This is a genomic window from Streptomyces sp. NPDC028314 (assembly GCF_055565795.1).
On sequence record NZ_JBVHTP010000018.1, the window covers coordinates 63,774 to 178,284 of the forward strand.

Annotated in this window: 87 protein-coding genes and 2 pseudogenes; 53 read left to right on the plus strand and 36 right to left on the minus strand. The window is 73.6% G+C overall.

Annotation, left to right across the window (positions count from 1 at the left end; all coding sequences use genetic code 11):
• The first annotated feature begins 256 nt into the window (after nucleotides 1-256).
• Complete coding sequence (locus ACZ4TG_RS32900) at nucleotides 257-994, plus strand: nucleoside/nucleotide kinase family protein (RefSeq protein WP_468170127.1); 738 nt, start codon at nucleotides 257-259, stop codon at nucleotides 992-994.
• A 119-nt stretch (nucleotides 995-1,113) separates the two neighbouring features.
• On the opposite strand, the gene ACZ4TG_RS32905 is transcribed toward ACZ4TG_RS32900, so the two are convergent.
• Entirely contained in the window at nucleotides 1,114-5,730 is a 4,617-nt protein-coding gene (locus ACZ4TG_RS32905) for a hypothetical protein (RefSeq protein WP_468170130.1), read from the minus strand.
• Nucleotides 5,731-5,811: 81 nt separating this feature from the next.
• On the opposite strand from ACZ4TG_RS32905, the gene ACZ4TG_RS32910 reads away from it, so the two are divergent.
• Nucleotides 5,812-7,086: an SGNH/GDSL hydrolase family protein gene (locus ACZ4TG_RS32910; RefSeq protein ID WP_468170133.1), complete on the plus strand. Its 1,275-nt coding sequence runs from the start codon at nucleotides 5,812-5,814 to the stop codon at nucleotides 7,084-7,086.
• A gap of 159 nt (nucleotides 7,087-7,245) precedes the next feature.
• Nucleotides 7,246-8,370 (plus strand): alpha/beta hydrolase family protein, encoded by a 1,125-nt coding sequence (locus tag ACZ4TG_RS32915; RefSeq protein ID WP_468170136.1) that lies wholly within the window; start codon nucleotides 7,246-7,248, stop codon nucleotides 8,368-8,370.
• A gap of 95 nt (nucleotides 8,371-8,465) precedes the next feature.
• On the opposite strand, the gene ACZ4TG_RS32920 is transcribed toward ACZ4TG_RS32915, so the two are convergent.
• Complete coding sequence (locus ACZ4TG_RS32920) at nucleotides 8,466-9,716, minus strand: MFS transporter (protein WP_468170139.1); 1,251 nt, start codon at nucleotides 9,714-9,716, stop codon at nucleotides 8,466-8,468.
• Nucleotides 9,717-9,873: 157 nt separating this feature from the next.
• A complete protein-coding gene (locus ACZ4TG_RS32925; protein ID WP_468170142.1) occupies nucleotides 9,874-10,326 on the minus strand; it encodes a carboxymuconolactone decarboxylase family protein in 453 nt (150 codons plus the stop codon).
• 46 nt (nucleotides 10,327-10,372) lie between these two features.
• Between ACZ4TG_RS32925 and pdxR the strand changes: the two genes are divergently transcribed.
• On the plus strand, nucleotides 10,373-11,872 hold the full coding sequence (gene pdxR, locus ACZ4TG_RS32930) for a MocR-like pyridoxine biosynthesis transcription factor PdxR (protein ID WP_468170145.1): 1,500 nt from the start codon (nucleotides 10,373-10,375) through the stop codon (nucleotides 11,870-11,872).
• 78 nt (nucleotides 11,873-11,950) lie between these two features.
• Here the strand turns inward: pdxR and ACZ4TG_RS32935 are convergent, their stop codons facing one another.
• The 11 genes and pseudogenes from ACZ4TG_RS32935 to ACZ4TG_RS32985 all read right to left on the minus strand — a co-directional run bounded on the left by ACZ4TG_RS32935 (nucleotide 11,951) and on the right by ACZ4TG_RS32985 (nucleotide 25,555).
• Nucleotides 11,951-13,522, minus strand: coding sequence for an FAD-dependent monooxygenase (locus ACZ4TG_RS32935; RefSeq protein ID WP_468170148.1), 1,572 nt, complete (start codon nucleotides 13,520-13,522; stop codon nucleotides 11,951-11,953).
• A 32-nt stretch (nucleotides 13,523-13,554) separates the two neighbouring features.
• On the minus strand, nucleotides 13,555-15,132 hold the full coding sequence (locus ACZ4TG_RS32940; RefSeq protein WP_468170151.1) for a class I adenylate-forming enzyme family protein: 1,578 nt from the start codon (nucleotides 15,130-15,132) through the stop codon (nucleotides 13,555-13,557).
• Between the two features lie 36 nt (nucleotides 15,133-15,168).
• Nucleotides 15,169-17,052, minus strand: coding sequence for an anthranilate synthase family protein (locus ACZ4TG_RS32945; RefSeq protein WP_468170155.1), 1,884 nt, complete (start codon nucleotides 17,050-17,052; stop codon nucleotides 15,169-15,171).
• A complete protein-coding gene (locus ACZ4TG_RS32950; RefSeq protein ID WP_468170158.1) occupies nucleotides 17,049-17,672 on the minus strand; it encodes an isochorismatase family protein in 624 nt (207 codons plus the stop codon). Before ACZ4TG_RS32950 ends, ACZ4TG_RS32945 begins: the two co-directional genes overlap by 4 nt.
• Nucleotides 17,673-17,741: 69 nt before the next feature.
• A complete protein-coding gene (locus ACZ4TG_RS32955) occupies nucleotides 17,742-18,512 on the minus strand; it encodes a 2,3-dihydro-2,3-dihydroxybenzoate dehydrogenase (RefSeq protein ID WP_468170161.1) in 771 nt (256 codons plus the stop codon).
• Entirely contained in the window at nucleotides 18,512-19,684 is a 1,173-nt protein-coding gene (locus ACZ4TG_RS32960) for a 3-deoxy-7-phosphoheptulonate synthase (RefSeq protein WP_468170357.1), read from the minus strand. Before ACZ4TG_RS32960 ends, ACZ4TG_RS32955 begins: the two co-directional genes overlap by 1 nt.
• A gap of 200 nt (nucleotides 19,685-19,884) precedes the next feature.
• Nucleotides 19,885-20,508, minus strand: coding sequence for an NAD(P)H-dependent oxidoreductase (locus ACZ4TG_RS32965; protein WP_468170163.1), 624 nt, complete (start codon nucleotides 20,506-20,508; stop codon nucleotides 19,885-19,887).
• 200 nt (nucleotides 20,509-20,708) lie between these two features.
• A pseudogene (locus ACZ4TG_RS32970) lies at nucleotides 20,709-21,959 on the minus strand (IS701 family transposase); the annotation flags it as partial.
• Between the two features lie 98 nt (nucleotides 21,960-22,057).
• Complete coding sequence (locus tag ACZ4TG_RS32975; RefSeq protein WP_468170166.1) at nucleotides 22,058-24,142, minus strand: BTAD domain-containing putative transcriptional regulator; 2,085 nt, start codon at nucleotides 24,140-24,142, stop codon at nucleotides 22,058-22,060.
• A gap of 150 nt (nucleotides 24,143-24,292) precedes the next feature.
• A complete protein-coding gene (locus ACZ4TG_RS32980; RefSeq protein WP_468170169.1) occupies nucleotides 24,293-24,907 on the minus strand; it encodes a DUF4865 family protein in 615 nt (204 codons plus the stop codon).
• A gap of 75 nt (nucleotides 24,908-24,982) precedes the next feature.
• A complete protein-coding gene (locus ACZ4TG_RS32985) occupies nucleotides 24,983-25,555 on the minus strand; it encodes a TetR/AcrR family transcriptional regulator (RefSeq protein ID WP_468170172.1) in 573 nt (190 codons plus the stop codon).
• 211 nt (nucleotides 25,556-25,766) lie between these two features.
• On the opposite strand from ACZ4TG_RS32985, the gene ACZ4TG_RS32990 reads away from it, so the two are divergent.
• Nucleotides 25,767-26,228: a GNAT family N-acetyltransferase gene (locus tag ACZ4TG_RS32990; protein ID WP_468170360.1), complete on the plus strand. Its 462-nt coding sequence runs from the start codon at nucleotides 25,767-25,769 to the stop codon at nucleotides 26,226-26,228.
• Nucleotides 26,229-26,350: 122 nt separating this feature from the next.
• Here the strand turns inward: ACZ4TG_RS32990 and ACZ4TG_RS32995 are convergent, their stop codons facing one another.
• On the minus strand, nucleotides 26,351-26,944 hold the full coding sequence (locus ACZ4TG_RS32995; RefSeq protein ID WP_468170174.1) for a histidine phosphatase family protein: 594 nt from the start codon (nucleotides 26,942-26,944) through the stop codon (nucleotides 26,351-26,353).
• A gap of 70 nt (nucleotides 26,945-27,014) precedes the next feature.
• On the opposite strand from ACZ4TG_RS32995, the gene ACZ4TG_RS33000 reads away from it, so the two are divergent.
• From ACZ4TG_RS33000 to ACZ4TG_RS33010, 3 genes are all read left to right on the plus strand, one after another.
• On the plus strand, nucleotides 27,015-27,509 hold the full coding sequence (locus ACZ4TG_RS33000; protein ID WP_468170177.1) for a hypothetical protein: 495 nt from the start codon (nucleotides 27,015-27,017) through the stop codon (nucleotides 27,507-27,509).
• A 3-nt stretch (nucleotides 27,510-27,512) separates the two neighbouring features.
• Nucleotides 27,513-28,076: a DUF1275 family protein gene (locus tag ACZ4TG_RS33005; RefSeq protein ID WP_468170180.1), complete on the plus strand. Its 564-nt coding sequence runs from the start codon at nucleotides 27,513-27,515 to the stop codon at nucleotides 28,074-28,076.
• Between the two features lie 113 nt (nucleotides 28,077-28,189).
• Entirely contained in the window at nucleotides 28,190-28,774 is a 585-nt protein-coding gene (locus tag ACZ4TG_RS33010; protein WP_468170183.1) for an RNA polymerase sigma factor, read from the plus strand.
• A gap of 147 nt (nucleotides 28,775-28,921) precedes the next feature.
• On the opposite strand, the gene ACZ4TG_RS33015 is transcribed toward ACZ4TG_RS33010, so the two are convergent.
• Nucleotides 28,922-29,833: an oxidoreductase gene (locus ACZ4TG_RS33015; RefSeq protein WP_468170186.1), complete on the minus strand. Its 912-nt coding sequence runs from the start codon at nucleotides 29,831-29,833 to the stop codon at nucleotides 28,922-28,924.
• Between the two features lie 110 nt (nucleotides 29,834-29,943).
• Between ACZ4TG_RS33015 and ACZ4TG_RS33020 the strand changes: the two genes are divergently transcribed.
• Entirely contained in the window at nucleotides 29,944-30,894 is a 951-nt protein-coding gene (locus ACZ4TG_RS33020; protein ID WP_468170363.1) for an ArsR/SmtB family transcription factor, read from the plus strand.
• Here the strand turns inward: ACZ4TG_RS33020 and ACZ4TG_RS33025 are convergent.
• The 3 genes from ACZ4TG_RS33025 to ACZ4TG_RS33035 are packed head-to-tail and all read right to left on the minus strand — an operon-like array spanning nucleotide 30,843 to nucleotide 34,981.
• Nucleotides 30,843-31,859, minus strand: coding sequence for a MerR family transcriptional regulator (locus ACZ4TG_RS33025; protein ID WP_468170366.1), 1,017 nt, complete (start codon nucleotides 31,857-31,859; stop codon nucleotides 30,843-30,845). The genes ACZ4TG_RS33020 and ACZ4TG_RS33025 overlap by 52 nt on opposite strands.
• Before the next feature lie 43 nt (nucleotides 31,860-31,902).
• On the minus strand, nucleotides 31,903-33,318 hold the full coding sequence (locus ACZ4TG_RS33030) for a cryptochrome/photolyase family protein (RefSeq protein ID WP_468170188.1): 1,416 nt from the start codon (nucleotides 33,316-33,318) through the stop codon (nucleotides 31,903-31,905).
• Nucleotides 33,319-33,334: 16 nt separating this feature from the next.
• Entirely contained in the window at nucleotides 33,335-34,981 is a 1,647-nt protein-coding gene (locus tag ACZ4TG_RS33035) for an SDR family oxidoreductase (protein WP_468170190.1), read from the minus strand.
• Between the two features lie 391 nt (nucleotides 34,982-35,372).
• On the opposite strand from ACZ4TG_RS33035, the gene ACZ4TG_RS33040 reads away from it, so the two are divergent.
• From ACZ4TG_RS33040 to ACZ4TG_RS33085, 10 genes are all read left to right on the plus strand, one after another.
• A complete protein-coding gene (locus ACZ4TG_RS33040) occupies nucleotides 35,373-36,659 on the plus strand; it encodes an NAD(P)/FAD-dependent oxidoreductase (protein ID WP_468170193.1) in 1,287 nt (428 codons plus the stop codon).
• On the plus strand, nucleotides 36,656-37,390 hold the full coding sequence (locus ACZ4TG_RS33045) for a DUF1365 domain-containing protein (protein ID WP_468170196.1): 735 nt from the start codon (nucleotides 36,656-36,658) through the stop codon (nucleotides 37,388-37,390). The genes ACZ4TG_RS33040 and ACZ4TG_RS33045 overlap by 4 nt, the downstream gene beginning before the upstream one ends.
• Before the next feature lie 5 nt (nucleotides 37,391-37,395).
• Nucleotides 37,396-38,604, plus strand: coding sequence for a class I SAM-dependent methyltransferase (locus ACZ4TG_RS33050; RefSeq protein ID WP_468170369.1), 1,209 nt, complete (start codon nucleotides 37,396-37,398; stop codon nucleotides 38,602-38,604).
• A gap of 56 nt (nucleotides 38,605-38,660) precedes the next feature.
• Nucleotides 38,661-39,386, plus strand: a complete 726-nt coding sequence (locus ACZ4TG_RS33055) for a DUF1295 domain-containing protein (protein ID WP_468170372.1) — start codon at nucleotides 38,661-38,663, stop codon at nucleotides 39,384-39,386.
• A gap of 83 nt (nucleotides 39,387-39,469) precedes the next feature.
• A complete protein-coding gene (locus ACZ4TG_RS33060; RefSeq protein ID WP_468170199.1) occupies nucleotides 39,470-39,949 on the plus strand; it encodes an Lrp/AsnC family transcriptional regulator in 480 nt (159 codons plus the stop codon).
• 41 nt (nucleotides 39,950-39,990) lie between these two features.
• Complete coding sequence (locus tag ACZ4TG_RS33065; protein ID WP_468170202.1) at nucleotides 39,991-40,674, plus strand: HAD family hydrolase; 684 nt, start codon at nucleotides 39,991-39,993, stop codon at nucleotides 40,672-40,674.
• 138 nt (nucleotides 40,675-40,812) lie between these two features.
• A complete protein-coding gene (locus tag ACZ4TG_RS33070; protein WP_468170205.1) occupies nucleotides 40,813-41,064 on the plus strand; it encodes a hypothetical protein in 252 nt (83 codons plus the stop codon).
• A gap of 17 nt (nucleotides 41,065-41,081) precedes the next feature.
• Nucleotides 41,082-41,621 carry a hypothetical protein gene (locus tag ACZ4TG_RS33075; protein WP_468170208.1) on the plus strand — a complete coding sequence of 180 codons (540 nt, stop codon included), beginning with the start codon at nucleotides 41,082-41,084 and terminating at the stop codon, nucleotides 41,619-41,621.
• A 433-nt stretch (nucleotides 41,622-42,054) separates the two neighbouring features.
• Nucleotides 42,055-42,609, plus strand: a complete 555-nt coding sequence (locus tag ACZ4TG_RS33080) for a streptavidin (RefSeq protein WP_468170375.1) — start codon at nucleotides 42,055-42,057, stop codon at nucleotides 42,607-42,609.
• A gap of 296 nt (nucleotides 42,610-42,905) precedes the next feature.
• On the plus strand, nucleotides 42,906-44,144 hold the full coding sequence (locus tag ACZ4TG_RS33085; RefSeq protein ID WP_468170211.1) for a cytochrome P450: 1,239 nt from the start codon (nucleotides 42,906-42,908) through the stop codon (nucleotides 44,142-44,144).
• A gap of 38 nt (nucleotides 44,145-44,182) precedes the next feature.
• On the opposite strand, the gene ACZ4TG_RS33090 is transcribed toward ACZ4TG_RS33085, so the two are convergent.
• The 5 genes from ACZ4TG_RS33090 to ACZ4TG_RS33110 form a co-directional block, all read right to left on the minus strand.
• Complete coding sequence (locus tag ACZ4TG_RS33090) at nucleotides 44,183-45,724, minus strand: AMP-binding protein (protein WP_468170214.1); 1,542 nt, start codon at nucleotides 45,722-45,724, stop codon at nucleotides 44,183-44,185.
• 61 nt (nucleotides 45,725-45,785) lie between these two features.
• Complete coding sequence (locus ACZ4TG_RS33095; protein WP_468170216.1) at nucleotides 45,786-46,949, minus strand: 8-amino-7-oxononanoate synthase; 1,164 nt, start codon at nucleotides 46,947-46,949, stop codon at nucleotides 45,786-45,788.
• A 16-nt stretch (nucleotides 46,950-46,965) separates the two neighbouring features.
• The gene (locus tag ACZ4TG_RS33100; RefSeq protein ID WP_468170219.1) at nucleotides 46,966-48,147 is read right to left on the minus strand and encodes a beta-ketoacyl-[acyl-carrier-protein] synthase family protein; all 1,182 of its coding nucleotides are present in this window, start codon (nucleotides 48,145-48,147) and stop codon (nucleotides 46,966-46,968) included.
• The gene (locus tag ACZ4TG_RS33105) at nucleotides 48,147-48,389 is read right to left on the minus strand and encodes an acyl carrier protein (RefSeq protein WP_468170222.1); all 243 of its coding nucleotides are present in this window, start codon (nucleotides 48,387-48,389) and stop codon (nucleotides 48,147-48,149) included. Before ACZ4TG_RS33105 ends, ACZ4TG_RS33100 begins: the two co-directional genes overlap by 1 nt.
• A gap of 96 nt (nucleotides 48,390-48,485) precedes the next feature.
• Nucleotides 48,486-49,712: an MFS transporter gene (locus ACZ4TG_RS33110; protein ID WP_468170225.1), complete on the minus strand. Its 1,227-nt coding sequence runs from the start codon at nucleotides 49,710-49,712 to the stop codon at nucleotides 48,486-48,488.
• 344 nt (nucleotides 49,713-50,056) lie between these two features.
• Between ACZ4TG_RS33110 and ACZ4TG_RS33115 the strand changes: the two genes are divergently transcribed.
• From ACZ4TG_RS33115 to ACZ4TG_RS33205, 19 genes are all read left to right on the plus strand, one after another.
• Nucleotides 50,057-51,370: an adenosylmethionine--8-amino-7-oxononanoate transaminase gene (locus tag ACZ4TG_RS33115; RefSeq protein ID WP_468170228.1), complete on the plus strand. Its 1,314-nt coding sequence runs from the start codon at nucleotides 50,057-50,059 to the stop codon at nucleotides 51,368-51,370.
• Between the two features lie 404 nt (nucleotides 51,371-51,774).
• On the plus strand, nucleotides 51,775-53,790 hold the full coding sequence (pabB, locus tag ACZ4TG_RS33120; RefSeq protein WP_468170231.1) for an aminodeoxychorismate synthase component I: 2,016 nt from the start codon (nucleotides 51,775-51,777) through the stop codon (nucleotides 53,788-53,790).
• Nucleotides 53,787-54,263 (plus strand): GNAT family N-acetyltransferase, encoded by a 477-nt coding sequence (locus ACZ4TG_RS33125; protein ID WP_468170234.1) that lies wholly within the window; start codon nucleotides 53,787-53,789, stop codon nucleotides 54,261-54,263. Before pabB ends, ACZ4TG_RS33125 begins: the two co-directional genes overlap by 4 nt.
• A complete protein-coding gene (locus ACZ4TG_RS33130) occupies nucleotides 54,260-55,198 on the plus strand; it encodes an arginase family protein (RefSeq protein WP_468170237.1) in 939 nt (312 codons plus the stop codon). Before ACZ4TG_RS33125 ends, ACZ4TG_RS33130 begins: the two co-directional genes overlap by 4 nt.
• Nucleotides 55,195-55,518 carry a chorismate mutase gene (locus ACZ4TG_RS33135; RefSeq protein ID WP_468170240.1) on the plus strand — a complete coding sequence of 108 codons (324 nt, stop codon included), beginning with the start codon at nucleotides 55,195-55,197 and terminating at the stop codon, nucleotides 55,516-55,518. The genes ACZ4TG_RS33130 and ACZ4TG_RS33135 overlap by 4 nt, the downstream gene beginning before the upstream one ends.
• Nucleotides 55,515-56,102, plus strand: a complete 588-nt coding sequence (locus tag ACZ4TG_RS33140; protein WP_468170243.1) for a hypothetical protein — start codon at nucleotides 55,515-55,517, stop codon at nucleotides 56,100-56,102. The genes ACZ4TG_RS33135 and ACZ4TG_RS33140 overlap by 4 nt, the downstream gene beginning before the upstream one ends.
• Entirely contained in the window at nucleotides 56,099-57,259 is a 1,161-nt protein-coding gene (locus tag ACZ4TG_RS33145) for a LeuA family protein (protein WP_468170246.1), read from the plus strand. Before ACZ4TG_RS33140 ends, ACZ4TG_RS33145 begins: the two co-directional genes overlap by 4 nt.
• Nucleotides 57,256-58,032, plus strand: a complete 777-nt coding sequence (locus tag ACZ4TG_RS33150; protein ID WP_468170249.1) for a class I SAM-dependent methyltransferase — start codon at nucleotides 57,256-57,258, stop codon at nucleotides 58,030-58,032. The genes ACZ4TG_RS33145 and ACZ4TG_RS33150 overlap by 4 nt, the downstream gene beginning before the upstream one ends.
• Nucleotides 58,022-59,278, plus strand: a complete 1,257-nt coding sequence (locus ACZ4TG_RS33155; protein ID WP_468170252.1) for a GNAT family N-acetyltransferase — start codon at nucleotides 58,022-58,024, stop codon at nucleotides 59,276-59,278. The genes ACZ4TG_RS33150 and ACZ4TG_RS33155 overlap by 11 nt, the downstream gene beginning before the upstream one ends.
• Nucleotides 59,275-61,311, plus strand: coding sequence for a LeuD/DmdB family oxidoreductase small subunit (locus ACZ4TG_RS33160; RefSeq protein ID WP_468170255.1), 2,037 nt, complete (start codon nucleotides 59,275-59,277; stop codon nucleotides 61,309-61,311). The genes ACZ4TG_RS33155 and ACZ4TG_RS33160 overlap by 4 nt, the downstream gene beginning before the upstream one ends.
• On the plus strand, nucleotides 61,308-62,378 hold the full coding sequence (locus tag ACZ4TG_RS33165; protein ID WP_468170257.1) for an isocitrate/isopropylmalate dehydrogenase family protein: 1,071 nt from the start codon (nucleotides 61,308-61,310) through the stop codon (nucleotides 62,376-62,378). The genes ACZ4TG_RS33160 and ACZ4TG_RS33165 overlap by 4 nt, the downstream gene beginning before the upstream one ends.
• A 4-nt stretch (nucleotides 62,379-62,382) precedes the next feature.
• Nucleotides 62,383-63,291: an aminotransferase class IV gene (locus tag ACZ4TG_RS33170; RefSeq protein ID WP_468170259.1), complete on the plus strand. Its 909-nt coding sequence runs from the start codon at nucleotides 62,383-62,385 to the stop codon at nucleotides 63,289-63,291.
• The gene (locus ACZ4TG_RS33175) at nucleotides 63,288-64,652 is read left to right on the plus strand and encodes a hypothetical protein (RefSeq protein WP_468170261.1); all 1,365 of its coding nucleotides are present in this window, start codon (nucleotides 63,288-63,290) and stop codon (nucleotides 64,650-64,652) included. The genes ACZ4TG_RS33170 and ACZ4TG_RS33175 overlap by 4 nt, the downstream gene beginning before the upstream one ends.
• Nucleotides 64,649-65,983 (plus strand): MFS transporter, encoded by a 1,335-nt coding sequence (locus tag ACZ4TG_RS33180; RefSeq protein WP_468170263.1) that lies wholly within the window; start codon nucleotides 64,649-64,651, stop codon nucleotides 65,981-65,983. The genes ACZ4TG_RS33175 and ACZ4TG_RS33180 overlap by 4 nt, the downstream gene beginning before the upstream one ends.
• On the plus strand, nucleotides 65,952-67,166 hold the full coding sequence (locus tag ACZ4TG_RS33185) for a 3-deoxy-7-phosphoheptulonate synthase (RefSeq protein WP_468170265.1): 1,215 nt from the start codon (nucleotides 65,952-65,954) through the stop codon (nucleotides 67,164-67,166). The genes ACZ4TG_RS33180 and ACZ4TG_RS33185 overlap by 32 nt, the downstream gene beginning before the upstream one ends.
• A 61-nt stretch (nucleotides 67,167-67,227) precedes the next feature.
• The gene (locus ACZ4TG_RS33190; RefSeq protein ID WP_468170267.1) at nucleotides 67,228-72,318 is read left to right on the plus strand and encodes an amino acid adenylation domain-containing protein; all 5,091 of its coding nucleotides are present in this window, start codon (nucleotides 67,228-67,230) and stop codon (nucleotides 72,316-72,318) included.
• Nucleotides 72,319-72,338: 20 nt separating this feature from the next.
• Nucleotides 72,339-77,678 (plus strand): type I polyketide synthase, encoded by a 5,340-nt coding sequence (locus ACZ4TG_RS33195; protein WP_468170269.1) that lies wholly within the window; start codon nucleotides 72,339-72,341, stop codon nucleotides 77,676-77,678.
• Complete coding sequence (locus ACZ4TG_RS33200; protein ID WP_468170271.1) at nucleotides 77,675-78,427, plus strand: thioesterase II family protein; 753 nt, start codon at nucleotides 77,675-77,677, stop codon at nucleotides 78,425-78,427. The genes ACZ4TG_RS33195 and ACZ4TG_RS33200 overlap by 4 nt, the downstream gene beginning before the upstream one ends.
• Nucleotides 78,424-79,686, plus strand: coding sequence for an MFS transporter (locus ACZ4TG_RS33205; RefSeq protein WP_468170273.1), 1,263 nt, complete (start codon nucleotides 78,424-78,426; stop codon nucleotides 79,684-79,686). Before ACZ4TG_RS33200 ends, ACZ4TG_RS33205 begins: the two co-directional genes overlap by 4 nt.
• Here ACZ4TG_RS33205 and ACZ4TG_RS33210 read toward each other — a convergent pair.
• On the minus strand, nucleotides 79,639-80,412 hold the full coding sequence (locus tag ACZ4TG_RS33210; protein ID WP_468170275.1) for a 4'-phosphopantetheinyl transferase family protein: 774 nt from the start codon (nucleotides 80,410-80,412) through the stop codon (nucleotides 79,639-79,641). The two genes, ACZ4TG_RS33205 and ACZ4TG_RS33210, sit on opposite strands and share 48 nt — an antisense overlap.
• Before the next feature lie 341 nt (nucleotides 80,413-80,753).
• Between ACZ4TG_RS33210 and ACZ4TG_RS33215 the strand changes: the two genes are divergently transcribed.
• Nucleotides 80,754-82,109, plus strand: a complete 1,356-nt coding sequence (locus tag ACZ4TG_RS33215) for a cytochrome P450 (RefSeq protein WP_468170277.1) — start codon at nucleotides 80,754-80,756, stop codon at nucleotides 82,107-82,109.
• A gap of 31 nt (nucleotides 82,110-82,140) precedes the next feature.
• On the opposite strand, the gene ACZ4TG_RS33220 is transcribed toward ACZ4TG_RS33215, so the two are convergent.
• From ACZ4TG_RS33220 to ACZ4TG_RS33240, 5 genes are all read right to left on the minus strand, one after another.
• The gene (locus ACZ4TG_RS33220; protein ID WP_468170280.1) at nucleotides 82,141-83,847 is read right to left on the minus strand and encodes a fatty acyl-AMP ligase; all 1,707 of its coding nucleotides are present in this window, start codon (nucleotides 83,845-83,847) and stop codon (nucleotides 82,141-82,143) included.
• Nucleotides 83,844-88,541 (minus strand): amino acid adenylation domain-containing protein, encoded by a 4,698-nt coding sequence (locus ACZ4TG_RS33225; RefSeq protein WP_468170283.1) that lies wholly within the window; start codon nucleotides 88,539-88,541, stop codon nucleotides 83,844-83,846. The genes ACZ4TG_RS33220 and ACZ4TG_RS33225 overlap by 4 nt, the downstream gene beginning before the upstream one ends.
• A 61-nt stretch (nucleotides 88,542-88,602) precedes the next feature.
• Complete coding sequence (locus ACZ4TG_RS33230) at nucleotides 88,603-89,427, minus strand: SDR family NAD(P)-dependent oxidoreductase (protein WP_468170286.1); 825 nt, start codon at nucleotides 89,425-89,427, stop codon at nucleotides 88,603-88,605.
• Nucleotides 89,428-89,494: 67 nt separating this feature from the next.
• Nucleotides 89,495-90,655 carry an MFS transporter gene (locus ACZ4TG_RS33235; protein WP_468170289.1) on the minus strand — a complete coding sequence of 387 codons (1,161 nt, stop codon included), beginning with the start codon at nucleotides 90,653-90,655 and terminating at the stop codon, nucleotides 89,495-89,497.
• Nucleotides 90,656-90,913: 258 nt separating this feature from the next.
• The gene (locus ACZ4TG_RS33240; protein ID WP_468170291.1) at nucleotides 90,914-91,474 is read right to left on the minus strand and encodes a streptavidin; all 561 of its coding nucleotides are present in this window, start codon (nucleotides 91,472-91,474) and stop codon (nucleotides 90,914-90,916) included.
• Nucleotides 91,475-91,815: 341 nt separating this feature from the next.
• Here ACZ4TG_RS33240 and ACZ4TG_RS33245 point away from each other — a divergent pair, with 341 nt between their 5' ends.
• Entirely contained in the window at nucleotides 91,816-92,610 is a 795-nt protein-coding gene (locus ACZ4TG_RS33245; RefSeq protein WP_468170294.1) for a lysophospholipid acyltransferase family protein, read from the plus strand.
• A gap of 50 nt (nucleotides 92,611-92,660) precedes the next feature.
• Here ACZ4TG_RS33245 and ACZ4TG_RS33250 read toward each other — a convergent pair whose 3' ends face one another.
• From ACZ4TG_RS33250 to ACZ4TG_RS33260, 3 genes are all read right to left on the minus strand, one after another.
• Nucleotides 92,661-93,320 carry a DedA family protein gene (locus tag ACZ4TG_RS33250; protein ID WP_468170297.1) on the minus strand — a complete coding sequence of 220 codons (660 nt, stop codon included), beginning with the start codon at nucleotides 93,318-93,320 and terminating at the stop codon, nucleotides 92,661-92,663.
• Nucleotides 93,321-93,363: 43 nt separating this feature from the next.
• A complete protein-coding gene (locus ACZ4TG_RS33255; protein ID WP_468170300.1) occupies nucleotides 93,364-94,032 on the minus strand; it encodes a lysophospholipid acyltransferase family protein in 669 nt (222 codons plus the stop codon).
• 244 nt (nucleotides 94,033-94,276) lie between these two features.
• Nucleotides 94,277-95,890, minus strand: coding sequence for an MFS transporter (locus tag ACZ4TG_RS33260; RefSeq protein WP_468170303.1), 1,614 nt, complete (start codon nucleotides 95,888-95,890; stop codon nucleotides 94,277-94,279).
• Between the two features lie 281 nt (nucleotides 95,891-96,171).
• On the opposite strand from ACZ4TG_RS33260, the gene ACZ4TG_RS33265 reads away from it, so the two are divergent.
• The 12 genes from ACZ4TG_RS33265 to ACZ4TG_RS33320 all read left to right on the plus strand — a co-directional run bounded on the left by ACZ4TG_RS33265 (nucleotide 96,172) and on the right by ACZ4TG_RS33320 (nucleotide 110,309).
• Complete coding sequence (locus ACZ4TG_RS33265) at nucleotides 96,172-96,852, plus strand: lysophospholipid acyltransferase family protein (protein WP_468170306.1); 681 nt, start codon at nucleotides 96,172-96,174, stop codon at nucleotides 96,850-96,852.
• Between the two features lie 78 nt (nucleotides 96,853-96,930).
• A complete protein-coding gene (locus tag ACZ4TG_RS33270) occupies nucleotides 96,931-97,248 on the plus strand; it encodes an acyl carrier protein (protein WP_468170309.1) in 318 nt (105 codons plus the stop codon).
• The gene (locus ACZ4TG_RS33275; RefSeq protein WP_468170312.1) at nucleotides 97,245-98,450 is read left to right on the plus strand and encodes a beta-ketoacyl-[acyl-carrier-protein] synthase family protein; all 1,206 of its coding nucleotides are present in this window, start codon (nucleotides 97,245-97,247) and stop codon (nucleotides 98,448-98,450) included. Before ACZ4TG_RS33270 ends, ACZ4TG_RS33275 begins: the two co-directional genes overlap by 4 nt.
• Before the next feature lie 59 nt (nucleotides 98,451-98,509).
• Entirely contained in the window at nucleotides 98,510-99,772 is a 1,263-nt protein-coding gene (locus tag ACZ4TG_RS33280; RefSeq protein WP_468170315.1) for an acyltransferase family protein, read from the plus strand.
• The gene (locus ACZ4TG_RS33285) at nucleotides 99,769-101,013 is read left to right on the plus strand and encodes a flavin-containing monooxygenase (RefSeq protein ID WP_468170318.1); all 1,245 of its coding nucleotides are present in this window, start codon (nucleotides 99,769-99,771) and stop codon (nucleotides 101,011-101,013) included. The genes ACZ4TG_RS33280 and ACZ4TG_RS33285 overlap by 4 nt, the downstream gene beginning before the upstream one ends.
• Nucleotides 101,010-101,990, plus strand: coding sequence for a 3-oxoacyl-ACP synthase III family protein (locus ACZ4TG_RS33290; protein WP_468170321.1), 981 nt, complete (start codon nucleotides 101,010-101,012; stop codon nucleotides 101,988-101,990). The genes ACZ4TG_RS33285 and ACZ4TG_RS33290 overlap by 4 nt, the downstream gene beginning before the upstream one ends.
• Nucleotides 101,991-102,041: 51 nt before the next feature.
• The gene (locus ACZ4TG_RS33295; protein WP_468170324.1) at nucleotides 102,042-103,274 is read left to right on the plus strand and encodes a cytochrome P450; all 1,233 of its coding nucleotides are present in this window, start codon (nucleotides 102,042-102,044) and stop codon (nucleotides 103,272-103,274) included.
• Nucleotides 103,271-104,098, plus strand: a complete 828-nt coding sequence (locus tag ACZ4TG_RS33300) for an aldo/keto reductase (RefSeq protein WP_468170327.1) — start codon at nucleotides 103,271-103,273, stop codon at nucleotides 104,096-104,098. The genes ACZ4TG_RS33295 and ACZ4TG_RS33300 overlap by 4 nt, the downstream gene beginning before the upstream one ends.
• A gap of 88 nt (nucleotides 104,099-104,186) precedes the next feature.
• Entirely contained in the window at nucleotides 104,187-105,773 is a 1,587-nt protein-coding gene (locus tag ACZ4TG_RS33305; RefSeq protein WP_468170330.1) for an isocitrate lyase/phosphoenolpyruvate mutase family protein, read from the plus strand.
• The gene (aepY, locus tag ACZ4TG_RS33310) at nucleotides 105,770-106,909 is read left to right on the plus strand and encodes a phosphonopyruvate decarboxylase (protein WP_468170333.1); all 1,140 of its coding nucleotides are present in this window, start codon (nucleotides 105,770-105,772) and stop codon (nucleotides 106,907-106,909) included. The genes ACZ4TG_RS33305 and aepY overlap by 4 nt, the downstream gene beginning before the upstream one ends.
• The gene (locus ACZ4TG_RS33315; protein WP_468170336.1) at nucleotides 106,906-108,078 is read left to right on the plus strand and encodes a 2-aminoethylphosphonate aminotransferase; all 1,173 of its coding nucleotides are present in this window, start codon (nucleotides 106,906-106,908) and stop codon (nucleotides 108,076-108,078) included. The genes aepY and ACZ4TG_RS33315 overlap by 4 nt, the downstream gene beginning before the upstream one ends.
• Nucleotides 108,075-110,309, plus strand: a complete 2,235-nt coding sequence (locus tag ACZ4TG_RS33320) for an FAD/NAD(P)-binding protein (protein ID WP_468170339.1) — start codon at nucleotides 108,075-108,077, stop codon at nucleotides 110,307-110,309. The genes ACZ4TG_RS33315 and ACZ4TG_RS33320 overlap by 4 nt, the downstream gene beginning before the upstream one ends.
• A gap of 108 nt (nucleotides 110,310-110,417) precedes the next feature.
• Here ACZ4TG_RS33320 and ACZ4TG_RS33325 read toward each other — a convergent pair whose 3' ends face one another.
• The 3 genes from ACZ4TG_RS33325 to ACZ4TG_RS33335 form a co-directional block, all read right to left on the minus strand.
• Nucleotides 110,418-111,974, minus strand: coding sequence for an MFS transporter (locus ACZ4TG_RS33325; protein WP_468170342.1), 1,557 nt, complete (start codon nucleotides 111,972-111,974; stop codon nucleotides 110,418-110,420).
• 8 nt (nucleotides 111,975-111,982) lie between these two features.
• Nucleotides 111,983-112,837 (minus strand): sterol desaturase family protein, encoded by an 855-nt coding sequence (locus ACZ4TG_RS33330; protein WP_468170345.1) that lies wholly within the window; start codon nucleotides 112,835-112,837, stop codon nucleotides 111,983-111,985.
• 180 nt (nucleotides 112,838-113,017) lie between these two features.
• The gene (locus ACZ4TG_RS33335) at nucleotides 113,018-113,800 is read right to left on the minus strand and encodes an AfsR/SARP family transcriptional regulator (RefSeq protein WP_468170348.1); all 783 of its coding nucleotides are present in this window, start codon (nucleotides 113,798-113,800) and stop codon (nucleotides 113,018-113,020) included.
• Between the two features lie 304 nt (nucleotides 113,801-114,104).
• Here ACZ4TG_RS33335 and ACZ4TG_RS33340 point away from each other — a divergent pair.
• Nucleotides 114,105-114,511 (plus strand): annotated as a pseudogene (locus ACZ4TG_RS33340) (crotonyl-CoA carboxylase/reductase); the annotation flags it as partial.

A 114,511-nucleotide genomic window follows, 5' to 3' on the forward strand; every position in this document is an offset into this window, starting at 1 on the left:
GCGGGGCGTGGGCCCGTCCCCGCGGGGCGTGGGCCCGTCCCCGCGGGGCGTGGGCCCGTCCCCGCGGGGCGTGGGCCCGTCCCCGCGGGGCGTGGGCCCGTCCCCGCGGGGCGTGGGACTGTTCCCGCGGGGCGTGGGCCCGCCTTCATGCCCTCACCACCGCAGGATCACCCGCCCAGGAACCCTGTTCGACCTGGGCGTTCCATGATCGGTACGACAACGGCTTCCGACGTCGGCGCATTGTAGGATCCGCAGGGTGGCAGAACTGATCAAGACCAGCGCGACCCAGGCTGACGATCACCCGGGCCGGCCCACCCGAGACCAGGTCATCGGCCGGATCGCCGATCACCTCACGGCCCGGGACCCCGGGCATCCGCTTCGGGTCGCGGTGGACGGTATCACCGCCTCGGGGAAGACGACCCTGGCCCGTGCGCTGGCATCTGCGGTCGCCGATCGCGGCCGACCCGCGATTCACCTGTCCATGGACGGGTTCCACCACCCGCGCGCCCACCGCCACCGGCAGGGCCGCGACTCAGCGGTCGGCTACTACCAGGACGCCTACGACTTTCCCGCGTTCGCACGGACCGTACTCACACCGATGGGCCCGGGCGGCGACCGCCGCTACCGCAGCCGCATCATCGACCTGGCCGGCGACCAGCAGATCGACGAACCCCCCGTCACCGCGCCGGCCGAAGCGGTGCTGATCGTGGACGGCAGCTTCCTCCAGCGCGGCGAACTGGCCCGCCTGTGGGACGAGGTCGTGTTCGCCGACACGAGCTTCCCCGTCGCCCGCCGGCGCGGCACCACGCGGGACGCCGCGCTCTTCGGCGGACTTGAGCAGGCCGAGAATGCCTTCGACAACCGCTACCACGCAGCCTGTCGGCAGTACCTGGCCGAGGCCGACCCGGCCGCGCGAGCAAGCATCGTCATCGGCAACGACGACGTCGACCACCCTGAACTACGCCGCATCGGCGACCTTCGACGGCCCCGGTAGCCTGCGCGGCCGTCCGGCCGACTGATCCTCGAACCGATGTCACGAAGTTCCCCGTCCCACCGACCGCAAGGCACCCCGGGGCCCGTCCCGGGGTGCCTTGCGGCATGGCGGGGTCCTGCTCAGTCGGCCGAACCCTGCCGGCCCTCCTCCCTGACGCGGGCCCAGGCACGGGCGAACATCTCGTGCGGGGGCTCGGGCGTGAGGAGGCGGACGTACGGGCCGTCGGCGGCCTTGCCGTACACGGACACCAGGTGCGGGGCCGTCTTGGCCCGCTCCAGCGGCAGGTGCGGGGCCTTGAGGTCGGTCCACTCGCCCGGGACGAACGCGGTGCGGCCCGCGCGGGCGCGCCGGCCGCCCACGATCACGCCGGCGGCAAGCAGTTCGGCCTGGACCTCCTTGTGCCGGGCGGGCGTCCAGCCGTTCCAGCGGCGGACGTTCTTGTCGGTGGGACGGGCCAGGGTCAGGAGCTGGAGGTAGAGCGCGGCCGCGTCCCTGCCGACGCCGAGCGTCCCGGCGGTCTCGGTGACCAGCTCCGGAGCGCTCAGAGCCGGGTTCGCCTCGTACCCCCCGGCGCCCACCGGGGTGCCGGCCGCGCGGGCCACCAGCCGGGCGAGACCGTCGAACTCCGCCTGGAGCGACCGCAGCCGGGGGCCCAGGCTGTCCGGGAGATGAGGGTGCTTCAGCTCGGCGCAGAGCCGCACCGCCCGGTCGACCCGCTCCGGATCGGCCAGCGCGGCCGCGCGTACGAAGACGTCTCCCCGGGGCAGGGCGACCACGAACAGCCCGTCGTCGTACGCGGTGGGGGTCTCGCTCACGCCCTCGTCGAGGGGGCGGGGGCACGGCAGGACCTGGCCCTCGTACGGGGCGAACCCCTCGGCCTCGGCCAGGGCGGGAAGGCGCGGATAGTTGAGCGGGATCAGGGTCCCGGGGTCCTCCAGCACCGCCCGCAGCCGCCCGTACAGGGCGAGCGCGCCCGCGGCGGCCGGATCGCCGACCGGGCGCTCGGTCAGCGCCCACGCCACCACCGAGGCGGCCTCGCGGTGCGCGGGCGTACTGCCGGCCACCCACATGCCGGGCGTGCCGTCGGGCTCGGCCAGCCGCACCTGGAGTTCGCCGGAGGTGCCGCCGACGAGCAGGAAGCCGTGCTCCCCGTAGGCGCTGCGGCCCTCGGGCGCCCGGCCGGCCGGCAGGGTGCGCGGCCAGTCCCCGGAGAGGCCCAGGTCCTCCTCCAGCTGCTCGGCCAGGCCCTCGTCCACGTACGGGCTCGCGCCGAGCAGCTCGGCCCAGACCGCGGCCATCCGCTCGGCGGCCGCGGTCATCCCGCCGGGCCGCCACAGTTCGGCCGGGTCCTGCGGGACGCCCGCGGCCAGCAGGGCCTGCCGGCCCGCCAGGCCGAGCTGGTGGCTGAGCCCGTCGTACTCCCTGACCATGGCCTGGGTCATCTTGTACGGCTTCAGCCGGAGCATCTTCTGGTGCTCCCGGTGGTCCTGCCGCCCGGGGAGGCCGGCGAGCGCCAGTTCGGCGACGGACCGCCGGACCCCGGTACGCCAGCAGAAGACGTCCACGGCTTCGGCCGGTACGGGCAGCGGCCCGTGCAGGGCGAGCAGTTCGAGCAGCCGGGGCAGGCGGGCGGCGTCGTCCCCGGGGACGGTCGAGGTGCCGCACTCCTCGGCATCGGCGGGGGCAGGGTCCTCGGCCCGCTGGAGGAACCGGGAGAGGGCGCCGCGCGGGGCCGCCGAGGCCACGGCCGATCCGGCGGACCGGCACGCGGCCAGGGCCTCCTCGGTCGCCCGGCCCGTGCGCCAGGAGCTGCCCTGTTCGGCGAAGGGCTGGCGGCTCCAGGTCTCCAGCAGGGCGGCCAGGGCGGCGCGTTCCGCCTCGGGGGTGCTCTGGACGGCGGCCCGCCAGGCCACCGCGTCGATCCGGCCGGTCAGGACGGCCCATTCGGCGGGCTGGGCCGGCAGGGCCAGGCGCCGGGTCTCGTCGTCGATCTCCCCGCGCAGGTGGCGGCCGTCCGCGGCGACGGCGGTGAGCAGCGCCGGGTACGGCCGCGGCACGTGGGCCTCGTACGGCCGCAGTTCCGGCAGCAGCCCGCGCAGGGCGGGGGTGAGTTCGGTGTCGGGGACGGCGGAGGGGAGTTCCACGACCGGCCCGGACCGCATGACGGCCACCCGGCGGGACAGCTCCTGGCGGCGGCGCAGCACGTCGGCGGCGAGCCGCGCGGCCCGCGCGACGCCCTCGGCGATCCGGGGCTCGCTCACCCCGGCCACGGCCGGCGCCGGGTCCGCGCGCAGGGCCGCGTCGAGCAGGGCGCGGACGGCCGCGTCGTCGACGCCGCGCAGGGTCTTGGAGGCGGCCTCGTCGCGCGGGGTGAGGAAGTGCCAGAAGGCGGGCGGCGGTACGGGCCCGGCCTCCTCGCCGAAGGTGGCGTCCTTGCGCCGGCGGTCCGATCCGGGGAAGCCCTGGACCTGCCACAGCAGGGAGTTGTCCTCGGCGGCGTGGCAGCGGATGCTCTCGTACTCCACCAGCACCGCGTCCTCACCGCCGGCCGGCATCCCGATGATGCCCCACGGGTGCTGCCCGTAGGTGCGGGTGCGGTAGCGGGCGCTCCGGCCGTCGATGGACTCCAGCAGGAACTCGCGCGGTGAGGGCCCGGGGTGCGGGGTGCGGTTGAAGACCCGGCAGCCGACCAGGCGGCCGGCCTGGCCCAGCGGTGAGGCGGGGGCGCCCTCGGGCAGGGGCGCCAGGGTCTGGTCGTCCTCGAAGGGCTCCATGCCCGGCGGCACCTGTGCCCCGGCGATGAACTCGGGCGGGGTGCGGTCGGCCGTCCGCTCGCCCGTCACCGGGTCGACCCGGTTGCGCTCCTCGCGGGCGTGGAAGACGGGGGCGCTCCAGTAGCGGCTGCCGTCGCTCAGCATGAAGTCGAGGTGGCCGATGCCCTCGCGGCCGCCGGGCCGCAGGACGCGCTCGCCGTCGTGCCGGCCGCCGCCGTCCGGGGTCTCGAACTGGTAGCCCTGGCCGCCCTGGATCAGGCCACCGTAGGGGCGCAGGCCGAGCGTCTGTGCCGGTTCGAAGACCTCCTCGGGGCGGTCGGCCCAGAAGGCGTGCGTGCCCTCGTGGGGCCGGGCCCAGCTGACGAGGAACGCGCCGCCCACGAAGTACACGCTGTGCCAGAAGGTGTTCTCGGGAAGCCGGAACGCGCAGGAGCCGCGCTCGCCGGCGTGGTCGACGGCCACGGCCCGGGTGTCCCCGTAGACGGTCAGGACGGGCCAGGTGCCGGTGACCCGGACGGTCTCGCCGGACGCGAATCCGTCCAGGGCCGCGTCCAGGGCGGGCCAGCCCAGTTCCTCCGGGATCCCGGCGCGCAGGGCGCGGGCCAGCGGGCCGGTCAGGTCCAGCTCCGCCAGCGCCTCCTCGATCCCGTCGAGGGCGGTGGCCGTGGGGCGGTCCAGCAGCTCCCGCAGTTCGCGCACGGCCTCGTCGGCGGCGGCGAGGCCCCCGCCGCGCAGCGCCCCGAGCAGGCCCTCGACGCGGCCGTGCACCTCGGCGGCGATCCCGGCGTTCTCCGGGAGCCGGGTGATGGCCGTGCCGCCGCCCTTGTGCCGGGCGTGGACCGTGCCCTCCAGCCGGCGGCCGAACACCGGGTCGGCGGCGAGGGCCTTGAGGTCGCGCTGGGACCGCTCGCCCCAGAACTCCAGCCGTACGGAGTCGCCCGGGTCCTCGACGGGGAGGCCTTCGGCGAGGCAGACGTCCAGCAGGTCGGCGTCCAGCCCCTGGTAGCGGTACCGGTCCTCGTGCAGCCGCAGCGGGGTGCCGGCCGCCTTCAGGCGCGGGGCGAAGAGGGTCACCAGCTCGAACAGCTCCGCCGGCATGGGCTGGCGCACCACTCCCCCGCCTGAGCGGCCGTGCCCGAACATCCAGGTGTAGCGGCGCAGCCAGTCGGCGAGCCCGCCCTCCGGCTCCACCCGCCCGTCGGCGGCGGCCTCGGCGGCCCCGGAGCGCAGCAGCAGCCGCAGCCAGGGCGCCGCGTCGCCCCGGGACTCGGGGAACAGCTCGATGAGCGGGGCGTGCAGCTCCGCCTCCGGCGGGTGCGCGGCGAGCAGCTTCGAGACGGCCTCCAGCAGCCGGTCGGGGACCGTCCGGCCGCGCTGGGCCGCCACGAGGGAGCCGAGTACCCGGGCCTCCTCGGCGGTGCCCAGTCCGGCGGCGCGCGCCGAGGCGCGGACCCGGGTGGCCAGGTCGGCGGGGAGTTCACCAGGGGAAGCCGCCCAGGCGGTGAGGACCCGTACGTACTCCTCGTGCGCGGCGGCGGGGTCCAGTTCGGCGGCGAGCCGGGCCTGATGGGCGCTCAGCTCGGCGGCGGGCAGCGCCCCGGCGCGGGCGTGGAGGAGGACGTTCGCCCGGTGCCGGGCGGCGTCCACGGGCAGCTGGTGCTCCACCTCGGCCTTGCGGGCCAGCGTGTAGGCGCGGCCGGCGGAGCGCAGGTGCCAGGCGATCAGCCGGTGGGCCACCGTCTCCCAGAACCAGGGCAGATGGGCCGGGGGGAGCTGCCGGGCCCGCCACTCCATCTGGTCCACGTAGGCGCCCGGCTTCTCGTAGGCGCGGTGGATGTTCTCGCGCACGGCGTCGAGCAGTCCGAGCGCGGCGGTCTCGGCGCCGGGGTCGTGGGCCTTGACCCAGTCGGTGTACACCTCCGAGGTGCGCGGATCGGCCGGGAGCGGGATCTGGAAACTCATGCCCCGATCCTGCCAGCCGCCACTGACAGAAGATCTCCCGCCGTCCTGTCACATCTTCTGGGCGGCCCGGGTCATAGGGGCATGACCACGAAGAAGACCGCCCTCGCCGTCCCGCTCGCCGCCCTCGTCCTGGCCGCGAGCGCCACCGTCCCCGCCGTCGCGCACGACACCCCCTGGCAGAGCGCCTGGACCGCCTCCCAGCAGGCCCCCTCGGACACCCCGTGGTACCCGAACTGGTCGAAGGCCGGCTTCGAGGACCAGTCGGTGCGCCAGGTGGTACGGGTCGGGGCGGAGGGCGGCGAACTGCGCTTGCGGATATCCAACGCCTTCGGCGGGACCCCGCTGCGGCTCACCGGCGCGACGGTCGCGCGCACCGCCCAGGGCGCGGCCGTGCAGCCGGGCTCCACCCGCACGCTGCGCTTCGACGGGTCGGGTTCGGTGACGGTCCCCGCGGGCGGGGAACGGTCGAGCGACGCGGTGGCGCTGCCCGTGAAGGCCTTCGAACGGCTCACCGTCACCTTCTACTTCAAGGGCCCCACCGGTCCGGCCACCTTCCACAACGTCGCGATGGGCAGCAGCTACCGGGCTGCCGGGAACCACCTGCGCGACTCCGCGCCGGGCGCGTTCACGGAGGCCGGTCCCTCCTGGTACCACCTGGCCGGGGTGGACGTGAAGGGCGGGCCGCGGGTGCGGCCCCGGAACGCGATCGTCGCCTTCGGGGACTCCCTCACGGACGGTTTCGGCTCCACCGGCGGCGCCGACCTGCGCTACCCGGACCAGCTCGCCGGCCGCCTCGCCGCGCAGGGCCGGCCGCGGCCGGTGCTGAACGCCGGGATCGGCGGCAACAAGGTGCTCAACGACTCGGAGTGCTTCGGGGAGGCGGCGGTCGAGCGGTTCCGCCGGGACGCGCTGGGTCGGCCCGACGTGGGCACGGTGATCCTGCTGGAGGGCACGAACGACATCATCCAGGCCGAGATGCCCTCCGACCGCTGCACCTCGCCGAACCCCCCGGTGACCGCGGAGGAGATCATCGCCGGGTACCGGCAGCTGATCGGCGCCGCCCACGCCCGCGGGGTGAAGGTGATCGGCGCGACCCTTCCGCCGTACCGGGACGACGCCCGGGACCAGGACTTCCCGCTCTGGACGGAGCGCGGCGAGGCCGTGCGGACCGCGGTCAACGAGTGGATCCGTACGGGCGGGGCGTACGACGGCGTCGTGGACTTCGACCGGGCGGTGGCCGACCCGGCCGCCCCCCAGCGGCTCCGGGCGGAGTACGCCTCCCCGATCGACCACCTGCACCTCAACGACGCCGGGTACAAGGCGATGGCGGACGCCGTGGACCTGAACTCCCTCTAGACCGCGACGTCATCGTCCCGGGGACGTCCACCCGGGGATGTACGCCGGCGGCGGTGTACATCCCCGGGCCGATGGCAACCGCTCGCGCCCGCCGTAGCGTTCGAGGCATCGGTCCGCACCGGGCCGGATGCCACGAGAGACAACGATGGAGACGACTCGATGCGACGACGCTTGTTCCTGGTCGGTGCCGCCGTTGCCACGGCCCTGGCGGGCACCCTTGCCACCACGACCGCCCACGCCGACGCCCGCCCCGTACGACCGGCCGCGACGGCACTCGTGCTGCCCGCCCCGTCCGGGCACCACCCGGTCGGCAGGGCCACCGTCCACCTGAAGGACGAGGACCGGGCCGATCCGTGGGTCCCCGCGGAGAAGCGGGAGCTGATGGTCTCCCTCTGGTACCCGGCCGCCAGGCCCTCGGACACACCCGCGCCCTACATGACGGCCGAGGAGTCCCGGCAGTACGCGGCCGCCACCGGACTGGACCTGCCGGCCGGCCTGTTCGCCGGGGTGAGGACCCACTCGACGGTGGACGCCAGGCCGGCGAGGGTCCGGGGCGGCCTGCCCCTCGTCGTCCTGTCCCCGGGCTTCGGCATGCCGCGCGCCACCCTGACCGGCCTCGCCGAGGAGTTCGCGTCCCGCGGTTACGCCGTCGCCGCCATCGGTCACAACTACGAGGCGGACGGCATCTCGTTCCCCGACGGGCGCACCACCTCCTGCCTGGCGTGCGTGAACAAGAACTTCCCCAAGGTCGGAGCGGTCCGCGCCGAGGACATCTCCTTCGTGCTCGACGAGCTCACCGGCGCGCGCCCGGCCTGGCGCGGAACCCCCGTCGACCGCGACCGTATCGCCGTCGTCGGGCACTCGGCCGGCGGTTTCAGCACGGTCCCGGCCATGCTGCGCGACCCGCGCGTCAAGGCGGCGGTCAACATGGACGGCAACTTCCACTTCCCGAACGACATCCCCCTGGACCGGCCGTTCCTGATGCTGGGCAAGGCCGGCCACGTACCGGGCGCGGAGAAGACCTGGGACGAGACCTGGACCGAACTGACCGGATGGAAGCGCTGGCTGAGCGTCGACGACACCGACCACCTGTCCTTCACCGACCTGGCGCCGCTGGCCAAGCAGCAGGGTCTGCCGCTCCAGCGGCTGGACGGTGACCGTGCCGACACCGTCACCAGGACCTATGTGACGGCGTTCGTCGACACCCACCTGCGCGGACACAACACCCCGCTGCTGGACGGCCCGACGGAACGCTTCCCCGAAGTGCGCTTCCACCGACCCTAGTTGACGTCGTACGAAAAGGCCGGACGCGGCTCCGTGGTGGAGCCGCGTCCGGCTGTCTGTCCCGCCCGCGGGGGACGGTGTCGCGGGGCAGACGATCAGTGGGCCGCCGCGGGGGCCGGGTCGGCCGCGCCTTCCGCGGCCGCTGCGGAGCCCGCCGGGCCGGCGGAGCGGCGGCCGACGACCAGGAGGGTGAGGACCGCGAGGCCAGCGCCGATCCACAGGACGCTGGCGGTGGCCAGATTGTCCACGGCGATGCCGCCGAAGAGGGCGCCGAGGGCGATCGACAGGTTGAAGGTGGAGACGTACAGCGAGGAGGCGGCTTCGGTCGCCTCGGGAGCGGCGTCGAGGATCCAGGTCTGGAAGGTCACCGGTACGGCTCCGTAGCCCAGGCCCCACAGGACGAGGATCAGGGCCGCGGTGGCGGTGGTGTTGCCGACGGTGGCGAGCAGCACCATGGCGGCGGCGAGGACGATCGCGATGCCGATGACGACCTGGCGCAGCCGCTTGGCGATCAGGGCGCCGGCGATGAAGTTGCCGGTGATGCCGGCGACGCCGAAGGTCAGCAGCAGGGCGCCGATCATGCTGTCGCTCACGCCGTCGTCCTGGAGGAGCGGGCGGACGAAGGTGTAGGCGAGGAAGTGACCGGTGATCACGAGGAAGGTCATGGCGATGCCGACGCGGACTCCGGCGTTGCCCTTCCAGACCTTGGGCAGGTCACCGAAGCCGATGGTGCGTTCGGCGGGGACCTTCGGCATCAGGAAGAGCATCGCGGCGAGGGCCACGAGGCCGAGGATGCCGACGGCGGCGAAGGCGGTGCGCCAGCCGGAGAGGTCTCCGAGGAAGGTTCCGGTGGGCACGCCGAGCACGGAGGCGGTTTCCACTCCGCCGAAGATCACGGCGGTGGCCCGGGCGACGTGCCGTTCGGGCACGAGGCGCAGGGCGATGCCGCCGGCGATCGACCAGAAACCGCCGACGCTGATGCCGATCAGGAAGCGGGCGATCAGGACCACGGCGAAGCTGGTGGCGAAGGCGGAGGCGAGGTTCGCCAGGCCGACGATGGCGATCAGGATGGCCAGCACGAGCCGGCGGTCGTACTTGCCGGTGGCGACGGTGACCAGCGGGGCCGAGATCGCGGCGACGAGGCCCGGGATGGTGACCATGAGGGCCGCGGTGCCCTCCGAGACCTTCAGGGCGTCCCCGACCGGGGTGAGCAGGCCGACGGGCAGCAGCTCGGAGGTCATGAGGGAGAAGATGCCGAGGGTGACGGCCAGTACGGCGAGCCAGCCCTTGACCGCGGAGGGTTCCCTGCCCGCGGTCAGTGGTGCGGATGAGTCGAGCGTGGTCATGGTGTCAGTCCTTGGTCAGGGGTCCCCCTCGGGCGCCGGGAGACGGGGGACGGGCATGCGGAAGGCGGGCATACGAGGGGCGGTGGCCTGGCCTGTCCGGCGGTGGCCACCGCCCTGGTGCGCTGCTATGGGTTCTGGGGGTCGTGGACCGGCCGGCCTATTCGGTGCCGGGGGTCTTGCGGGTGGCGACGTTCATCCGGTTCCAGACGTTCGCCGTGAAGATGAGGGCGATCAGGTGCGCCAGCTCCTCCTCGCCGAAGTGGCGGGCGGCCTCGTCGTAGACGGCGTCGGTGACGCCGCCGGGCAGGAGGGTGATCTCCTCGGTGAGGGCGAGGGCAGCGCGCTCCTTGACGGTGAACAGGCTCGACTCCTGCCAGGCGGTGAGCTGGTAGATCCGCTCCTCCGACTCGCCGCCCTTGCGGGCGTCGCCGGTGTGGTAATCGATGCAGTAGGCACAGCGGTTGATCTGCGAGGTGCGGATCTGGACGAGCTCCAGGAGGACCGGGTCGAGGCCCTGCCGGGCGGCTCCGTCCAGGGCCAGTACGGACTTGAAGATCTTGGGGGCGACGGCGGCGAAGTTCATGCGCTCAGGAACCTGAAAAGTGGTCATGTGAAGACTCTATGAGCGCAATCGGCCCCGAGTAGGGTTCATTTCCATGCAGAGATCATGGGTCAATCCCGCGGACGATCCCGCCTCCGAACCGGCCGGCACCGGCAGCGATCTGCACCTGGAACTCAGCGGCGAGGGCAGCCTGCGCAACCAGCTGATGCAGGCGCTGCGCACCGCCATCGACTCGGGCCGGCTGGCCCCCGGCACCCGGCTGCCGCCCTACCGGGCGCTGGCCGCGGACCTCGGGATCGCCCGCAACACCGTCGCCGACGCGTACGCCGAGCTGGTCGAGGAGGGCTGGCTGGCGGCCCGCCAGGGGTCCGGTACCCGGGTGGCCGAGCGGGCGGCCCCGCTGCGGCCGGACCGGTTGCGCGGACCCGCCCGGCCGACGCACCGGCGCACCGCGCACGACCTGATGCCGAGCTCCCCCGATGCCTCCGCCTTCCCCCGTACGGCCTGGATCGGCGCCGCCCGCCGGGCCCTGGCCGCCGCCCCGCACGATGCCTTCGGGGTGGGTGACCCGCGCGGCCGGATCGAGCTGCGGCGGACGCTGACGGAGTACCTCGCACGGGTGCGGGGCGTACGGACCGCACCCGACCGGATCGTCGTCTGCTCGGGCTTCGCTCACGGGCTGGAGCTGCTCGGCAGCGTGCTGCCCGGTCCGGTCGCGGTGGAGTCGTACGGGCTGCCCTTCCACCGGGAGGTCCTGGAGGGCGCCGGGCTGGCCACCGTGCCGCTGACGGTGGACAGCAGCGGCGCGCGGATCGGCGAGCTGGCGGGGACCGGGGCCCGGGCCGTGCTGCTCACCCCCGCGCACCAGTTCCCGACGGGCGGGCCGCTGCACCCCGAGCGGAGGGCGGCGGTGGTGGACTGGGCGCGGGCGACCGGTGGAGTCCTGATCGAGGACGACTACGACGGGGAGTTCCGCTACGACCGCCAGCCCGTCGGCGCCGTCCAGGGCCTGGACCCGGACCGGATCGTCTACATCGGCTCCGCGAGCAAGAGCCTGTCCCCCGCGCTGCGGCTGGGCTGGATGGTGCTGCCGGGCTGGCTGGTCGACGACGTGCTCGCGGCGAAGGGCCCCCGCGAGATGTGGTCGGGGGTCACCGACCAGCTGACCCTGGCCGAGTTCATCGGCTCGGGCGCCTACGACCGCCACCTGCGCCGGATGCGCCTGATCTACCGGCGCCGCCGGGACCTGCTGGCGGCCCGGCTGGCCGAGCAGGCCCCGCACATCAGGGTGAGCGGGGTGGCGGCCGGGCTGCACGCCGTGCTGGAGCTGCCGCGGGACACCGAGGAGGCCGCCTTGCGTGCGGCCCGCCGCCAGGGGCTGGCGCTGGACGGGCTCGGGCCGTACCGGCACCCGGGCAGCTCCATGCCCCCGCGCGACGGTCTGGTGCTCGGCTACGGAACCCCGCCCGACCACGCCTTCGCGGCGGCCCTGGACGCCCTGTGCCTGGCGCTGCCCGATCCGCCGCAGGAGGAGCGGGAGGGGGCGGGCCGCCAGGATCCGCCGCGCCGCCGGGACGGCTCGCAGCACCGGTAGCGCACGCACGGGCGCCGCCGCCCGGTGCGAACCGGACGGCGGCGCTCGGCCGTTCCCCTCCTCCTTCGTGGCGCCGCGTCAGTGGCCGGGCGCCGCGACCAGGGCGTGGCGCAGCTCGGTCTCCAGCCGGTCGAGGTCGCCGTGGTGCCCGTGGGCGGCGATGTGCCCGTCGGGCCGGACCAGGTAGTACCCGGGGCGGGCGCAGAGCCCGCCCCGGCCGGGGAGCTCGGGCGTGGCCCGCAGTACCCGCACCCCCGGCCAGGGGCTCGCGGTGTGCTCGGCCCGGGCCGTCCAGCCCCTGTCCCCGGCCGGCGGGCGCAGCACCAGGGTCCAGCCCGCCGGGTCCCGGCCGGGGCCGGCCAGACCGAGGGCCAGGGCGGTGACGCGCGGGAGGACGGATCCGGCCCGGACCCCGCCGGGCAGCCGGTCCCGTACCCGGCAGGCTCCGGCGGAGGGCTGCTGGGTGTCGCGCTGCGGGGTGTAGGCGAGCCGGCGTCCGGCCATCACGGGCGCGTACAGCCGGGCGGCGGCGCCGGTGCGGTCCAGTACCCGGAAGGCGTGGTCGCGGGCGGCGACGCGGCGCCGGGTGCGGGCGGTCAGGGCCCGGGTGTGCAGATCGGTGTCGCGGACGATGCGGGCGGTCGCCTCGACGCGCTCGCGGCCGTAGTCCTCCAGGAGGGCGGCGGGCGACTCCCCGGCGAGGACGGCGGCGAGCTTCCAGGCGAGGTTGTGCGCGTCCTGGAGCCCGTTGTTCATGCCCTGCCCCCCGGCCGGGCTGTGGACGTGCGCCGCGTCCCCGGCGAGGAAGACGCGGCCCCGCGAGAACTCGGTGGCCCGCCGGGCGTGGACCCGGAAGACGGTCTCCCACACCGGTTCGGTGATCCGTACGCCGTGCGGTCCCCGGGTGTCGATGAGCCGCTGCATGTCCTCGCGGGTCAGCCGGGTGCCCTCGGGCATCACGGACAGGAACCGGAACACCCCGTCGGGCTGCGGTACGACGCAAAGGGTGCCGGAGGTGCTCTGGTAGTACGAGATCTCGTCGGGCGGCAGGTACCCGTCGACGCGGGTGTCGAGCAGCGCGAAGGCCATCTCGTACGTGGATCCCTCGAAGCCGATGCCGAGTTGGCGCCGGACGTCGCTGCCGGCCCCGTCGGCGCCGATGACGAAGGCCGCGGTGAACCGTTCGACGGGCCCGTCCCCGTGTTCCAGTACGGCGGTGACCGTGCCGCCGGGCACGATCCGGCCGGAGTAGTCGACGTCGTCCAGGCACAGGAGCCGGACGCCGCGCTCCACCTTCCCGCCGAGGGAGTGCAGCCGCTCGGTGAGGATGCGCTCGGTCTCGGGCTGCGGGAGCTGGCGGGCGGCGAGTTCCTCGGTGAAGGTGAGCGAGGCGACGGGCCGCCGGTCGGAGAAGTAGCGGAAGGCCCGTACGGGTACGGACGCCTCCCGCACGGCGTCGCCGACGCCGAGGTCGGTGAGGATGTCGCGGACCCGGGGCCACAGCGACAGGGCCTTGGGCACCCGGGCGGCCTCCCGCGCCCGGTCGACGATCCGTACGCCCACGCCGCGCCGCAGCAGTTCGCAGGCGGCGAGCAGGCCGGTGGGGCCGGCTCCGACGATCAGCACGTCGGCTTCGCTGGTGGCGTTCACTCGGGTGTTCTCCTCCCTGTCGCCGGGCGTGGTCAGGACGCCTGCGGGTCGGACAACCGCCGCAGGCGTGCGCTGAGTTCGATGCGCTGGACCTTCATCGTGGCCGTGCGCGGCAGCTCGGTCAGCTTCATCTGGACGGGTTCCGCGAGCTGGGGCCACTCGGCGGCCGCGGTGCGCCAGCGGTCCGGGTCCAGGGGCTGGTCGTCGCGGGTGCAGAGCACGGGGACGCCCGCGCCGCCCGGGCCGGGGACGACGACCAGCTCGGTCAGTTCGTCGAGCCTGCCGAGGACGGTGTCCTCGATCTCCAGGGTCGAGTGGATGCCGGGGATGGCGTCGACCTCGCGGTCCAGCAGGTGCAGGCAGCCCTCGTCGGTGCGGTACCCGAGGTCCATGCCGCGCCACCAGCCGCCGTGCACCTGGGTGTCGTAGCGCTCGCGCTCCCCGAAGTAGCCGAGCGCCCGGCCGGCGGCCTGGACGTCGATGTAGCCGGGGTTGTCACGGGTGACCTCCTTGCCGTTGCGGCTGACGAGCCGGAACTTGGTGTCGGAGGGGAAGGCGTAGCCCTGGCAGCGGCCGTCGGCGCCGAGGGCGGTGGCGCGGGTGAAGCCGCGGCCGACGAGCGGGCCCGTCTCGCTCTGCCCGTAGATCTGGTAGAAGAGCGGCGAGCTGCGGTCTGTGGCGTGCAGCAGCTTGTGCATGGTGCTGGGGTGGATGGCGTCGAAGGTCGTGCTGAAGAACTTCACGTTCGACAGCGGGCGCAGCGGGTGGTCGGCCAGCACCTCCCACTCCATGAAGGAGTTGGGGTGCGATTCGATGAAGCCGGGGCGGGTCTCGGCCCAGAGCCGCGCCGCGTGCTCGGGCTCGGCGTCGTTCATGATGACCATCGGGTTGCCGCGCGGCAGCAGGACGGCCAGGGCCAGCGGCATGCGCGAGTGGACGTAGCTGACGTGCAGGGCGACCGTCTCGTGCTCGCGGATCATGTCGAAGAGCTTGGCCTGCGGGCGGTAGCGCCCGTGCAGGGTGCGGGCGGAGTGGACGACGAGCTTGGGCAGGCCGGTGGTGCCGGAGGTGTGCGTCATCAGCGCGGGCAGGTCGAGGTGGGGGACGACGGGGGCCTGGCGCGGGGATCCGGCCAGGTCCGCGAGGGAGACCGCGCCCGGCCGGGAGCCGGCCACGATGACCACCTGGCTGGTGATCTCGGCGAGGGGGGCGTCGGCGAAGGATCCGTCCAGCTTCGCGATGTCGGTGACGAGGTACGGGGCGCCGAGCCGGCGCAGCAGCGCGAGGACGCTGTCCGCGTCGAGGTACGGGGAGAGCTGTACGGGGACGGCTCCGAGGCGGGCGACGGCGCTGGACAGGATGTTGATGTCGAAGCCGTTGGACTTGTGGATGGCGACGTGTTCGCCGCGGCGCACTCCGGCCGCGTACAGCCGGGCGGCCGTGTCGTCGACGTGCTCGGCGAGTTCGGCGAACGTCATGCGGCGCCCGGCGTCGGGGAGCAGGTCGAGGTCGTGGTCGAGGATGATCAGCTGGTCGCCGTGGTCCTCGGCGGCCCGCTCGGCCACGAGACCCATGTAGAGGCCCTTGTCACTGCCGTTGACGGGAAGCATTGCGGAGCTCCTTCGCTGGAGGGGTGCGGGTGGTGGTCAGATCAGGCCGGTCAGCAGGGATTCGACGATGCGTACGCCGTCCCGGGTGAGCACGGATTCGGGGTGGAACTGCACGGAGGCGAAGTGCGGTCCGCGCAGGGCGTGCACCTCGCCGGTCTCCGGGTCGCGGCTGACCTCGGTCACGCCGACGCCCTCGGCCTCGGTCTTGTCCTCGGCGCTGCGGGCGGCGAACGTGTTGTAGAAGCCGACGCGTTCGGCCTTGCCGAACAGCGTGATCTGACGCTGCACGCCCTGGTTGGGGTGGTCGCGGCGTACGAGGTCGAGTCCCAGTTCGCGGGAGAGGACCTGGTGGCTGAGGCAGACGGCGAGGAAGGGGCGCCGCTCCGCGAGGAGCCGGCGGACGTCGGCCGTCAGCCGGGCGATCTTCGGGTGGGCGGTGTCGCGCGGGTCGCCGGGGCCGGGTCCCATGACGACCAGGTCGTGGGCGTCGAGGGAGTAGGGCTCGTCGAAGCGGCTCACGGTCACCAGCAGGCCCATCGAGCGCAGCTGGTGGGCGATCATCGAGGTGAAGGTGTCCTCGGCGTCGACGACGAGCACCGACCGGCCGGCCAGGGAGGCCCGCGGCAGGGCCCGTTCGGCTTCCCCGGCCAGCCAGTACCCGGCGATCGTCTCGTTGCGCCGGGCCAGGGCGGCCCGTACGTCCGGGTGGGCGGAGAAGCGGGTGGCGCCGTCCGACTCCAGGGCGGCGAGCAGCCCGGCAGCCTTGGCGCGGGTCTCCGCGACCTCGGACTCGGGGTCGGAGTGGCGGACCAGGGTGGCGCCCACCCCGATGGCGAGCCGACCGCCGGCGTCGATGTCGGCGGTGCGGATGAGGATGACGGAGTCCATCTCCCGCTCGCCCCGGTCGTCCGTGCCGATGAGGGCGGCGACTCCGCTGTAGTAGCCGCGGCCCTGGGGTTCGTACCGGCTGATGACGCGGCAGGCGCTCTCCAGCGGGCTGCCGGTGACGGTCGGGGCGAAGAGGGTCTCCCGCAGGATCTCGCGCGGGTCCCGGGTGGTGCGTCCCTCGATGAGGTACTCGGTGTGCGCGAGGCGGGCCATCTCCTTGAGGTAGGGGCCGACGACGCGGCCGCCGCCCTCGCAGACCCGCGCCATCATCTTGAGCTCTTCGTCGACGACCATGTACAGCTCGTCGGTCTCCTTGCTGTCCGCGAGGAAGTCCATCACCTGCGGCAGGGTGGGGCCGGTGGCCGGGTAGCGGTAGGTGCCGCTGATGGGATTCATGACGGCGGTGCCGCCGTGCACGCTGATGTGCCGTTCGGGCGTGGCGCCGACGAAGGTGCGGCCGCCGGTGTGGGCGATGAACGTCCAGTAGCCGCCCGACTCCTGCTCCAGCAGCCGGCGGAAGAGGGTCAGCGCGCTGCGCGGGGTGTAGTCGCTGATCTCGGCGGTGAAGGAGCGCTTGATGACGAAGTTCGCGCCCTCGCCGGTGCCGATCTCGTCCGCGATGACCCTGCGGACGATGTCCGCGTAGCCGGCGTCGTCGATGTCGAAGCCGCCGCCCGTGAGCCGGATGGGCCGGTCGCCGATGCGGGCGGCGGCCTCGGCGAGCGGGACGCGTTCCTGGCCGGTGACGGTCAGGGTGATGAGCGGGGAGCCGTCGTCGGTGGCTTCGAAACCGCGCTCGCCGATCTGCCGGAACGGTACGAGGACCAGCGCCTCGTGCCGTGCGCCGGGCGCGGGGTCCGCGGGCAGCGGTACGGAGTCCAGTGTGGCGGGGTGCGACACGTCGCCGACGAGCACCTCGATGATGCCGGGCCCGGTGGTGCCGGGCCGGTGCAGCAGGGCGAAGGGCGGGGGTTCGGGGGCGAGCACCCGGGCCAGCAGATCGTCCTCGGGCGGGGCCGGCGGGGCGCTCATGCGAGGACCTCCTTGGCGGTGGTCACCACGGCGCAGCGCTGGGCGGCGTAGCTGAGGGTCCGGCGGTGGTCCTCCTCGGAGAAGTCGGCCAGCGCGTCCGCGACCAGGAAGGTCTCGATGTCGTGGCTGAACGACTCGACGGCCGTGGCCAGTACGCCGACATGGGCGTACACGCCGCAGACCAGCAACTGGTCGCGGCCCGCCTCGCGCATGCGGGACAGCAGGTCGGTGTGGTGGAAGGCGCTGTAGCGCCACTTGGTGAGCACCCAGTCGCCGGGACCGGGCCCCAGCTCCGGCGCGATCTCGCGGTCGGCGCGCGAGGGCTTCATGCCGGGACCCCAGAAGTCCCGCAGCAGCCCGCGCTGGCGCTCGGTCATACCGCCCGGCTGGGCCGTGTAGGCGACCGGGATGCCGAGTTCGGCGCACCGGTCGCGCAGCAGCGCGGCGTTGCGGACGAGCTCGGCGCGCAGGGTGTCCGGCAGCGGCGCCAGGAAGTAGCGCTGCATGTCGTGCACCAGCAGTACCGCGCGGTCCGGGTCGGCGGACCAGGTGGCGATGTTGAGGGGCAGGTCCCCCGATGTCGGCATCGGGTAGGCCTCGATGGTCGGGATGCCGGCCATGGCTTCCTCTCGTGGCTCTGATGTGGCTCTGATGTGGCTCTGGCTGTGCCGTGGGGCGGGCGCGGCGGGTCAGACGCCGAGGGTGGCGCCGCCGTCGACGGTCAGGGTGTGCAGGGTGATGTGCGCCGCCTGGTCGGAGAGCAGGAAGACGACGGCGTCGGCGATGTGCCAGGGCTGCGCGAGCCGGCCGAGCGGGATGCCGACGCGGTACGAGTCCCCGTGCCCCTCGACGGAGGTGCGCGGGCCGGACTCGTCCTGCCACATGGAGCGCAGCATGGGGGTGTCGGTCGAGCCGGGGGCGACGACGTTGCAGCGGATGCCGTGGCGGGCGACTTCCAGGCCGAGGCTCTTGGTGAACATGGTGGCCGCCGCCTTGGAGGCGGCGTAGGCGGCCATGTCCGTACGGGGCGTGCCGGCGGCGTTGGAGGCGACGGTGACGATGGAGCCCTTGGCGCGCTCCGCCATCCGGTTGACCACGGCGCGGGAGACGTGGAACACGCCGGTGGCGTTGACCGCGAAGGTGGCGTTCCAGTCCTCGTCCGTGAACTCGCGCGCCTGGCCCGTGCGCAGGATCCCGGCGGCGTTGACGAGGTGGTCGAGGGGGCCGAGTTCACGTTCCACGGCCGCGACGGCCCGCTCCACGTCGGAGCTGCTGGTGACGTCGGCGGGGTAGGCGGTGGCCTTGATCCCCTGGCCGGCCAGTTCCTCGACGGCCGTGCGCAGTTGCACCGGATCGCGGTCGACGGCCGCGATGAGGACTCCGCGTTCACCGAGGGCGCGGGCGACCGCGCTGCCGATGCCGCCGGCCGCGCCCGTGACGAGGGCTATGGTGCCTTCCATCAGAAACTCCAGCTGGATACGACGGATATGGCCTGTCCGGGGTTGAGGCGCGGGTCGCAGTGGCTGGTGTAGAACTCGCCGACGCGGCCGACGGCCGTCGGGTCCGATACGCATTCGGTGACGGCGTCCGGGGTGGTCTCCAGGTGGAAGCCGCCCGCGACGCCGCCGGCCCCGGTGACGGCGAAGTGGAAGGCCACGGCCTCGCGTTCGACGGCCTCGACGTAGCGGGTCTTGTACCCGTCGGGCGTGCTGACGGTGTTGCCGTGCATGGGGTCGGTCAGCCAGATCACCGGGTGGCCCGCTTCGCGCACGGCGGTCACCAGCGGCGGCAGGGCATCGGGGAGCGCGTCGGCGCCCATCCGGGCGATCAGGGTGAGCCGGCCGGGCTCGCGGTCCGGGTCGAGCCGCTCGCACAGTGCGAGCAGTTCGGCCGGGGTCATGTTCGGGCCGACCTTGCAGGCCACGGGGTTGCTCACCCGGGCCAGCAGTTCGACGTGGGCGCCGTCGACCTGCCGGGTGCGCTCGCCGATCCAGGGCCAGTGGGTGGAGGCCAGCATCCGGCCGCCCGCCCCGTCGCCGCGGAGCATCGAGACCTCGTAGTCCAGGAGCAGGGCCTCGTGGCTGGTCCACACCACCGGGTCGATGCCGGCGCCGGGGCTGCCCGCGCGCCAGCCGAGGTTGCGCATGACGTCGTCGGCGGCCATGTAGCCGGTCAGCAGCCGCAGCGGGTCGGGGCGTCGGCTGTCGGCGTCGGGTTCGGGGCCGTTGACCATGTGCCCCCGGAAGACGGGCATCTCGACGCCGTCGACGTGCTCGGTGGGCTGGGAGCGGGGCTTGGCGTACTGGCCGGCGATCCGGCCGACGCGGAGCACGGGCTTGCCGGTGATCAGTCGCAGGGATCCGGCGAGCAGGTCGAGGACGGCGGCCTTGCGGGCGACGTGGCCGGGGGTGCATTCGGCCGGGTCCTCGGCGCAGTCGCCGATCTGGACCACGTGGGCCTGGCCGGCGGCCACCCGGGCCAGCAGCCCGCGCAGGGTGCGTACGTCGTCCGCGGCCACCAGCGGCGGGCGGACCAGCAGTTCCTCCCTGACCCGGCGCAGCTGCGCGGGGTCGTCCCAGTCCGGCTGCTGGAGCGCAGGTTTCAGCCGGATGCCGGTATCGGCGTTTTCCACGGGGGTGCCTCCGAGTAGACGAGCAGGGGCGCGCTCCGCGCGGACGGCGCGGTTGCGCTGGCCGCGCGGGATGGCGCGGGGCATGGGTGCGCTGTACGGGGGGCCAGGAGCCGGGCTGCGCGGCTGCGCGGGGCCGGATGCGGGGTGCGCAGTGTCGGCGGCTCGCGGTGCGGGGCTCGGGCTGTGAGCGGGGCGACCGGCTAGGCGAGGCCCTTGCGGAGCGCGGCGGTGATCTCGACGGTGCGGCGGGCCTGGTACTCGATGGCCGCCAGGTTGTCCTCGGTGACGTTGCCCGGCTCGTTGCGCGAAACGCTGCTCACGCCGTACGGGTTGCCGTTGCTCGGGGCCAGCTGGACCGGGTCGGCCACGCCGGGCGGGACGATGATCGCGCCCCAGTGGTAGAAGGCGTTGTTGAGGGCCAGCAGCGTGCTCTCCTGACCGCCGTGCAGGGTGGCGGTGGAGGTGAACGAGGACATCACCTTGTTCAGCAGCCCGCGCTTGGAGTGCAGGGGAAGGGTCTGGTCGATGAACTGCTTCAGCGAGGCGGCGGGCAGGCCGTAGCGGCCCGGCGTCCCCCACAGCACGGCATCGGCCCATTCGAGGTCGTCGAGGGTGGCCTCGGGGATGTCCGCCACGGCGGCCAGGTGCTGCTCCCAGGCCGCGTTCCAGGCGTCGTTGCCGGGAACGACCGTCTCGGTGGTCAGCTCGGCGGTCCTGCGCAGCCGCACCTCGGCGCCCGCCTTCTCGGCGGCGGCCGCGGCGGCCTCGGCGAGCCGGTGGACGTTGCCCTGGGAGGAGTAGTAGATGACGGCGACCTTGGTCATGTCCGGGAATCCCTCGGTTCGATCGGCTGGAATGTCCCGATCCTGTGCGAGGCGGCGGCCCCGGCCAATGGCCGCCGGGGCTATCCGTCAACTGCTCAGCTCGCTAGGTCAGGTCGCCCTCCAAGGTCCGTCAGGTACCCCCGGCCGTGCCGTTCACGGCGAATCGGATCGGTCAGGTCCGCCACCTCGGCCGCGGCCCGGCGGGTGTTCGGCCGGCCGCTGAGCAGGGCGATGGCGTGTGCGGCGGAGGCGAGCGTGGCGTGCCGGTGCCAGCCGCTGAAGGAGCGGCCGGAGAAGTCCCGGATGCCGACCTGGTCGGCGACCTCGGCGAGGTCCCGGTCGACCCGGTGGGTCAGCCGGATGAGCTGGGTCAGCTCGGCCGGCCGCAGGTTCGTCAGGTCGGTCAGCCACAGTTCGGCGGGCCACTGGCCGCCGTCCGAGACGCCGAGCAGCAGGAGTTCCCCGGCCGCGGCGGGCCTGCCGCCGCCGGGGCGCCGGGTGTCGGCGGTCAGCGCGGCGCTGACCGCGACGAGCGCGCCGGGCCTGCCGGGCGGGCGCTGCCGGGCTTCCGGCCCGGGCTGGCGGCGGGGTTCCAGCTGCCGCACGTGCCAGGCGGTGGACATGATCTGCTGGGCCGTCATGCTGGCGCCGCGGCGCGGGAAGGTCGGCTCCAGCACGGTGAGGCGTACGGAAGGGTCCACGCGCAGCATCCAGGGCGTGCCCGCGGCCCGCAGCCGGTGGACGGTGCTCAGGAGGTCGGCGTTGCGGGCGTCCATCACCAGGGGCCGGACCGGCATTCCGGAGTCCCTGATCATCGCCAGATAGGCCTCGACCGAGCACTGGGTGAGGCTTTCCTGGACGGTGGTCTCGGGGATGGCGGCCTGGCTGCGCCGGTTCTCGTCCTCCAGCCAGCGGTGCGTGAGGTGCAGCCGCCAGTGGAGCGGGGAGCTCCAGTCGTGGGCGGCGGCCCAGACGCCGACCGCCTGCTGGGCGTTGATGACCTGGCCCAGTTCCGGTACGAAGCGGCGTTCGACCCCTACGGAGGTCTCGCCCGCCTTCGGGATGATCATGGGGTGCACCACGTACGCCTGCGGCGGCGACACCCGTTCGATGTGCTGGGCCAGCGCCCGCCGGACCGGGGTCCAGTCCCAGGTGGAGCTGGAGATGAAGTGGTGGAGGCTCTGTTCGGCCGCGTCCCCGCCGAGCAGCGTCGCGATGTTGCGGATCGACTTGCGGCCTTCGGCGCCCAGCAGCCCCCGGACGTAGTGGATGGCCTTCATCCGCTGGTCGCTCCGGGGCATGGACGCGAAGAGCCCCGAGCACAGCTCGAAGACCACCGAGTCCTCCTCCCCGGGGCGCCGGGCGCCTTCGCGTCGGGCGCATTCGGCGCGTTGCTCGTCCGTGGGCTGGTTCGGGGCCGCGCTGGTGCGCCGCAGGACCGTGCTCCTCATGGAACTCTCCCCTCCGGCCGGGGATCGCCCGGCCAGCTGCCTGCTCGTGTCTGCGAGCGGCGGGTGCCGAAAGCACATGCCGCCACGGAGACGCAGCTTCACGCGGGACGACCAAGCGGAGGCAAAGGATCGGGAAACCCGGATTCCGGGACTCCGGGGTGCAGGGCGTAGGCCGCCGCCCGGAGGGAGGCGCCCGGGGACCGCAGCTGCGGATCCGCCTCCGGGTCCCCTCCGAGGGCGAGCCGGAGCAGTTCGGATATCCGGAAGGACGACACCGCGGTCCCGGGCGTTCCCGCGTGCACCCTGCCGTCCAGTTCGACGGCGTGGTGGTCCAGCAGGCTGCCCAGCAGTTGCTCGGCGGTGGCGGTGGGAACCCCGAGCAGCTGTGCGGCGTCCCGGACCCCGAAGGTTCCGGTGGTGGAGCGGCTGAGCGCGGTCAGTGCCTCGCGCGCGGCGCGCGGCAGCCGGCCGGCGGACTGTTCGACCCGGGCGAGCACGTCCCAGGTGCCTGCGCGCAGTTCTACCCGTCGTTGGCGCTCGTTGGCCAGTCGTCGGGCGAAATCCGCCGCCGACCACATCGGGCGGGCCGCCAGGGTCTCCCCCATCGCCCGGATGCCGAGCGGGACGTGGCCCATCAGCCGGACGATCCCCCGGGCGGCCGCGTGGTCCCCGGCGGGCCACCCTCCGGGGCCGGCGGCCGCGGCGAACAGCGCGGCGCCGTCCTCGGTGCTCATCGGCCCGAGGGTCAGCGACGCGGCGCCGGGCAGCCCGGGCAGCCGGACCCGGGAGGTGGCGATGACGGTGCTGCGGCTGCCGCCCGGCAGCAGGGGCAGGATCTGCCGGGCCGAAGCGGCGTCCTCCAGCAGCAGGAGCAGCGCCCGGTCGGCGGTGTGGTCGCGGAACCGCCGGGCGAGCTCGTCCTCGGCCCAGCCCCCGGGATCCCCGTCCGAGGTCGGTACCGGGTCCAGGCGCAGGTCCCGCAGGAACGACCGCAGGATCAGGGTCGGGCTGATCGGAGTCCCCCGGTCCCCGTGCAGCCGGGCGTACAGCCGGCCGTCGGGGAAGCGGCCGCTGAGCAGGTGGGCGGCCCGTACGGCCAGCACGCTCTTGCCCATGCCGATGCCGCCGAGGACGGTGACGATGCGGGGTGCGGTGCGCCGTGCGGAGTCCTCGCCCGGGGAGGCCAGCGCGAGCAGGCGGTCGAGTTCCCGTCGACGGCCGGTGAAGTCGGGTGTGTCCGGCGGGAGTTGGGAGGGCCGGGGGACGGTCGTGGGGGTCGCCAGGCCGGATGCGGGGGCCTCCACGGCGGGCGGGCCGGGCGGGAGGAGGTGTACGGGCGTGGGCGCGCCGAGCGAGGGGGCGGCGCTCAGCACCTCCTGCTGGAGCGTGCGGACCCAGTCGGAGGGTTCGATGCCGAGCTCCCGGACGAGGTTGCGGCGGAGCCGGGTGAACGCGTCGAGGGCGGTGGCCCGTTGGCCGGAGCGGTGCGCGGCGAGGACCAGGTCGGCGGCGAACCGCTCGTTCAGCGGGTGTTCGGCGGTGAGCTGGCGCAGTTCGTCGAGGAGTGCGCCGTGCCGGCCGAGCTGGAGGTCGGCCTGGACCCGCATTTCGAGCGCGCTGATCCGGGCGGCCTCGATCCGGGTGACCCGGGAGGCGAGTTCGGGCCCGGCGGGCACGTCGGCGAAGGCGTCGCCGCGCCACAGTGCGAGGGCGGCGCGCAGGGTCTCGGCGGCCTCCCCGGCGTTTCCGGCGTCCAGGTCGATGCGGGCCAGTCCCACCCGGCGTTCGAAGTCCCAGAGGTCGACCTCCTCCGGGCGCAGGCGCAGCAGGTAGCCGTTGGTCCGGGTCTCCAGCCGCTCCGCGGAGGGCTGGGCCGCGGATGCCGCGTGCGCGGCGCCCGGTCTGCGGGCCAGCGCGCGGCGCAGCTGGTACACGTACGTCTGGACGGTCTTGCGGGCGAGCCGCGGGGGTTCGGTCTCCCAGAGTTCCTCGATGAGGGCGGAGACCGGCACGGGACGGCCCGCGCGCAGCAGGAGGACGGCCAGGACGCGCCGGACCTGGGGCGCCGTGGGGGTCCGGGGCTCGGCGTCGAGGTGTACGACGAGCGGCCCGAGCACGCCGATGCGCAGGGAGGGTTCCCCGGGTGCGGCCGGTCCCCGCTGGAGCAGCGCGGTGGACTCCATGGACGGCCCCTCTCTGGACGGTGTGCCCTGCCGGCCTGCCACTGTGGAAACTGTGGCCCACGACGGTTTATGGCCGGTCACTCGCCGTCCTGTCCGCTCACGGGGCCGTGGGGGCCGGTCCGCCGCGGCTCACCAGGGGCGGCCGCCGGGTCACCAGGAGCGGCCGTCGGGCAGTTGGTGCAGGCCCGGCGCGCAGAGGCGGAGGACCTGGTACCGCTCGGTGGCCTCCTCCTCGTCCGGGACGGCGTCCGCCCAGAGGACGAACCTCAGCAGCCGCCAGTCCCGTGGGTCGAGCGCGAGCGCGGCCGTGTGGACGCCCTCCCGCCGCGCCAGGGCCTCCAGTTCCCGCGTCTCGCGCTCGGTCCGCTCGGCCGTGTCCAGCCCGGTGGCCTGCGCGTCGGGGCCGGTGGGGAGGAGGGTGAGCCGGCGCGAGGCGGCCCGGGGAACCGCGGCGCGGGCGGGACCGGCCAGCGCGGCGAGGCCGGTCCAGTGGTGGACGGCCGGGCGGCCGAAGTCGCGGATGATGCCCTGGAATCCGGCGCCGCCGACGAGGAAGGCGGCCATCGCGCCCGGGTCGTTCCAGAGGTAGAAGGGGGCGTACTCGTTGACCGGCGAGCCGTCGGTGCCGCGTTCGCGGAGCAGGTAGGCCTTGAGGCCGAGTCCGGCGCGGTCGTCGAGGGCGTGGCCGAAGTCGGCGACGCGCTTGCGGATGATCTGCGTGTCGTAGTCGGCGGGCAGGGTGATCTCGTACTGGCTGGCGTACACGGTGGTGACTCCCGTTCGGGGGTCCGGCGGTTCAGGGGTTCCGCCGGTGGGGTGGCGGGGCAGGTGCGGAGGTGCTCAACGCCGTTCGGTGACGTACGCGGCGAGCAGCCCGAGGATCCCGTCCACGGCCTGGGTGAACACCTCGTCCGACCCGGCCGCGCGGGCCAGTACGTAACCCCCCTGCAGTACCGCGACGATGGCGGCGGCGGTGGCGGCCGGGTCGAGTCCGGGGGCCAGTTCGCCGCGCTCGCGCCCCTCGGCCAGCAGAGCGGCGAGCCGGCCGCGCAGCCAGCCGAAGGTCTCCTCGACGGGGCGGCGCAGAGCGGCGTCGGCCATCACGTCCGGGTCCTGGGTGAGGCGGCCGACCGGGCACCCCCGCAGGACGTCCCGCTCGCGCCGCAGATAGGCGGTGATCCGCTCCACGGCCGTTCCGGGGGCGGCGAACTGGGCCTCGGCCTTGGCGCGCATCTCCTCGGCGGTGCGGCTGATGGCGGCCAGCGCGAGTGCGGGCTTCCCGCTGAAGTGGTGGTACATGCTGCCCTGTCCGACCCCGGCGCGCTGCTGGATGGCCTTGGGGCTGGTGCCGACGTACCCCCGTTCCCACAGCAGCTCGCGGGTGCTCTCGACGAGGTCTTCCGATGCACTCATACGAGGATTGTACCTACTGGTATGTACAGCGGGATGGGAGATCTCCGCACGGCGGTCGGGGAGTTGGGCCCCCGCCCCGTGGCCCGCGATCCGACCCGGTGCCTAGACTTCCGGCGTGAACGACAGCACGCACGGCACACACGGCACACACGGCACGCGCGGCATACGCATCCGACCGGGCGGCCCGGCGGACGCACCGGCGATTCTGGAGATGCTCGACTCCGCGGTGGCCTGGATGAACGAACGCGGCAACACCGAGCAGTGGGGCACCACCCCGTACTCGCAGAAGCCCGGCGGCGTCGAGCGGGTGGAGCGGTACACCACCGAGAACACCCCGTACGTCGCGGAGTTGGACGGGGCGCCGGTCGGAGCCCTGGTCCTCGACTCGGGGCCCAGCCCGCAGATGCCGATCGCGCCGGCCGGGGAACCCGAGCGGTACGTCCGGCTGCTGGTCTCCCACCGGCGGTACGCCGGTCTGGGCATCGGGGCGGCGCTGCTGGCGCATGCCGCCGAGGAGACCCGGCGGGCCGGCGTGGAGCTGCTGCGCGTCGACTGCTGGGCGGGCGGCGGAGGCGAACTGGTCGCGTTCTACGTGCGCAACGGCTTCACCCCCACCGATCCCTTCCTGTCCGGGACCTGGCCGGGACAGGTGCTGGCCCGACGGGTCGGCTGACGCCGCGGGCCGGGCTCGGGGAGGGCCGGGCTCGGCTAGGGCCGGCCTCGGCGAGGGCCAGGCAGGGCCGCACAGGGGCCGCACCGGGCCGCACAGGGCACGGCAAGGCGCGGCGGGGGCGCTCAGGGGTGGGTGTTCCAGCCCGCGATGACCGGGAGCCCGTGCTCCGTCGACAGCACGCTGACCGTTCCGGTGCGCAGCAGGAACAGACGGCCGTCGGCCGGGGACAGCCCGAGGTAGCGGGCCGTCAGCACGCGCAGGAAGTGGCCGTGGGCGACCAGTACGACAGCGCCCCGGTCCTCGCCCAGCACCTCGGCGGCCCGGGCCAGGACGCGGTCCGCGCGGGCGCCGACCTGTGCGGCGGTCTCTCCGGGATGCTCCGCGTCCCCGGGCGGGACCCCGTCGGTCCACAGGGACCACTGCGGCCGGGTCCGCCGGATCTCCGCCGTGGTGATGCCCTCGTAGCCGCCGTAGTCCCATTCGTGCAGGTCGGGGTCGGTGACCGGGCCGCTCAGTCCGGCGAGCTCGGCCGTGGCCACCGCCCGGCGCAGCGGGCTGGTCAGCACGAGGGCCGGATGGCCGTCGCGGAAGTAGGGGGCCAGCGAGATGGCCTCCTCGACCCCGCGCGCCGTCAGCGGCACGTCGCTCAGCCCCGTGTGCCGTCCGTCGGCGCTCCATGCCGTCTCACCGTGTCTCACCAGCAGCAGGTCGCTCACCCTTCGGACCATAGACCCTCCGGCATGTCGTCGCCGGAGGACGCGGGCGGGCGTGTCACTGTCGGGCGTCATGGATGTGAGCACCTTCTACGCCCTCTTCTCCGCGACCTGTTTCACCCTCGTCGGCCTGTGGTGGAACGTGGTGCAGGGCCACCCGGAATGGATGCGCGCGCCCGCCCTGCGGCGGGTGGTCGGCGGCATCTACCTGTCCTTCCTGCTGCCCGCCCTGATGGGCATGTTCGCGCAGGTGGGCGGGGTCGACCAGCCCGGCGTGTGGCGGGCCAGCTTCATCGTGGTCGCCGTCGTCGGGTGCGCGTCCACGCTGCGGCTGCTGGCCCGGGGCCGGGCCGACGGCTCGGGAGCGGGGCTGCTGTGGCACCGGGTGGGGGTGAGCGTGCTCTACCTGCTGGTCGCCGTGGTGGGCGCGGCCCCCGAGACGGCCTCCGTGGTGAACCTGACCGGGATCCAGGCGGAAGCCCTGCTGCTGATCCTGCTGGTGATGCTGGCGCACGCCCTGGTGTGGCGGTTCATGGCGGGCGAGGGCCGGCCCCCGGAAGCGGCCTGACGGATGCCGGCCACCCCGGTCCGGCCGCCGCTGACCGTGATGCTGATCGTGCTCACGGCGGTCGCGTTCGCCGTCGGGACGGCGTGCGGGACCAGGCTGGAGGCGGTGTCCGAGGCCCGGGGCCGGCGCTGGTTCGTGATCGGCCTGGCCGCCGAGGCGGCGCTGATCCTGGCGGCGGCGGGCATCGGATGGGGCGTGGAGCCGCGCTACGGGTCCCCGGAGGGCCGGCACCTGCTGAGCGCCGCCGTGCTCGCGGTGGCGATGGGGATCCGGAACGTGACGAGCCTGCGGGTGAACCTGCCCGGAGTCCCCACGACACTCGTGACCCGGGCCGTGACCTCCGTCGTCGGCGGTTCGGGCCTGGGCCGGGACAGTGCCGTCGGGTACGGCACGTCCGCCTGGGTGCGGCGGGCCGGATCGCTCGCGGCGATGTTCGCCGGCGGGCCGACCGGAGCCCTGCTGGTGCGGGCCGGCTGGACGGTGAACTGGATGCTGCTGCCCGCCGCCGTGGCGGTGCCGGCGGTCGGCTCGGCGTACCAGACCCAGCCCTGGCTGCACACCCGCTGACGCACGCCGCACGGCACGGACGGCCCCGAAGGGCCCCCAGGCGGGCGCTTGCGAAAACGATGCGGAAACGGTGCGAGTTGTCGGGCGGCCCGCCCCCTCGCGAGGCTCGGGGCATGGACGACCGGACGGACGAGGCGGGCATCGCGGCCGGGTTCGCCGCGGGCGACGAGGCCTGCACGGAGGCGGCCTACCGCCGCTGGCGGCCGCTGGTGCACTCCCTCGCCCGCCGCGCCCTGGGTGACGACCGCGAGGCCGAGGACGTGACCCAGCAGGTGTTCCTGGCCGCCTGGCGCGGCCGGGGCGGCTACCGCCCCGGGCCCGGCGGCCTGGGAGCCTGGCTGACCGGCATCACCCGCCACAAGGTGGCCGACGCCCTGGAGGCGCGGACCCGCCGGGCCCGGGCGGCGGCGGCCGTGTTCCACGAGCTCGCCCAGCGCCCCGGCACGCCCGACCGGCCGGAGCCGGAGCAGGCCGTGGACCGGGTGCTGGTCCTCGGGGAGCTGGCCCGGCTGCCCGCGGCCCAGCAGCGAGTGCTGCGCCTGGCCTTCTACGGGGACCTGACGCAGTCGCAGATCGCGGACCGCACGGGGCTGCCGCTGGGCACCGTCAAGAGCCACATGCGACGGGCCCTGCTGGTGCTGCGGGAGTCGGTGGCGCCCGCGCTGCGCCCCCGCGCGCCCGAGGCCTCGCCCCGGTGAGCCGTCCGGGGCGGCCGGCCTCCGCGGGGCGGTAACCGTCCGCGGGGCGGGAGCCGTCGGCGAGGTGGGAACCCTCCGCAAGGCGGAAGCCGACCCCGAGGCGGGAACCCTCCGCAAGGCGGGACCCCCCACGCCGCGGCCGCCCGCTCATCCCGCGTTCGCGTGGAAGGCGTCCAGGGCGGCCAGTTCGGACGCGGAGAGCCGCAGCGCCCCGGCGGCCACGTTCGCGGCGAGGTGCGCGGGATCGCCCGTACCGGGGATCGCGAGCACGTGCGGCCCCCGCTGGAGGGTCCAGGCCAGCCGGACCTGCGCCGCGCTCGCGCCGTGGGCCCGGGCGACGGCCAGCACCTCCGTGCGCTCGGGCCCGCTCACTCCCGCCTGGCGGCCCGCGCCGGCGATCGAGTAGAACGGCACGAAGGCCACCCCCTGTTCACCGCAGGTGCGCAGGAACGCGTCGTGATCGGGCCGGATGCCGATCCCGTACTGGTTCTGCACGCAGACCACCGGTGCGATGGCCCGGGCCTCCGCGAGGTGGGCGGGCTGCACGTTGGAGATGCCCAGGTGGCGGATCAGTCCGGCGGCGCGCAGCTCGGCCAGCGCGCCGAACCTCTCCGCGATCGGATCCTCCCCGAGGACGCGCAGGTTGACCACGTCGAGGTGGTCGCGGCCCAGCTGGCGCAGGTTCTCCTCGACCTGGCCGCGCAGCTGCCCGGGGGTGGCGTGGGGCAGCCACTCGCCCGACGGGCCCCGGCCCGGTCCGACCTTGGTGGTGATGACGAGGTCGTCCGGGTAGGGGGCCAGGGCACGGTTGATCAGTTCGTTGGCGGAGCGCAGCGGCGAGAAGTAGAAGGCGGCGGTGTCGATGTGGTTCACGCCGAGGTCGACCGCCTCGCGCAGCAGGGCGATCATCCGGTCCCGGTCGGTGGCCGGGGCGTCGTCGCGGAACGCCTCGCCGTGCTGGGTGAGGCGCATCGCGCCGAATCCGATCCGGTTGATCTCCCGGTCGCCGAGCGTCCAGGTGCCGGACGCCGACGCGGTGACGGTGGTATCTGAGGTCATGCCGGAATGATCTCGGCGGGGTAGGTTGGCGGCCATTGATTCAGGCATGTGTGAATCCGGGGGTGGTCGTCCTGGCCGAGCTGGCGCTCTCCGCGAGCGATCTGGCGCAGATGCGGTTCGCGGTCTCCCCGATGTGGGAAGTGGTGACCGCCTTCCGGCTGCTGCGCTCCGGCGCGCCGCATCCCGTTCACCGGCCCTGGCTGGAGCAGGTGCGGCCCCGGGTGGCGGCGGCCGGGCTGGACCGGGGCTGGCTGAGCGAGCTGGTCCCGCTGTCGGGGCCGCACCCGGACTTCCTGCACCCGGTGCCCGCCGGACCGGCCCCCACCCCGCAGGAGGAACTGGCCGCCGTCCTCGCCGCTCCCGCGGGCCGCGTCCGCCGGAACCTGGACCATCTGGCGTACCACCGGGGCGGCGGCCTGAGCCCGCGTCTGCAGGCCCTGTACGCCGAGCCCCTGACCCGCATGGTGCGGGTCGTGGAGGAGCTCGGGAGGTTCTGGGAACTGGCGCTCGCGCCGTACTGGGCACGGATCCGGGCCGTGCTCGACGCCGACGTCTTCCACCGGGCCCGCCAGGTCGCGGAGCACGGCACGGGCCGGCTCTTCAACGAGCTGCACCAGGGCCTGAGCTGGCAGGACGACACCCTGTACCTGGCCCTGCGCAAGCCCGCCCTGTCGCGCCGGAAGATCGGACCGGGGCTGCTGCTGGTCCCCTCGGCCTTCTCCGGACCGGGCCTGGTGATCCAGCTGGCCCGGCCGGAGCCGCCGCAGCTCGCCTATCCGGCGCGCGGCACCGGCACGCTGTGGCAGCCCCGGGCCGCCGGCCGCACCGATGCCCTCGCCGCCGTGCTCGGCCGCTCCCGGACCCTGCTGCTGACCGAGCTGGAGACCCCCGCCTCCACCACCGAACTGGCCCGCCGCACCGGGCTCTCCCCGGCCGGGGTGTCCCAGTACCTGACCGCGCTGCGCGACGCGGGCCTGGTCAGCGCCCACCGGGCCGGCCGGTCGGTGCTCTACGCCCGCACCTCGGTCGCGGAGTCCCTGCTTGCCGCCGGACCCGCGTAGTCCCGGGAGTGCAGCGCCGCCTCGATGACGGTGAGACCCGAGCGCAGCCCGAACAGCCGCCCGGTGCGCGGATCCGGGGCGCCCGCGCCCCAGCCGGGCCCGGCCAGCAGCAGCGCCGGACCTCCTCGGGCGCCGCGCGGCCCCCATTCGACGGCGGCCACCGAGCGGGCCAGGGTGCGGTCGGCCGTGGTGCGGGACTGCGCCCACAGGACGGCGGCGCGCGGACCCGTGCGCCGGACCGCCTCGTGCAGCGCCTCGGCGGGCAGGGCCGCGCCGAACATCCTTACGGGCAGGCCCCGTTCACCGAGCGCGGCGGCCAGCGCCTCGACGGGCAGGGTGTGCTGCTCCCCCGGTGTGCAGGCCAGCAGCACGGGAGGCGAGCGCAGTTGCTCCGCGGCGGGCCGGACCCGGCGCAGGGCGCAGGAGACGTGCCAGGACAGCAGGTGCTCCACCTCCACGTAACGCTCCCCGGCCGAGGCCCACTTGCGTCCCACGGCGTGCAGGGTCGGCGCGATGACCTCCTCCCAGGCGCGGATCAGGCCGTGTTCCGCGACGGCGGTCTCCAGCAGCCGCTCCACCGCCGGCGCGTCCAGTCGTACGGCGGCCCGTGCGAGCCCCCTGCACTCCGGGCGGACCTCCCCCAGCGGAAGGGCGTTGGGGCCGCCCGGCGTCACAGCGGCCGCCGGCGCGGCGGCGCGGGTGCCGGGGGCTGCGCCGAGCGCGGCCCGCGCCGCCTCGGACGGGGGGACGCCCTGCGCGGTGAGCCGGCACATCAGCTCCAGCCGGGCGATGTCCTCGGGGGTCCAGCGGCGGTGGCGTCCGTCCTCGCGGCGGGCGGGCCCGATGGCGTACCGGCGCTCCCACGAACGCAGCGTGGTCGGTGACACCCCGAGGCGCCGGGCCACGGCGCCGGTGCTCAGCGCGGCGGCGGGCAGGTCCTGCGGGTGCTCCGGGGCGTGCTCCAGGGGGTGCTCCTGGGGCCGGCGGGGCGGCACGGGGTCCACCCGCTCACGATACGACGCGGGAACCCGGTGCGGACGTCCCCGGCGGCACCGCGTGGGCCCGCCCCTGCCGGAAGCGGTCGAGCCCGTCCGCGAGGTCCACCACCGGGTCGGGGTAGTCGTAGCGGGCCCGTTCCGGTGCGGGCAGCCGCCAGGGTTCGTGCACCCGGGGCGCGGGCAGTGCGGCCAGCTCGGGGACCCAGCGGTGCACGTAGGCCCCGTCGGGGTCGTGGCGCAGGCCCTGGCGGACCGGGTTGAGGACGCGGTTGGGGCGGGTGTCGGTGCCCGTGCCGGCCACCCACTGCCAGTTGAGCTGGTTGTTGGCGAGGTCCCCGTCGACGAGGAGGTCCAGGAAGTGCCGGGCGCCGACCCGCCAGTCCACGTACAGGGTCTTGGCGAGGAAGCTCGCGGCCAGCAGCCGGCCCCGGTTGTGCATCCAGCCCTCGTGGCGGAGCTGGCGCATGGCCGCGTCGACCACCGGGTAGCCGGTGCGGCCGTCCTTCCAGGCCCGGATCTCCTCCTCGGCGGCGGGTCCGGTGCGCCAGCGGTCGTGGCGGGCCCGGTAGTCCTCGGTGGCCGCTTCGGGGCGGGCGGCCAGCACCTGGTGGTGGAAGTCGCGCCAGCACAGCTGCCGGACGAAGGCCTCCGCGCCGGGTCCGCCGGCCGCGCGGGAGCGGTGGACGGCCTCGGCGGCCGAGAGGGTGCCGAAGTGCAGGTGCGGGGAGAGCCGCGAGGTGGCGTCGCCCGCCAGATCGTCGTGGACCTCCTCGTAGCGGGCGATGGCGCCGCCCAGCCAGCCGGTCAGCAGCCGCCGCGCCTCGCGTTCGCCGCCGCGCGCCAGGCCCGGGGAGACCCCGGTGACGGCAGCGCGGTCGGGCAGGGGTTCGGAGCCGATGCCCGGGGGGACCCGGACGGCGCGCGGGGCGGCGGCGACGGGCCGCGGGGGCAGTTCCGACCAGCGGCGCAGGTATGGGGTGAACACGGCGAAGTGGTCGCCGCCGGCCGGCCGCACCACCCCGGGGGCCACCGCGGTGATCACCGCGTCGTGCACGTACAGCCGCCGGCCGTCCGCTTCGAGGGCGGAGCGCAGCCGCTCCTCCCGGGCGTGGGCGTAGGCGCTGACCCCGGCCGCCATGTGCACCTCGTCGGCGTCCGCCTCCCGCACGAGGGCGCACACCTCGGCGACGGCGTCCCCGGAGCGCACCACCAGCCGGCCGCCGCGCTCGCGCAGCGCGGCGTCCAGATCGGCCAGGCAGTCCGCGAGGAAGGCCCGCCGGTTGGGCGGGGCGAATCCGGCCGCCTCGACGGCCCGGTCGCGGACGAAGAGCGGAACGACCAGGTCGCAGGAGGACCGGGCCGCCCGCAGCGGCGGGTGGTCGTGCACGCGCAGGTCGGAGGTGTACAGGACCACCGCGACGTTCATGGGCGCTCGCTCCGTGTCAGGGCTGTGGCGGACGGTTGTCATCGGGTACTTCGGCGCCGCCCGCCCGATCGGATGCGGGGCCGCCCGCCGCCGGCCGGCGGGACGCGGGGGCCCCGGCCGCGCCGGGTGCGCGGACCGGACCGGGCGCGTCGTGCGCCTTCGCACGGTCCAGCTTCTCGGCCGCGCCCGCGATGTTGCGGGCCATCCCGCCGAAGACCACGGCGTGGAAGGGCGACACGCTCCACCAGTACAGGTGGCCGAGCAGCCCGTGCGGGTGGAACAGCGCCCGCTGGCGGTAGCGGGAACGGGCCCCGCTGCCGCCCCGGGCAGCCGTCGGCTCCGGTTCGACGTGGAGCTCCAGCCAGGCCAGGCCCGGCAGCCGCATCTCGGCGCGCAGGCGGAGCATGCGCCCCGGCTCGATCTCCTCCACCCGCCAGAAGTCGAGGGAATCACCGACCCGCAGCCGGGCCGCGTCGCGCCGGCCGCGCCGGATGCCGGCCCCGCCGACGAGCCGGTCCAGCCAGCCCCGTACGGCCCAGGCCAGCGGGAAGGAGTACCAGCCGTTCTCCCCGCCGATGCCCTCCACCACCCGCCACAGCGCGCCGGGCGAGGCTTCGACGCCCAGTTCCCGCCGGTCGGTGTACAGGCTTCCGCCCGCCCAGTCGGGGTCGGTGGGCAGGGGGTCGCTCGGTGCGCCGGGCAGGGCGGCGGAGGACCAGCGGGTGACCACGTTGGCCTGGCGGATCCGCTGGAGGGCGAGCGCCAGGGCCTGGTCGAAGCCGATCGGCGCGCCGGGCGGGTCGGGCACGTACGCGGCGATGTCGTGCTCCTCGCAGACCACCTCGTGGCGCAGCGATTCCGCGAGCGGCCGGGCGAGGCGCCTCGGTACCGGGGTGACCAGGCCGATCCAGTGGCTGGACAGCCGGGGGGTGAGCATCGGCACGCGCAGGATGAGCCGTTCGGGAAGCTCCGCCACCACGGCGTAGCGGCGCATCATCTCCTCGTACGTGACCACGTCCGGGCCGCCGATGTCGAAGCTCCGGCTGACGTCGGACGGCATGGAGGCGCTGCCGACGAGGTAGCGCAGGACGTCGCGGACGGCGATGGGCTGGCAGCGGGTACCGACCCAGCTGGGGGTGACCATGACGGGCAGCCGCTCGGTCAGGTAGCGCAGCATCTCGAACGAGGCCGAGCCGGACCCGATGATGACGGCGGCGCGCAGGAACGTGGTCGGGACGGCGGAGGCCAGGAAGATCTCCCCGACTTCGGCGCGGGAGCGCAGGTGCGGGGAGAGTTCCCGGACGGGGATGCCGGCCGGGGTGAGGCCGCCGAGGTAGACGATCCGCCGGACCCCGGCGGCGTGGGCCCGTTCGGCGAAGGTGCGGGCGGCAGCGCGGTCGCGGTCCTCGAAGCCGTGGCCGCTGCCGAGGGAGTGCACCAGGTAGTACGCGACGTCGATGCCGCTCATGGCCGCCGCCAGCGACTCCGGGTCGGTGACGTCGCCGCGCACCACCTCGGCGCGGCCGGCCCAGGGGTGGTCGCGCAGTTTCTCCGGGGAGCGGGCCAGGCAGCGGACGCGGTGCCCGGCGTCGAGCAGTTCCGGCACCAGCCGGCCGCCGATGTAGCCGGTGGCCCCGGTGACCAGGCATCGCAGTCCTGTCATGGCCGTCTCCGTTCTTCGTCGTCCCGCGTGCGGGACCTCGTAAGCGTGCCGGCGCGGGGACCGGTGCCCGGCCCCCCGTACGGGATTCCGCGCGGCCGGTGCGAGCGGATGCGCCGCTCTCCGCTCGGCCGCTTCCGACGGGCTTGGCCCCGCCGGGGGACGGTCCGGAAGGACCGCCCGCCGGCACCGCCCGCCGGCACCGGCCTCCAGCTCAGCACAGACCCGCCCCGGATCCGGGAGTGCCATGCCCCCGTCCGCCCGGATCACCCGGCTGGTGATCCCCTTCCCGCCCCGCGCCCGCCCCCTCCTCGGTGAAATCCCGGCCCGGTTCGGCCGCGGACACATCCGAGCACCCCTCCCGCTCCGAAGGAGCGGTGAAGGAGGCGACACGATGACCGAGCGAGGACGATCCCGACCGCGTACGGCCGTGGTCGGAGGGGGTGTCTCGGGGCTGACGGCGGCATACGTGCTGGCGGGCTCCCACGAGGTGACCCTGTACGAGGCCGACGACCGGCTGGGCGGGCACGCCCACACCCACGAGCTGAAGGGGCCCGACGGGCAGGTCCGGGCGGTGGACTCCGGGTTCATCGTCCACAACGACCGGACGTACCCGCAGCTGCTGCGGCTCTTCCGCGAGCTGGGGGTGGCCACCCGGGCCACGACGATGAGCCTGTCGGTGCACTGCGAGGGCTGCGGCCTGGAGTACGCCGGGGCGCGCGGGCCGCGCGGGCTGTTCGCCCGGCCCGGGTCCGCCGCCCGGCCCGCCTACCTGCGCATGCTGGCCCGGGTCCCGGCCTTCCACCGGCAGGCCCGGCGGCTGCTCGCGACCCCGGCGGCCGGGCCCGGGCCCACCCTCGGGCAGTTCCTGGCGCGGGGCGGGTTCGGCGCGTACTTCACCGGGCACTTCGCGATCCCGCTGGTGGCCTCGGTGTGGTCCTGCCCTCCGGACACGGCGCTGCGCTACCCGGCCCGGTACCTGTTCCGCTTCCTGGCCCACCACGGGATGCTGTCGGTCGGCGGCTCCCCGAACTGGCGGACCGTCGAGGGTGGCTCGGCCCGGTACGTGGACCTGGTACGGGAGCGGCTCGGTGCGGGCGCGGTCCGTGCGGGAACCGCCGTGCGGGCGGTGGAGCGCACCCCGGACGGGGTCAGGATCACCACCGCCGACGGCGGCACGGCCGCGTACGACTCGGTGGTCGTCGCCGTCCACGCCGACCAGGCGCTGCGGCTGCTGGCCGACCCGACGGAGCGCGAGCGCGCGGCACTGGGCGCCTTCCGCTACTCCCGCAACCGGACGGTGCTGCACACCGACGCCTCGGTGCTGCCGCGTTCGGCCGGGGCCCGGGCCTGCTGGAACTACCGGCTGTCCGGCTGCCGCCCGCAGGACGGGCACGTCCGGGTCAGCTACGACATGAACCGGCTCCAGGGGCTGGACTCGCCGGAGCCGTACGTGGTGACGCTGAACGCCGACGACCGGGTGCGGCCGGACCTGGTGCTGGCCGAGATGGCCTACGAACACCCCGTCTACACGGCGGAGTCGGTGGCGGCGCAGCGCCTGCTGCCCGCGCTGTCGGGCCCGGTGACCGCCTTCGCCGGGGCGTACCACGGGTGGGGGTTCCACGAGGACGGCTGCCGCTCGGGCGTGGCGGCGGCGGCCGCGCTGGGGGTGACCTGGTGAGACCCCGCCTGTACGAGGCCGAGATCCGGCACGGGCGGTCCGGCGGCCGCTCGTACGGCCTGCGCCACCGGACGTACCTGTGGCTGGTGGACCTCGACGAACTGCCGCGGCTGCCGGGCCCGTTGCGGCTGCTGGGGCGTTTCGACCCGCGCGACCACTTCGGCGGCGGGGCGCCGACCATCCGGGCGGGGCTCGACCGTTTCCTCGCCGCGCGCGGGGCCGGGCTGCCCGCCGGTTCACGGGTGTCGATGCTCGCGCACGCCCGCGTGTTCGGCTACGTCTTCAACCCGCTCTCCGTGTACTGGTGCCACGGCCCCGACGGGGCGCTGCGCCAGGTGGTGGCCGAGGTGCACAACACGTACGGCGAGCGGCACTGCTACCTGCTCGGCCCGGAGGCCGCGCTGGGGACGGCCGGGGTGGCGAAGGAGTTCCACGTCTCCCCGTTCCTGGGGGTGGACGGCGCCTACCGGATGCGCCTGCCCGAACCGGACGAGCGGCTCGCCCTGAGCGTGCGGCTGGCGGGCGGGGCCGACGGTGCGCGGCTGACCGCGGCCGTGCGCGGCTGCCGCCGGCCCGCCGGCGTACGGGGCGTCCTGCGCGCCTCGCTGCGCCACCCCTGGTCCACCGCCGCGGTGGCGGTGGGCATCCGGTTCCACGGCGTCAGGCTGTGGCTGCGCGGTGTGCCGGTGCGGCCGCGCCCCCGACACGTACCCCAGGAGGGTGTGAAGTGAGCACGATGACGCTGCCGGCGGTGCCGGACTGTTCGCGTACCCGGGCGGCCGTGGGCCGGCTGCTGATCCGCCGGGCCCTGGACCGGCTGCCGCTCCAGGTCCGGATGGGCCCCGGGGAGCTCCTCGGCAGGGGCGGGCCCGCCATGGCGGTGTACGACCCGGCCGCCTTCGAACGCCGGATCACCGCCGAAGGCCTGATCGGCTTCGGCGAGTCGTACCTGGCCGGCGAATGGGACGCCCGGGACCCGGTGGCCGTGCTGACGGTGCTGGCGGGGCACGTGTCGGCGCTGATCCCGGCGCCGCTGCAGAAGCTGCGCGGGATGTGGGCGGCCCGGCACCCGGAGACCGACCGGAACACCCCGGACGGCTCCCGCACCAACATCCAGCGGCACTACGACCTGTCCAACGAGCTCTTCGCGGAGTTCCTGGACCCGACCATGACCTACTCCTCGGCGGTGTTCCGGGCCCTGCCCGCCGGCCCCGGGCAGCTGGCCGACGCACAGCGGCGCAAGATCGACATGCTGCTGGACACGGCCGCGGTGGGCCCCGGCACCCGGCTGCTGGAGATCGGCACCGGCTGGGGCGAGCTGGCGATCCGGGCGGCGGCGCGCGGCGCCCGCGTGGTCACGCTCACCCTCTCCCGCGAGCAGCGGGAGCTGGCGGTGGAGCGGATCGCGCGGGCCGGGTTCGCCGACCGGGTCGAGGTGCGGCTGTGCGACTACCGGGAGGCGCGGGGCAGCTACGACTCCATCGTCAGCGTGGAGATGATCGAGGCGGTCGGCGCCGAGTACTGGCCGGTGTACTTCGCCGCGCTGGACCGGCTGCTGGCGCCGGGCGGGCGGGTGGCGCTCCAGGCGATCACCATGCCGCACGAGCGGATGCTGGCCACGCGGGACACGTACACCTGGATCCACAAGTACATCTTCCCGGGCGGGACGCTGCCGTCGGTACGGGTGGTGGAGGAGATGGCCCGGGCCCACACCCGGCTGCGCGTGGTGCGCTGCGAGGGGTACGGGGCGCACTACGCGCAGACCCTGCGGCTGTGGCGGGAGCGGTTCGCGCAGCGGTCGGAGCGGGTGGCGGAGCTGGGCTTCGACGAGACGTTCCGGCGGATGTGGACCTTCTACCTGGCGTACTGCGAGGCCGGCTTCGCCTCGGGCTACCTGGACGTGCACCAGATCCTGCTGACGGACGCGGGCGGCGGTACCCGGTGAACTGGGGTGCCTTCGGGGCCGGCCTCGCCGTCTCGGCCGGGGTGGCGCTCGCCGTCATGCTGATCGCCTTCGCGGTGGGCGTGCGGCTCGGGAGGCACCGGGTGGTGGACGTGGCCTGGGGCCCGGCGTTCGCGGCGGTCGCCGGGGCCACGTACGTGATGTCGGACGGCCGGCAGCCCCTGCCGGCCGCCCTGACGGTGCTCTGGGGCCTGCGGCTGGCCGGGCACATCGCGTGGCGGGGCCGCGGGCACGGGGAGGACCCCCGGTACGAGCGGCTGCTGGCCCGGGCTCGCGGGAGCCGGAACCTGTACGCGCTGCGCGTGGTGTACCTGCTCCAGGCGGCGCTGGTGTGGCTGGTCTCCCTGCCGGTGCAGGCGGGGGCGTACGCGACGCGGGGCCCGGGCTGGCCCGCGGTGGCGGCGGGGACGGCGCTGTGGCTGTGCGGGCTCACCTTCGAGGCGCTCGGGGACCACCAGCTGGCCCGCTTCAAGGCGGACCCCGCGAACCGGGGCGGGATCATGGACCGGGGCCTGTGGTCGTGGACCCGGCACCCGAACTACTTCGGGGACTTCTGCGTGTGGTGGGGGCTGTCCCCGACCGCGTGGGGGACGTGGGAGGCGGCCGCGGTGTCGGTGGCGGGCCCGCTGGTGATGTCGTACCTGCTGATCGCGGGCAGCGGCAAACGCCTCCTGGAACGCCATATGGCCGACCGCCCGGGCTACGCCGCGTACCGCTCCCGCACCAGCGGCTTCCTCCCCCGGCCGCCCCGCCGCACCGGCTGAGCGGTCCTTTCTGCCCGGCCCGACCGGCTGAGCGGTCCTTCCCTGCCGGCCCCCGCAGGCGGGACAGCACTTAGGATCGCGGCATGGCGGTGGACGAGCTCGACACCCGGATCCTGCGCCTGCTGATCGAGCAGCCGCGCACCAGCGTGCGCGAGTACGCGCGGCTGCTCGGCGTGGCGCGCGGCACGCTCCAGGCCCGGCTCGACCGGCTGGAGCGGAGCGGGGTGATCACCGGGACGGGTCCCGTGCTGTCCCCCGCCGCGCTCGGGCACCCGGTGCTCGCCTTCGTGCACATCGAGGTCACCCAGGGTCACCTGGACGAGGTCGGCGACGCCCTGGCGGCCGTACCGGAGATCATCGAGGCCTTTTCCATCACCGGTGGCGGGGATCTGCTGACCCGGGTGGCGGCCCGGGACAACGCCCATCTGGAGGACGTCATCCAGCGGCTGATCCAGCTCCCGGGGGTGGTCCGCACCCGGACCGAGGTGGCGCTGCGCGAGCGCGTGGCGCACCGGCTGCTGCCGTTGGTGGAGTCCGTGGGAAAAGCTGCCCGTAAACCCTGACAAGATGGATGGGACACGTACACAACCGGCAGAACGGGCAAATGCGGATGATCTCCGTCATATTCGATCTTGACGGCACTCTCGTGGACAGCGAGCCGAACTACTACGAGTCCGGGCGGCGCACCCTGGAGCGCCACGGCGTCCCCGATTTCACCTGGGAGCAGCATTCCCGCTTCATCGGCATCGGGACGCTGGAGACGCTGGAGATCCTCAAGGAGCGGTACGGGCTCCGCGCCCCGGTGGAACAGCTGCTCGCGGAGCAGAACGCGGCCTACCTGGAGCTGGCCCGGACGGAGACCGAGGCGTTCCCCGAGATGCGCAAGTTCGTCGAGCGGCTGCACGCCGAGGGCGTCCCGATGGCCGTGGCCTCCGGTTCCTCGCGGGAGGCGATCGACGCGGTGCTGGCCGGGACCGGGCTGGACGCGCTGTTCACCACCGCGATCTCCGCCGAGGAGGTCCCCCGGGGCAAGCCCGCCCCCGACGTGTTCCTGGAGGCGGCCCGCCGGCTCGGCGCGGACCCGGCCGACTGCGTGGTCGTGGAGGACGCGGCGCCGGGCGCGCTGGCGGCACGCGCCGCCGGGATGGCCTGCCTGGCGGTCCCGTACGTGGCGCAGACCTCGGGCGATCCGGCCTTCGCGGCGGCCGGGCTGCTCTTCCGCGGCGGCCAGCGGGAGTTCAGCGCGGACACCGCCTACGAGTGGCTCGGCGAGCACCGGGCCGCCTGACCCCGGCCCGCGGGGCAGCCCCGTCCCCCGCGTCCAACTGCCCCCGGAAGCTGCCCCTTCCGGCGGATGCGCACCCCTACGGTCGTCCCGGTACACGAGCGCGGCGGATCCTCCGCCGCCCACACCGGGAGAGGCCTCATGAAGACGAACAGGAAGCTGGCGGCCGGCGGCGCGGCGATCGTGCTGGCCGCGGGCATCGCGATCACGGCGGTCGGCGCCGCCAACGCGGCGCCGGCGCCGGCCCCCGCCGAACGCATCACCTCCGTGAGCCAGCTGCACGAGAGCCTCGCCCAGGCGGTGGCGCAGGAGCAGGCCCTCGGGCTCCAGGGCACCATCGGCGGCCCCGTCGGCCGTGAGGTGCTCGAGTCGCACGACGTGATCGACGGCTGACGGGACGGGTGAGCACCGTGGGATCCGACTCGACGACGGCCGCGCCGTCAGCAGCGGCGGCGCCGTCGGCCGCGGCCGCGCCGTCAGCCGCGAAGCCGTCGGCGGCCGCACCCTCGACCTGGTGCCCGAGCAGCGAGGCCCGGGCGCCCGAGTCCGTCGTCCTCGGCGTGCGCTCCGCGGCGGACGGCCGGGTGACCTACCTGGCCGATCCGGTCGCGGCGTCGGAGGTGCTCGGCTCGATCCCCGAGGGGATCGAGCCGACGCGGGTGCTCCGGTTCGCCTCGCACTGCGTCTCGAGCTGCGTCAACCGGCGGGGCGACGACTGCGCCCTGGTCGAGCGGGTCCTGGCCCTGCCACCCGCGGCCGAGTCCCGAGCGGTCCCGCGGTGCCACCTGCGCGCCCGGTGCCAGTGGTGGCAGCAGACCGGGGTGGACGCCTGCCACCGCTGCCCGGCCATCACCACGGCCACCTTCCAGGAGGACGAACTGGCCACCCTGGTCGCCGATCCGGCCACCACCCCGCAGCAGCTGGCGGCCTGGATCGAGGCATCCGCCTGATTGCATTTCGTACGAGGGCGCGGACTCCCGGCATTGAGCTGGGAGTTCGCGCCCTCCGTCATTAACCGGGCACGTTCCCGTGCCCCTTTGCAAGGCAATCCGGAGATTGCGCGCAAGGACAGCTTGATTCCGTCAACCATCAATTCTCGGCCACGACTTGGCCGAAACTCCCGCAGTCAAAAGGTTGTGGTGGCACCACGGGGCGGATGTACGATATCTACCGAACATGTGCCCTTGGCAACCATCGACCGGACCTCGACCATCCTGTTCAGCCGCCAAAGGCCCATGCCGCATTGCTGATTGTCGCCGGGTCACCCCCGGCTGCACGGCCGAGGTCACACACCTTTCACGGGGTGAGCTTCCGGTCGGCGTGCGAAACATGTGCGCCACCGCGCGCTCGCTGCATCAAATAGGAGAAAATTTCGTGTCTCACATGCGCAAGATCGTGGTTGCAGCCATCGCCGTCTCGCTGACCTGCGTCACGGTTTCCGCCAGCGCTTCTCCGGACACCGACAAGCCCTCCCAGCCGGCCGCCTCGGCCGTCGCCGTCTCCGCCATCACCGGCACCTGGTACAACCAGCTGGGCTCGACCTTCGTCGTGACGGCCGGCGCCGACGGTTCTCTCACCGGCACCTACGAGTCGGCCGTCGGCAACGCCGAGAGCCGCTACGTCGCGACCGGCCGCTACGACAACGCCCCCGCCACCGACGGCAGCGGCGCCGCCCTCGGCTGGACCGTCACCTGGAAGAACGACTTCCGCAACGCCCACTCCACCACCACGTGGAGCGGCCAGTTCACCGGCGGCAACGACGCCAAGATCAACACCCAGTGGCTGCTCACCTCGGGTACCACCGCCGCCAACGCGTGGAAGTCCACCCTGGTCGGCCACGACGAGTTCAGCAAGACGAAGCCGTCCGCGGCCGCGATCGACGCCGCCAAGAAGGCCGGCGCCGTCAACGCCAACCCCCTCGAGAACGCGCAGCAGTAAGGCGCCCCGCGCCCATCGGCGCCCCGGCTCCGGTAGGCCGAACCGCTCGACCGAACGCGCGCGAGCCGTCCGAAGGATCCTCTTCGGACGGCTCGTGCGTCCGGTTGTCCGCGTGCCCGCGCCCGCCCGCGTCCGACGCGGCGGCGGGCCCGGTACGACCTGCCCGGACGGCGCCCTCACGGCGCACCGGGGACGTAGAGACGCGTCTCACAGTTTGCCCGCCCGGCAGGTATTCAACGTGATCATGGCCGGTTGATACCGCTGCCCTGAAGAGGTGGGATTCATTCATGACGGCAATGCCCGTTGACAATGTCGATCTGTTCGACCAGGGGTACGCACTCGACCCCTTTCCGGTGATGGCCGCGCTCCGCGAGCACGAACCCGTGAAGTTCGACGAGAACACGGGCCTTTGGTTCATCAGCCGTTACGAGGACGTACGCGCGATTCTCCTTGATCCGGATAATTTCCTTCCGGACAATGCGATCGACGCCATCGGCCGCTTCTCGGTGCAGACGCTGCGCACCCTCGCACGCGTCAAGTTCGATCTTCCGCAGACCCTGGCCAACAACAGCTCGGACAGCCACTCCGGTTACCGGCGGATAATGACCCGGCTGCTCAATGCCCAGGCCGTCAATGCCTCCGTTCCTATGGTCGAGGCGGTCGTCGCGCAATCACTCGACGAGGTCGAAGAGCGGCTCGCCGCCGACGGGGTGTGCGATCTGGCCACGACCCTGGCCCGCGACGTACCCTTCCGCGTGATGCTGCGGCTGCTCGGCCTGGAGCAGGCCATCGACGTGGACATCGACACCCTGGCCCGGTGGAGCGACGCCTCCCTGGAACTGTTCTGGGGGCGGCCGAAGGGCGAACGGGAGGTACGGCTGGCCCGCGAGGCCGCCGAGTTCTACGCCTGGCTCGCGGACCTGGTGTCCCGGCCGGCACCCGGGGAGGGCACTCTGCTGGGCGCCCTCGCCGCCCATCGCCTGCCGAACGGTGAGCCGCTGAGCGTGGCCGAAGCCGCCGCGGTCGTGTACTTCATGATCATCGCCGGGCAGATGACCACGACGCAGATGCTCAGCACGATGTACCGCCGCGCGCTCGAAGAGCCGGGCCTGTGGGAACGGTTCGCGGCGGAGCCGGGGATCGTCGAACCCTGGACCGAGGAGGTGCTGCGGCGGGATCCGCCCATCACCACCTGGCGGCGGGTCACCGCCCGGCCGATGACGGTGTCCGGGGTGGAACTCCCCGCCGGAGCACCGCTGTTGCTGATGTTGTCGGCGACCGGTTCCGACGCGGAGGTGTTCGAGAACCCCGAGCAGATCTGCCCGCACCGGGCGAACGTGCGCAGGCACCTGTCCTTCGGCGTGGGCCGCCACCGCTGCTCCGGGGCCGAACTGGCCCGGATGGAGGCCGACGTGGTGATGCGGATGACCGCCGAGCGGCTGCCCGGCCTGCGGCTGTCGGCCGACAACTCGCCGCGGATGCTGGCCCTGCTCTCCTTCCGCGCCCCCTTGCAGGTGCTGGTCGAGCGCGGCTGAACCGGGGCGGTGTAAGGGCTGGGCCGGCGGCCGCGCCCTCACGGCACCTCCCGCAGTCCCGGCCGGCCCTCCAGGAGGAGGGTGCGGATCAGCTGGTGGTCGGCCTTCCCTACGGCGGTACGGGGCAACGCGGCGGTCTCGAAGAGCCGCCTCGGACGGCTCTGCGGCGGGACGCGGCCCGCGAGCCGTTCCCGTACCCCTGCCAGGCTCAGGCGCGCTTCGCCGCTCCAGCGCACCACGGCGCACACCACGTCGCCCCCCTGCCCGTCCGGCAGGCCCACGACGCAGGCCTGCGCTATCTCGTCCAGCCGCAGCAGCGCTTGCGTGACCTCCTCCGGGTGGACGGAGGAGCCTTCGGCGGACAGCACGCCCTCGCTCCTGCCGAGCAGATGGAGGTAGCCGCGCCCGTCGACGCGGCCGAGGTCCCCGACGCTGAACCAGCCCCGCTCGTCGGGGGCTCCGCGGTGCTCCGCCGACAGGTAGCCGCTGAAGAGCATGTCGCTGCGTACGTAGACCTGGCCGGGCGCGCCGGCTCCGGCCTCCTCCCCCGAGGGGGTGCGCAGGGAGAGTTCGACGCCCGGCACCGGTCGGCCGACCGACTCCCGCGGGCCGTCGTCGTCACCGTGCAGGATGGATACCAGGCTCAGTTCGGTCGCCCCGTAGAACTCCACGGCATCCGCGCGGGGGAAGAGCCCGGCGGCCAGGGCGCGGCTCTTCGGCGCCCACTTCGACCCCACCGAGAGCAGGGTGCGCACCCGCGGGAACCGGCGGCCCGGGTGCCCGCGGACGTGCTCGGCGAGCGCCTCGAACAGCGCGGGCACCAGGTAGAGCCGGGTGACGCGGTGGCGCTCCAGGTGGTCGAGGACCGCGGCGGCGTCGAACGCCGGCAGCAGGTGGACGGTCGCACCGACGTGCAGCCCGTGCACCGCCCCGAAGAGGAAGTGCGACTGCGACAGGGCGCCCGGCAGCAGGATGGTGTCGTCCGCGCCGATGCCGAACTCGTCGGTGTAGTGGTCGAAGGTGCGCAGCCAGGAGCGGTGGGAGCGGATGACGCCCTTGGGGCGGCCGGTGCTCCCCGAGGTGAAGCCCACGTAGAAGGCAGCGGTGTCCGCGACCGCATCGAACTCCGTCTCCTCGAAGGAGGTCCGGGCGCCCGCGTGGCGGCGCAGCCATGCGTCGAAGCCGGGGCCGGCCAGCTCCGTCAGGGTGCCGGCGGCGGCGAGCTCCGCCATCGGGCCGGTGGCCGTCTCGCAGAACAGCCGGGCCGGCGGTGCCTCGCGCAGGACGAAGCCGAGTTCCTCGCCTCCCCACGCCCGGCTCAGGACCATGACCGGAATTCCGGCGATCCCCGCGCCCAGGAAGATCTCCAGGAACTCCCGGCGGCTGCCCAGGTGCAGGGCGATCCGCACCTGTGGAGCCGGGCTCCGGCCGAGCTCGGCGCGCAGCGCCCGGGCCACGGCGAGCGCGCCGTGCCTGAGCGCGCCGTAGCTCCACCGCGGCCCGGGGCCGACGCCTATGGCGAGGGCGGCACGGCCCGGTGACTCGGCCGAGTGCGCGAGGAACCCGTCGGCGATCGTCATGGCGTCCTGAGTCTTCCGGCCCGGGCCGCCGCGGGGTCGCGGCCGGCGTGCGGCAACTGCCCTACCAAGGACTGTTCTTCACCACGACGTCGATCGCCCGGTCGATCTCGGCGGCGGTGAGGTCGGCGCGCGAGGTGAGCCGGATCCGGGAGAACCGGTCGGGCACCGACGGCGGGCGGAAGCAGGCCACCTTGACCCCGTCCGCCAGGCACTTCTGCGCCCACTCGGCGGTCTGGGCCGCGGAGGGCCCGCGTACCGACACCACGGCCGCCTGGGCCTCGGTGACCGGCATGCCGGCGGCCGCGAGCCGCTCGGCGATGGCCGTGGCCACACCGCGGGTCCGGGACGCGCGCTCGGGCTCGGCGCGCAGCACCCGCAGCGCCGCCAGGGCTCCCGCGGCCGACGCCGGGGCGAGCCCGGTGTCGAAGAGGAAGCTGCGGGCCATGTTCATCACGTGGTTGACGACCCGGCGGGGGCCGATCACCGCGCCGCCCTGGGCCCCGAGGGATTTGGACAGGGTGATGGTGGTGACGACGTCAGGGCTGCCGTTCAGCCCCGCCGCGGCCACGGCGCCCTCGCCGCGTTCGCCGATGACCCCGAAACCGTGCGCGTCGTCGATGAGCAGACCCGCGCCGTGCCGGCGGCAGACATCGAGCACCGCCGCGAGGTCCACGAGGTCCCCGTCGACGGAGAACACCGACTCGGTGACGGCCAGCGCGCGCTGCTGCTCGCGTTCGGCCAGTACCCGTGCCAGGGCCCGCGGGGACGCGTGCTCCACGTCGGCCACGTCGGCGCCGGACAGCCGGTAGCCGTCGATCAGGGAGGCGTGGTTGAACGCGTCGGAGGCGATCAGGCTGCCGGGCCGGGCCAGCGCGGTGACCGCGCCGAGGTTGGCCAGGTAGCCGGAGGAGAAGACCAGAGCGGCCTCCGCCCCGCTGAACTCGGCCAGTTCGCGCTCCAGTTCGGCGTGCAGCTCGGTGGTGCCGGTGGCCAGCCGGGAGCCGGTGGAGCCCGCGCCCCAGGTCAGGGCGGCATCGGCCACGGCCCGGACGACGTCGGGGTGGCGGGTGAGGCCCAGGTAGTCGTTGCCGCCGAAGTCGATCACCTTCGACTCCGCGCCGCGGACCTGGACCCGGCGGGTGAGCCCCGCCCGGTCCCGGCGCCGGGTGCTGTCGTCGATCCAGGCGAAGACGTCGTGCGGGCCGCTCTGCCGCTCTGCTTCCATCGCTTTGCTCCGAACGCTATCCGGTGGGACCGAGGACGAGGACGCCGTTGTGGCCGCCGAAGCCGAAGGACTGGGTGATCGCCGGTCCGGGCTGCCACGTGCGGCCCTCGCCGGTCACCACGTCCACGGCGAGCCCGGGGTCGAGCGTGGTGAGGCCGAGGGTGGGCGGGATCAGCTCGTGCCGCATGGACAGCAGCAGCGCGGCGGCCTCCAGGGCGCCGCCGGCGCCGAAGGCGTGCCCGGTGGCCCCCTTGGTGGAGGTCACCGGCGGACCGGCGCCGAACACCGACAGGATGGCCTTGGTCTCCGCCTCGTCGTTGAGCAGCGTGCCCGTGCCGTGGGCGTTGATCTGCCGTACGTCCTCCGGGGCGATCCCGGCGTCGGCGAGGGCCAGCCGGATGCACCGGGCGGCGTCCGCGCCGGTGGGCGCGGGCATGGTGATGTCGTGGGCGTCGGCGGTGCTGGCCGAGCCGAGGACCTCGCCGTGGATGGCGGCACCGCGCTCCACGGCCGCGTCCCAGGCCTCCAGCAGGAGCACCGCGGCGCCCTCGGCGATGGCGAAGCCGTCGCGGTCGGCGTCGAAGGGCTTGCAGCGTCCGGAGGGCGACAGGGCGCGCATGTTGCCGAATCCGGCCACGATGGTGGGCGTGATCGCCGCCTCGGTGCCGCCGGCGAGGACCCTGTCACAGGTCCCGTCGGCGATCATCCGTGCGGCGTGCCCGATGGCGTGGGTGCCGGCGGCGCAGGCGGTCTCCAGGCTCTCGCACGGCCCCCGCCACCCCTGGTGCATGGCCACGGTGGCCGCGGCGGCGTTGGCCATCATCATCGGCACGAGGAAGGGGGAGACCCGCCTGCCGCCGCGCTCGTGGTGGACGACGGTCTGCCGTTCGAAGGTGCTGACTCCGGCGAGGGCGGTGGCGACGACGACGCCGCTGCGTTCGGCGTCCACCCCGGTCAGGCCGGAGTCCCGGTAGGCGAGATCGGCGGCGGCGACGGCGAACTGGGTGAAGCGGTCGGTGCGCCGGGATTCCTTGGCCTCCATCCAGGGCGACGGGTCCCAGTCCGTCAGCTCCCGGTGTCCTGGGGGCGGTTCCTCGAACAGGCCCTGCCAGAAGGCCTCGGCGCCGGTGCCGCACGCGCTGACGACACCGATACCGGTGACGGCGACGCGGCGCGCCCCGCTGTCCCTGCCGTTCATCACGAGGCCAGCGAGAGGATGAGGCGGTGCAGGTCGTCGACGGTCTTGATCTCCTCGACCGACTCGTCGGGCACCGATATGCCGAACTCCTCCTCGATGGCCATGACCAGCTCCACCTGGATGAGGCTGCTGGCGCCGAGGTCGTCGGCCAGGTTCGCGTCCGGGGTCACGGACTCCGCCTTGACCTGTAGGACATCGACGGTGCAGGTGGTGAGCCGGTCGAAAACGTCGTCGTCAGCCATGGATGGCCAACCTCCCCCTGAATGAGATGAATGGTCTGTTCATGGGTCCGGCTCCGAAGCCGGGATGTCATCGCCCGGCGAGCGGAGCCATCGAGATCACATGTCGTGAGCGGGCTGCGGCACGGCCTCGGGCGAGGCCTTGACGGGCCCTCTTCGGGCCGCGAGGTACCGGGGCAGGACGACCAGTGCCAGAGCGATCAGTTCCAGACTTGCGCCCGCCCAGGCCAGGGCCGCGGGCGCGAGCCGGTCGAGCACCGCCCCGCCGACCGCGCCGCCCAGGGCGACGCCCAGGTACGAGGCGGAGCTGTTGACGGAGATGGCCACGCTCGGGGCCGTGGGAGCCAGGTCGAGCACGCGGTGGATGGCGGTGGGCGGTTCGGCCCAGTAGACCATTCCCCATGCGACCGTCACGGCGAGGAACACCGCCACGACGAGGGTGGCACCGGAGGCGAAGAAGGTGGCGAGCACGGCGAGCAGCGTCATCGTCAGCACGACGCCCGACACCGAGGCGGTGAAGGTGCGTTCGGCGCCGATGCGGTCGCTGAGCCGGCCGCCGATCGCGTTGCCGGCCGCGCCGGCGACACCCCATACCAGCAGTACGACGCTCACCCGGGCGTCGTCCATGCCCGTGGCCGCCCGGGTGAAGGCGGCGAGGTAGGTGAACACGGTGAAACAGCCGGCCACCGCGAACAGGTTGGCCAGGACGGACAGCAGCACCGGCCGCTGGGCACCGATCCGCACGCGGTCGCGCATGCTGATCACGGGGGGCTGCGGTACCGGCGGCAGCACCAGGAAGAGTCCGATCAGCACCGGCAGGGCCAGCGCCACGACGAGCCCCAACGTCAGTCGCCAGCTGCCGAGTTGGCCGACCAGGGTGCCGCCGGGCACTCCGAGCGCGGTGGCGACGGTGAGGCCGCCGATGATGAGGGACACCGCCTTGCCGCGGTGTTTCTCGCCGGCGAGGGCGGTGGCGGTGGCCGCCGCGGTGTTCATGTAGAGCGCGGCGCTGATCCCCGCCAGGATCCTGGCCGCCATCAGGACCCCGTACGTGGGGGCGAGCGCGCCGAGCAGGTTCGCGAGCAGGAAGGCCAGCAGTGCGCCCCGGAGCATGACACGGCGGGAAAGGCCCGCGGTCAGGGTCATCAGGACGGGCGCGCTGATCGCGTAGCTGAGCGCGAAGACGGTGACGAGCTGACCGGCCACCGGTTCGGACACGTCGAGTTCACCGGCGATGCGGGGCAGGATCCCGCTGATGACGAAGCCGTCGGTGCCGACGGCGAAAGAGCCGAGCGCGAGAAGCGCCAGAATCACCTTGTGGGGCATGGCGCTTCCCGGGGACCCTGTTGCGGAATCGCGCATGGCAGGATCGCGGATTTCTCCGCCCCCCTTTCCAGTCGAGCCGCTCTCGTGAACCGGCTTTACGAACGGGGTTGTTCCCATCAACGTACCAGCAAGTCCGGGATGCCAAATAACGGCATTGGCGTGAGGACGATCACCCGGCCGGACGGCCGAAAAGCATCGGTCCGAGAGCGCCGCAACGGCGCCCGGAAAGCTGCTTTCCGGTCAAACCCCTCACCTGGACGGCAATGTGGCGTGAATTCGACGGCGCCGCCGTTATATTCGGGCCGTTTGCCGTCCAGCCGATCACGCGAAGGAATCCCACCTCCATGACCTCGACCGTGCCGCCCATGGACCCGGACCGGCTCCTCGCCCTCGACCGCGCCCACGTGTGGCACCCGTACGCACCGATGCCCGGCCGGACCGATCCGGTCATCGTGGAATCGGCCTCGGGCGTACGGCTGCGCCTCGCCCGGCCCGTCGAGGGCTCCGGGGAGCTCGTCGACGGGATGTCCTCGTGGTGGGCGGCGGTCCACGGCTACGGCCACCCGGTGCTCGACGAGGCGGTGCGCGACCAGGTCGGCCGGATGAGCCACGTGATGTTCGGCGGCATCACCCACGAGCCCGCCGTACGACTGGCCGCGAAGCTCGTCGAGATCACACCGGAGCCGCTCCGGCACGTCTTCCTCTCCGATTCCGGATCCGTGGCCGTCGAGGTCGCCGTCAAGATGTGCCTCCAGTACTGGCGCTCCCTGGGCCGCCCCGAGAAGCGCCGGCTGCTGACCTGGCGGGGCGGGTACCACGGGGACACCTTCCAGACGATGGCCGTGTGCGACCCGGACGGCGGGATGCACAGCGCCTGGACGGGCCTGCTGCCGGACCAGGTGTTCGCGGGCCGCCCGCCGGGCGGGTTCGACGCCGGGGTGGACGAGGCGTACGCCGCCCACCTGCGCGAACTCATCGAGCGGCACGCCCACGAGCTGGCCGCGGTCATCGTGGAGCCGGTGGTGCAGGGCACGGGCGGGATGCGCTTCCACGCGCCGGGGTACCTCAGGGTGCTGCGCGAGGCCGCCGACGCCCACGGCGTGCTGCTGATCTTCGACGAGGTGGCGACCGGATTCGGCCGCACCGGCGAGCTGTTCGCCGCCGACCACGCCCGGGTGGCGCCCGACGTGATGTGCCTGGGCAAGTCCCTCACGGGCGGCTACCTGTCGCTGGCCGCGACCCTGTGCACCTCGCGCGTGGCCGAGGGCATCTCCCGCGGGGAACTGCCGGTGCTGGCGCACGGTCCGACCTTCATGGGCAACCCGCTCGCGGCGGCCGTCGCCAACGCCTCGATCGATCTGCTCCTGCAGGACGACTGGCGCCGGCAGGTCAAGCGGATCGAGTCGGTCCTGGCGACCGCCCTGGAGCCCGCCCGGGCGCTGCCCGGCGTCCTCGACGTCCGGACGCTGGGTGCGATCGGGGTGGTCCAGCTCGACCGCGACGTGGACGTGGCGGCCGCCTCCCGGGCGGCGATGCGCGAGGGCGTCTGGCTCAGGCCGTTCCGCGACATGATCTACACGATGCCCCCGTTCGTCACCGAGGACGAGGATCTGGACCGGATCGCCGGCGCGGTCCTGGCGGCCGCGGCCGCCGCATGACGCTCCGTCAATGACCGCTTTGTGAACGGCTCACGGCGCCGCGGTACCGGATCTCGCCATGGCGCTCCGGGCGTTGCCGCAGGTCGCAGTGGGCTGAGTCACACAAGGGTGCGAATCGAGTCGGGGGTGTCTACCATTAAAGGCTGTAGCGGCCCTTCCCGGACCCGTGCATGCTGACCGCATGGCCATTCGCGGACCTCGGGAAGAAGATCCGGACAGTGACAGACTCAACGGGGGTTCGACACATGTCACTTTCATCCGCATGCCGATCTGACTGAGCATGCCCGCGTTCGCCCCATTCCGAGCGATCAATTCATCGATGTTCCATCGCCGATAGGAAGTCGGCCAGCCGGTTCACCCTGCCCAAAAGGCGGTGGCCGGTCACCAAGGAGTTCGACCACATCGTGAAATTCCTGCGCATCCTTCTCGTCGACAACTACGACTCCTACACGTGGAACCTCTTCCAGCTCTTATGGAAGGTGGCAGGCGTACCTCCCGTCGTCGTGCGCAACGACGAGGCGACGGCCGAAGACCTGCTGGGTCAGGACTTCACCCACGTCGTGATCTCCCCGGGGCCGGGCACGGCCTCCAGGGAAGAGGACTTCGGGCTCTGCCGCGCCCTGCTGGAACAGGCCGCGGTCCCCGTCCTCGGCGTGTGTCTCGGCCACCAGGGTCTGGCCATCGCCTTCGGGGGCGAGGTCCGCCGCGCGCCGGAGATCGTGCACGGCCGGACCAGCGCGATCACCCACACCGGAACCGGCGTCTTCGCCGGGATCCCGCAGGGCTTCCGCGCCGTGCGCTACCACTCCCTCACCGTCACCGATCCCCTGCCGGACGAACTCGTCGCCACCGCCTGGTCCGAAGGCGGCCTCCTGATGGGCCTCCAGCACCGCGAACGCCCGCTGTACGGGGTGCAGTTCCATCCCGAGTCGGTGGACAGCGAGTACGGCGAGGAAATCATCGCCAACTTCCTCGGAGTCTCGCCGGAGCTGCGCTGGAGCGAGCTGGAGGTCGACGTCGAAGCCGAGGCCCTCTTCCTGCGCGCCTTCGCCGACAGCCCGTACAGCTTCTGGCTCGACAGCTCGCGCTCGGCGTACGGGATGGGCCGCTACAGCTACCTCGGCTCCTGCGCCGGGACCGGGCTGGAGGTGATCCGGGCCTACGCGGGGGCGAACGTCGTCGAACGCGAGACGCACGAGTCCGTGGAGCGGATCTCCGGCACGGTCTTCGAGCAGCTGCGGGCCGGCCTCGCGGCCACGCCCGTCCCGGTCGGCGCGTCACCCGTGCCGTTCGCCGGAGGCTACGTCGGCTACCTCGGCTACGGGGTCAAGGGCAGTGTCGGCATCGGCCGGGCGGGCAGCGGAGAGCGTCCGGACGCGGAGCTGCTGCGGGTGGACCGCTTCGCGGCGTACGACCACGAGACCGGCCGGCGCCACCTGGTCACGGTGGGCCTGTCCGCCGAGGAGCACACCGCCTGGTGCGAGGAGGTGCGCACGCTGGCGCGCCGCCCCCTCCTGCCGCGGCCCCGCCGCGAGAGCGCACCGGCCGTGCTGCGGGCCGGCGTCGACCGCGAGACGTACCTGCGGCACTTCGGCGAGGTGCAGCGGTGGCTGCGCGACGGCGACTCGTACGAGGCCTGCTACACGTACCAGATCAGCGGCACCAGCGACGCCGACCCGCTGGATACCTATCTCCGGCTGCGGGCGACCAACCCGGCTCCGTACGCCGCCTACGTCCGGCTCGGCGAGCGCTCGCTGCTGAGCTCCTCGCCGGAGCGGTTCGTCACGGTGGCGGGCAACGGCGAGGTGGAGGCCAAGCCCATCAAGGGCACGGCTCCGCGCGACGCCGACCCGGTGGCAGACGAGGCCGCCCGCCGGGCCCTGGAGACCGACCGCAAGATCCGCAGCGAGAACCTGATGATCGCGGACCTGCTGCGCAACGACCTCGGCCAGGTCTGCGACAACGGCACGGTGCACGTGCCGAAGTTGATGGCGGCCGAGTCCTACGCCACGGTCCACCAGCTCGTCACCACGGTGCGCGGGCGGCTGCGCTCCGACCGCGACGCGGTCGACTGCGTGCAGGCGCTCTTCCCGGGCGGCTCGATGACGGGGGCGCCGAAGAAGCGCACGGTGGAGCTCCTCGACGAGCTGGAGCCGCAGGAGCGCGGGGTCTACTCCGGCAGCCTCGGGTTCTTCGGCTTCGACGGCACGGCGGACCAGAGCATCGTGATCCGCACGATCGTCTGGGAGGGCGACCGGGTGCGGATCGGCGTGGGCGGCGCGCTGATCGTGCTGTCGGACGCCGAGGAGGAGTACCAGGAGACGCGGCTGAAGGCCCGCGCGCTGCTGCGGGTCCTCGGGGTCGACGAGCTGCGCGAGACCACGTTGGAAACGGGTGCGGGGCGGAAGGGATGGGCGTGAGCGCTGTGGGTTTCGAGACGGGCCCGGCCGGGCCGGAGGAGGCGGAGGCGGTGGCCGAGGGCGTCACCGCACTCCTGAGGGAGCTGCGCGGCGACGCCGGCCACACGATCCCCGGACTCGGGGCGGCCGTGGCCGACGCCATCGCCGGCAAGGACGGCTCCGGCGTGCTGGTCGCCCGGGACGGGGAGGGCGGGCTGGCGGGCCTGCTCGGGTACACCACCCAGACGGCCCTGCGGCTCGCCGCTCCGTACCGCCACGTCCAGGAGCTGTGGGTGCGGCCGGACCTGCGGTCCCGGGGGGTGGCGGCACTGCTGCTGGACGCGCTGGAGAAGCTCTGCGCGGCCGATGGCGTACGGCGGGTCGAAGTCTGCCTGCCCAGCCCGGAGTTCGAGGCCTTCCCGCGCACGCTGGCTTTCTACGAGCGCTCCGGTTTCCGCGCCATAGGCCCCCGCGTGATCAAGGACGTGTCATGACCTTGCAGGTGGTGGTACCGCAGGAGTCGGACGCCCTGCCCTTCACGGTCGAGCCGTCCGGTGCGCAGGTGGCCAGCAAGGAGGTTCCCGAGCGGATCCACCAGATCCTGGCCGGACTGCGCGACGGCGGCGCCGAAGTGGCCCCGCCCGTCGGGCAGGACACGGCCCGTGCGGAGCGGATCGTCGCCGCCGTGCACGGCAAGGCCCTGCTGGACCATCTGCGCCACGGGGTGCCCGAGGGCCGGGACTCCGTGCTCGACGACGCGTTCGCGGCGCCGGGCCTCGCGCAGGAGACCCCCGTGACCCGCGGGGTCTGGCCCGCCGCCCTGGGCGCGGCGGCCGCCGCGGTGCGGGCGGCCGAGCTGACGGCCCGGCTGGAGCGGAACAGCTACGCCCTCGTACGGCCGCCGGGCCACCACGCGGGGCCCGGCTGGTACGGGGGCTACTGCTTCCTCAACAACGCCGTCGTCGCCGCCAGGACGCTGCGCGAGGAGGGAGTGGCCCGGGTCGGCATCCTCGACGTCGACTACCACCTGGGCAACGGCACCCTCGCCTGTGTCCGGGAGGACCCGACGCTGCCGTTCGCCTCGGTCCACTCCAGCGCCGCCAAGGACTTTCCGTACAGCTTCGAGCCGGGCCCGGGGCTCTTCGGCGTGGAGTCGGACCCCGGTCAGGGAGGCTTCCTCTCGCTGGTCGGCGAGGCGCTGGCCCACCTGCGCGGGGCGGGCGCCGAGGCCCTGGTGGTGTCCGTCGGCTACGACGTGCTCGACAAGGACCCGCACGGTTCCTGGACCCTGCCGCCCGAGGTGTTCGGGCCGGTCGGGGCCCTGCTGGCGGAGCTGCGGCTGCCCACCGTGTTCGTCCAGGAGGGCGGATACGGACTCCCGTCCCTGCGCGGCGCGGCCCGCGCCCTGGCATTGGAGGCCTCGCGATGAACGCGACCCCCGAGAACGTGCTGCGGCCCTACCGGGAGCGGCTGGAGGAGCTCGACCAGCAGCTCGCGGAACTCGTGGCGGCCCGGCTGGGGATCTGCTGCGAGGTGGCCGAGGTCAAGCGAGCCCACGACATCCCGATGATGCAGCCGCACCGGGTCACCGCGGTCCGCGAGGCGTACGCGGCCCGCGGCGAACGCCTCGGCCTGTCCCCCGAGTTCATGCGCTCCCTGGCGACCCTGCTCATCGACGAGGCCTGCCGCCTGGAGGACGAGATCATCGACGCTCCCGCGGCGGCCTCGACAGTGGAGGTACGGCGATGACCCTGACATTCACCACGCTCGGCCCCGAGGGAAGCTGCCACGAGAACGCCGTGGCGGCCTACTTCCGGTTCCAGGGCATCGAGGACGAGGCGAAGACCGACCTCACCATCGACCTGCACGAGGGGCTGGAGCGCGTCCGCAGCGGCGAGAGCGACTACCTCGTGCAGTGCAGCGCGCACCCCGAGGTGCACCTGATCACCGAGCGGTACTTCAAAGAGGTCCAGGTCGTGGACACCTTCGTGTACCCCACCAAGGAACTGGTGCTGCTGAGCCGGGCCGACGTGGAGCGGCCCAGGACCCTCGGCCTGGTCCCGGCCACCGCCGGCTACGTCGACACGTCCCGGTGGGAGGAGGTCATCCGCGAGCCGTCCAAGCCCGTGGTCGGCCGCAACCTGCTGGCGGGCGCGTACGACTCGGGCCTGACCCACCTGGAGTACCTGGAGCAGTCGGACGGCGCGCTGCGCCTGGACCGCTACATCGGCGCGGTGACCACCACGTGGGTGGTGTACGGACGCCGCCCCCGTTTCACCGGTGACCTGATCGGCACGCCGTGCCGCGACTACCTTCTGGGAGGGGCGAAGTGAGCACGACCGCATCCCCGGCGAGGAAGATCCTCGTCTGTGACACCACGCTGCGCGACGGCGAGCAGACCTGCGGAGTGGCCTTCCGGGTCGAGGAGAAGGTGAAGATCGCCGGGCTGCTCGACGAGATGGGCGTCGACACCATCGACGCGGGATTCCCCGCCTCCTCGCAGGCCGACCAGGACGCCGTGCGCGGTATCGCCGCCCTGGGCCTGCGCGCCCGGGTGGTGGCCTTCTGCCGCCCGAACCGTACGGAGATCGACCTTGCCAAGGCCTGCGGCGCCAACGCGATCTACACCTTCGTACCGACGTCCGACGTGCACATGCGGGTCAAGTTCGGCGGTACGGACGGCTCGGTGCGCGAGCGCCTGAAGCGGGAGATGGCCGACGGCATCGCCTATGCCAAGGGCCTGGGCATGTTCGTCGGATGCGGTTCGGAGGACGCCACCCGGACCTCGTACGACTACCTCGAAGAGGTGCTCGTACTCGCCCAGGAGAGCGGCGCGGACCTGGTCGGTGTCGCGGACACGGTGGGCTCCACCACCCCCGACGACTTCCGCGCGCTGATCTCGCGGCTGCGGTCGCGGATCGACGTGACGCTCTCGCTGCACTGCCACAACGACTTCGGGCTGGCCACGGCCAACACCGTCGCCGGGATCCTCGGCGGCGCGGACGAGGTGCAGTGCACGGTCAACGGCATCGGCGAGCGGGCGGGCAACGCCTCCCTGGAGGAGGTGACGGTCGCGCTGACCCAGCTCTACGGGTACGAAACGAACGTCGACCTGTCCCGGCTCAAGCCCATGTCGAACCTGATCGCCGACCTGTCCGGCATCGAGGTCAGCCCGATGAAGCCGATCGTCGGCGGCAACGCCTTCTCGCACGAGTCGGGGCTGCACGTGTCCTCGGTGATGAGGGACTCCACCGCCTACGAGCCCCTGCGGCCCGAGCTGGTCGGCCACACCCGGCGCATCGTCATCGGCAAGCACTCCGGCAAGTCGATCATCGCGCACGTCCTGGACGCGCACGGGCTGCCGTACGACGACGCGCTCCTCGGCTCCGTCCTCCAGGACGTCAAGGAGGCCTCCGTCCTGACGAAGTCCAGCGTCACCGAGGCGCAGGTCGTGGAGATCCACCGCAAGCGAACGGCCGTATCGGTATGAGCACGGAGCACGACCCCGCCGCCTGGTTCGCCGACGAGGAGTTCTGGGAGGCGTTCTACCCCCACCTCTTCTCCGCGGAGCGGGCGGCGCAGGCGGCGGAGCTGGTGGAACACTCCCCGCTGCTGCGCTTCCCGTCCGGCGCGCGCGTCCTCGACCTGTGCTGCGGGCCGGGCCTGTTCACCGCGCCGCTCGCGCGGGCGGGCCACCGGGTCACCGGCGTGGACCGCAGCGCGGCGCTGCTCGCGCGGGCCCGGGAGAACTGCCGGGAGGCGGGCGCGGACGCCCGCTTCGTCGAGGCGGACATGCTCGACTTCGCCGAGCCCGGGGCCTTCGACGTCGTCATCAACATGTTCACCTCCTTCGGCTATCTGGACCGGCACGAGGACAACGTGCAGGTGCTGCGCAACATCCACAGCAGCCTGGCGCCGGGGGGCACGCTGGTCCTCGACGTCGTCGGCAAGGAGGTCCTCGCCCGTCTCGACGAGCGGGTCTCGCTCTCCGAACAGGACGGCAGGCTGCTGATCCAGCGCGACACCGTCCTCGACGACTGGAGCCGGCTGCGCAGCGACTGGTTCTCCATCGACGGCTCGCGCGCGACGCGGAAGTCGATGACCCTGCACCTCTACAGCGCGGCCGAGCTGCGCGGCATGCTCGGCGACGCGGGCTTCGACGAGGTCCGCTGCTACGGCGGCTACCCCGGCACCTCCTACGACCAGCGGGCCGAGCGGCTCATCGCGGTCGCCACGAAGGGCGCTGACGTCCGTGGGGAATGAGGTCGTCGTCGTACGTTCGTCCTCCGGTGTCGGCCGGGAGGAGTGGGACGCGCTCGTGCCCGCGACCGAGGTGTACCTCACGCACGACTGGCTGCGCGCGGTCGAGGAGTGCTTCGGCTTCGAGCTGGTCTTCTTCCTGCTGCGGGACGGCGGCCGTACCGTCGCCGGCGTGCAGGGCCTGCTGGTCCGGGATCCCGACGCCTTCCCGTACCACGATCCGACCGGCGCCCTGTTCGGCGACTACGAGATGGACCACCTCCGGCAGGCCCTCGCCCAGGGCCGTACCGCGGAGGAGGCCGCCGAGGCGTCCGAGCTGCTGGCGGCGGTCGCGCGGACCGAGGCGGCGTACACGCGGGCGGCCGGCTATCCGGCGCTCGTGATGACCAGCCCGTACGGTTACGCGAGCGACGTCCTGACCCTGCCCGGCGCCGGCCGGCGCGGTGCCATCGGGGAACTCCTCGCGGCGGTCGAGGAGTTCTGCCGGGCCGAGGAGATCCCCTCCCGGTCCTTCCTGTGGCAGTCCGGCACGGACGAGGCGTTGCACGGGGCGCTCGCCGCGCACGGATACCTGGAGTTCCTCTCCGACGTCGAGTACGACCTGGAGACCGGTTCCCTCGGATCGTTCGAGGAGTACCTGGGAACCCTGGACCGCAAGCGCCGCAACGTGGTCCGCGCGGAGATCCGCAAGTTCGCGGCCGGCGGGCTGCGGGTCGAGCACGTCCCGGACCCGGATCCGGCGGTCGTCGCCCGGTGCGCCGAGCTGTCGCAGGGCCAGCAGGAGAAGTACGGCCTGCCGGTCGACCGGGCGTCGATGGAGCGGCTGTTCACCGCCCTCCTCGGCTCCCCCCGCCTGGGCACCGCGCTGTACGTGGTGCGGCGCGCCGACGCGGAAGCCCCTCCGGGGGCCGACGTCGTGGGCTTCCTGCTCTGCCCGGAGGCCGGGGGCGTACTGCACCCGAAGTTCCTCGGGTTCGACGCGGCCGCGGTGGGCTCCTCGTACGCGTACTTCAACCTCGTCTTCTACCACCTCGTCGAACTGGCCCTCGCGGGCGGCGTCCGCCGCATCGCGTACGGCATGGGTTCGGCGGACGCGAAGCGGCTGCGCGGCTGCCGCCCGGCACCGGTGCGCGGCTGGATCCGATTCTCCTCACCGGCCGCACACCGGCGGATCGAGCCGTACGTCACCGTCTTCCACTGCCTCAAAAACCAGCTTCTCGGCAACCAGGATGGACGCGTTCAGCGATGACTCTCGTACGCCGGCTCTTCGAGCACAAACTCGGCCGTCCCGTCACCACCGGCGAGGTCGTGGACCTGCCGTTCGACCTCTGCTGGGGCAGCGAGATGACCGTCAAATGGGCTCTCGACATCCTCCGCGACAGCGGCTTCGACGACGAGTACATCGCCGCCGGCATCGCCGCGCAGCGCGAGAGGACGGCCTTCGTCTTCGACCACGTCGTCCCCACCCACACCGCGTCGATGGCCTCGATCCTCGTCGAGCTGCGGCGCTTCGCCCGGCAGCACGGCATCAAGGTGTTCGACGTCGGCTACGACGGCGGCATCCAGCACAAGATCCTCATCGAGCAGGGCCTGATCCGTCCCGGCGACGTCGCGGTCGGGGCCGACTCGCACAGCTGCACCGCGGGAGCCATCGGCTCGCTCGCCACCGGCATCGGCTCGACCGACCTGGCCGTGGCCCTGGTCCGGGGCAGCGTCTGGATGCGGGTGCCCGAGGCGACGCTGGTCCGCTTCCACGGCTCCCTGCGCCCGCACGTCCAGGGCAAGGACGTCGCGCTGTACCTGTGCGGGCTCATCGGGGTGCACGGGGCGGTCTACCGGAGCCTGGAGTTCGGCGGTCCCGGCCTGGCCTCGCTGGCGATCACGGACCGGCTGTCGCTGAGCAACATGGCGGTGGAGATGGGGGCCAAGTACGGGCTCTTCCCGACCGACGAGGTGCTCGCCGGCTACCTCGGTGACGAGGTGGCCTACCCCTCGTTCACCATCGACGAGAACGACGCCGAGTACGTCGAGGTGATCGACGTCGACCTCGACGTGATCGAGCCGACGGTCGCGCTGCCGTTCTCGCCGGACAACGCCATCGGCACCCACCAGCTCCAGCACGTGCTGCGCCACTGGGACGAGTACCGCGACCGCGCCGACCTGATGACCGGTGTGGCCCAGCTGGCCCGGACCGCCGACGAGAACGGCGAGATCCCTGTCGACCAGGTCTTCATCGGGTCCTGCACCAACGGGCACCTGGAGGACCTGCGGGTCGTCGCGGACCTGCTGCGGGGCAGGCGCGTCAAGGACGGCGTGCGCACCATCGTCATCCCCGCGTCGCAGAAGGCCTACCGGGCGGCGATGAAGGAGGGCCTCATCGACGTCCTGCTGGAGGCCGGCTGCTACGTGGAGTCCTCCAGCTGCGGCCCGTGCATCGGCATCAAGTCCGGTGTCCTCGGCAAGGGAGAGGTGGCGGTCTTCACCTCCAACCGCAACTTCCGCGGCCGCTGCGGCGACGTGGACGCGAGCGTGGTGCTGGCCAGCCCGGCCGTCGCCGCGCGGGCCGCGCTCTCCGGCGTGCTCGCCCCCATCGGTGAGCGCGGCGACTACTACCCCTCGGAGGAAGCCGTCCGGACCGGCATCGACGAGCTGTTCGCGCTCCACTCGGCGCGCGAGGGCCGGGCGCCGCTCGCCGACGCGGACGAGCGCCCCGCACCGGCCGGGGCCGCCGACGGCACCCGGGGAGCGGGGAGCCTGTCCTGGGTCTTCGGCGACCACGTCAACACCGACGTGATCCTGCCCGGCGTGTTCTGCCAGATACCCGACCCGGCCGAGTACAAGAAGCACATCATGGCCCACGCCGGGAACCAGCCGTTCCTGGACCACTACGCGGCCTGCGGGTACGACCTCGGCGGCTCGGTGATCGTCGGCGGCATGAACTTCGGCTGCGGTTCCTCCCGCGAGAACGCCCCCATGGGCATCAAGGCGTCCGGCGCCCCCTTCGTGGTCGCGCACAGCTTCGCGCGGATCTTCTTCCGCAACGCCCTCAACATCGGGCTCCGGCTGGTCGAGGTGGGCGAGTTCGCCTACGCGATCCAGGAGGGTGACCGGCTCGTCGTCGACGACGAGCTCGGCCGGCTGGTCAACGTGACCCGGGGCACCTCCGCGCCCATCACCCCGCCGTCCGCGTTCGAGCGCGAGCTGCTCACGGCCGGCGGGCTCGTCGCCTACGCCGGCGAGCAGGTCCGGTCCGCGGCGGCGGCAGAGGCAGCGGCGCGATGAAGCCCCTGGCGGTCATTCCCGGCGACGGCATCGGCCCCGAGGTCATGGCCGAGGTGCTGAAGGTCCACGCCGTGGTCGAGGACGTCTTCGGCACGGGTCTGAAGACCGAGGTACTGCCGTACAGCGCCGACCACTTCCTGCGGCACGGCGACGCCGAGATCGACATCGAGGCCATCGGCAGCACCTACCGCGCCGTGCTGCTCGGCGCTCTCGGTGATCCGCGCGTCCCGGACAACCGGCACGCCGTCCAGATCATCGGCGGGCTGCGCCGGCAGCTCGAACTGGGCGTCAACCTCCGCCCGGTACGGCTGCGCACCCTGCGGCACTGCCCGCTCAAGCACGTGGCCTCCGTCGCCGACGTGGACCTCGTCATCGTGCGGGAGAACACGGAGGACGTGTACGTCGGCGTGGGCGGCACGGTGCGGGGCGGCCGGCCCGGCCACGTCGCGATGGAGGTCGGCGTGCACACCCGCTGGGCCGTGGACCGGGCGGTCACGGCGGCGTTCGAGATCGCCCGCTCCCGCCCCCGCCGCCGGCTCACCCTCGTCGACAAGAGCAATGCGATGCCGAGCGCCGGGCCGCTGTGGAGCAGCCGCTTCCGGGCGATCGCCGCGTCCTACCCGGACGTGGAGACCGACCACATGTACGTGGACGCCGCCGCGATGGAGCTGATCCGCAACCCGGCCCGGTTCGACGTCGTGGTGACCGGCAACCTCTTCGGGGACATCCTCAGCGACGAGGCCGCCCAGCTCGCCGGCGGGCTCGGCGTCGCACCCTCGGCCAGCTACGACCCCGAGGACACCGAGTTCCTCGGTGTCTTCGAGTCGGTCCACGGCAGCGCGCCGGACATCGCGGGCACCGGACGCGCCAACCCGCTCGCCTCGGTCATGAGCTACTCGCTGATGCTGGGCCGGCTGGGGCTGCACGAGGCGCACGCCGCCGTGGAACGCGCCGTGGACGAGGTGCTGCGCGGGGACCTGCTGACACCCGACCTGGGCGGCGCCGCGCGTACCGAAGAGGTCGGCGAACTGATCTGCCGGGCCGTCGCCCGGCACGACAAGGACTGAGGACATGAACGAGCCAGCGAAGCACCTGTGGTGGCAGGGCAGGGTCGTCCCCGCCGGGGACACCGCCTTGACGCTCGCCAACCACAGCCTCCACTACGGGCTGTGCGTGTTCGAGGGGATCTCCGCGTTCCCCTCCGGGGACACCGGCCACCACGTCTTCCGGCTCGAGGAGCACATGGCCCGCTTCGCCGAGTCGTGCCGCCTGGTGGGGACGACCCTCGCCCAGTCCCCCGCCGAGCTCGCCGCCGCCTGCCACGAGACGCTGCTCGCCAACGGGCTGCGCAGGGCCTACCTGCGGCCCATCGCCTTCCTGGGCGACGGGGTGCTCGGCCTCGCCCCGCCGGGGGCGCAGGCCGAGGTGGCCGTACTCGCCTTCGACGTCTCGGACTTCGACGGGGTGATCCGCTCCCAGCAGCCCCGGCTGTCCCTGTCGGCGGTGGCCCGGCTGAGCCCCTCCGCGTTCCCCACGAAGGCGAAGGTGTCGGCGGGCTACCTCAACTCGCGGATCGCCTGGCTGGACGCCAAGCAGCGCGGCTACGACGACGCGCTGCTCCTCGACGACACCGGCTCCGTCGCGGAATGCACGGTGCAGAACGTCTTCGGTGTGCGCGGCCGCACCCTCCTGATCCCGGACTCGGCCGCCGCCCTCGACGGGATCACCATCGCCTCCGTGGCCGAGATCGCCCGCGACCTCGGCCACCAGGTGGAGCGGACCCGGGTCGCCCCGCAGGACCTGCTGGGGTGTGACGCGCTGTGCGTGGCGAGCACCGCCGGCGGCGTGCGGCCGGTGCGCTGCGTCGACGAGCGGGAGTTCGACACCGCCAACCCCGTGGTCGCGGAGATCGTACGGGCCTACCAGCAGGCCGAGCTCGGTCTGCTGCCCGCCTACGCGCGGTGGGTGTCGGTCTCGTGAGCGGCGTACGCGCGCTGGACCCGGCCGTGCTGGACCTGCACGCCGCGCTCGGCGAGGAGTTCCGCGAGCGCGCCGAGGCGGCCGGCAGGGAGCACTGGCGGCGGGCCAACGAGGGCGTGCCGCGCCTTGCGGACTCCTGGTGCCCGACCCGGCCGCTGGTCCTGGGCGCCGCGGCGTACGAGCTGGTCGGCGCGGTCGCGGACCGCGCGGCCGGTCTGGTGCTGGACGCCTGCCTGCGCCGGGTGTCGACGGCGGGCGGCCTGCTCGACGCCCTCGGCATGCCGCGGGAGCAGTTCCCGCTGCTCGACCCGGCCGAGCCGCTCACCGAACGCCTGCTGACGTCGATCCGGGCCGACGTGATGGTCGAGCGCGGGGTGCCCAGGGTCGTCGAGCTCAACATCGACGGGGCGATCGGCGGAGCCATCGAGGCGGACCTGATCGCCCGGCGGTTCCAGGAGCTGTACGCGGAGCTGCCGGGCGCCGGGGAGGTCGCGCTGCGCACCCCGCCGTCGGCGGTGGACGCCTTCTTCGCCGAGCTGATCTCCTTCCTCGGCCTGTCCGAGGGCGCCCGTCTCGTCGTGCCCGTCTTCCGCGAGGACGGTCTGGACTCCCTGGCCGACCTCGACGACTTCATCGGCTTCCTGGCCCCCATGGCTGAGCGGGGCAGGGCCTACGGCATCGAGGTCCTCGGCCATCCGCTGGACCGGCTGGTCCTCGACGGCCGGCAGCGGCTGCTGGCCGGCGACCGGATCGCGCAGGGGGTGTTCCGGCTGTTCATGCCGGTCGAGCAGCGGGGTCCGGGGCTCGACGCCCTGGCGGGCGCCCTGCGGGCCGGCACGGCCGGGATGTACACCCCGGAGGCGACCAGCCCGGTCAGCGACAAGCGCGTACTGGCCTGGATCTGGCAGGACCTGGACCAGCTCCCCCCGGATGATCAGGAGTTCGTACGAAGGCACATTCCGCGCACCACCATGGCGCGGCCGGAGGCCCTCGGCGCGGACCGCGGCTCCCTGGTCCTCAAGCCGGGCGACGGCTACGGGGGCACCGGGGTGGTCCTGGGCCGCTCGGTGACCGAGGAGAGGTGGCGCGAGCTGCTGCTGGCCGCCTCCGAGAAGGACGACCACATCCTCCAGCAGGTCGTCGACAGCGACCTCGTGACCTTCGGGTTCGCGCACGACACGACCGGAGAGTTCCGCACCGCCGCCGTGCCGTGCGTGCTGGGGCCGATGATGTACGGCCGCAAGCTCTCGGGCATGTACGTCCGGCACGCCACCCCCAGGCCCGGTGACCTGATCAACACGCACCAGGGCGCTGCCTCCAACAGCGTGCTCATAGCGGAGGGTCTGCCGGCCGGGCGATGAGCGAAGACACCCGCACACCCACGCTGCTGGACCCGCTCAGGCACCGGAGCTTCCGCTGTCTGGCGGGCGGTCGCATGGCGACGTACATCGCCAACGCGATGGCCCCGATCGTGCTCTCGTTCGCCGTGCTCGACCTGACCGGGTCGCTGATCGACCTCGGCATCGTCGTGGGTGCCCGGTCGGTGGCCAACGTCGTGCTGCTGCTGTTCGGCGGGGTGATCGCGGACCGGCTGCCGCGCAGGCTGGTGCTCCAGGGGTCGAGCGTGGCGGCCGGGCTGGCCCAGGCGGTCATCGCGGCGAGCGTGCTGCTCGGCTTCGCCTCCATTCCGGTGCTGGTCGTCATCAGCGTCGTCAACGGCATGGTGGCCGCCGTGTCGCTGCCGGCGGCGGCCGCGCTGGTGCCGCAGACCGTCCCGGGCGCGATGATCCGGCCGGCCAACGCGCTGGTGCGGATGGCGGTCAACGCGGGCATGGTGCTCGGCGCCTCGACCGGCGGCATCGTGGTCGGCTTCGCGGGGCCGGGCTGGGGCATCGCCGTCAACGCGGCGGTGTTCCTGCTGGCCGGGCTGTTCTTCGCCGGGATCCGGGTGCCGAAGGCCGTGTCCCCGGCCGGTGGTCCGGCCCGGCCGCTGGCGGAACTGCGCGAGGGCTGGGCGGAGTTCACCTCCCGTACCTGGGTGTGGGTCGTCGTGCTCCAGTTCCTGGCCATCAACGCGGTGGTCGCGGGCGGGCTCCAGGTGCTCGGGCCCACCATCGCCGACGCCTCCTTCGGCCGGACGACCTGGGGGCTGCTGCTGGCCGCGCAGACCGCCGGGGCGTTCGCCGGAGGCATCGTCGCGGCCCGTTCGCGGCCGCGGCACGCCCTGCGGCTCGGGGCTGCCGTGGGGGCGTTCGAGGCGGTGCCGCTGCTGGCGCTGGCGACCACGTCGAACCCGCTGTTCCTGGTGCTCGCGATGTTCATGAACGGTGTGGCGCTGGAACAGCTCGCCGTCGCCTGGGACGTGTCGCTCCAGGAGAACATTCCGCAGGAGCGGCTGGCGCGCGTGTACTCGTACGACGCGCTCGGCTCCTTCGTGGCCATCCCGCTCGGTGAGATGGCCGCGGGCCCGCTGGCCCTGCGCTTCGGCACCGACACCACGCTGCTGACCGGCGCCGGCCTCGTCGTCACCGCGACGTTCCTCGCTCTGTGCAGCGGCAGCGTCCGCAACCTGACCGTCCGGCCCGAGGCCGCGAGACCACCGGCCGAAGGCGGATCCGCACCACCGACCGACGCACAGCACCGCACTGGGGGGAAGCACGATGAAACACGGGGCGCCGCCTCTGATCGATGACCGGCTCCGGCAGGGAGAGCCGTTGCCGGACGACATCTCGAAGGCCATCAGATCGCTGCCCGCACCCCAGCAGCCCGACTGGGAGGCGCACGAGGCGCACGGCGCGGCCGTCGAGCGGCTGCGCGCCTCGCCGGGGCTCGTGGACCCCCGCGACATCGGCAGGCTCGGCCTCCTGCTCACGGAGGCCGCACGGGGGAACGTGTCCGTCCTCCAGGCGGGCGACTGCGCCGAGGATCCGGCGGCCTGCACGCCCCGGGCCGTACGGGACAAGGCCCGGCTGCTCGACGTCCTCGCGTCGGCCCTCTCGGACATCACCGGCCGGCCCACGGTACGGGTCGGGCGGATCGGCGGACAGTTCGCCAAGCCGCGCTCGCGCCCGACGGAGCGGCACGGGGACCTCGAACTGCCCGTCTTCCGGGGCCACCTGGTGAACGGTCCGGAGCCGTCGGAGGCGGCCCGGGTCCACGATCCGCGGCGCCTGCTGGACTGCTACGAGGCGGCGCGCACCGTGCACGCCTGCCTGGCGGACGGGGGCCGCCCGGACTTCGCGACCACGTGGACCAGCCACGAGGCCCTCGTGCTCGACTACGAGATCCCGCTGGTGCGCGGCGACGGTTCGGGCCGGGCCTTCCTGTCGTCGGCGCACTGGCCGTGGATCGGCGAGCGCACCCGCCGCACCGACGGGGCGCACGTACGCCTGCTGTCCCTCGTGGACAACCCGGTGGCCTGCAAGGTCGGGCCGGCGATGACCCCGGCCGAACTGCTGGAGCTGTGCGCGCTGCTCGACCCGCACCGCAGCCCCGGCCGGCTCACCCTGATCGCGCGGCAGGGCGCGGACGCGGTCTCCCGGAACCTGCCGCCGCTGGTCGCCGCCGTACGCCGGGCCGGGCATCCGGTGATCTGGATGTGCGACCCGATGCACGGCAACACCGTGGCCGCGCCGGACGGCCGCAAGTCCCGGCTCGTCGAGGACGTCGTCCGTGAGATCGAGGGCTTCCAGCGGTCCGTGGAGTCGGCCGGGGGAACCGCCGGCGGGCTCCACCTGGAGGCCACTCCCGACGCCGTGCTGGAGTGCGTCGCCGGGCCGGGCGACCTCACCGGGCTCGGCCGCTACACCACCTTGTGCGATCCCCGGCTGAATCCGGAGCAGGCGGTCACCGCGGTGTCCGCCTGGGGGGCGTGAACACCGCCGCCCGCCTCCACCAGCCGGCCCTTTCACTTTCTCCAACGGGGGGACATCCGTCATGAACCTGCATTCCGACCAGACGGTCCGCGCTCTGCGCGGCCCGTCCGTCGACCATCGCGCGCCGTACGGCATCCCGGGCCTGATCCGGGCCGCGAGCGAGCGCACGCCCGACGCGGTGGCCTGTGCGGGCGCCGGGGAGACCTGGACCTACCGCCGGCTGGAGGAGGTCTCGGACCGCCTGGCCGCCGAACTGCTGCGCCGCGGCCTGCCCGAGGACCGGCCCGTGGCGGTGCTGGCGCAGCGCGGACCGCACATGGTGGCCGCGCTGCTCGGCGTGCTCAAGGCCGGGCTGCCCTATCTGCCGCTGGCCACCGACGAGTCGGCCGAGCGGCTCGCGCTGATCCTGGACACCGCCCGGCCGGATCTGGTCGTGGGCACCACCGGGGCGCTGGCGGACTGGCAGGGTCCGGACGGGCCCGCGCTGCTGGACGTGGAGCCGCTGTCCGCCGATCCCGACGGGTCCTACGTGCCGGGCCCCCTGCGGCCCGTCGCTCCGGACCAGCCGGTCAACGTCATCTTCACCTCCGGTTCCACGGGGACGCCCAAGGGTGTCGTGGTGCCCAGCGGTGGTGTCACCAACCGGCTGCTGTGGGGTCAGCGCCACTACGGACTGGCTCCTGGGGACCGCGTCCTGCAGAAGACCCCGTACACCTTCGACGTGTCCGGCTGGGAGATCTACTGGCCGCTGATCGTCGGCGCGCGGCTCGTGCTGCTCGCCCCCGGTGAGCACGCCGATCCGGCCGCGATCATGCAGACGGTGATCGAGGAGCGGATCACCGTCTGCCACTTCGTGCCGTCGATGCTGGACGAGTTCCTGCGCTGGCCGAACGCCGCCGAGTGCACCGGCCTGCGGCACGTGTTCTGCAGCGGTGAGGCCCTGCCGGTCACGCTGGCGCGGACCTTCGTCAAGACGCTGCCCGCCCGGCTGCACAATCTGTACGGGCCCACGGAGGCCTCGATCGAGGTCACGTACTGGGACAGCCCCCAGGACCCGGCGCTGATCGACGACGTGCCCATCGGGCGGGCCGTCGACAACTGCGAACTGCTGGTCCTGGACCGGCAGGGGCGGCCGGTGGCCGAGGGCGGGACGGGTGAACTGTGCATCGGCGGCGTTCCGTTGGCGCTCGGCTACCTCGGCCGCCCCGACCTGACGGAGCGGGTGTTCGTCCCCGGCCCCGAGGGCAGCGGCCTGGACCGCGTCTACCGCACGGGCGACCTCGTACGGGTGGTGGACGGCCAGATCCGCTACCACGGCCGGATCGACGAGCAGGTCAAGATCCGGGGCGTGCGCGTGGAGCCCGGCGAGGTCGAGAGCGTCCTGCGCGAGCACCCCGGGGTCGACGAGTGCGCCGTGGTCGTCGCCGGTGAACGGGCGCCCCGCCTGGTCGCCTTCGTCCGCCCGCACGGGGCGGACGGGGGCCGGGCCGGCCGGGGCGGGGCGCAGTGGCAGGAGGAGTGCCGCGCCCATGTCGCGGCCCGGCTGCCGTCCGCGTACGTCCCCACCCATTTCGTGGCACTGGACGCGATGCCGCTGACCCGCAGCGGCAAGCAGGACCGGGTGCTCCTGCGGCAGCGCGCCGCCGGGCTCCTCGCGCCCCGCGCGGACGGGCCGGCCGTGGAGGGCGACCCGCTGACCCGGCTGTGGGCGGAGGTGCTCGGACTCGACACCGTCGACGAGGAGGCCGACTTCCTCGCGCTGGGCGGCCACAGCCTCGCCGCGGTACGGCTGCGCGGCGAGCTGCTGCGCTCGTACGGGCTGCGGATCACCCTCGCGGAACTGCTGCGCGAGCGGATCACCCTGGCCGGTCTGCGCCGCCGCGCGGGCACCGACAGCGGAACCGCCGGCACCGGACCCGCCGGCACCGCCCTGCCCAGGCGGCCCGACCGGGCCCGCGCGCCCGTCTCCGGCGGCCAGCGCCGGCTGTGGCTGATGGAGCAGCTCTACCCGCGGCTGAGCGCCTACAACGTCGTCTCGGCCGTACGGGTCGCCGGGGGTCTCGACACGGCCCGGCTGCGCGAGGCCCTCGCCCTGGTCGTCCAGCGGCACGAGTCCCTGCGTACCGCCCTCGTCAGCGACGACTCGGGCCCCTACCAGGCGGTCGCCGAGCGCGTGGCACCGCCGCTGGAGACCCGGGTGGTGGACGGGGCGCTCACCGAGGAGCGGTGCCGCGCACTGGCGGCCGGGGCCGCGGCCGAACCGCTGCCCGTCGACCGCGCGCCGCTGCTGCGGGTCCTGTACGCCGAGGGCGGGGACGGCGACGGCTGCCTGGTCGCCGTACTGCACCACGCGATCGCGGACCAGCGGTCGGTGGACGTGTTCCTCGCGGAACTGGCGGCCGCCTACGACGGCTTCCCGCCCGCCGACGAGCCGCCGCACTTCGGCGACCTGCTGGTGGACCGGGCCGGCCGCGAGGACGCGGCGGAGCAGGAAGCGCACGTCGCGTACTGGGTGGACCGGCTGCGCGACGCTCCGCGGACGCACGGGCTGCCCTTCCAGGCGCGCCGTCCCGCCGTCACCACCTTCGAGGGCGGCGCCGTCGAGTCCGCGGTGAGCGGGGCGGACGCCCGGCTCCTGGACGAGGTGGCGCGGCGCCTCGGGGTCACTCCCGTCGCGGTGGTGCTCGCGGCCTTCACCACCGTGCTCACCTCGTGGAGCGGGCAGGAGGAGATCGTCGTCGGCGTCCCGTGGTCCTCCCGCGACGGGGGTCCCAGCGAGGACGTCATCGGGTTCCTCATCGACACCCTGCCGGTCCGGGTCGGCGTGGGCTCCGCGGAGAGCTTCTCCGCGCTGGTCCGCCAGGTCTCCGACACGATGATCGACGCCCACGGGCACGCGGGCGCCGACTTCGAGCGGATCGTCCGGGCGCTGGGCCTGCCGCGCAACCTGAGCCGCAACCCGCTGTACCAGGTCTGGTTCAACGACCTCACGCACGCGGCGCCCGCCCCCGCGTTCGGCGGGGTGCCGGCCGTCCCGGTGGAACCGGGCACCGCCGGCTCGCTGTTCGACCTCGGCCTGTACCTGCACCGCGACGGGGACTCGGACTACCGGCTCCGGCTGGTGCACGCCCGGGACGTCTTCGACGCGGAGACCGCCGGGCAGCTGCTCGGCCAGGTCGTCCGGCTCCTCCGGGAGGCCCCCGCCGACCTCGGCCGGGCGCCCTCCGGTTGGCCGCTGGGCGGCGACCGGCCGCCGGCGGAACTGGCCCCGCGTCCGTCCCTCGTCGGCGTGGCCGAGGCCTTCACCCGGGCGGCCGAACTGCACGCCGACCGGGTGGCGCTGAGCTTCCCCGGGGGCCGGATGACGTACGGGGAACTGCGCGACCGGGTGGTGGAGCGTTCGGACGCCCTGCGCGAGGCCGGCTGGTCGGGGCGCGCCGTGCTGCTGCCGGGCGACCGGTCCCCCGGGACCGTCGTCGAGCTCCTGGCGGCCCGGCACTGCGGATGCCCGGTCGCCCTGGTGGACGCCGCCCTGCCCGCCCGCCGCCTGCTGTCCGCCCTCTCCGGGTCCGGCGCCGAGGCGGTGCTCACCGGGGACGGCGCCGACTGGCCGGTACCGGTCCTGACCGGGCCGGCCCTGCCGCGTCCGGCCGGCGCCGCGGTGCGCCTCGACTGGGGACACGCCCTGTGCACCTCGGGCACCACCGGGGAGCCGAGCGTGGTGTTCGCCCCGCCCGAGGCACTGCCCGAGGCCCTGCACTGGTACCGCGAGACGTTCGGGACCGGTCCCGAGGACCGCTTCCTGATGCTGTCCGCACCGGGGCACGACCCGGTGCTGCGCGACATCCTGGTCCCCCTGACCAGCGGCGCCTCCCTCCACCTCCCGGCCGCGGGCACCGAGCCCGGGGCGCTCGTGGACGCGTTGGCGGAACACCGGATCACGGCCGTGCACGCCACCCCGGGCCTGGTCCAGCTGCTCGCCTCGGCGGCGCGCGGTACGGGCAGGCGGCTCGACCGGCTGCGGCACGTGGTGCTCTCCGGGGCGCTGCTCACCGACCCGGTGGCCCGGGAGCTGCGGCGGGCCGCCCCCGCCGCGGAGATCCACCACGGCTACGGGTCGACCGAGACCCCGCAGTTGAGCACCTGGCTGCGCTGGCGCGACCCGGCCGGAGACCCCGTGCGGCGGCGGCGCGACCGGGCGGGCGTTCCGCTGGCGGCCCGCAGCCCCTGGCGCGAACTGGTCGTCGAGGGCGCGGGCGTGGGGCAGCTCGGGGAGATCCTGGTGCGCGGGCGCGGGCTGGCGCTGGGCACCGGTCCCGTGCGGGACCCGTCGCCGTTCGGGCCCGATCCGTACGGCCGGCCGGGGGTGTCGGCGTACCGCACCGGCGACCTCGGCCGGTACACGCCCGACGGGCAGATCGAGTTCGTCGGGCGGCGCGACCGCCAGGTGTCGGTCGGCGGCCATCGGCTCGAACCGGCTGAGATCGAGGCGGCGTTGCGCGCCCACGCGGCGGTGGCGCAGTGCGTCGCCGTGGTTTCCGGGACGGAGATCACCGCCTTCGTCGCGGCGCCCGGCGCCGGCCCCGTGCTCGCGGAGGAGCTGCGCCACGAGCTGGGCTCCGTACTCCCCGGGTGGGCGGTGCCGGGCCGGATCGTCGTCCTGGACGAACTCCCGCTCGACCACAACGGAAAGGTCGACGTCCGCGCGGCCGCGGCCGCCCTGGTGCCGGAGGCACCGGTGGAGCGGCCGGTGGCCTCGGCCACCGAGGACGTGATCGTGGCCGCCCTGCGCGAGCAGCTCGGCGCGGGGGCCGGCGTACGGGGCGACGGGCTCGGCTCGCCCGACCCGCTGGATCCGGCCGCGAACTTCTTCGACGCCGGACTGACCTCGCTGTCGCTGCTGCGGATGCACGAGCGGCTGCGGGCGCAGGGGCTCACCGTCGAGGTCGTGGACCTGTTCCGCTTCCCCAACCCCCGGCTGCTCGCCCGGCATCTGCGCGGCGGCGACGCCCCCGCGCACGGCGGCGCGCTGCCCACCGCGGCCCGGTACACGTCACCGACCGGTACGGCCGCCGCCCTGACCGGCACGGCCGCCGCGCGGCGGTCGGTGCGCCGGCGCATGAACGACCAGAAGAGGACCACTCAGCGATGAACCCGCCGGAGAAGCACGACATGCACGAACAGACTGCCCAGCCCATCGCGATCGTCGGTATGGCGGGACGGTTCCCCGGCGCGGGGAACCTGGAGGAGTTCTGGCTCGCCCTGTCCGAGGGCGAGGACTGCTTCAGCACCCTCGGCGACGAGGAGCTGCGGGCCGCGGGCGTCGAGGAGCGGCACCTGCGGGACCCCCATTACGTACGCCGCATCCCGCTGCTGGAGGACGCCGACCGGTTCGACGCGGCGTTCTTCGGGATGACCCCGCGCGAGGCCTCCATGCGCGACCCGCAGCAGCGGCTGTTCCTGGAGCTGGCGCACTCGGCCCTGGAGGACGCGGGCTACGACGCGTTCGCCGTGCCCGGCACGGTCGGCGTCTACGGCGGCGCGGCCTCCAACCGGTACGCGGAGTTCAACATCCGCGCGAACAAGGAACTCGCGGCCCGCGCGGGCGCCCTGTCCCTGGACATCTACAACAACAACGACTACGTCGCCAGCACCGCCTCGTACCGCCTGGGCCTGACCGGGCCCGCCCTGTCGGTGGCCACCGCCTGCTCCACCTCGCTGGTGGCCGTGCACCTCGCGTGCGAGGCGCTGCGTGCGGGCGAGTGCGACGTCGCCCTGGCGGGCGGTACGGAGATCGAGCTGCCGTACGCGCACGGCTACCGCTGGGCACCCGGCAGCATCTACGCGCAGGACGGCGTGTGCCGTCCGTTCGACGCCAAGGCCAACGGCACCGTCTTCGGCAACGGCGGCGGTGTCGTCGTCCTCAAGCTGCTCGCCGACGCGCTGGCGGACGGGGACCCGGTGCGTGCGGTGATCCGCGGCTCCGCCGTCACCAACGACGGGGCGGACCGGGTCAGTTTCAGCGCGCCGGGCGTGGACGGGCAGATGCGGGCGGTGGTGGAGGCGATGACCGTCGCCGGGCTCGCGCCCGGGGACATCGACTACGTCGAGGCGCACGGCACCGGCACGGACATCGGCGACTCGATCGAGATCGAGGCGCTCACCTCGGCGTACCGGTTCCTGGCCGACGGCGGCGGGCTCACCCCGTCGAGCGTGGCACTCGGATCGGTGAAGTCGAACATCGGCCACCTCGGTCCGGCCGCCGGAGTCGCGGGGCTCATCAAGACCGTGCTGTGCCTGGAGCACGGCGAGCTGGTGCCCACGGTGCACTTCACCGAGCCCAACCCGAAGCTGAACCTGGGCGCGACCCCCTTCCGGGTCGTCGACCGGCGCGACGCGTGGCCGGCCGCGGAAGAGCGGCCGAGGACCGCCGCCGTGAGCTCGTTCGGCGTGGGCGGCACCAACGCGCACGTCCTGCTGGAGCAGGGGCCCGCGGCCCGGCCCGGCACCCCGGCCGACGGTCCCGAACTGCTCGTCTGGTCGGGCCGTACGGAGACCGCCGAGGAGCGGGTCCGCGCGCGGCTCGCCCGCCACCTCACCTGGCAGGGCGAGGACGGGTTCGTGGACACCGTCACGACACTGCGGCACGGCCGGACCGCACACCGGGAGCGCCGCGCCGCCGTCGCCGGCTCGGCCCGCGGGGCGGTGGACCTGCTCTGCGACGCGGAGGGCCGGGGCGTGATCCGCCCGGCGGCCGGGGCGGCCGCCCGCCCGGTCGCGCTGCTCTTCCCCGGGCAGGGCTCCCAGCGCCCGGAGATGGCCGCCGGACTGATGGGGTACGACGCGACGTTCACCGAGACGATGCGCCAGTGCCTCGACACCGTGGCCGGCCTGGGCCTCGACCTCGAACCCGCCTGGCGCGGGCCGCACGCCGCCGAACTGCTGGGGCGCACCGAGTACGCGCAGCCGCTCCTGGCGTCGGTGGGCTGCTCGCTGGCCGCGATGTGGCGGGCCTGGGGCGTCTCCCCGGTCGCGCTGCTCGGCCACAGCGTCGGCGAGCTGGCGGCCGCGGTGGTGGCGGGCGTGACGAGCCTGGAGGACGGACTGCGGCTGGTCACCGCGCGGGCGCAGGCCATGCAGGCCATGCCCGCCGGGTCGATGCTCGCCGTGTCCCTGGGCGAGCGGGAGGCCGCGGAACTTCTCGTGGACGGCGTGGTGCTCGCGGCCGTGAACGGTCCCCGTCAGAGCGTGCTCGCGGGGCCCGCCGAGGTGATCGCCGGGGTCGAGGCGCGGATGCGCGCGAACGGCGTGCAGTGCAAGCTCCTCGCCACCTCGCACGCCTTCCACAGCCCGGCCATGGCCCCGGCCGCCGAACGGTTCCTGGAGGCGTTCGACGGCGTGTCCCTGTCCGCGCCGGGGATCCCGGTGGTCTCGGCCGCCACGGGGCTGCCGCTGACCGACGAGCAGGCCGTGGACCCGGCGTTCTGGGCCGGGCAGCTCACCGCCCCGGTGTTCTTCGGGCCCGCGCTGGCGCGGCTCCTGGACGGACAGCGGCTGACCACGCTGGAGGCCGGGCCCGGGCGCGCCCTGTCCGCGCTGGCGCGCCGGCACGGCACGGACAGCCTGGCGGTACCCGGCCTCGGCCCGGCGGGGAGCGACCGGGAGGCCGTCCTCGCGGCGGCGGGTGCCCTGTGGACCGAGGGCCACGAGCTGCGCTGGGACGCCGTGGGTCCGGCCCGGCCCGCGCGCCGGATATCCCTGCCGGCCTACCCGTACGAGCGGGAGCGGCACTGGATCAGCCCGCCCGCGCCGTCCTCGCCGCAGCTGCCGGAGGCCGCCGCGCCCGAACCGGAGCAGGTGGAGCCGGGCGGTGCGCAGCAGCAGGCGCCCGCCGCAGCGGAGCCCGCGCCGGTACGGGACACCGCGCCCGCGCCCTCCCCGCTGTCGGTGATGCGCTGGGAGGAGCTCCCCACCGGGACGCGTCCGCCCCGCCACCGCAGCAGCGTCGCGCTGGCCCTGCTGCCGCAGGACCCCGAGGCCGCCCGCCACGTGACGGCCGTACTGGGCCGGGCCGGACACCGCGTGGTGCCCGCCCGCCCGGACAGCCTCCGCTCCGTGCTGGACGCTCTGCTGGCCCGGGGCGAGGAGCCCGCCGTCTACGTGCACGCCCTCGCGGCGCAGCCCTGGCCCGACGCCACCCCCGACACCATCGAGGAGCAGGCCGCCGCGGGCGTGGAGAGCGCGTACGCCCTCGTCCAGGCCGTGGTCCGGCACTCCCGGCCGCGGCTGCCCGCCCGGTTCCTGCTGCTCGCCGCGCAGGCCGCCGACGTGTCCGGCGGCGAGGCCGTCAACCCGGCCAAGGCGGCGCTCGCCGGGCTGGCCAGGACCGTCCCGCTCGAAGTGCCCGGCGCGCAGTGCATGCTGCTCGACGTGTCGCCGGGCACCGATGCGGACCTGATCACCCAGCAGGTGCAGGAGCCGCGGTGGCCGGCGGTGGTCGCGCTGCGCGGCGACCGCCGCTGGGTTCCCGTGGAGGTGCCGATCCCCCACGAACCGGCCACCGCGCCCCCGGTCCGCGCGGGCGGGACGTACCTGATCACCGGCGGGTTCGGCGGGCTCGGCCTGGCGGTCGCACGCGGGCTGGCCGAGACCGGTCTGGCTCCCACCCTCGTCCTGGTCGGCCGCTCGGGGCTCAGCGGCTCGGCCGCCGACGAGGTCGCCGGGCTCGAACGGCTCGGCGCGAGGGTGCTGGCCGAGCGCGGGGACGTCACCGACGAGGGGTCCGTACGCGCCCTGGTGCAGCGCGTGGAGAGCTCGGCGGGGCAGGTCCACGGCGTCCTGCACGCGGCCGGGCTGCCCGGCGAGGGCATGATCGCCTTCCGGACGCCCGAGCAGGTCAGGGCGGTGCTGTGGCCCAAGCTGCTCGGCACGCTGGTGCTGGAGCGGGTGTTCGCGGACCGTCCCCGGCTGGACTTCTTCACCTCGTTCTCCAGCCGCGCCTCGATCTCCGGGCTGGTCGGCAGCGCCGACTACGCGGCGGCCAACGCGTTCCTCGACGCGCACGCATCCGTCTCCCGGCAGCGCTGCGTCAGCGTGAACTGGCCGAGCTGGGCGAGCGTCGGGATGGCCGCCAGGTCCCGCGTGGACCCGGGCAGCGGCGAACCGCTCTCCGCGTGGACCGCGGAGCAGCACCGCGCGCCGCAAACCCTGGTGTACGAGGAGGAGTTGTCGGAGAAGGACTGGGTGCTCGACGAGCACCGGTTCGCCGGGCGCGCGGTCCTGCCGGGCACCGGCCATCTCGACCTGGTGGTCCGCGCGGCCCGGGAGCTGTGCCCGGAGCTCGCGGACGTGCCGGTGAGCCTGGGCGAAGTGGTCTTCCGCCGGCCCCTGTTCGTCGACGGCACGCAGCGGGTCCGGGTCGTCCTCGAACCGCGCGGCGACGCCTGGGCCTTCTCGGTCCGCAGTGGCTCCACCGTGCACTGCGACGGCCGGGTCGGCGCCGCGGCCGAGCCGTCCGCGCCCGAGGTGGACCTGGCGGCGGTGTCCGCACGGATGACGGAGACCGTCGACGCGTCCGGCGCCGGTGACCTCGCGGAGCTCGGGCCGCACTGGCTCAACGTCACCGGACTGCGCCGTTCGGCGGACGAGCAGCTGGGTTCGCTCGCTCTCGACGAGAGTCTGCGCGCCGAGCTGGACGGCCACCCGCTGCACCCGGCGCTGCTCGACAGCGCCACCGCGCTCACCCGGCGCCGCGAGGACGCCCACCACCTGCCGCTGCTGTACGGCGCGGTCACGGTGTACCGCGACCTGCCCGGCGAGTTCAGCAGCCACGTACGGCACGTGCGGGGCGGCGGTGACAGCGGAGTCCTGGTCTCCGACATCGACCTGGTGGGCCCGGACGGGAAGGTGGCGGTCTCCGTGCGCGGCTTCACGATGCGCAGGGTGGAGGGCAACCCCTTCGAGGCCGGCTCCACCGAGGAGCAGCCCCCGGCGGAGCCGGCCGGACTGCCCTCCTCGGACGGCATCCCGCCCGGCGAGGGGGTGGCCCTGCTGTTCGACGTGCTGAGCGGGCGCCCGGCGCGGCAGGTCACCGTACGCCCGTACCGCGACGGGGCGCCGCTGGCCCCGGAGACGGTGCGGGCGCCGCTGGTGGCCGCACCCGCCGGCCCGGTCTCCGCACCGGCACCGCTCGCCCCGGCCCCGGCCCCGGTTGCGGCGCAGGCCGCGGCCGAGCCCGCCTCCGCGCCCGTCACCCCGACACAGGCGGGCGGCAGCGGCCAGGACATGGCCGAGATGCTGGAGGAGACCTGGCGGGCCGCCCTCGGCATGGGATCCATCGACCACGGCGCGGACTTCTTCGCCCTCGGCGGGGACTCGCTCAGCGCCGTCGGCCTGATCGCGGAGGTCCGGGACCGGCTGGGCATCGAGCTGAGCATCGGCATCCTCTTCGAGTTCCCGACCATCTCGGCCCTGGCCGCCCAGCTGCGCCGCCAGACGGAGGGAGCCCGATGAGCACGCCCGTGAGCACCTCCGAGGAGCCGCGCTGGTCCGTCCGCGGGGAACGCCGCGCGGACCCGCGGCTGCGGCTGTACTGCTTCCACCACGCGGGCGGGTCCGCGTCCGAGTTCACGCGGTGGCACCGCTACCTGCCCGAGGACGTCGACGTGTGCGCCGTACAGCTCCCCGGCCGCGGAGCGCGGGTCAAGGAGCGCCCGCACACCCGCATGCGCCCGCTTGTGGAGGAGCTGGCCGGGCAGATCGGGACGGACCTGCCGATGGTCTTCTTCGGGCACAGCTTCGGCGCGCTGGTCGCGTTCGAACTGGCGCGGGCGCTGGTGGAGTCGGGCGGGCCCGCGCCGCGGCACCTGTTCCTCTCCGCCCGCCCCGCTCCCGGCCTGGTCACGCACGAGGGCAGCATCCACGACCTGCCCGAGGCGGAGTTCCTCGACGTCGTGGACCGCCGCCACGGCGGGGTCCCGGCGGAGCTGCGCGAACACCCCGAGCTGCGCGGGATGGTCCTGCCGTACTTCCGGGCCGACTACGAGGTCATCGAGACGTACCGGCCCGTCGCGGGCGCTCCCCTCCCGGTGCCGGCGACCGTACTGGGAGGGACCGACGACCCGATCCCCTTGGCGCAGCTGGAGGCGTGGCAGGAGCACCTGTCCGGCCCGTTCGGGCTGCGGATGTTCCCCGGCGGCCACTTCTACCTCCGGCCGCGGCGGTCGGCCGTGCTGGACCTGGTGCGCGCGGTGGCCCGATGAGCACGGACGTCCGCGCCGCGCCCGCGGGAAGGCGGCTCGGCGCACCGTACGAGCTGCTGCTGTTCGCCTTCGTGGTGTCCGGGCTGGGCAACTGGATCTACCGCCTGGCGCTGCCGCTGATGGTGTTCGAGCTGACCGGCTCGGCGCTGAACACCGCGGTGGTGTACGCGCTGGAGTACGCGCCGCTGCTGTTGCTCTCGCTGCCGGGCGGGGTGATCGCCGACCGGTTCGAGCGGCGGCGGATCCTGGTCGTGGGCGACCTGGCGGCCACGGTGCTCGCGGGGGTCCTCGCGCTCATCGTGACGTCGGGGTCCTCGTCGGTGCTGCTGGTCTACCTGGCGGCGTTCCTGCTCGCGTGCGTGGAACCGCTGTACTACCCGGCGTTCCAGGGGATGGTGCCGGACCTGGTCCGCGACAAGGACCTGGAGCGCGCCAACTCCTGGATGCAGATGGGCGACAACGTGATGAGCCTCGCCGGCCCGGCCGTGGCCGGCGTGCTCATCGCCGCCCTCGGCTACGAGGGCGCGATCTGGGCCGACGCGGGCACCTTCGCCGTGTCGGCCCTGGCGATGGTGGCCGTCAAGGCCAGGTCGAAGCCGCCCGCGGTGCGGGAGGCGGAGCCGGTACGCCGCAACCTGCTGGGGGAGATGAAGGACGGCCTGGTCCACATCACCCGGGACAACCGGCCCCTGCTCAGCGGGGCGGTCCTGTTCGCCCTCGCCAATCTGGGTACCTGGCTGGTGCAGGCGAACCTCGTCTACTACCTCAGCGACTACCGGGCGATGTCGCCCACCCTGATCGGAGCGGTCTTCGCGGCGCAGGGCGCCGGGGCCGTGCTGGGGGCCGCCGTGTGCCCCTGGCTGGGCCGCCGCTTCGCACCCGGCCGGGTCGTCATCGCGGGCACGGTGCTCGCGGGCGCCGGGATCGTCCTGCTGATCCCGTTGCGGGGCGTCGTCGGCATCTGCGTGCTGTGGGCGGTGATCTACGGCATCGGCACGGTGAACATGGTGAGCTGGTTCGTCCTGCGCCAGCGCACCGTGCCCGCGCAGCTGCTGGGCCGGGTGGTGGCGACCACCCGGATGATCGCCTTCATGTCGATCCCGGTCGCCTCGGTGCTGGGGGGTGTGCTGGAGCAGCGGTGGCACAACATGTACCTGATCATCGCGATCGCGGGCCTGCTGCGCCTGGCCGTTGGCCTGGGCGCCCTGGTGTCACCGCTCAACTCGGCCGCAGGCTGGCGCGATCCGGCCGATTCCTGACGGCGGGGCCGGGACCACGACCGCGGCCAGGAGCAGTTCCGGGGTGGCCGCCCAGCGTCCTGCGTAGCGCAGGGGCGCGGGCGGCTCCCCGGCCCCTGGGCTCTCCCGGGTCCCCGGCGTCTCCCCCGCCCCTCCGGTGTCCCCGGCTCCGGCCGCTCCGGCCCTCGCGACGATCTCGGCGTGGAAGGTCCCCGCCGCCGGGTCGAAGGTGACCGAGGCGTCCCGGAAGCCCAGCGGGCGGCGCGTCAGGGGGAACCACGCCTTGTACACCGCCTCCTTGGCGCAGCACAGCAGCCGGTCCCAGCTCACCTCGGGGCCTTCGGCGGACAGGGCCGCGAGCCGCGCCACCTCCTCCGGCCGGGCGACGGCGCCGAGCACGCGGGGACGCAGCGCGACGTGCGGTTCCGCGTCGATCCCCAGGGCCCGGACGTGTTCGCCGCGGGCCACCGCCGCCGCCCGGTACCCGGCGGTGTGGGTCATGCTTCCGACCACGCCCGAAGGCCAGCGCGGCGCCCCGCGCTCACCGGGCACCAGCGGCAGGGCGGGTACGCCGATCTCGGCCAGGGCGCGGCGGGCGCAGTGCCGGACCGTGGTGAACTCCCGCCGCCGCCCCTCGTGGCGCGCCGGCCCCAGCGCCGCCAGCTCCTCGGGGAACAGGGTGGACTCGGGTACGTCGACGGCGGACTCGGCACACGCCACGGCGTCCGGCAGGATCGTTCTGAGCACGCCTGGACCCTAAGGGCTGTCCCGTAATCCCCGGCGGGCGCACGACGACAGCTACGGCACCTCGCCGCGTTGTCGGAGCGCCCGGATACGCCCAGTATGAGGACGCTCCTCCGCCTTGCGATGCACCGCATCTGACGCCGCGCGCTGATCCACCGGGGATTACGGGACAGCCCTTAGCGGGACGCTGCGGCCGGAGCGGACCGGACAGCGCGCGGCCGATGGGCGGCCGGAACCGATGTTCCGTCATTTCCGCTGGTGGGCCCGGCTGCTAGCGTGAGATGAAACCGCCTTGTGCACCGACGGAAACGACACGGCATTGTCCATCAAGGGGGATATCCGCGATGACCAGCGGTATTGACCACACGTCCAAGGAATTACCCGCACCCGCGACGGGCTCCACGAAGCGGCCGCCGGGTCTGCGACTGCCCGCGGTGGTCCAGACCCTCCTCTTCGCGCAGTACCGGCACCGATTGTTCCCCCTGCTCCGCCGCAGGCACGGGGACGTCTTCACGCTCCGGCTCACCGCCCCGACCCGGCACCTGGTGATCCTCTCCCGGCAGGAGGACATCAAGACCGTGTTCGGCGGTCCGGTGGAGGTCCTGCACGCGGGAGAGGGCAACGGGATCATGGGCCCGGCCCTGGGGGACCACTCCGTGCTCCTCACCGACGAGGAAGAGCACCGCAGGGCCCGCCGGCTGCTGATGCCCGCCTTCACCGGTGCGGCGCTGGCCGGTTACCAGGAGATGATCGGGCGCCTGACCAAGGCGGAGGTGGAGAGCTGGCCCCGGGAGACGGTGTTCAGCTCCCACGAGCGGATGCAGGCCCTGACCCTGGAGATCATCATCCAGGTGGTGTTCGGGGTGACCGACGAGGCGCGGCTGAAGAGGATGCGCCCGCTCGTGCGCGGCATCGCGGACATCGGCCCGGTGACCCTGCTCGGCCTGCCCTACCCGCTGCTCCAGCGGGTAGGCCCCTGGCGCCGCCACACCGCTCTCCAGCGCGGGCTCGACAAGCTGCTGTACGAGGAGATCACCCGTCGGCGCGCCGCCGTCGACCTGGCCAGCAGGACCGATGTGCTGTCCCGGCTGCTCCAGGCGGAGGAGAACCGCAGCGGCGGAGGCTTCAACGACGCCGAACTGCGCGACCAGCTCATCACGCTGCTGCTGGCCGGACACGAGACCACGGCCACGGGCCTGGCCTGGGCGATCCACGAACTGGTGCGCAACCCGGCGCAGTTGAAGCGGGCGCAGCGCGCCGCGGACGAGGGCGACGAGGCGTACCTGACGGCCGTCGCCAAGGAGGCGCTGCGCCTCAAGCCGGTGGTGTACGAGGTGGCCCGGCAGCTGACCGAACCGCTGACGGTCGGCGGCTACCGGCTGCCCGCCGGTGCCACGGTGATGCCCGCCATCGGCCTGGTGCAGTCCGATCCGGCCCACCACCACCAGCCGGACGAGTTCCGTCCCGAACGCTTCCTGGACGCCCAGCCGCCCGCGAACACCTGGATCCCGTTCGGCGGGGGCGCCCGCCGCTGCATCGGGGCCGGGTTCGCCCTCCTGGAGGCCACGGTCGCGCTGCGCGAGATGCTCCTGCGGTACGAGATCCGGCCCGACCGGCCCGCCCCCGAGGAGCAGAAGGCCCACCACGTCACGCTGATCCCCTCCCGGGGTGCGCGTGTCGTGGTGAGCCCCCGCCGCTGACGCGGGCGCCGCCCGCACGGGGCGGCTGCGGTCAGCGGGCGGTCTCCGCCGTGACCGGCAGCTGCCCCGTCAGGTAGCGCTCCCGGCACAGGCCGCGCTGGACCTTGCCGGAGGAGGTGCGCGGTATCGCGCCCTTCTCCAGGGCCACCACCGCGTCCGGGGCGTGCCCGAGTTGCTCGCGCAGCCGCTTCATGACCGCCGAGGCGATCTCGGCGTGGTCGTCGAAGCCCTTCGCGGCCTCGAACGCGACGACCATCCGCTCGGTGCCGGGCAGCGCGAACGCCGCGCACACCGGCCGTACGCCCTCCACCCGGGCGGCGACGTGCTCGTAGTCCTCGGGGTACAGGTTGCGTCCGGCCACGATGATCATGTCCTTGAGCCGCCCGCAGACCACCAGGCCGTCCGGGGTGCGGTAGCCGAGGTCGCCGGTGCGCAGCCAGCCGTCGCCGAGTACGGCCGCGGTCGCCTCCGGGTCCTGCCAGTAGCCCTGCATCAGGGAGGGGCTCCGCACCCAGATCTCGCCGACGCGGCGTTCCTCCAGCGGTTTGCCGTCCTCGTCCCGGATCTCCACCTGGACTCCGGGCACCGGCGGCCCGCAGACCGCCAGCGCGCGGGCGTCCGGGGCGCCGGCGGGCACCGGGCGGGCGGCGCCGCCCGCCTGGAGGCCCTCGCGGGAGACGTGGTCCCAGTCCAGGGGCCGGCCCTTGACGCCCATGGCGACGGCCAGGGTGGCCTCGGCGAGCCCGTACATCGGGGTCATCGCCTCGGGCCTGAGGCCGTGGACGGCTCCGGCCTCCATGAACTGCTCCAGGGTCGCCGCGCGGATCGGCTCCGCCCCGTCCCCGCACACCTCCAGGGCGGACAGGTCGAGTTCGCGCGGCCGCAGCCGCATGCCCTGGCCGGCCAGCCCGTAGGCGAAGTTCGGGGCGACGGTGCTGGTGGCCCGGAAGCGGGACAGCGCGTCCACCCAGGAGTCCGGCCGGGCCAGGAAGTCCTCCGGCGGCTGGAGCACCAGCTTGATCCGGTAGGCCATGCCGGACAGCACGGAGATCAGTCCCATGTCGTGGTAGAGCGGGAGCCAGCTCACGTGCACGCTGCGGTCCCGCTCCAGTCCCAGGCGCTCGCAGCACACCGCGGCGTTGGTGAGCATCTGCCGGTGGGTGAGCGCGACGGCCCGCGGCAGGCCGGTGGTGCCGGAGGTGAACTGGAGGTACGCGAGGTCGTCGGGGCCGGCCGGCGGCGGCCCCGTGATCTCCTCGCGCTCCGAGGCCAGTTCCCCGCAGGTCAGCACGGGCCGGTCGCCGGTGATCCGGCCGCTCACGAAGTCACCGAAGGCGTCGGCGACCACCACGCAGCGCGCGTCCACGTGGTCGAGCCGGCGGTTGATCTCGGCGACGAACTCCGGCAGGTCGGACAGCCGGTGCGGCAGCGGGAGGATGACGGGCACGGCGCCCGCCCGCCAGGCCCCGAACAGGCTGAGCAGGAAGCCGGGCGAGGTGGAGGAGACGATGGCGACGCGGTCGCCCTTGGCGACCCCGGCCCTGGCCAGGCCGCCCGCGACGCGCCGCGCGCCGGCGGCGAGCAGCGCGTACGGCAGCGGGGTCTGGTCGAGCTGCCGGTTGACCACGGTGATACCGCGTGAGGTGGTGGCGGCGAGCTCCAGCACCTCGGCCACGGTCACCGCGCCGAACATGTCCTCGGGCTTCGGGTGGTCCACGGTGTTCACTTCCCCGTTCATCCGGCGCTCCGCGCCAGTGTGTGCAGTTCCTCGATGAAGCGGTCGGCCAGGGCCCGGACCGTGGGCTGCGTGTGCAGGTTGGAGCTGTACGTCCACACCAGCCGCAGGGTGCCGTCCGAGACCATGGCCATCAGGTCGAGCGTGCGGGTGCGGTGGCCCAGGCCGCTGCGGTGGTGGCCGAAGGAGTCCACCACCGGGCGGGCGTCGCCGGTGAAGTACTCGCTGACGTCGCCCCAGAAGTTGAAGCCGATCTCCGGGACCGGTACGCCTGCCATCCGCTCCCTGACCTCCGGGTCGGGGTGCAGGTACCGCAACAGCCCGTATCCGACGCCCTGGTGGGGCATCTCGCGGATCTGGTCGCGCACCGCGTCGAGCCCGCCCGGACGCAGCACCAGCGGCGAGAGGGTGGAGAACCGGGCGACGGTGCGGGAGATGTCGAGCGTGTCGAAGACCCGCTGACGGCCGTGTCCCTCCACCTCGACGACCAGCTCCGGCTGCCCCGTCCACGCCGTGACGGCGCGGGCCAGTGCGGTCAGCAGCACCTCGCGGATCTCGGCGCCCCGCTCGCGCGGGAGCCCCGTCACCACGGCGGCCGCGGTCTCCCCCGTCACCTCCGTGAAGTGGCGCACCGCCGTGTCCTGGGTGTTGGGGCCGAGGCGGTGGTCCACGGGCAGCGGGGCGGGTGAGAGCGCGGCGAGCCTTTCCCAGTACGGCAGTTCGGCCGCGACCTCCTCGCTCGCGGCGTGGGCGCGCAGCTGCTCCGCGGACTGCGGCAGCGACGCGGTCTTGGGCGGCAGTGCCGGTTCGTCCCCCCGCTCGATGGCGAAGTAGGCGGTGCGGAGGTCCTCGTAGAACACCCGGGAGGAGTAGTAGTCCATGACCAGCCAGTGGGCGCTGACGAGGAGCCTGGGGCGGCGCCGCGGGCCGAGGTCGAACTGGGTGAGCTGGACGGTCGTGCCCGAGGCCGGGTCGAGTCCGCTGTTGCGCAGCTCCACGTGCCCGGCGATCTCCGCCTCCACGTCGGCGTCGGGGACGTGGCCGAGGTCGACTTCGGTGACCCTGGATTCGTCCAGCGGGCCGGCCCCGGGGAGTTCCGCGTACGGGCCGTGCTCGTCCCGCAGGAACCTGGCGCGCAGCCCGTCGTGGTGGGCGAGCACGACGGAGAGCGCCCGGCGGAGGGCACCGGGCTCCAGACGGCGGTCGAGTTCGAAGACGGGCCACATGCCGTTCCAGTGGCGGGACTCGGCGAAGTCCTGCTCGAAGAACCAGTGCTGGCTGGGCGAGAGGCCGGCGCGGCCGGTGATCTGCGACTGGTCGGCCCGGGCCGCCGGCCGGTCGCTCGCGTGGAGGGCCTGCCCGGCGATGGTCGGATGGGCGAAGAAGTCCACCAGGGCGAGGTGGAGGCCCTGTTCGGCGGCCTTGGCCACGGCGCGTACGGCGAGCAGCGAATCGCCGCCGAGCGCGTGGAAGTCGTCGTGCCGTCCGATCGTCTCGACCGGCAGCACCGCTGCCCAGGCGCGGGCCAGCACCTCCTCGGCCCGGGTCGCGGGCGCCTCGTGTTCCGGGGCGACGGCCTCGGGCGCGGGGAGGGCCTTGCGGTCGAGCTTCCCGTTGGCGCCCGTCGGCAGCCGGTCGAGGAGCACGACGGCCGAGGGGACCATGTACGCGGGCAGCTTGGCGGCGAGGTGGGTGCGCAGCTCCTCGTCCTCGAAGGCGGCGCCCTCCTCGGGGACCGCGTACGCGATCAGGCGCCGGGCGTCCTGCGCGACGACGACCGCGGTCCGTACGCCGGGGTGGCCGCCGAGCACGGCTTCGATCTCGCCGAGCTCGATCCGGTGGCCGCCGATCTTGACCTGGAAGTCGTCCCGGCCGAGGAGTTCGAGGATGCCGTCGGGCCGGTAGCGGCCGAGGTCGCCGGTCCGGTAGAGGCGCTCTCCCGTGGCCGGGTGCACGAGGAACTGGGCCGCGGTGCGCTCGGGGTCGCCCCAGTAGCCCCGGGCGACGCCCACGCCGCCGATGTAGAGCTCGCCGGTGACGTGGTCCGGCTTGTCGGTGAGCTCGGCGTCCAGGACATGGAAGGTCTGGTTCCGAAGGGGCGTGCCGTACGGGATGCTCCGCCACTCGGGGTCGATCCGGTCGATGGGGTTCCAGATCGACCAGATGGCGGCCTCGGTCGCGCCGCCGAGGCTGATCAGCTCGGGCGGGGCGGGGGCGAGCGCCCGGATCCGGCCGGGCAGGGTGAGCGGGATCCAGTCGCCGCTGAGCAGGGCCGTCCGGATGGAGGCCGGGAACGCGGCGCCCTGCCGCTCGCAGTGCTCGGTCAGCAGTTCCAGCAGCGGGGGGACGGTGTTCCACAGCGTCACCCGGTGTTCGTCCGCGAGCTCGGCCCAGCGGCCGGGGTCGCGGGACTCGTCCGGCGCGGGCAGCACCAGTGCGCCGCCGGCTCCGAGCACCCCGAAGACGTCGTAGACGGAGAGGTCGAAGCTCAGCGAGGACAGGCCGAGGACCCGGTCCCCGGGGCCGACGGAGAACCGGGCGCCGATGTCGTCGACCGTGTTCAGCGCGCTGCGATGGCTGATCATCACGCCCTTGGGGCGGCCGGTCGAGCCCGAGGTGAAGATGACGTACGCGAGGTCGTCGGGGCCGGTGGCCGGCGCCCCGACGGGTCCGTCCGGCACGTCCGGCCAGGGCTCCCGGTCGATGACCAGGCCGGTGACCCCCGTCGGGAGGTATCCGCCGGGCTGGGTGACGGCTGCCCTCGCCCCGCCCGCCTCGATCAGCTGGTCGACGCGCTCGCGCGGCAGGCCCGCGTCCACGGGCAGGTAGGCGGCGCCGGAGCGGAGCACGCCCAGCACGGCGGGGATCTGCTGCCAGCCCTTGTGCATGACGACGGCGACCAGCTCGCCCGGCGAGACGCCGAGCTCGCGCAGCCGGCGGGCCGTCTGGTTGGCGCGCCGGTCGAGTTCCCCGTACGTGAGCGTGCCGCCGGCGCTGATCACGGCGGGCGCGTCGGGGCGTTCGGCGGCCCGGCGGTCGAGGGCCGTGTGGAGGAGGCCGCCCGGCTGCGGGCCCGCGGTGTCGTTCACGGCCTCGCGCACGGCCCGCTGCTTCGACGGCAGGGCGACCGGAGGCGGCGATCCGTGCTCCGCGATGCCCTCGACGAGCTCCACGTACGCGGCGAACATGTCGTCGAGGACGCCTTCGGGGAACATCTCCTCCACGGCGTCCCAGCTGATCAGCAGGTCGCTGCCGCGCGCCACGACCTGGTTGTCCAGGTAGACCTGGGGCGTCTGCGAGATCGCGTACCGGGTCTCGAAGACCATGCCCTCGAGGCTGCCGAGGCTGTCCTGCTCCCGCAGCAGGCTGGTGAAGACGACCGGCATCCGCGCGTGCGTGCCGTCGTTGCGGCGGGCCAGCTCCCGCTGGACCTCGACGCCGCTGAAGCGGGCGTGCGCCAGGTCGCTGCGCAGCTGCGCCTGGAGCCGGCCGGCGGCCGTCGCCAGGTCGGGGGCGCCCGCCAGATCGCACTCCAGCAGGATCGTGCTCGTGAAGTCGCCGATGAGCCGGTCGATGTCCGCGTGCCAGCGGGGCCGGTCGGCGAGGGTGAGGTTGAGGGTGAACCGGGACGTGCGGCTCCAGGTGCGCAGCACCTGCGCGTACGCGGCGCACAGGAGCACGGAGGGGGTGACGCCCAGGGTGTTCGCACGCTCCCGGATCTGCCGCCAGACCCGGCCGGACAGGCGCCGTTCGCGGCGTACGAAGGCGGGGGCCTGGGTGTGGCGGCCGGTGCGCACGGGCAGTTCGGGGGCCTGGGGGAGCGAGCCGATGCGCTCGGACCAGTACGCGCGGGCCGCTTCGTGGCCGGGCTGCGCACGGTGTGCGGCGACGCCCTCCAGGTAGTCGCGGAAGCTCAGTGCGGGGGCCGGTCCCAGGGAGCCGGGGTCCAGGACGAGGCGGATCCATTCGGCCAGCAGTAACTGGAGGCTGCCCGCGTCGGCGAAGAGCAGGTCGATGCTGAGGTGGAGGCGGAGGGTGCCGGCCGCCAGCTGGTGGGTGCGTATCTCGTACAGCGGCCACGTGTGCGGGTCGAAGACCTGGGCGGCCATCTCCTCGCGGGTCTCGTGGAGCCGACATCGTTCCTCGGCTTCGGGCAGCCCGGCCAGATCGGCGTGTCGGAAGCGGTAGTACGGGACCTCGGGGGCCATCTGCTGGCGGCCGTCGGGCAGGAGGGTCGCCCGCAGCATGCCGTGGCGTCCGATCAGCGTGTTGAACGCCTCCTCGACGCGCTCGCGGTCCGCGGCGAACAGGTCCACCTCCACGTAGAAGTGGGCCGAGCGGCCGCCGAGTTCGAAGCCCCGGCTGCCCAGCCAGTACGCCTGCTGGACATCGGTGAGCTCGAAGGGCTCGTGGGCGCTGCCGGGCGCGGGGACGATCCGGGGCGCCGCCGCCCCGCCGTCCGTGCCGTGGTTGAGGAGCGCTTCGGCGAGGGTCTCCAGGGTGCAGTGGCCGAAGAACATCTCCAGCGGAAGGTCCGTGCTGCAGGCGGTGTCGATCGTCGACTTGAACCGGACGGCGTCCAGCGAGTCGAGGATCAGGGGCTCCTGGGGGTCGACCCAGCGGTCGTAGTCGGTGTTGACACCGGCCAGCAGGTCCCGGAGCTGGTTCACGCTCTCGTCGTGGTCGGGTATGGGCACAGCGGAAATCTCGGACATCGGTCCCCCGTATCGACCGGCGTGGTCGCGCCGGCGCGGTGTGCTATTGCGAATTGCCCTGCGCGTCGGCCACCTTGCGCAGGTAGGAGTAGATCCCGCCGTTGCGCGCGATCCACGCGGTCAGTCGTGGGGAGAGTGCGCTCATCACGTCCGCGACCTTCTCCATCACGGGCGCGACGGTCATCTCCACCTTGTTCTCCCGGATGCACTTGAGCACCGCGAGCGCCACCTCGTCCGGTCCCACCCGGCCGAGCAGTCTCGGACGTGCTCCGCCCTGCCAGGCCGCCGAGATGCCGACGTCGGCGATGAGGGTCGGGTACACCGCCGACACCCCCACGCCGGTGCCCCGCAGTTCCTCGCGCAGGGACCAGGTGAACCCGACGAGTCCGTGCTTGGCGGAGGAGTTGATGGTGGCGTACGGATAGGCCGTGCGGCCGCCGACGGAGCCGATGTTGACGATGTGTCCGCGGCCGGCCGCCAGCATGTCCGGGAGGACGAGTCTGGTCATCGCCTCGGCCCCGAACAGGTTGACCAGCAGCACCTGCCTGATGGTCTCGACCGGGGCGTCCTGGAAGCGGGTGATGCGCTCGATGCCCGCGTTGTTGACCAGCAGTCCCGCCGGTCCCAGCTCGCGGCGGACGGTTTCGACGATCCGCGCCTGGTCTTCCTCGTCGGAGACGTCCCCCGGCACGACGAGGGGCTTGGGGCCGTGGTGGCCGATCTGGTCCGCGGTGGCCCGCAGGCCCTCTTCCGACCTGGCCACCAGGGCCAGTCGGACACCGGCCCTCGCCAGGCGTCCGGCTATGTGGGGGCCGACTCCACGCGAGGCACCGGTGACGATTCCCACCACATCGTTCAAGTCGCGCACGTACATCGTCCTTTGCCGAGACGGAGTGACTTACCTGGAGCGGCGCGCCGCCCGCGGACCGCGGCCCTCATCCGGCGATCCCGGACGGCTGGGCGGCGGTGCGCCGGCCGGTCAGCACCTGGACCGCGACCGCGACCAGGCACAGCCCGGCGCCGGTGAGCGCCACCGCACCGATGCCGATGTGGTCGAGCACCGCCCCGCCGACGACGCCGGAGAGGCCGATGCCCAGGTACAGGGCGGACGCGTTGAGTGCGAGCAGCAGGCCGACGGCGGTGGGCGAGAGCTCGATCAGCCTGCGCTGGACGGGCGGGTTGAAGGCCCAGCTCGACACGCCCCAGGCGAAGAGCAGGACGGCGACGAGGGCCGTGCTGTGCGCCACGGACAGCACCGACAGGGTGATCACGCTGCCGGACACGGCCACCAGCAGCGGCAGCCGGTATCCGTAGCGGTCCGCGGCGACTCCGCCGACGACGTTGCCGATGGCACCGCCGATGCCGTAGCCGAACAGCAGCAGGCTCAGCCCGGTTCCGTGCGCTCCGACGGTCTCGGCGAGCAGCGGGGCCACGTAGGTGTACACGGTGAACACGCCGAGGCTGGCGGCCAGGGTGATGCCGAGGACGGCGAGCACACGGGAGTCCGAGGCCACCTCGATGCGCCGGCGCAGGGTCACCCTGGGGGGCGCCGCGACCTCCGGCACGGCCAGCGACACGGCGAGCGCGGCGAGCGCGCAGAACCCGGCGACGAGCCAGAAGACGCCGCGGTAGCCGAGCGGGCCGACGAGCAGCGATCCGGCGGGGACGCCGACGATGGTGGCCGTCACCAGCCCGCCGAACACCCAGGCCGCGGCGCGCGCCCTGCGCTCCGGACCGCTCAGTTCCGCGGCCACCGCGGTCGCCGCGGGCGTGAACACCGCGGCGCCCACGGCCGTGACGATCCGGGCGGCCAGCAGGACGCCGAAATCGGGCGCGATCGCGGCGAGCGCGTTGCCGGCCGCGGCCACCAGCAGGGCGGCGACGATCAGCCGGTGGCGGCGCCAGCCGCCCATGGCCACGGCGAGCAGGGGCGAGCCGATCGCGTAGGCCACGGCGAAGGACGTGGTCAGCAGCCCCGCCGTGGACAGGGAGACGGATAACTCCCCGCTCAGCTGCGGGAGTACGCCGGTGACGATGTAGCCGCTCGTCCCCACCGCGAACGCCCCGAGCGCGAGCGTGAAAACCTTGCCCAACACGAAAAGAACCCCCTGCGCCCGGCTGGTCAGCGCCGGACCTTGATCACGACATGCGTTCGCGAAGGCCTCGCGAACCCTGCCCAAACCACATTCCCACACCACGCAGTTGCGGGCCAACGGCAGAACTGCGCCAAGATCGAAAATGCCGCAAAGGGGTTCACGGCCCTCGTGCCGCGCCGTCCGGGGCCGGATACGCGCGGTCCGCCCACCGCACGGGACAGCGCGGTGAGCGGACCAGGCGACGGAGTGGGCGCTGCGTCAGCCCCGGTCGCCGGCGGACGGGCCGGCGCCGCGGACGCCAAGCTGCTCCGCCTTCGCGATGTCGGCGGCGGACGGCTTGACCCGGCTGAACTCGTCGTGGCCGACCACCGTCGAGCGCCACTGGTCGGCGGGGGTGGTGCCGGAGGTCAGCAGCCACTGGGTGACGATCCGCTCCTGGCCGCCGCCCACGTACTGGCCGCTCCACGTCGCGACGGAGTGCGCGTTGCGGTAGCTGTTGTGGTAGGCCACGGTCCAGCCCAGGGCGGTCCCGCTGCCGTCGGTGGCGGGGGCGCTGTCGTAACGGCCGGTCAGGACGTACTTGTTCTCGGCGTTGCCCACCGCGGACTCGTACGTGCCGACGAACCCGCCGTCCGCGGCCCGGGTGATGATCATCGTGGAGCCGAGCTGGTTGTACCACTTGCCGGCGATGCCCGGGCGGGTGGCCGCGTCGGCCCCGGCCGCCGGCGCCCGGGTGTCGGCCGAGGCGCTCGCGGACACGGTGACGAAGGTCAGGAGCACCGCGCAGAGCGCTATCAGGGCATTGCGTACACGTGTCATGACGTTTTCCCCCTGTGAAGGTCGAGGATCCCGACCGGTCCGCCGGGATCCTGGAAGATCGATGACGTTTCCGGGCGGCAGCGTAGTGCCCCTCGCCCGCCCTGTCCGAAGTCGGCGACCCGGACGTCGAAATACCGTCGAAATCAGGCCAGATGCGCTCCAGCCGTCCCGCACGAGCTCCCCGGGCGGCGGCTAAAGCGCGGCTTAAACCCGGCCGTGCGAACCGCCAAAACCGGGCTGACACGGTCAAACGCACATGGCTGCCCCCTGCACCGATGGCTACTGTGGCTCCGCTCGAGCCGCAACGCACGGCTCGGCTGACGGCCGAACGGGTGGGGGACATGCACGAGAACGCGGCGCCGAACGACACATCGCCGATCCGGACCGGACTCGCCTACCGGTCCATAGCCGTCGTGGTGCGCACGGCCTCCCGGCTCCTGGCGCGCCGGGAGTGGCGCGGTGCCCACCACCTGCCCCGCGAGGGCGGATACATCACCGTGATCAACCACAACTCCTACGTGGACCCGCTCGCCTACGGCCACTTCCAGTACGACAACGGCAACCCGCCCCGGTTCTTCATCAAGTCCTCGCTCTTCGAGGTCCCCGTCGTCGGGGCGCTGCTGCGGGCGACGCGGCAGATCCCCGTCGAGCGCAGCAGCCACCGGGCGGCCGAATCCCTGGACGCCGCGTGCGAAGCCGTACGGCGCGGCGAGTGCGTGGCCATCTACCCGGAGGGGACCCTCACCCGGGACCCCGCCCTGTGGCCCGGCCGGCCCCGGACCGGCGCGGCGCGGCTGGCGCTGATGACCGGCGCGCCCGTCATACCCGTCGCCCAGTGGGGCGCGCACGAGATGGTGCCGCCGTACGCCAAGGGCGGCCGGAAAGTACGGTTCCGCCCGCGCCCCACCCTGCGGGTGTACGCCGGTCCCCCGGTCGACCTCTCGGACCTGTACGGCGCCCAGCCGACGGTTCCCGTACTGCGCGAGGCCAGCGACCGGATCATGGACGCGATCGTGGCGCTGCTGGAGGAACTGCGCGGAGAACAGCGCCCGGCGCTGGAGCAGCCGGGCGGGGAGCAGCGCGCGGCGCTGGAGCAGCCGGGCGGGGAGCAGCACCCGGCGCTGGAGGACCGGTAGCCCGCTGCTCCCCGTACCGCCTCGCCGGCCCGGCCGGCCCGGCGGGCGCGTCAGCGCGTCGCCGCCCGGCGCGCCCGGACCACCTCTATCAGCACCGGCAGCATCGAGACGCCGATGATCACGAACACGGCGGGCAGCAGATAGCTGTCGATGCTGCCCTTGAGGGTGTCGCCGAGGCGGTACCCGAGCAGCAGGATGCCGGCCGTCCACAGCACTCCGCCGAGGGTGTTCCACAGGAGGAACACGCCCGCCTTGATGCCGAGCACTCCCGCCACCGGGTTGAGGAAGGTGCGCACGACGGGGATGAAGCGCGCGAGGACGATCGCCTTGCCGGCGCCGTAGCGCGTCAGGTACCCCTCGGCCTTCTCCACGTATTCCCGCTTGAACAGCCGGGAGTCCGGGCGGGCGAAGAGCGTGGGGCCGACGCGGACGCCGAGCAGGTGGCCCAGCTGGGCCCCGGCGATGGCGCACACCGGCGCGCCGACGAGCAGCAGCGGCAGGGAGAGGTGGAATCCGGGCCGGTCGAAGACCTCGGCGGCCGCGCCCGAGGCGCCGACCCCGGCCAGGAACAGCAGCGAGTCCCCCGGCAGGAAGAAGCCGACCAGCAGCCCGGTCTCCACGAAGATGATCACGAGGATGCCGAGCAGCCCGAAGGTGGTGATCAGCGACTGGGCGTCCAACAGGTTCACGGCTAGGTTCACAGGGCTCACGTGGGCTCCTCGGTAGGGAAAGGCCGGCCGCGGCGCAGCGGGGTCAGCGCGTCGCGGAGGTGGCGAAGACGGGGACGTACTCCTGGCCGGAGAGCGCGCCGATGGCAGCCATGACCGCGTCCGACGCCTGGCGCCGGGCCCGCGCGTCATCGGCGCGGCCCGCGAACTCCGACAGGTCCACCGGCTCGCCGAAGGCGATCCGGACCTTGGCCGGGCGGGGCAGGTGCCGGCCGGGTGCCAGCACGCGGTCGGTACCGGTCATGGCGACCGGCACCACCGGCGCCCCGGACTTCAGCGCCAGCCACGCCACCCCGGTGCGGGCCCGGTAGAGCCGGCCGTCCGGCGACCGGGTGCCCTCCGGGTAGATGCCGAAGACGCCGCCCCGCTCCAGGACCTCCAGGCAGGGTTCGAGCGAGGCCGCGGCCGCCCGCTGGTTGCCGCGGTCGACGGGGATCTGGCCGTTGCCGTGCATGAAGGACGACGTGAACTTCCGGATCCAGCCCGGTCCGTGGAAGTACTCCATCTTCGCCATGAAAGTGACGTGGCGGTCCACGACGAGCGGCAGGAAGGTGGAATCCAGGACGGAGAGGTGGTTGGAGGCGAGTACGACCGCGTCCGACCGCGGCACATTCTCCAGTCCGGAGGTCTCCAGGCGTACGGCATTTCGCAGCAAGGGGCCGGCCCACTGCTTCATTCGGCGGTACATCTGCATGCGGGACTCTCCGATCCGTTCCTGCGCTGCGGGACCGGACAGCACTGGTCAGTCGATTTCGATTGATCGTGCGGGACTCCGGGAATTGACCGGCCGGCAGTTCGCTCCGCAGACACCGATGGATATTAGGCATCACCCAACTGCCGGTCAAGTACACGCATTTCGCTGATCCGCCGCTGAATTCCGGCCGTGCGGACCGCTAAATTACGCCCAAAGAACGGGCGCTTCAGGCGCTTCAGGCGCTTCACGCGCTCGCGGCGCTTGAGGAATTCCGCGCCCGCTTCTGCCGTATGCCCACCAGGGCCACGGCCGAGCCGGCGAGGGCCACGGCCACACCCGCGGTGAGGGCGTACGCCATCGCGTCGGTGAAGACCTCCGCACTCACCGTCTCCCAGACCGCGGCCAGCCGGTCGGGCATGCCGGGAACGGGGCGGTGCAGGCCCACCGAGGCGTCGCCGGTCGCCCGGGCCAGCACCTCGCCGTCCGGCGGCCGCCCGCCTGCCTCCTCGGCCGCCGCGCGGACGAGTTGCCCGGCCCGGCCGCCCAGCATCGTGCCCATGACCGCGATGCCGATGCCGCTGCCGATCTGCATGCCGGTCTGGTGCAGGCCGCCCGCCAGACCGCCGAGGTGCTGCGGCACGCTCGCCACGATGATCTTGGTACTGCCCACCAGCGAGGGCGCGAGTCCCAGGCCCAGGGCGAAGAGCAGCAGGCCCAGTTCGAGCGGACCGGTCCCCGGGCCGAGCCGGGACAGTCCGTACGTGGCGGCGGCCGTCACGAGGAGCCCGCCCGCGACCACCGCGCGGGCGCCGGCCCGGCGCATCACGAAGCCCGACAGCGCGGCGGCAACGATCAGGGTGCCGGTGAGGGGCAGGACGCGGACACCGCCCTCGACCGGATCGAGCCCGAGCAGGTTCTGGACGTAGTACGAGATGACGAAAAGGGTTCCGATCATGGCGAACGACAGCGCCATGACCACGAGGAGCCCCGCGCCGAGCGCCGGGGTGCGCAGCAGCTCGGGAGGCATCAGCGGGTCCGCCGCGCGCTTCTCGACCCTGACGAACGCCCAGGCCGGCAGCAGGACGAGGGCGACGAGACCGGCGCTGCGCAGGTCCGCCGCACCGTAGGAAGTGATCTTGGAGACGCTGAAGAAGAGGGCGAAGAGCAGGACCGCGAGGACCGCGGCGCCGGGAAGGTCGAACCCGCGCACGCCGGGCCGTACGGCGCGGCGCGCGGGCCTGCCGCGCCAGACGAGGGCCCCCAGCAGGACGGTCAGCAGGCCCAGCGGCACGTTCAGCAGGAAGACGGCCCGCCAGGAGACGTGGGCGACCAGCAGTCCGCCGACCACCGGCCCGGCCGCGGTGGACACGGCGATGGCGGCGCCGCGGATGGCGATCGGCATGTCGAGCCGGTCGTCGGGATACGTCTCCCGGAGCAGCCCCAGGGTCGAGGGCTGCAGCACGGCGCCGCTGATCCCCTGGAGGACCCGCAGGGCGATCAGCCAGCGGGCATCGTGGACGGCGGCGATCAGTGCGGAGGTCACCCCGAAGCCGGTGACCCCGATCAGGAACGCCCACCGGTTGCCGATGCGGTCCCCGATGCCGCCGGAGATCACGAGGAGGCTGCCGACGGCGAGCAGGTACCCGGTGGTGACCCACTGGACCTGCTCCAGGCTCGCCCCGAGGTCGCTCTGGAGCGCGGGCTGGGCGAGCAGGACGACCGTCCCGTCGAGCGAGACCATCATCGCGCCCAGCGCGACGACCACCAGGACCAGCCACGCCCTCCCCGGCTCGAAATCCGCACGGCCCGGGTCCGCACCCGGTGTCGCGCCGGAACTCCGTTCGCGCATACGTGACATGCAAACCGCCTTGAAATCTGGGTGGATTGAGGGGGATCGCCCGCGACGATATCCGAGGCGAGGCGGATGACAATCCCGCCCGGCAGCCCCCGCGGCCGACTCGGCAAGGGACGACCGCCCCTGGCGCTAAAGCGTGGGCATGCGACCGGTAAATCGGGCCGGATCGGCCTTGAGTTGGCCCCCGGCACTTCGCCATAGTGAGCCGCCGAGACGGAATCCCGCCTGCCAGGATGGCGGCGGGTCCGCGCAGTTGGCCGTGATGATGGACTCCGGGAGATTCGATGGATGGCCGCGAGATCGTACGCAGGACCCTGTCGGCGGCAATGACCGCCTACTTCCGGCCCCGCATCAGCGGTGTCGGCAATATTCCGAAGTCCGGCCCCTTTGTCGTGGCGGCCAATCACCTTTCCTTCTCGGACCACATATTCCTCAGCATCCTGGTGCCGCGCCCGGTGCATTTCGTCGGCAAGGCGGAGCGCCTCGGCCGCACCGGGCTGCGGGGGCGCCTCAGCAGCTGGTTCTTCCGGCAGGTCGGCATGATCCCCGTCCGCCGGGACGGCGGCCGGGGCGGCATCGCCGCGCTGGACATCAGCCTCGACCTCCTGCAGCGCGGTCTCGGCGTGGGCATCCACCCCGAGGGCACCCGCTCCCCCGACGGCCGTCTCTACCGCGGCCACACGGGAGCCGCGTGGATGTCTCTGGCCACCGGGGCTCCCGTGGTGCCGTGCGGGCTGATCGCCACGGACCGCGTGCAGCGGCCCGGCCGCCTGCTGCTGAAGCGGACCCCCTTCGAGGTCCATTTCGGCCCGGCGCTCTCCCCCGCCGAGTACGCGGGCCGGGAGAAGCAGAGCCTCACCCGCCGGCAGTTCACGGACCGGATCATGAACGAGATCCGCGTCCTGTCCCGGCAGGAGCACGCCGGCGAATTCGCCGTCAAGGGAAAGGCCCTGGCCGCAGGGTGACCCCCGCCGAGCCGCCGCCCGCGTGAGCCGCCGCGCGCTCCGCCCACCTGACGTACCACTTTCCGACGGGAGTCACCCATGACAGCGTCCGACATCACCGACGAGCACACGCCGCTCCCCGCCGCCGGGTCCGGGGACGGGGCCGATCCCCAACGGGCGGAGGATCTGCGGCTGATGGCCTCGCTCATCGCCGAGATCACCGGCCTTCCGCAGGAATCGGTGGTCCCGGAAGCCGATCTGATCGAGGACCTGTACATCGACTCGGTGGCGAAGATCGAGCTGATGGTCGCCTGCGAGACCCGCTTCGGGGTGGTCATCCCCGACGACGTGGTCGGCGAGCTGCGTACCGTCGGCGCGGTCCTCGACCACCTCGCGGCCGACCGGGCCGCCCGATGAGCGTCGTGGTCACCGGCCTCGGCGCGGTCACACCGGTCGGGACGGACGCGGAGGCCTTCCACGAGGGGCTGCTCCGGGGCGCCTCGGGCATCCGCCTCCTGGACGGCCCGCGCTTCGAGGGCCTGCCGACCCGCCTCGCCGGCACCGTGGACGTCGAGGGCCGCCTGGAGCGGGTGACGCAGCGGACCCTGGAGCGGGTCCAGCAGCTCGCCCTGATCGCCGCCCGGGAGGCCTGGCAGCAGGCGGGCGCCGTGGACGTGGCGCCCGAGCGGCTCGCGGTGGTCGTCGGCACCGGCATCGGCGGGGCCCAGGCGATCCCTCCCCAGATCCGGGTCTTCGAGGAGCAGGGGCCGCGGCGGGTCAGCCCGTACCTGATGTCCCAGCTGATGCCGAACGCGGCCGCCGCCGGTGTCGCCCTCGACCTGGGCGCCCGGGCGGGGGCGCACACCCCGGTCAGCTCCTGTTCCTCGGGGGCCCAGGCGGTGGCCGCGGCCCTGGACCTGCTGCGGCTGGACCGGGCGGACGTGGTCGTGGCGGGCGGCGCCGAATCCTGCCTGCACCCGCTGACCCTGGCCGGGTTCGCGCAGCTGCGGGCGCTCTCGCGGCGCGACGTCGACCCCGGCTCCGCGAGCCGGCCGTTCGACCGGGACCGGGACGGCTTCGTCCTCGGCGAGGGGGCCGGAATGCTGGTGCTGGAGCGGGCGGAACACGCCTCTGCCCGGGGTGCGGCCGTGCTCGGCACCCTGCTGGGGGCGGGCTCCACCTCCGACGCCCACCACATCATGGCCCCCGACCCGTCGGGCGCCGGCGCCGCCCGCAGCATCGAGATCGCCCTGCGCGACGCCGGTGCGAGCGCGGCCGAGGTGGGCCACGTGAACAGCCACGGCACGGCCACCCCCGTCGGCGACCTCGCCGAGTCCAGGGCACTGGGCCTGGCCCTCGGCAGCCACCGGCCCCCGGTCACGGCGACCAAGTCCTGCACCGGACACCTGCTGGGGGCCTCCGGCGCCGTCGAGGCGGTGGCGACCGTACTGGCCCTGCGGGACGGCCTGGTCCCCCCGGTGCGCAACCTCGACCGCCCCGGCGACGGGATCGACCTCGACCTGGTGCGGGACGAACCCCGCAAGGTCGCGCAGGGGGTCGCCCTGTCCACCTCGTTCGGCTTCGGCGGCCACAACACCGCCCTGGTCTTCGCGCGCTGACCGCGCCCGGCCGACCCCTCACAGACATCCGCGAGACAAAGCCAATCAGGAGTGTTTGGATGACCACGCCGAGCCCTGCGGGGCTGAAGGCCGAGACCCGGCCGGACCGGCCCAAGGGCCCGCCCCTGCTCGATTCCCTGACCGGCCTGCGGGGCATGGCCGCCATCCTGGTGTTCTTCTTCCACTTCACCACCTTCAAGATGGTGTTCTCCGACAGCGGCGGCCTGGAGTTCGCACCGCTGACCCGCCCCAGGTTCCTGACCATGAGCGGCAACTTCGCCGTGGGCAGCTTCTTCATCCTCAGCGGGTTCGTCCTGGCGCTCACCACCCGGCAGGGCACGAGCATGGCCAACTTCGCGGCCAAGCGCGTGGGCAAGCTGGTGCCGGTCTACCTGTTCACCTCGTTGCTGGCCATCGGCGCGATCCTGGCGATCGGGATGCCGGTCACCCTCGGCAACGTGGTGCTCCACCTGACCCTGCTGCAGTCCTGGGTGCCCTTCCAGGACATCTACCACGGCATCAACCCGGTCACCTGGTCGCTGAGCACCGAGGGCTTCTTCTACCTGCTCTTCCCGGTCGCCCTCTTCCTGGTCCGCCGGCTGTCCACCCGCGCCCTGTACTGGCTCTTCGGCACCGCGGTGTTCCTGGAGTTCGCCCTGCCGCTGTACGTGATGAAGTACTTCGCGGTGGGTGACTCGGCCGGCCACGAACAGTTCATGAGCACCGGCTCGAAGGGCGGCGACCTCGCGTACTGGTTCACGCTGCCGTTCCCGCCGTACCGCTTCCTGGAGTTCCTGGTCGGCATGATCGCCTGCCTCCTGCTGATGCGGGGGGTGCTGCCGACGATCCGTTCCGGCTGGGCCTGGTCCCTGTGCGGGGCCGCCTACGTGATCGGCACGTTCACGAGCGGGCCGCTCCAGCGCACCGCGGTGGGCATGGTCCCGCTGACGGTCCTGGTGATCGCCCTCGCCCAGGCGGACTTCGCCGGCCGTCCCTCGCTGCTGCGGCGCAAGCCCTTCGTCGAGCTCGGGAAGCTGTCCTACGGGATGTACGCGATCCAGCTCCTGGTCTTCCTCCCCACCGGACCGTTCGTCCAGCGCTGGCTGGCCTCGCTGCTCTCGCTGCCGGAGGAGACGCTGGAGGGGGCGCAGTACCAGATACCCATCATGCTCTGCTACTTCGGGCTCATCATCGTCCTCGCGATCCCGATCTACCGGTACATCGAGGTGCCCGCGTACGACTACGCCAAGCGGCTGTACCGCAACCGCAAGGGCTCCGACCTGTTCGCCGACCCGGCGCCCGCCGAGGTGAACGCCCGGTGAGGGTCTGCGTGATCGGCTCGGGGGTCTTCGGGATCGCGGCCGTGCGGGAGCTGCGGCGCAGCCACCCGGCCTCGTCCTTGTACTGGCTCTCCGAGGACCGGGAGGCCGGCGGCCTGTGGAGTTCCTCGGCGCGGCGCAGCCGGGTGTACGACGCCCTGTACCTGAACACCTCGCGGGAGCGCAGCGCCTTCGCCGGAACCTCGATCGGCGGTCCCGCGGCGGTGCACTTCGTCCACCACTCGCGCTACTCGGCCTACCTCGCCGAGGTCGCGGCCGGCTGCGAGGGCGCCGAGCGCCGGTGGGGGTGCCGGGTCACCTCGGTCTCGCCGGGGCCTGCCGGCCGGTGGCTCGTCCGCTGGGAGGACCGCGAAGGCACCGCCGCGGAAGCCGAGTTCGACGCGGTCCTCGACGCCACGGGGCACAACGGCGAGCCGAGGCCGCCCGAGGTGCCGGTCGCGGACGAACCCTCCTACACGTACGCGCACTCCTCCCAGTACCGCAGCTCCGCACCGTACCGGGGCAAGCGCGTCCTGGTCGTGGGCAACGGCGCTTCGGCGGTGGACATCGCCTGCGATCTCGTACCCGCCGCGGCGAGCGTGGGGGTCAGCATCCGGACCCCGAAGTGGTACCTGCCGAAGGTGGTCCTCGGAAAGCCCGTCGACCACTCCTCGGGCGGCCGGCTGCACCGCCTCCCGCTGGTCGGCGCCCTCACCGCGCGCGTGGCCGAGTCGGTGGTGCGCCGGGTGATCGGCTCCTACCGCTCGTACGGCCTCCAGGAACCGGCCCGGCCGCTGTCCCGCTCCACGCCCGTGCTCAGCGACCACTTCCTCGCGCACCTCAGCCACGGCCGGCTGAGCGTGTACCGGCAGGTCGTGGAGCTGGAGCAGGAGGCGGTGCGGTTCGCCGACGGCACCGCCGAGAAGTTCGACGCGGTGATCGCGGCGACCGGGTTCCGCGAGAGCTCCCCGCACCTGCCCGCCGGTGTGCGGGAGTTGCTGGCGGACCGGCGGCTGGGGCTGGCCTTCGAGACACCGGGGTTCCCGGGGCTGTTCCTGATGAACCGGTTCCGCTGCGGAGACGCGGCGGTCAGGTGCGCGGAGGTCCAGGCCTCGGCCATCGCCCGCGCCCTGGCCGGCCCCCGGTCCGGCCGGGTCGCGCCGCCGCGGCTCGCGGACCCCTCGGCCGACGGCTCCCGTATCACCGCCCGCACTCTTGAGAAGGTCTACGAGGCATACCGATGACAGCGATTCGACAGAGGACCGGCATCGCCGGCCTGGGCTGGCACGTACCGGGTCTGCGCATCGACAACGAGACGATCGCCGGGTGGAGCGGCGCCGACCCCGAGTGGATCGTCCGGCGCACCGGCGTCGAGGAGCGCCGCTACGCCGGCGCCGACGAGCCGACCTCCGCGCTGGCGGCCCGTGCGCTGGCCATGGCACTGGAGGACGCCGGGCTGCGGCCCGGGGACCTGTCCGGGGTCATCGTCTGCACCTCCACCCCGGACCAGCCCCAGCCGCCGACGGCGGCCTTCGTCCTGGACCGCCTGGGCATCTCGGGGGTGCCCGCGTTCGACGTGAACGGCGTCTGCGCCGGCTTCCTCTACGGTCTGGGGGCGGCCGAGGGCTGGCGGCGGCGCGGTCCGCTGGCCGTCATCGGGGCCGACAAGTACTCCTCGATCATGAACCCGGGCGACCGCAGGACGGTCAGCCTGTTCGGCGACGGGGCGGGCGCGGTCATCCTCGACCCGCCGGACGGGGACCACGGGCTGATCAGCGTCGTGGCCCGCTGCCAGCCGGAGCACCTGGACCTGGTGCGGGTGCGCGGCGGAGGCAGCGCCCTGCCGCTGCGGGACACGACGGACCCGCTCGCCGACCGGTTCGAGATGCAGGGGCGGCCGATCGTGGAGTGGGCCGAGAAGGCCCTGCCGGTCGTGGTGCACCAGGCCTGCGCGGAGGCGGGGCTGACCCTGGCCGACATCGACCGGGTGGTCCTGCACCAGGGAAGCGTGCGCATGGTCGAGTTCTGCGCCAAGTGGCTCGGTGTGACGCCGGGCAAGGTGGCGCTCTCCGCGGACCGGTTCGGGAACACCGGGGCGGCGTCGATCCCGCTCACCCTCGCCATCGAGCAGCGCGAGGGCCGCATCAAGCCGGGTGACCGGGTGCTGCTCGCCGGTCTCGGCGGCGGTACGGCGGCCTGCGCCGCCGTCGTCCGCTGGTGATTCCCGGCAATGACCAACCGTCAGGCAACGAGTCGTGAAGTGGTGGAAGAGATGACTGTTGACGAGAGCCTCCAGACCTTGGGGCTGCCCCCGCTGCCGCAGGGCGCGCCCAGCGGGTGCCCCTTCGCCCCGCCGGAGGCCGTCGCCGAGCTGCGCGACGAGTCCCCGCTGGCACAGGTGGCCCTTCCCGACGGCACCCAGGCCTGGCTGGCGACGAGCCACGAGCTGGTCCGCGAGATCCTCACGCACCCGGGTTTCAGTGTGAACCCCAAGGTGGAGGGTTTCCCCCGGTGGAACCTGCCGGGCGGTTCGGACCTGCCGATGAGCATGACCCACGCCGACCAGCCGGAGCACACCCGGCTGCGGGGCATGGTGGCCGCCGAGTTCACGCCCAAGCGCATCGCCCGGATGCGCCCCGACATCGAGCGCATCACGCGGGAGCGCTGTGAGGCCATCGAGGCGCTGGCGCAGCCGGTGGACCTCGTCAAGGAGTTCTCCACCCCGATCCCCGCGATGGCGATCAGCCTGCTGCTCGGCGTCCCGACCGACGAGCTGGACTTCTTCGAGCGCAACGTCCGGATGGTGCTGTCGCACGACGACCTGGAGTCCCCGGAGCGCGACCAGGCCAAGCTGGAACTGCTCCAATACGTGATGAAGCTGATCGAGCGCAAGCGCGCGGAGCCGGACGACAACCTGCTCAGCAGGATGATCGCCGACCATCCCGAGCTGACCGACATCGAGCTGATCTCGTTCGTCGCGCTGCTGCTCTTCGCCGGCTTCTCGACCACGGCCCACCAGATCGAGCTGACCGCGCTGACGCTGATCCAGCGGCCCGATCTCGCCGAGCGCGCCCGCAAGGACCCCTCGGTCATCCCGGTGCTGGTCGAGGAGCTGCTGCGCTACCACGCCATCGTCCGGGACTCGCCGCGCCGCGTGGCGGTGGAGGACATCGAGGTCGGCGGGGTCGTGATCCGTTCCGGCGAGGGCGTCATCGCCTCGGTGCAGGCGGCCAACTGGGACGCGGCCGCCTTCCCCGACCCGGAGGTCATCGACCTCGACCGGCCCCGCAGCCCGCGCCAGCTCGCCTTCGGCCACGGCATCCACGTGTGCCTGGGGGCCGCGATGGCCCGCATCGAGCTGGAGGTGGTCCTGGAGCAACTGGTCCTGCGCTACCCCGACATGAAGCTGGCCATCCCCGAGGAGGAGATCGCCTTCCGCACGACCACGCATCTGCACGGCTGCTACTCCCTGCCCGTCGACCTCGGGCTGGAGGCGCGGGCATGAGCGCGTACGTCACCCTGAACAGCGGCGCCGAGGTCCCGCGACTGGGCCTGGGCATGTGGCAGATACCGGACGAGCAGGCCGGGCCCCTCGTCGCGAGCGCGCTCGAGACCGGCTACCGCAGCATCGACACGGCCGCGAGCTACCGCAACGAACGGGCCGTCGGCGCCGCCGTGACCGGCTCCGGGATCCCCCGCGAAGAGATCGTCGTGACGACGAAGCTGTGGAACAGCGAACACGGCACCGACGAGGCGCTGCGCGCTTTCGACACGAGTCTGGAGCAGCTGGGCCTGGACTGGGTCGACCTCTACCTCATCCACTGGCCGCTGCCGATGCGCGGCCGGTACGTGGAGACCTGGCGGGCCCTGGAGAAGATCCACGCCGACGGCAGGGCCCGGGCGATCGGGGTCTCCAACTTCACGGCCGGGCACCTGGAGCGGCTCATGGACAGCTGCGACATCGTGCCGGCCGTCAACCAGGTGGAGCTGCACCCGCTGTGCCAGCAGGGGGAGTTGCGGGAGTTCCATGCCGCCCACGGGATCGCCACCCAGGCCTGGAGCCCGCTCGGCTCGGGTCAGGGGCTGCTCGACCTGCCCGTCCTCGCCGAGATCGGGCGGGCGCACGGCCGCTCACCCGCCCAGGTGGTCATCCGTTGGCACCTCCAGCTCGGCAACCTGGTGATCCCCAAGTCGGCCTCCGCGAGCCGGATCGCGGAGAACTTCGACGTGTTCGGCTTCGCCCTGGACGACTCCGAGATGGCCGCCGTCGCCGCCCTGGACAGCGGCCGGCGCTGGGGTCCGGACCCGGACACCTTCGACTACCCGTAGACACCCTCGTTCCACCCGGGCGCACCCCGCAGGCGGTGCGCCGGACACCGGCACGGACTCAGTACGGACACAGAAAGCAGGGGGAAACATGGAACCCGTCAAGAACAGCGGCACGGGCCCGGGGGGCGCGTCCGCGCTGCGCGACCTCTTCGCGCGGCCGGGGGTGGTACGGATCGTGGGCGCTCACAACCCGCTGGGTGCGCGGTTGGCCGAGCGCGCGGGCTTCGACGGCGTCTGGTCGAGCGGGCTGGAGATCTCCGCGTCCCAGGGGCTGCCCGACACCGACCTGCTGACGATGTCCGAGCTGCTCGCCGTGGCCGGTTCGCTGGCCGCGGCGGTGGACGTACCCGTGGTCGCCGACTGCGACGCGGGGTACGGCAACGCCCTGAACGTCATGCACACCATCAGGCGCTACGAGCGGGCCGGGCTCGCCGGCGTCAGCATCGAGGACAAGGTCTTCCCCAAGGTCAACAGCTTCATCCCGGGCCGTCAGGAACTGGCCGGACTCGATGAGTTCTGCGGGAAGATCGAGGCGGCGAAGAGCGCCCGGCGCGGCTCCGACCTCATGGTGATCGCCCGCATCGAGGCCCTGATCGCCGGGCACGGCATGGAAGAGGCCCTGCGCCGGGGCGAGGCGTACGCGGACGCCGGTGCGGACGCCGTGCTGATCCACGCCAAGGGCTCCTCCCCCGAGCCCGTCCTGGAGTTCCTCCGGCTCTGGCGGCCCGACCTGCCGGTGGTCGTGGTGCCCACCACCTACCACACGGTCAGCGCCGACGAACTGGGCGCCGCCGGGGCCAAGATGGTGATCTACGCCAACCAGGGCCTGCGGGCCGGGATCAGCGCGGTCACCGAGGTCTTCGACCGGATCCTCCAGGACGGGCGCAGCACCGGGGTCGAGGACCGGATCGCCCCGCTGGCCACCGTCTTCGACCTCCAGGGGATGGCCGCGCTGAAGCGGGACGAGGAGAGCTTCGTCCGTGAACGCGTGCCCGCCGCCCGGCTGGTGGTCGTTCCCGAGGGCGCCGGACAGCTCGCGCACGGCAGCGGGGACGCCCTGGCCCGGCTGCGGACACAGGCGCTGAAGGAGAGCGGGATCGCCTCCCTGCCGGAGCCGGAGCCGGCGCCCGCCGGAGCCGGGCAGGCGGCGCCGGACGTCGCCGCCGCGCTGGCCGACGTACCGGCGGCGTTCTCGGGCCGTACGGTGGTGGCCGCCGACGACGTCTTCGTCGACGCCGAACCCCTGCGCCGGCTCGCCGCCTCGGAGGCCGACATCACGGTCCTGGTCGATGTGGCCCCGCGCGGCCGGACGGCCGCGGAGCCCGGTGGTGTCCCGGTGTCCCTGTCCTCCCGCACCGTCTCCGGACGGCGGCTCTCCGGCCCCGGCGGCCTCCTCGTGACGGCCATCGGCCCCGAGGCCGCCGCGGCGCCGGACGCGGAGTTCACGGCCGTCGCGTCCTTCTCGCCCAAGGGCTTCGCCGCCCTGCGGCAGGCCGCCGAGAAGCGGGGCGTACCCCAGGACCGGCCCGTCACCCTGGCGGACCTGCTCGCCGACCTCATCAGCACCGGCTGGGCGGTCCGGGCCGCGGAGGTCGGGGGCGGGTGGACCCCGGTGCGCACGCGGGACGACCTGCGCGAGCTGACCGCCCTGCTGGACGAGCGGGTGACCGCGTGAGCGACGCCCTCGATCCGGCGGAGGTGGTCGCGGCCTTCGAGGAGGCCGGGTACGGGCCCTTCACGGGCGTGCCCTGCTCCTTCCTCGGCCCGGTGATCAGCTGCCTGGAGGACACCCGCCCGGAGCGGTACCTGGTCGCCGCCAACGAGGGCGAGGCGGTGGCGATCGCCGCCGGCGCCCGGGTGGCGGGCCGGCGTCCGGTCGTCATCCTCCAGAACTCGGGACTCGGCAACGCCGTCAACCCGCTGACCTCGCTCTGCCACACGCTGCGGCTGCCCGTGCTGCTGCTGGTCACCTGGCGGGGCGAGCCGGGCAGGCCCGACGAGCCCCAGCACGAGCTGATGGGCCGGGTCACCCCGGAGCTGCTGACCGCGATGGAGATCCGCCACGAGATCCTGCCGCAGGACTCTGCCACGCTGCGCGAGCGGCTGCGGGCGGCCGAGGCGCACATGGCGCGGACCGGCCTGCCGTTCGCCTTCGTGGTGCCCAAGGGGGCCATCGCCAAGTACCGCCCGCTCGCGGAGGGTTCCGGCGGCGGGAGCCCGCGGGCCGGGGGCCCGGACGGGCCGCTCATGCGGCGCAGCGAGGCCATCGGCCGGGTGATGCGGGCCGTCGGGGAGAACGCCCTGGTCGTCGCCACGACGGGCAAGACCGCCCGTGAGCTGGAACGCGACTGGGACCGCCCCGGCAACCTCTACATCGTCGGTTCGATGGGCTGCGCCTCCAGCGTGGCCCTCGGCATCGCCCTGCACGCGCCCGACCGCCAGGTGGTCGTACTGGACGGCGACGGCGCGGCGCTCATGCGGCTGGAGGCGATGGCCACCATCGGGCGCCTCGCCCCGCCGAACCTCCTGCACATCATCCTCGACAACGAGGCGTACGAGTCCACGGGCGGCCAGCCGACCGGCTCCGGGCACGTGAACTTCGCCGAGGTCGCGGCCGCCTGCGGCTACGTCTCGGCCTCCGAGACCAGCACGGCCGAGGGGCTCGCCGCGGCCCTGGAGCAGCAGTTGTCGTACGCCGGTCCGACCCTGCTCCGCGTACGGATCGCCGCGTACTCCGATCCGGGCCTGGGACGGCCCGCCCTGCCTCCGCCGGCCTCGGCCGCACGCTTCCGGGAGACGATCGCCTCATGACCAGCCAGTCCCCTTCCGCGACGCCCCGTCCGGCGGCGTCCGCTCAGCGGGTCGTCCTGATGAACCCGGGACCGGTGAACACCGACGAGGCGGTCCGAGCCGCGCTCACCGGCCCGGACCTGTGCCACCGGGAGTCCGAGTTCGCCGCACTCATGGGCCGGGTCCGCGGGAAGGCCGCCGCCGTGTGCGGGGGCGGGCCCGAGTACACCTCCGTCGTGCTGACGGGGTCGGGCACCGCCGCGCTGGAAGCCGCCCTCGCCTCGGCCGTCCCGGCGGACGGCGGGCTGCTCGTCGTGGACAACGGCCATTACGGGCAGCGGCTGCACGAGGTGGCGGCCGTCCACGGGATCCGCACCACCCGGCTGGAGCTCGGCTGGGGCACCCCGGTGGATCCCGCCGCCCTCGGCCGCGCCCTGGCGGCCGATCCTTCCCTCACGCATGTCGCCCTGGTCCACCACGAGACCAGCACGGGCATGCTCAACGATGTCGCGGCCCTCGGGGCGGTGGCCCGCGAACACGGCTGCCGCACCATCGTGGACGCGGTCAGCAGTGTGGGCGCGGAGTCCCTGGACATCGCCCGGGACGGGATCGACTGGCTGGTGGGCACCGCGAACAAGTGCCTGGAGGGCATGCCGGGCGTCTCCTTCGTCTGTGCCTCCCGGCAGGACTTCGAGGATCTGGCGCAGTACCCGAGGCGTACGTACTACCTCGACCTGCACCGGCACTACCGGGCCCAGGAGAAGGCGGGGGCGCCCGCGTTCACGCCCTCGGTCCCCGTGTTCTACGCCTTCGACGCCGCCCTGGACCTGGCCCTCGCCGAGGGCGTCCCCGCACGCGGCGCGCGCTACCGGGCCCTGGCCGGACGGCTGCGCGCGGGTCTGGCGGAGCTGGGGCTCACCATCCTGCTGGCCCCGGAGCACCGCGCGGCGAGCCTCACCGCGGTGCGGCTGCCGCAGGGAGTGCCGTACGAGAGCCTGCACCGGGCCCTCAAGGACCGGGGGTTCGTCATCTACGCGGCCCAGGAGCAGCTCGCCGGCGGGTACTTCCGGCTCTCCACCATGGGCGCCATGGACGAGCGGGACATCGACCGCTTCCTCGGCGCGCTCGCCGGCTTCCTCTCCGAGGGGCAGCGGTCCGCGCTGCCGGCCGCGGCCGGGGGGACCCGGTGAGCGCGGTGCACGGCGCCTCCCAGGCGGTCCACCGCCTCGCCGTCGTCGGCGGCGGTCCCCGGGCCACGTACGCGCTGGAGCGCCTGTCGGCCGGTATCGGCCGGCTCGCTCCGGGGCAGTCGCTGCGGGTCCATGTCTTCGAGCGGTCCGGGGAGTTCGGCTCGGGCGAGTCCCACAGTCCGGCGCAGCCGCGGACCAGCTATCTGAACCGCATCAGCAGCCAGGTGTCCTTCGCCGCCGACGAGTCGGTGAAGGACGCCGGGCCGCTGCGCCGGCCGCGGGACCGGCCCACGCTCCACGAGTGGTGCAGGGAGCGCTTCGCCCGCACCGGGCATCCCGATCTCGACCTCGGTCCCGACGACTGGCCCAAGCGCTACGTGCACGGGATGGCGCTCCAGGACATGTTCCGGCGCTACGTCGACGAGTTGCGGGCGCATCCGGACGTCGAGGTGCTGCTGCACCGCGAGGAGGTGGTCGACGTGCGGCGCCGGGGCCGTGTGCTGGAGGTCGGGGTGAGCGGAGGGGATACCTTCCCCGCCGACCAGGTGCTCCTGGTGACGGGGCACACCCAGCACGACCCCCGCCGCTCGGCCCGGTCGCGCGAGCTGCTGGCCTTCGCCGACCGCACCGCAGCCGCGTACCTCCCCTGCGCCTATCCGCTGGACGCGGCGCTCACCGAGCCGGCCACCGGCGCCGGGCAGGTCGTCGGGATCGCCGGTATGGGCCTCACCGCGATCGACCAGATCCTGTTCCTCACCGAGGGCCGCGGCGGCCGGTTCGAACCCGATGCCGAGCACGGACTGCGCTACCGGCCGAGCGGAGCGGAGCCCGCCCGGATCCTCGCGTTCAGCGATGCCGGGATGTTCACCTTCGCCCGCCCCGACAACCACAAGGAGGCCGATCCGGCCCGGCTCGAACACCGGGGCGTGTTCCTGACCGACGAGGCCGTGGACCGGCTGCGGGCGAGCGTCGGCACGGCGCGGGCCGGCCGCGGGGGCCCGGGCCAGCTGGACTTCGAGCGGGACGTGCTGCCGCTGGTGGTCCTGGAGATGGCGTACGTGCACTACACGACGCTGTTCGGCAGCGGGACGGCCGGCTTCCTCGGCGCCCGGCTCGCGGACGTCCACCGCGAGTTCCTCGCGGGGGGCCTGGCCCACCGCGAACGCCCGCAGGATCCGGGCCGGCTGCTCGGGCCGCTGGAGGCGGCGGTGGACGAGATCGCCGACGTCGTCGACGCGGTGGTGCGCGGCCGCACCACGGTGGCGGGGGCGGGCGTGCGGGACTGGCCGGTGGAGGAGACCGTCCTGCGCTGGATCAGGGTGGTGTTCGGCCCCGAGGCGCAGGCGCGGACGAGCGCCGCGTGCCTGGCGAACCTCGCCGGGCCGCGGGGGGACGCCGCGTCGTGGGTCTCGCCGTTCCGGCTGGAGCCCGACCCGCGCGGAAACCGGTTCGACTGGGAGCGCACCGTCGCCCCGCTGAGCGGGAGCGGTCGGGGCGGTCCGGGGCAGTACCGGGCCGCGCTGCTCGACTTCATGGACCGCGACCAGCGGTGGGCGGTGCAGGGCAACCTGGACAACCCGCACAAGGCCGCCGCCGACGGCGTCTGGCGGGACCTGCGCTCGGTGATCAGCCACGCGGTGGACGACGGCGGGCTCACCCCCGCGTCCCACCGGGTCTTCCTCGCCCGCTACACGCGGGTGCACAACCGGCTCGCCAACGGAGCCGCGGCCGAGGTCATGGCCCGGATCCAGGCGTTGGTCCGGCACGGTCTCCTCGACGCGGGCACCGGCCCCGCGGCGACGGTCGTCCAGGACGGGGAGTCGGGGCGGTTCCGTATCGACGGGCCGGCCACGGGAGCCTCCTGCCCGGTCGACACCCTCGCGGACGCCCGGATCCACCCCTTCGATCCGCGCCGGGACGCGTCGCCGCTGTTCCGCAACCTGCTGGACCGGGGCACCGTCCGGTACTGGCGCAACGCCTCCGCGGCGGGCGACTCCTTCGAGCCCGGCGGTCTCGACCTGACCGACCGCTTCCACCCGGTCGGCCGCGACGGCACCGTGGAGGAACGGCTCACCGTACTGGGCCCGCCCGCGGAGGGGCGCAGGTCGTTCCTGCTCTCCGCGCTGCGGCCGGATGCCGACCACTACGTGATGCGGGACGCCCTCAGGTGGCTGGAGGACTTCTGGCGGGTGCTGGAACACAGCCACGAGGCCGACCGGCAGGCCGTCTGAGGCCCCGGCCTCCGAAGCACCGGGGCACGGAAGCACCGCGCAGCACGGGAGGGAGGAGGGGCGGGAACCGATCGCGGTTCCCGCCCCTCCTCCCTGTGGCCTTCGCCCTCAGTGGGCGGACGGTACCCGGTCCTCCTCGGCCGGTACCGGCTCCTCCCCGGCCGGAGCCGGCCGGCGCAGCAGGGCGTACCCGGCGGCGAAGGCCAGTACGGCCACCCCGCCGGACGCCAGGAGCGTGGTGTCCAGAGCGGCGACGAAGGTGCCGGGGACGGTGGCCGCGGCGGCCGACCCGCTCGCGAAGGAGTCCGGTGTGAGACCCAGCGAGACGGAGCGGACGGACTCGTCGAGCTCCGCTCCGGACAGGCGCACGCCCGCCTCTGCCAGCCGCCCCGGCAGCAGGGCGTCGACCCTGGCCACGATCAGCGCCCCCAGAACGGCCGTGCCGAGGCTGCCGCCGACCTGCATCGCGGTCTGCTGGAGGCCGCCGGCCACGCCGGAGTGCCGCAGTGGCGCGCCGGCGACGACCAGATGGGTCGCCGCCACGATGACGGCGCTGAAGCCGAAGCCCAACAGGATGAACCACAGGCGCAGTTCACCCATGGAGGACTCGGCCCCCACGGCGTGCGCCAGGCCGAACGTGGCGACCGCGGTGAGGGCCATGCCCAGCAGCGCCGGCCGCCGCGAACCCGTTCGACGCATCAGCAGGCCCGTGAGGACACCGGCCGCCACCATGGCGAGCGTCAGCCAGAGCACCAGGACGCCGCACTGCACGGGCGACATGCCCAGGACGTTCTGCAGGAAGAAGGTCAGGACGAAGGGCACTCCGAACATGACGAAGGAGACCAGCACCATGAGGAACACCCCCGCGGCGAACGGGGGTGACCGGAAGAGCGACAGGGGTACGAGCGGATCGGGCGCGCGGGCCTCCCACCGGCAGAAGGCCGTGCCCAGCACGGCCGCGGCGGTCAGGGCCGCCCAGATCCTCGGGTCGCCCCAGCCGAGCTCGGGTGCCCGGACCGCTCCCCACAGCAGCGCGAGCAGGCCGCCCGCGAGCAACAGCACGGCGACGGGGTCGAAGGACCCCGTCGCCGTGTCGGGGCGCGCCTCCCGGAGCACCAGCAGCCCCAGCGCGATCGCGGCGATGCCGACGGGCAGGTTGATGAAGAAGATGTACTGCCAGCTCGCGTACTGCACGAGCAGTCCGCCGACGACCGGCCCGGCGGCGGTCGCCAGGCCCAGGACGCCGCTGCGGACGGCGATCGGCACGTTGAGCCGGTCCGGGGGGAACGTCGCGCGCAGCAGGGCCAGGGTCGGTGGCTGCATCAGCGCCCCGAACACCCCCTGCACCACCCGCAGCGCGATGACCCAGGTGATGTCGGTGGAGAGCCCGATGGCGACGGAGGAGAGGGCGAACCCGGCAACCCCCGCCAGGAAGACCCGGCGGTGGCCCAGGCGGTCCCCCAGCTTCCCGGCGACGACCAGCAGGGCCGCCAGGGCCAGCAGATAGCCGGCCGTCACCCACTGGATCCCCCCGACGCTCGCCCCGAGTTCGGCCTGCATGGCGGGCTGGGCGACGGCGACGATGGTGGTGTCCAGGGAGACCATCACGGCGCCCAGGGCGAGCGTCGCGAGCGTCAGCCACGGATGGCCGCGGAGTCGGTTCATGCCGCGCCTCATGCCGCGGTTCGCTCCGGGGCCGTCCCGCTGCCGCTCCGCTCCGCGGCGGGCGTCCATCCCGGAGGGCCGAACACGTAGCCCGCCCGGTCGCGCCAGGTGCCGGCGCCGCGGATGTCGCGGAACATGCGGGCGAACTCGTGGGCCTGGATGCGCCAGATGCCGTGCGTTTCGATCTGCTTCGTCAGCCCGTAGGTGGGGCGGTGCAGTTCGGGCTGGAACGTGCCGAACATGCGGTCCCAGATGATCAGCATGCTGCCGTAGTTCTTGTCGAGGTACTCCGGGTCGCTGCCGTGGTGCACACGGTGGTGCGACGGGGTCACGAAGATCGCCTCGATGGGCCGCGGGAGCTTGCCGATCTTCTCGGTGTGCGCGAAGAGCCCGTAGATCAGGTGCAGCGAGTGCATGGTGAAGACGAGGGCCGGCGGGACGCCCAGCAGGGGCAGCGGCAGCCACATCAGCTTCTCGAACCACTGCGCCCACTTGCGCCGCAGGGCGACGGAGACGTTCAGGTACTGGCTGGAGTGATGGACCTGGTGGCCGGCCCACAGGAGGCGGATCCGGTGGGTCATGCGGTGGTAGCAGTAGATGGTGAGGTCCACGCCGATGAAGAGGACGACCCAGGTGTACCAGGAGTCGGCCGGCAGCCGGAACGGTGCGACCTCGACGTAGAGCCACGCGTAGAACACCAGCGCGGCGGTGCGCATCACGCTGGAGACGATGAGCGCCCCGAGACCGGTGAGGATATTCGCGCGCGTGTCCGCCTTGCTGAACCGCTCGCGTTCGTCGTCGTCGAAACGTATCGCCATGAATTCGACGAGAATGATGAGCGCGACGGCGGGAAGCGCATACATGATCGGGTCGTGAAGACGTTCCGACAGATGCGAGAACAAACGAACCCCCACTTTCAAATCGATGTGCGGATGCGCGAATCCCGGAATCGGTCCGCCCAATGGCGTACGGGGCGCGCGCAGCGACAGTAACAACGCCCACGACGCACCCCGCTAAAACACCGCTAATTCCGCTCCCGGCGGTCAGAACAGCGCCGGCAGAAGCCGGTCGGCCTCCAGCGAGGGGTCCCGGGCCAAAATGGCCTGGTGCAGGCGCCGGATCCGCTCGCCGGGCTCCAGGCCGAGCTCCTCGACCAGCGCCTCGCGGATCCGCCGGTACGCCTCCAGCGCCTCCGCGACCCGACCGCTGCGGTAGAGCGCCAGCATCAGCTGGGAGTGGACGGTCTCCCAGGTGAGGTGCACGCCGGCCATCCCGTACAGCTCCCCGACGACCTCCTTGTGCTGCCCCAGGCCCAGCCTGATCTCGATGCGCCGCTCGATGACGTCGATGCGCTTCTCGTCCAGCTGCCGGGCGAGGTTGTCGAAGACGGGCACCCCGCGCAGGTCGGCCAGGGCGTGGCCGCGCCAGAGCCCGTGGGCGGCGTTCAGGCTGCGCAGCGCCTCTTCGGGGCGGCCGGCGGCGAAGTGCTCCTGGGCCTTGCGGGAGTGGCTCTCGAACTCGTGCAGGTCCAGCTCGTCGGGCTCCAGGTCCAGCGCGTAGCCGTGCGGCTTGGTGATCAGCCGGTGCGCGAAGCCGCCGTGCTCGTCGAGGTACTTGCGCAGCTTCGACACGTAGACCTGGAGCGCGGTGCGCGCCGTCCGCGGCGGGTTGCCCGACCACAGGGCCTCGACCAGGCTCTCGCGGGAGACGTCCGTCCCCGCGTGGACGCAGAGCAGCGCCAGGACCGCTCGGATCTTCGCGGGCTGCGGGGCCACCGCACGGTCTGCGGCGACCAGCTCCACCGGACCCAACACCTTGAATCGCATCACACGTTCCCCCGTGGTTCTGCTTATGGACAGCCAATGAACCGGTTAAATTCCACCGGCAGCCCGAATATGCCGCCACCGGTGGGGAGCCGGAACCCCTATCCGCCACCCTCACCCCGCTCCCCCTGGAAACGCAGGGGAAGTGGGGGCACCCCCCTACCCGGCGACGGACACCCCCCTATTTTTCTGGGGCCCTATGCCCGGGAAGCGGGCACCGAATAGGGGTTTGCGGCTCTTGCACGGGCTTCCTAGGGTGCGACGGAGGCGCTCGTCCGAGCGGCTCCTGACTCCGGGAGAAAATCACGTGAGAGAACTCATCGACACGATTCTTGCGGGCGATGCGACATCCAGGGATTTCGCGGAGCTCCGGATCCCGGAGAGCTACCGGGGCATCGTCGTCCGGAAAGAGGACGTCGGGATGTTCGAGGGGCTCGCCACCGGCGAGAAGGACCCGCGCAAGTCCCTGCACGTCGAGCACGTGCCGGTGCCGGAACTCGGCCCGGGCGAGGCCCTGGTGGCCGTGATGGCCTCTTCGGTCAACTACAACTCCGTGTGGTCCTCGATCTTCGAGCCGCTACCGACGTTCGGTTTCCTGGAGCGGTACGGCAAGCTCAGCGAGCTCACCAGGCGCCACGACCTGCCGTACCACGTGATCGGCTCCGACCTCGCGGGCGTCGTGCTGCGCACCGGCCCCGGCGTCAACGCCTGGAA

What these genes read in the sequence shown, in the direction of transcription:
- ACZ4TG_RS33110 (WP_468170225.1), bottom strand. Translation starts at nt 49,712, where the DNA reads ATGCCCCACAAGGTGATTCTGGCGCTTCTCGCGCTCGGCTCTTTCGCC.
- ACZ4TG_RS33030 (WP_468170188.1), bottom strand. Translation starts at nt 33,318, where the DNA reads ATGAACGTCGCGGTGGTCCTGTACACCTCCGACCTGCGCGTGCACGAC.
- ACZ4TG_RS33200 (WP_468170271.1), top strand. Translation starts at nt 77,675, where the DNA reads ATGAGCACGCCCGTGAGCACCTCCGAGGAGCCGCGCTGGTCCGTCCGC.
- ACZ4TG_RS33065 (WP_468170202.1), top strand. Translation starts at nt 39,991, where the DNA reads ATGCGGATGATCTCCGTCATATTCGATCTTGACGGCACTCTCGTGGAC.
- ACZ4TG_RS32965 (WP_468170163.1), bottom strand. Translation starts at nt 20,508, where the DNA reads ATGACCAAGGTCGCCGTCATCTACTACTCCTCCCAGGGCAACGTCCAC.
- ACZ4TG_RS33005 (WP_468170180.1), top strand. Translation starts at nt 27,513, where the DNA reads ATGCCGGCCACCCCGGTCCGGCCGCCGCTGACCGTGATGCTGATCGTG.
- ACZ4TG_RS33180 (WP_468170263.1), top strand. Translation starts at nt 64,649, where the DNA reads ATGAGCGAAGACACCCGCACACCCACGCTGCTGGACCCGCTCAGGCAC.
- ACZ4TG_RS32985 (WP_468170172.1), bottom strand. Translation starts at nt 25,555, where the DNA reads ATGAGTGCATCGGAAGACCTCGTCGAGAGCACCCGCGAGCTGCTGTGG.
- ACZ4TG_RS33085 (WP_468170211.1), top strand. Translation starts at nt 42,906, where the DNA reads ATGCCCGTTGACAATGTCGATCTGTTCGACCAGGGGTACGCACTCGAC.
- ACZ4TG_RS32940 (WP_468170151.1), bottom strand. Translation starts at nt 15,132, where the DNA reads ATGCTTCCCGTCAACGGCAGTGACAAGGGCCTCTACATGGGTCTCGTG.
- ACZ4TG_RS33220 (WP_468170280.1), bottom strand. Translation starts at nt 83,847, where the DNA reads ATGAACGGGGAAGTGAACACCGTGGACCACCCGAAGCCCGAGGACATG.
- ACZ4TG_RS33000 (WP_468170177.1), top strand. Translation starts at nt 27,015, where the DNA reads ATGGATGTGAGCACCTTCTACGCCCTCTTCTCCGCGACCTGTTTCACC.
- ACZ4TG_RS32975 (WP_468170166.1), bottom strand. Translation starts at nt 24,142, where the DNA reads ATGGAGTCCACCGCGCTGCTCCAGCGGGGACCGGCCGCACCCGGGGAA.
- ACZ4TG_RS33105 (WP_468170222.1), bottom strand. Translation starts at nt 48,389, where the DNA reads ATGGCTGACGACGACGTTTTCGACCGGCTCACCACCTGCACCGTCGAT.
- ACZ4TG_RS33060 (WP_468170199.1), top strand. Translation starts at nt 39,470, where the DNA reads ATGGCGGTGGACGAGCTCGACACCCGGATCCTGCGCCTGCTGATCGAG.
- ACZ4TG_RS33035 (WP_468170190.1), bottom strand. Translation starts at nt 34,981, where the DNA reads ATGACAGGACTGCGATGCCTGGTCACCGGGGCCACCGGCTACATCGGC.
- ACZ4TG_RS33275 (WP_468170312.1), top strand. Translation starts at nt 97,245, where the DNA reads ATGAGCGTCGTGGTCACCGGCCTCGGCGCGGTCACACCGGTCGGGACG.
- ACZ4TG_RS33015 (WP_468170186.1), bottom strand. Translation starts at nt 29,833, where the DNA reads ATGACCTCAGATACCACCGTCACCGCGTCGGCGTCCGGCACCTGGACG.
- ACZ4TG_RS33010 (WP_468170183.1), top strand. Translation starts at nt 28,190, where the DNA reads ATGGACGACCGGACGGACGAGGCGGGCATCGCGGCCGGGTTCGCCGCG.
- ACZ4TG_RS33095 (WP_468170216.1), bottom strand. Translation starts at nt 46,949, where the DNA reads ATGGAAGCAGAGCGGCAGAGCGGCCCGCACGACGTCTTCGCCTGGATC.
- ACZ4TG_RS32910 (WP_468170133.1), top strand. Translation starts at nt 5,812, where the DNA reads ATGACCACGAAGAAGACCGCCCTCGCCGTCCCGCTCGCCGCCCTCGTC.
- ACZ4TG_RS32990 (WP_468170360.1), top strand. Translation starts at nt 25,767, where the DNA reads ATGCTCGACTCCGCGGTGGCCTGGATGAACGAACGCGGCAACACCGAG.
- ACZ4TG_RS33050 (WP_468170369.1), top strand. Translation starts at nt 37,396, where the DNA reads ATGACGCTGCCGGCGGTGCCGGACTGTTCGCGTACCCGGGCGGCCGTG.
- ACZ4TG_RS33205 (WP_468170273.1), top strand. Translation starts at nt 78,424, where the DNA reads ATGAGCACGGACGTCCGCGCCGCGCCCGCGGGAAGGCGGCTCGGCGCA.
- ACZ4TG_RS33040 (WP_468170193.1), top strand. Translation starts at nt 35,373, where the DNA reads ATGACCGAGCGAGGACGATCCCGACCGCGTACGGCCGTGGTCGGAGGG.
- ACZ4TG_RS32925 (WP_468170142.1), bottom strand. Translation starts at nt 10,326, where the DNA reads ATGACCACTTTTCAGGTTCCTGAGCGCATGAACTTCGCCGCCGTCGCC.
- ACZ4TG_RS33020 (WP_468170363.1), top strand. Translation starts at nt 29,944, where the DNA reads ATGCGGTTCGCGGTCTCCCCGATGTGGGAAGTGGTGACCGCCTTCCGG.
- ACZ4TG_RS33055 (WP_468170372.1), top strand. Translation starts at nt 38,661, where the DNA reads ATGCTGATCGCCTTCGCGGTGGGCGTGCGGCTCGGGAGGCACCGGGTG.
- ACZ4TG_RS33140 (WP_468170243.1), top strand. Translation starts at nt 55,515, where the DNA reads ATGACCCTGACATTCACCACGCTCGGCCCCGAGGGAAGCTGCCACGAG.
- ACZ4TG_RS33090 (WP_468170214.1), bottom strand. Translation starts at nt 45,724, where the DNA reads ATGACGATCGCCGACGGGTTCCTCGCGCACTCGGCCGAGTCACCGGGC.
- ACZ4TG_RS33325 (WP_468170342.1), bottom strand. Translation starts at nt 111,974, where the DNA reads ATGAACCGACTCCGCGGCCATCCGTGGCTGACGCTCGCGACGCTCGCC.
- ACZ4TG_RS33080 (WP_468170375.1), top strand. Translation starts at nt 42,055, where the DNA reads ATGCGCAAGATCGTGGTTGCAGCCATCGCCGTCTCGCTGACCTGCGTC.
- ACZ4TG_RS33300 (WP_468170327.1), top strand. Translation starts at nt 103,271, where the DNA reads ATGAGCGCGTACGTCACCCTGAACAGCGGCGCCGAGGTCCCGCGACTG.
- ACZ4TG_RS33265 (WP_468170306.1), top strand. Translation starts at nt 96,172, where the DNA reads ATGGATGGCCGCGAGATCGTACGCAGGACCCTGTCGGCGGCAATGACC.
- ACZ4TG_RS33130 (WP_468170237.1), top strand. Translation starts at nt 54,260, where the DNA reads ATGACCTTGCAGGTGGTGGTACCGCAGGAGTCGGACGCCCTGCCCTTC.
- ACZ4TG_RS32955 (WP_468170161.1), bottom strand. Translation starts at nt 18,512, where the DNA reads ATGGAAGGCACCATAGCCCTCGTCACGGGCGCGGCCGGCGGCATCGGC.
- ACZ4TG_RS33170 (WP_468170259.1), top strand. Translation starts at nt 62,383, where the DNA reads ATGAACGAGCCAGCGAAGCACCTGTGGTGGCAGGGCAGGGTCGTCCCC.
- ACZ4TG_RS33100 (WP_468170219.1), bottom strand. Translation starts at nt 48,147, where the DNA reads ATGAACGGCAGGGACAGCGGGGCGCGCCGCGTCGCCGTCACCGGTATC.
- ACZ4TG_RS33315 (WP_468170336.1), top strand. Translation starts at nt 106,906, where the DNA reads ATGACCAGCCAGTCCCCTTCCGCGACGCCCCGTCCGGCGGCGTCCGCT.
- ACZ4TG_RS33280 (WP_468170315.1), top strand. Translation starts at nt 98,510, where the DNA reads ATGACCACGCCGAGCCCTGCGGGGCTGAAGGCCGAGACCCGGCCGGAC.
- pdxR (WP_468170145.1), top strand. Translation starts at nt 10,373, where the DNA reads ATGCAGAGATCATGGGTCAATCCCGCGGACGATCCCGCCTCCGAACCG.
- ACZ4TG_RS33215 (WP_468170277.1), top strand. Translation starts at nt 80,754, where the DNA reads ATGACCAGCGGTATTGACCACACGTCCAAGGAATTACCCGCACCCGCG.
- ACZ4TG_RS33070 (WP_468170205.1), top strand. Translation starts at nt 40,813, where the DNA reads ATGAAGACGAACAGGAAGCTGGCGGCCGGCGGCGCGGCGATCGTGCTG.
- ACZ4TG_RS33270 (WP_468170309.1), top strand. Translation starts at nt 96,931, where the DNA reads ATGACAGCGTCCGACATCACCGACGAGCACACGCCGCTCCCCGCCGCC.
- ACZ4TG_RS33240 (WP_468170291.1), bottom strand. Translation starts at nt 91,474, where the DNA reads ATGACACGTGTACGCAATGCCCTGATAGCGCTCTGCGCGGTGCTCCTG.
- ACZ4TG_RS33135 (WP_468170240.1), top strand. Translation starts at nt 55,195, where the DNA reads ATGAACGCGACCCCCGAGAACGTGCTGCGGCCCTACCGGGAGCGGCTG.
- ACZ4TG_RS33295 (WP_468170324.1), top strand. Translation starts at nt 102,042, where the DNA reads ATGACTGTTGACGAGAGCCTCCAGACCTTGGGGCTGCCCCCGCTGCCG.
- ACZ4TG_RS32920 (WP_468170139.1), bottom strand. Translation starts at nt 9,716, where the DNA reads ATGACCACGCTCGACTCATCCGCACCACTGACCGCGGGCAGGGAACCC.
- ACZ4TG_RS33245 (WP_468170294.1), top strand. Translation starts at nt 91,816, where the DNA reads ATGCACGAGAACGCGGCGCCGAACGACACATCGCCGATCCGGACCGGA.
- ACZ4TG_RS33190 (WP_468170267.1), top strand. Translation starts at nt 67,228, where the DNA reads ATGAACCTGCATTCCGACCAGACGGTCCGCGCTCTGCGCGGCCCGTCC.
- ACZ4TG_RS32945 (WP_468170155.1), bottom strand. Translation starts at nt 17,052, where the DNA reads ATGAGCGCCCCGCCGGCCCCGCCCGAGGACGATCTGCTGGCCCGGGTG.
- ACZ4TG_RS33115 (WP_468170228.1), top strand. Translation starts at nt 50,057, where the DNA reads ATGACCTCGACCGTGCCGCCCATGGACCCGGACCGGCTCCTCGCCCTC.
- ACZ4TG_RS32905 (WP_468170130.1), bottom strand. Translation starts at nt 5,730, where the DNA reads ATGAGTTTCCAGATCCCGCTCCCGGCCGATCCGCGCACCTCGGAGGTG.
- ACZ4TG_RS33335 (WP_468170348.1), bottom strand. Translation starts at nt 113,800, where the DNA reads ATGCGATTCAAGGTGTTGGGTCCGGTGGAGCTGGTCGCCGCAGACCGT.
- ACZ4TG_RS33150 (WP_468170249.1), top strand. Translation starts at nt 57,256, where the DNA reads ATGAGCACGGAGCACGACCCCGCCGCCTGGTTCGCCGACGAGGAGTTC.
- ACZ4TG_RS33305 (WP_468170330.1), top strand. Translation starts at nt 104,187, where the DNA reads ATGGAACCCGTCAAGAACAGCGGCACGGGCCCGGGGGGCGCGTCCGCG.
- ACZ4TG_RS33330 (WP_468170345.1), bottom strand. Translation starts at nt 112,837, where the DNA reads ATGTATGCGCTTCCCGCCGTCGCGCTCATCATTCTCGTCGAATTCATG.
- ACZ4TG_RS33165 (WP_468170257.1), top strand. Translation starts at nt 61,308, where the DNA reads ATGAAGCCCCTGGCGGTCATTCCCGGCGACGGCATCGGCCCCGAGGTC.
- ACZ4TG_RS32950 (WP_468170158.1), bottom strand. Translation starts at nt 17,672, where the DNA reads ATGGCCGGCATCCCGACCATCGAGGCCTACCCGATGCCGACATCGGGG.
- ACZ4TG_RS33260 (WP_468170303.1), bottom strand. Translation starts at nt 95,890, where the DNA reads ATGTCACGTATGCGCGAACGGAGTTCCGGCGCGACACCGGGTGCGGAC.
- ACZ4TG_RS33185 (WP_468170265.1), top strand. Translation starts at nt 65,952, where the DNA reads ATGAAACACGGGGCGCCGCCTCTGATCGATGACCGGCTCCGGCAGGGA.
- ACZ4TG_RS33290 (WP_468170321.1), top strand. Translation starts at nt 101,010, where the DNA reads ATGACAGCGATTCGACAGAGGACCGGCATCGCCGGCCTGGGCTGGCAC.
- ACZ4TG_RS33195 (WP_468170269.1), top strand. Translation starts at nt 72,339, where the DNA reads ATGCACGAACAGACTGCCCAGCCCATCGCGATCGTCGGTATGGCGGGA.
- ACZ4TG_RS32915 (WP_468170136.1), top strand. Translation starts at nt 7,246, where the DNA reads ATGCGACGACGCTTGTTCCTGGTCGGTGCCGCCGTTGCCACGGCCCTG.
- ACZ4TG_RS33160 (WP_468170255.1), top strand. Translation starts at nt 59,275, where the DNA reads ATGACTCTCGTACGCCGGCTCTTCGAGCACAAACTCGGCCGTCCCGTC.
- ACZ4TG_RS33255 (WP_468170300.1), bottom strand. Translation starts at nt 94,032, where the DNA reads ATGCAGATGTACCGCCGAATGAAGCAGTGGGCCGGCCCCTTGCTGCGA.